The sequence below is a fragment of the Solibacillus sp. FSL K6-1523 genome (assembly GCF_038005225.1).
Lineage (GTDB): Bacteria > Bacillota > Bacilli > Bacillales_A > Planococcaceae > Solibacillus.
The window spans coordinates 1,148,089-1,263,431 of the sequence record NZ_JBBOSU010000001.1 but is presented as its reverse complement, the minus strand read 5'-3'; the positions used below and the strand labels follow the sequence as shown (position 1 = coordinate 1,263,431).

The 115,343-nt window shown below is 37.3% G+C and carries 101 protein-coding genes (1 of these 101 running past the window's edge); 26 read left to right on the top strand and 75 right to left on the bottom strand.

The genetic code is table 11. The features are described 5' to 3' along the window. From MHI10_RS05775 to rpoN, 4 genes are all read right to left on the bottom strand, one after another. On the bottom strand, positions 1 to 1,129 hold the 5' portion of the coding sequence (locus MHI10_RS05775; RefSeq protein WP_340783754.1) for an aminotransferase family protein. The gene continues 200 nt to the left of window position 1, outside the view; the window shows 1,129 of its 1,329 coding nt (coding positions 1-1,129); it begins with the start codon at positions 1,127 to 1,129; the stop codon falls past the left edge of the window. A gap of 362 nt (positions 1,130 to 1,491) precedes the next feature. Further along, positions 1,492 to 3,141, bottom strand: coding sequence for a sigma-54 interaction domain-containing protein (locus tag MHI10_RS05770; protein WP_340783752.1), 1,650 nt, complete (start codon positions 3,139 to 3,141; stop codon positions 1,492 to 1,494). Between the two features lie 79 nt (positions 3,142 to 3,220). Continuing rightward, complete coding sequence (locus MHI10_RS05765; protein ID WP_340783751.1) at positions 3,221 to 4,636, bottom strand: amino acid permease; 1,416 nt, start codon at positions 4,634 to 4,636, stop codon at positions 3,221 to 3,223. A 289-nt stretch (positions 4,637 to 4,925) separates the two neighbouring features. Beyond that, entirely contained in the window at positions 4,926 to 6,257 is a 1,332-nt protein-coding gene (rpoN, locus tag MHI10_RS05760; protein ID WP_340783750.1) for an RNA polymerase factor sigma-54, read from the bottom strand. A gap of 247 nt (positions 6,258 to 6,504) precedes the next feature. Here rpoN and MHI10_RS05755 point away from each other — a divergent pair, with 247 nt between their 5' ends. The 8 genes from MHI10_RS05755 to MHI10_RS05720 all read left to right on the top strand — a co-directional run bounded on the left by MHI10_RS05755 (position 6,505) and on the right by MHI10_RS05720 (position 15,381). Continuing rightward, positions 6,505 to 7,659: an acyl-CoA dehydrogenase family protein gene (locus MHI10_RS05755; protein WP_340783749.1), complete on the top strand. Its 1,155-nt coding sequence runs from the start codon at positions 6,505 to 6,507 to the stop codon at positions 7,657 to 7,659. After that, a complete protein-coding gene (locus tag MHI10_RS05750) occupies positions 7,656 to 8,720 on the top strand; it encodes an acyl-CoA dehydrogenase family protein (protein WP_340783747.1) in 1,065 nt (354 codons plus the stop codon). Before MHI10_RS05755 ends, MHI10_RS05750 begins: the two co-directional genes overlap by 4 nt. Before the next feature lie 11 nt (positions 8,721 to 8,731). Next, a complete protein-coding gene (locus MHI10_RS05745) occupies positions 8,732 to 9,541 on the top strand; it encodes an enoyl-CoA hydratase/isomerase family protein (protein ID WP_340783746.1) in 810 nt (269 codons plus the stop codon). Between the two features lie 18 nt (positions 9,542 to 9,559). After that, positions 9,560 to 10,702: a CaiB/BaiF CoA transferase family protein gene (locus MHI10_RS05740; RefSeq protein ID WP_340783745.1), complete on the top strand. Its 1,143-nt coding sequence runs from the start codon at positions 9,560 to 9,562 to the stop codon at positions 10,700 to 10,702. Between the two features lie 51 nt (positions 10,703 to 10,753). After that, positions 10,754 to 11,521 (top strand): IclR family transcriptional regulator, encoded by a 768-nt coding sequence (locus tag MHI10_RS05735; protein ID WP_340783744.1) that lies wholly within the window; start codon positions 10,754 to 10,756, stop codon positions 11,519 to 11,521. A 377-nt stretch (positions 11,522 to 11,898) separates the two neighbouring features. Beyond that, on the top strand, positions 11,899 to 12,789 hold the full coding sequence (locus tag MHI10_RS05730) for a PhzF family phenazine biosynthesis isomerase (protein ID WP_340783743.1): 891 nt from the start codon (positions 11,899 to 11,901) through the stop codon (positions 12,787 to 12,789). Positions 12,790 to 13,008: 219 nt separating this feature from the next. After that, on the top strand, positions 13,009 to 13,824 hold the full coding sequence (locus MHI10_RS05725) for a lipid II flippase Amj family protein (protein WP_340789153.1): 816 nt from the start codon (positions 13,009 to 13,011) through the stop codon (positions 13,822 to 13,824). A gap of 321 nt (positions 13,825 to 14,145) precedes the next feature. Next, positions 14,146 to 15,381: an MDR family MFS transporter gene (locus MHI10_RS05720; protein ID WP_340783741.1), complete on the top strand. Its 1,236-nt coding sequence runs from the start codon at positions 14,146 to 14,148 to the stop codon at positions 15,379 to 15,381. Positions 15,382 to 15,510: 129 nt separating this feature from the next. On the opposite strand, the gene MHI10_RS05715 is transcribed toward MHI10_RS05720, so the two are convergent. The 3 genes from MHI10_RS05715 to MHI10_RS05705 all read right to left on the bottom strand — a co-directional run bounded on the left by MHI10_RS05715 (position 15,511) and on the right by MHI10_RS05705 (position 19,483). Beyond that, positions 15,511 to 17,427, bottom strand: coding sequence for a LamG domain-containing protein (locus MHI10_RS05715; RefSeq protein WP_340783740.1), 1,917 nt, complete (start codon positions 17,425 to 17,427; stop codon positions 15,511 to 15,513). Between the two features lie 146 nt (positions 17,428 to 17,573). Then, on the bottom strand, positions 17,574 to 18,857 hold the full coding sequence (locus tag MHI10_RS05710) for a glutathionylspermidine synthase family protein (protein ID WP_340783739.1): 1,284 nt from the start codon (positions 18,855 to 18,857) through the stop codon (positions 17,574 to 17,576). Positions 18,858 to 18,877: 20 nt separating this feature from the next. Continuing rightward, a complete protein-coding gene (locus tag MHI10_RS05705) occupies positions 18,878 to 19,483 on the bottom strand; it encodes a hypothetical protein (protein WP_340783738.1) in 606 nt (201 codons plus the stop codon). A 344-nt stretch (positions 19,484 to 19,827) separates the two neighbouring features. Here MHI10_RS05705 and MHI10_RS05700 point away from each other — a divergent pair, with 344 nt between their 5' ends. Beyond that, positions 19,828 to 20,685, top strand: coding sequence for a stalk domain-containing protein (locus MHI10_RS05700; RefSeq protein ID WP_340783737.1), 858 nt, complete (start codon positions 19,828 to 19,830; stop codon positions 20,683 to 20,685). A 196-nt stretch (positions 20,686 to 20,881) separates the two neighbouring features. Here MHI10_RS05700 and MHI10_RS05695 read toward each other — a convergent pair whose 3' ends face one another. From MHI10_RS05695 to MHI10_RS05660, 8 genes are all read right to left on the bottom strand, one after another. Beyond that, complete coding sequence (locus tag MHI10_RS05695) at positions 20,882 to 21,385, bottom strand: 4'-phosphopantetheinyl transferase family protein (protein ID WP_340783736.1); 504 nt, start codon at positions 21,383 to 21,385, stop codon at positions 20,882 to 20,884. A gap of 60 nt (positions 21,386 to 21,445) precedes the next feature. Then, positions 21,446 to 24,403, bottom strand: coding sequence for an amino acid adenylation domain-containing protein (locus MHI10_RS05690; protein ID WP_340783735.1), 2,958 nt, complete (start codon positions 24,401 to 24,403; stop codon positions 21,446 to 21,448). A gap of 107 nt (positions 24,404 to 24,510) precedes the next feature. Next, positions 24,511 to 26,256, bottom strand: coding sequence for a methyl-accepting chemotaxis protein (locus MHI10_RS05685; RefSeq protein WP_340783734.1), 1,746 nt, complete (start codon positions 26,254 to 26,256; stop codon positions 24,511 to 24,513). 354 nt (positions 26,257 to 26,610) lie between these two features. Then, entirely contained in the window at positions 26,611 to 26,955 is a 345-nt protein-coding gene (locus MHI10_RS05680; RefSeq protein WP_340783731.1) for an aconitate hydratase, read from the bottom strand. Next, positions 26,948 to 27,286, bottom strand: a complete 339-nt coding sequence (locus tag MHI10_RS05675; protein ID WP_340783730.1) for a YolD-like family protein — start codon at positions 27,284 to 27,286, stop codon at positions 26,948 to 26,950. The genes MHI10_RS05680 and MHI10_RS05675 overlap by 8 nt, the downstream gene beginning before the upstream one ends. Positions 27,287 to 27,300: 14 nt before the next feature. Beyond that, positions 27,301 to 28,554, bottom strand: a complete 1,254-nt coding sequence (locus tag MHI10_RS05670; protein ID WP_340789152.1) for a Y-family DNA polymerase — start codon at positions 28,552 to 28,554, stop codon at positions 27,301 to 27,303. A gap of 232 nt (positions 28,555 to 28,786) precedes the next feature. After that, positions 28,787 to 29,674: a deoxyribonuclease IV gene (locus MHI10_RS05665; RefSeq protein ID WP_340783727.1), complete on the bottom strand. Its 888-nt coding sequence runs from the start codon at positions 29,672 to 29,674 to the stop codon at positions 28,787 to 28,789. Between the two features lie 12 nt (positions 29,675 to 29,686). Beyond that, a complete protein-coding gene (locus MHI10_RS05660; RefSeq protein WP_340783725.1) occupies positions 29,687 to 30,988 on the bottom strand; it encodes a DEAD/DEAH box helicase in 1,302 nt (433 codons plus the stop codon). A 179-nt stretch (positions 30,989 to 31,167) separates the two neighbouring features. Here MHI10_RS05660 and vrrA point away from each other — a divergent pair, with 179 nt between their 5' ends. After that, positions 31,168 to 31,887, top strand: coding sequence for a VrrA/YqfQ family protein (gene vrrA, locus MHI10_RS05655; protein WP_340783722.1), 720 nt, complete (start codon positions 31,168 to 31,170; stop codon positions 31,885 to 31,887). A gap of 256 nt (positions 31,888 to 32,143) precedes the next feature. Here vrrA and MHI10_RS05650 read toward each other — a convergent pair whose 3' ends face one another. Then, the gene (locus tag MHI10_RS05650; RefSeq protein ID WP_340783720.1) at positions 32,144 to 32,893 is read right to left on the bottom strand and encodes an HAD hydrolase family protein; all 750 of its coding nucleotides are present in this window, start codon (positions 32,891 to 32,893) and stop codon (positions 32,144 to 32,146) included. Positions 32,894 to 33,013: 120 nt separating this feature from the next. On the opposite strand from MHI10_RS05650, the gene MHI10_RS05645 reads away from it, so the two are divergent. Both MHI10_RS05645 and MHI10_RS05640 read left to right on the top strand, forming a co-directional pair. Next, positions 33,014 to 33,532: an RNA polymerase sigma factor gene (locus tag MHI10_RS05645; protein WP_340783719.1), complete on the top strand. Its 519-nt coding sequence runs from the start codon at positions 33,014 to 33,016 to the stop codon at positions 33,530 to 33,532. Beyond that, positions 33,505 to 34,419, top strand: a complete 915-nt coding sequence (locus MHI10_RS05640; protein ID WP_340783718.1) for a sigma factor regulator N-terminal domain-containing protein — start codon at positions 33,505 to 33,507, stop codon at positions 34,417 to 34,419. Before MHI10_RS05645 ends, MHI10_RS05640 begins: the two co-directional genes overlap by 28 nt. Before the next feature lie 295 nt (positions 34,420 to 34,714). Here the strand turns inward: MHI10_RS05640 and MHI10_RS05635 are convergent, their stop codons facing one another. The 4 genes from MHI10_RS05635 to MHI10_RS05620 all read right to left on the bottom strand — a co-directional run bounded on the left by MHI10_RS05635 (position 34,715) and on the right by MHI10_RS05620 (position 37,656). After that, entirely contained in the window at positions 34,715 to 34,990 is a 276-nt protein-coding gene (locus MHI10_RS05635) for a DUF1450 domain-containing protein (protein ID WP_340783716.1), read from the bottom strand. Positions 34,991 to 35,108: 118 nt separating this feature from the next. Next, positions 35,109 to 35,936 carry a DUF1835 domain-containing protein gene (locus tag MHI10_RS05630; RefSeq protein ID WP_340783715.1) on the bottom strand — a complete coding sequence of 276 codons (828 nt, stop codon included), beginning with the start codon at positions 35,934 to 35,936 and terminating at the stop codon, positions 35,109 to 35,111. 403 nt (positions 35,937 to 36,339) lie between these two features. Continuing rightward, positions 36,340 to 36,873: a hypothetical protein gene (locus MHI10_RS05625; protein WP_340783714.1), complete on the bottom strand. Its 534-nt coding sequence runs from the start codon at positions 36,871 to 36,873 to the stop codon at positions 36,340 to 36,342. A 288-nt stretch (positions 36,874 to 37,161) separates the two neighbouring features. Continuing rightward, the gene (locus tag MHI10_RS05620; RefSeq protein ID WP_340783713.1) at positions 37,162 to 37,656 is read right to left on the bottom strand and encodes a YjdJ family protein; all 495 of its coding nucleotides are present in this window, start codon (positions 37,654 to 37,656) and stop codon (positions 37,162 to 37,164) included. A gap of 225 nt (positions 37,657 to 37,881) precedes the next feature. Between MHI10_RS05620 and MHI10_RS05615 the strand changes: the two genes are divergently transcribed. Then, complete coding sequence (locus MHI10_RS05615; RefSeq protein ID WP_340783712.1) at positions 37,882 to 38,850, top strand: 4-hydroxy-3-methylbut-2-enyl diphosphate reductase; 969 nt, start codon at positions 37,882 to 37,884, stop codon at positions 38,848 to 38,850. 43 nt (positions 38,851 to 38,893) lie between these two features. On the opposite strand, the gene MHI10_RS05610 is transcribed toward MHI10_RS05615, so the two are convergent. Then, the gene (locus tag MHI10_RS05610; RefSeq protein WP_340783711.1) at positions 38,894 to 39,598 is read right to left on the bottom strand and encodes a response regulator; all 705 of its coding nucleotides are present in this window, start codon (positions 39,596 to 39,598) and stop codon (positions 38,894 to 38,896) included. A 15-nt stretch (positions 39,599 to 39,613) separates the two neighbouring features. Continuing rightward, positions 39,614 to 41,212 (bottom strand): sensor histidine kinase, encoded by a 1,599-nt coding sequence (locus MHI10_RS05605; RefSeq protein ID WP_340783710.1) that lies wholly within the window; start codon positions 41,210 to 41,212, stop codon positions 39,614 to 39,616. A 102-nt stretch (positions 41,213 to 41,314) separates the two neighbouring features. Here MHI10_RS05605 and MHI10_RS05600 point away from each other — a divergent pair, with 102 nt between their 5' ends. Together MHI10_RS05600 and dctA are read left to right on the top strand one after the other, a co-directional pair. Then, positions 41,315 to 42,361 (top strand): DctP family TRAP transporter solute-binding subunit, encoded by a 1,047-nt coding sequence (locus MHI10_RS05600; RefSeq protein ID WP_340783709.1) that lies wholly within the window; start codon positions 41,315 to 41,317, stop codon positions 42,359 to 42,361. A 283-nt stretch (positions 42,362 to 42,644) separates the two neighbouring features. Continuing rightward, positions 42,645 to 43,898, top strand: a complete 1,254-nt coding sequence (gene dctA / locus MHI10_RS05595) for a C4-dicarboxylate transporter DctA (protein ID WP_340783708.1) — start codon at positions 42,645 to 42,647, stop codon at positions 43,896 to 43,898. Positions 43,899 to 44,086: 188 nt separating this feature from the next. Here dctA and MHI10_RS05590 read toward each other — a convergent pair whose 3' ends face one another. The 4 genes from MHI10_RS05590 to MHI10_RS05575 all read right to left on the bottom strand — a co-directional run bounded on the left by MHI10_RS05590 (position 44,087) and on the right by MHI10_RS05575 (position 48,506). Continuing rightward, positions 44,087 to 44,479 carry a hypothetical protein gene (locus tag MHI10_RS05590; RefSeq protein WP_340783707.1) on the bottom strand — a complete coding sequence of 131 codons (393 nt, stop codon included), beginning with the start codon at positions 44,477 to 44,479 and terminating at the stop codon, positions 44,087 to 44,089. A 229-nt stretch (positions 44,480 to 44,708) separates the two neighbouring features. After that, on the bottom strand, positions 44,709 to 46,229 hold the full coding sequence (locus tag MHI10_RS05585) for a succinate CoA transferase (protein WP_340783705.1): 1,521 nt from the start codon (positions 46,227 to 46,229) through the stop codon (positions 44,709 to 44,711). Positions 46,230 to 46,355: 126 nt separating this feature from the next. Further along, positions 46,356 to 47,279 carry a LysR family transcriptional regulator gene (locus MHI10_RS05580; RefSeq protein WP_340783704.1) on the bottom strand — a complete coding sequence of 308 codons (924 nt, stop codon included), beginning with the start codon at positions 47,277 to 47,279 and terminating at the stop codon, positions 46,356 to 46,358. Between the two features lie 33 nt (positions 47,280 to 47,312). Next, on the bottom strand, positions 47,313 to 48,506 hold the full coding sequence (locus MHI10_RS05575) for an MFS transporter (protein ID WP_340783703.1): 1,194 nt from the start codon (positions 48,504 to 48,506) through the stop codon (positions 47,313 to 47,315). Between the two features lie 344 nt (positions 48,507 to 48,850). On the opposite strand from MHI10_RS05575, the gene MHI10_RS05570 reads away from it, so the two are divergent. Next, on the top strand, positions 48,851 to 51,202 hold the full coding sequence (locus tag MHI10_RS05570) for a M13 family metallopeptidase (RefSeq protein WP_340783702.1): 2,352 nt from the start codon (positions 48,851 to 48,853) through the stop codon (positions 51,200 to 51,202). Positions 51,203 to 51,426: 224 nt separating this feature from the next. Here the strand turns inward: MHI10_RS05570 and MHI10_RS05565 are convergent, their stop codons facing one another. The 3 genes from MHI10_RS05565 to MHI10_RS05555 are packed head-to-tail and all read right to left on the bottom strand — an operon-like array spanning position 51,427 to position 54,296. After that, positions 51,427 to 52,224, bottom strand: a complete 798-nt coding sequence (locus MHI10_RS05565) for an ABC transporter ATP-binding protein (RefSeq protein WP_340783701.1) — start codon at positions 52,222 to 52,224, stop codon at positions 51,427 to 51,429. A 15-nt stretch (positions 52,225 to 52,239) separates the two neighbouring features. Further along, positions 52,240 to 53,295, bottom strand: a complete 1,056-nt coding sequence (locus tag MHI10_RS05560; RefSeq protein WP_340783700.1) for a FecCD family ABC transporter permease — start codon at positions 53,293 to 53,295, stop codon at positions 52,240 to 52,242. Beyond that, a complete protein-coding gene (locus tag MHI10_RS05555) occupies positions 53,292 to 54,296 on the bottom strand; it encodes a FecCD family ABC transporter permease (RefSeq protein ID WP_340783699.1) in 1,005 nt (334 codons plus the stop codon). Before MHI10_RS05555 ends, MHI10_RS05560 begins: the two co-directional genes overlap by 4 nt. A 130-nt stretch (positions 54,297 to 54,426) precedes the next feature. On the opposite strand from MHI10_RS05555, the gene MHI10_RS05550 reads away from it, so the two are divergent. The 5 genes from MHI10_RS05550 (at position 54,427) to MHI10_RS05530 (ending at position 59,819) form a co-directional block, all read left to right on the top strand. Further along, positions 54,427 to 55,401, top strand: a complete 975-nt coding sequence (locus MHI10_RS05550) for an ABC transporter substrate-binding protein (protein WP_340783697.1) — start codon at positions 54,427 to 54,429, stop codon at positions 55,399 to 55,401. A gap of 70 nt (positions 55,402 to 55,471) precedes the next feature. Then, a complete protein-coding gene (locus MHI10_RS05545; RefSeq protein ID WP_340783696.1) occupies positions 55,472 to 56,101 on the top strand; it encodes a hypothetical protein in 630 nt (209 codons plus the stop codon). A 183-nt stretch (positions 56,102 to 56,284) separates the two neighbouring features. Then, complete coding sequence (locus tag MHI10_RS05540) at positions 56,285 to 56,602, top strand: PadR family transcriptional regulator (RefSeq protein WP_340783694.1); 318 nt, start codon at positions 56,285 to 56,287, stop codon at positions 56,600 to 56,602. Beyond that, positions 56,599 to 57,315, top strand: a complete 717-nt coding sequence (locus MHI10_RS05535; RefSeq protein ID WP_340783692.1) for a DUF2812 domain-containing protein — start codon at positions 56,599 to 56,601, stop codon at positions 57,313 to 57,315. The genes MHI10_RS05540 and MHI10_RS05535 overlap by 4 nt, the downstream gene beginning before the upstream one ends. A 149-nt stretch (positions 57,316 to 57,464) precedes the next feature. Beyond that, the gene (locus MHI10_RS05530; RefSeq protein ID WP_340783691.1) at positions 57,465 to 59,819 is read left to right on the top strand and encodes a M13-type metalloendopeptidase; all 2,355 of its coding nucleotides are present in this window, start codon (positions 57,465 to 57,467) and stop codon (positions 59,817 to 59,819) included. A gap of 513 nt (positions 59,820 to 60,332) precedes the next feature. Here the strand turns inward: MHI10_RS05530 and MHI10_RS05525 are convergent. From MHI10_RS05525 to MHI10_RS05515, 3 genes are read right to left on the bottom strand one after another with little or no spacing between them, the layout of a single operon-like run. Continuing rightward, on the bottom strand, positions 60,333 to 61,205 hold the full coding sequence (locus MHI10_RS05525; protein WP_340783690.1) for a DUF4097 family beta strand repeat-containing protein: 873 nt from the start codon (positions 61,203 to 61,205) through the stop codon (positions 60,333 to 60,335). A 21-nt stretch (positions 61,206 to 61,226) separates the two neighbouring features. Continuing rightward, the gene (locus tag MHI10_RS05520; RefSeq protein ID WP_340783688.1) at positions 61,227 to 61,919 is read right to left on the bottom strand and encodes an ABC transporter permease; all 693 of its coding nucleotides are present in this window, start codon (positions 61,917 to 61,919) and stop codon (positions 61,227 to 61,229) included. Further along, positions 61,912 to 62,835 carry an ABC transporter ATP-binding protein gene (locus MHI10_RS05515; RefSeq protein WP_340783685.1) on the bottom strand — a complete coding sequence of 308 codons (924 nt, stop codon included), beginning with the start codon at positions 62,833 to 62,835 and terminating at the stop codon, positions 61,912 to 61,914. The genes MHI10_RS05520 and MHI10_RS05515 overlap by 8 nt, the downstream gene beginning before the upstream one ends. Before the next feature lie 158 nt (positions 62,836 to 62,993). On the opposite strand from MHI10_RS05515, the gene MHI10_RS05510 reads away from it, so the two are divergent. Both MHI10_RS05510 and MHI10_RS05505 read left to right on the top strand, forming a co-directional pair. Further along, positions 62,994 to 63,719 (top strand): response regulator transcription factor, encoded by a 726-nt coding sequence (locus tag MHI10_RS05510; protein ID WP_340783684.1) that lies wholly within the window; start codon positions 62,994 to 62,996, stop codon positions 63,717 to 63,719. Then, positions 63,710 to 64,810: a sensor histidine kinase gene (locus tag MHI10_RS05505; protein WP_340783683.1), complete on the top strand. Its 1,101-nt coding sequence runs from the start codon at positions 63,710 to 63,712 to the stop codon at positions 64,808 to 64,810. The genes MHI10_RS05510 and MHI10_RS05505 overlap by 10 nt, the downstream gene beginning before the upstream one ends. A 277-nt stretch (positions 64,811 to 65,087) precedes the next feature. Here the strand turns inward: MHI10_RS05505 and MHI10_RS05500 are convergent, their stop codons facing one another. The 9 genes from MHI10_RS05500 to MHI10_RS05460 all read right to left on the bottom strand — a co-directional run bounded on the left by MHI10_RS05500 (position 65,088) and on the right by MHI10_RS05460 (position 74,817). After that, the gene (locus MHI10_RS05500; RefSeq protein WP_340783681.1) at positions 65,088 to 66,209 is read right to left on the bottom strand and encodes a Nif3-like dinuclear metal center hexameric protein; all 1,122 of its coding nucleotides are present in this window, start codon (positions 66,207 to 66,209) and stop codon (positions 65,088 to 65,090) included. Further along, positions 66,206 to 66,901 carry a tRNA (adenine(22)-N(1))-methyltransferase gene (locus tag MHI10_RS05495; RefSeq protein WP_340783679.1) on the bottom strand — a complete coding sequence of 232 codons (696 nt, stop codon included), beginning with the start codon at positions 66,899 to 66,901 and terminating at the stop codon, positions 66,206 to 66,208. The genes MHI10_RS05500 and MHI10_RS05495 overlap by 4 nt, the downstream gene beginning before the upstream one ends. A gap of 320 nt (positions 66,902 to 67,221) precedes the next feature. Next, on the bottom strand, positions 67,222 to 67,563 hold the full coding sequence (locus tag MHI10_RS05490) for a c-type cytochrome (RefSeq protein WP_340783676.1): 342 nt from the start codon (positions 67,561 to 67,563) through the stop codon (positions 67,222 to 67,224). Positions 67,564 to 67,895: 332 nt separating this feature from the next. Beyond that, a complete protein-coding gene (locus tag MHI10_RS05485; RefSeq protein WP_340783675.1) occupies positions 67,896 to 69,038 on the bottom strand; it encodes an acyl-CoA dehydrogenase family protein in 1,143 nt (380 codons plus the stop codon). Positions 69,039 to 69,204: 166 nt separating this feature from the next. Continuing rightward, the gene (locus MHI10_RS05480) at positions 69,205 to 69,756 is read right to left on the bottom strand and encodes a hypothetical protein (RefSeq protein ID WP_340783674.1); all 552 of its coding nucleotides are present in this window, start codon (positions 69,754 to 69,756) and stop codon (positions 69,205 to 69,207) included. A gap of 213 nt (positions 69,757 to 69,969) precedes the next feature. Beyond that, positions 69,970 to 71,097, bottom strand: a complete 1,128-nt coding sequence (gene rpoD / locus MHI10_RS05475) for an RNA polymerase sigma factor RpoD (RefSeq protein ID WP_340783673.1) — start codon at positions 71,095 to 71,097, stop codon at positions 69,970 to 69,972. A 30-nt stretch (positions 71,098 to 71,127) separates the two neighbouring features. Further along, complete coding sequence (dnaG, locus tag MHI10_RS05470; protein WP_340783670.1) at positions 71,128 to 72,954, bottom strand: DNA primase; 1,827 nt, start codon at positions 72,952 to 72,954, stop codon at positions 71,128 to 71,130. A 402-nt stretch (positions 72,955 to 73,356) separates the two neighbouring features. Continuing rightward, positions 73,357 to 74,169 carry a pyruvate, water dikinase regulatory protein gene (locus MHI10_RS05465; RefSeq protein ID WP_340783669.1) on the bottom strand — a complete coding sequence of 271 codons (813 nt, stop codon included), beginning with the start codon at positions 74,167 to 74,169 and terminating at the stop codon, positions 73,357 to 73,359. A gap of 9 nt (positions 74,170 to 74,178) precedes the next feature. Continuing rightward, positions 74,179 to 74,817, bottom strand: a complete 639-nt coding sequence (locus MHI10_RS05460) for a helix-turn-helix transcriptional regulator (RefSeq protein WP_340783668.1) — start codon at positions 74,815 to 74,817, stop codon at positions 74,179 to 74,181. A 456-nt stretch (positions 74,818 to 75,273) separates the two neighbouring features. On the opposite strand from MHI10_RS05460, the gene MHI10_RS05455 reads away from it, so the two are divergent. The 3 genes from MHI10_RS05455 (at position 75,274) to MHI10_RS05445 (ending at position 78,160) form a co-directional block, all read left to right on the top strand. Beyond that, positions 75,274 to 76,662, top strand: coding sequence for a glycine--tRNA ligase (locus MHI10_RS05455; protein WP_340783667.1), 1,389 nt, complete (start codon positions 75,274 to 75,276; stop codon positions 76,660 to 76,662). Positions 76,663 to 76,798: 136 nt separating this feature from the next. Next, the gene (locus MHI10_RS05450) at positions 76,799 to 77,263 is read left to right on the top strand and encodes a hypothetical protein (RefSeq protein WP_340783666.1); all 465 of its coding nucleotides are present in this window, start codon (positions 76,799 to 76,801) and stop codon (positions 77,261 to 77,263) included. Positions 77,264 to 77,353: 90 nt separating this feature from the next. Next, a complete protein-coding gene (locus tag MHI10_RS05445) occupies positions 77,354 to 78,160 on the top strand; it encodes an EcsC family protein (protein ID WP_340783665.1) in 807 nt (268 codons plus the stop codon). Positions 78,161 to 78,227: 67 nt separating this feature from the next. On the opposite strand, the gene MHI10_RS05440 is transcribed toward MHI10_RS05445, so the two are convergent. The 34 genes from MHI10_RS05440 to MHI10_RS05275 form a co-directional block, all read right to left on the bottom strand. Continuing rightward, on the bottom strand, positions 78,228 to 78,512 hold the full coding sequence (locus tag MHI10_RS05440) for a hypothetical protein (protein ID WP_340783664.1): 285 nt from the start codon (positions 78,510 to 78,512) through the stop codon (positions 78,228 to 78,230). Further along, positions 78,505 to 79,311, bottom strand: coding sequence for an MBL fold metallo-hydrolase (locus tag MHI10_RS05435; protein ID WP_340783662.1), 807 nt, complete (start codon positions 79,309 to 79,311; stop codon positions 78,505 to 78,507). The genes MHI10_RS05440 and MHI10_RS05435 overlap by 8 nt, the downstream gene beginning before the upstream one ends. A gap of 378 nt (positions 79,312 to 79,689) precedes the next feature. Beyond that, on the bottom strand, positions 79,690 to 80,466 hold the full coding sequence (gene recO, locus MHI10_RS05430; protein WP_340783661.1) for a DNA repair protein RecO: 777 nt from the start codon (positions 80,464 to 80,466) through the stop codon (positions 79,690 to 79,692). A gap of 63 nt (positions 80,467 to 80,529) precedes the next feature. Then, positions 80,530 to 81,711: a CapA family protein gene (locus tag MHI10_RS05425; protein ID WP_340783660.1), complete on the bottom strand. Its 1,182-nt coding sequence runs from the start codon at positions 81,709 to 81,711 to the stop codon at positions 80,530 to 80,532. Between the two features lie 539 nt (positions 81,712 to 82,250). After that, positions 82,251 to 83,168, bottom strand: a complete 918-nt coding sequence (gene era / locus MHI10_RS05420) for a GTPase Era (protein WP_340783659.1) — start codon at positions 83,166 to 83,168, stop codon at positions 82,251 to 82,253. Beyond that, the gene (locus tag MHI10_RS05415) at positions 83,155 to 83,562 is read right to left on the bottom strand and encodes a cytidine deaminase (RefSeq protein WP_340783657.1); all 408 of its coding nucleotides are present in this window, start codon (positions 83,560 to 83,562) and stop codon (positions 83,155 to 83,157) included. Before MHI10_RS05415 ends, era begins: the two co-directional genes overlap by 14 nt. Before the next feature lie 84 nt (positions 83,563 to 83,646). Next, entirely contained in the window at positions 83,647 to 83,997 is a 351-nt protein-coding gene (locus MHI10_RS05410) for a diacylglycerol kinase family protein (protein WP_340783656.1), read from the bottom strand. Further along, positions 83,984 to 84,469: an rRNA maturation RNase YbeY gene (gene ybeY, locus MHI10_RS05405; RefSeq protein ID WP_340783654.1), complete on the bottom strand. Its 486-nt coding sequence runs from the start codon at positions 84,467 to 84,469 to the stop codon at positions 83,984 to 83,986. The genes MHI10_RS05410 and ybeY overlap by 14 nt, the downstream gene beginning before the upstream one ends. Before the next feature lie 16 nt (positions 84,470 to 84,485). After that, the gene (locus MHI10_RS05400; RefSeq protein WP_340783652.1) at positions 84,486 to 86,594 is read right to left on the bottom strand and encodes an HD family phosphohydrolase; all 2,109 of its coding nucleotides are present in this window, start codon (positions 86,592 to 86,594) and stop codon (positions 84,486 to 84,488) included. A gap of 178 nt (positions 86,595 to 86,772) precedes the next feature. Beyond that, complete coding sequence (locus MHI10_RS05395) at positions 86,773 to 87,732, bottom strand: PhoH family protein (RefSeq protein ID WP_340783651.1); 960 nt, start codon at positions 87,730 to 87,732, stop codon at positions 86,773 to 86,775. A gap of 2 nt (positions 87,733 to 87,734) precedes the next feature. Continuing rightward, positions 87,735 to 88,835, bottom strand: a complete 1,101-nt coding sequence (locus tag MHI10_RS05390; RefSeq protein ID WP_340783649.1) for a sporulation protein YqfD — start codon at positions 88,833 to 88,835, stop codon at positions 87,735 to 87,737. Between the two features lie 5 nt (positions 88,836 to 88,840). Continuing rightward, complete coding sequence (locus tag MHI10_RS05385; protein WP_340783648.1) at positions 88,841 to 89,077, bottom strand: RNA methyltransferase; 237 nt, start codon at positions 89,075 to 89,077, stop codon at positions 88,841 to 88,843. 132 nt (positions 89,078 to 89,209) lie between these two features. Next, positions 89,210 to 89,701 carry a hypothetical protein gene (locus tag MHI10_RS05380; protein ID WP_340783647.1) on the bottom strand — a complete coding sequence of 164 codons (492 nt, stop codon included), beginning with the start codon at positions 89,699 to 89,701 and terminating at the stop codon, positions 89,210 to 89,212. Positions 89,702 to 89,724: 23 nt separating this feature from the next. Beyond that, on the bottom strand, positions 89,725 to 90,723 hold the full coding sequence (floA, locus tag MHI10_RS05375; protein WP_340783646.1) for a flotillin-like protein FloA: 999 nt from the start codon (positions 90,721 to 90,723) through the stop codon (positions 89,725 to 89,727). Then, positions 90,720 to 92,063 carry an NfeD family protein gene (locus MHI10_RS05370; RefSeq protein WP_340783645.1) on the bottom strand — a complete coding sequence of 448 codons (1,344 nt, stop codon included), beginning with the start codon at positions 92,061 to 92,063 and terminating at the stop codon, positions 90,720 to 90,722. The genes floA and MHI10_RS05370 overlap by 4 nt, the downstream gene beginning before the upstream one ends. A gap of 706 nt (positions 92,064 to 92,769) precedes the next feature. Further along, positions 92,770 to 92,943, bottom strand: coding sequence for a 30S ribosomal protein S21 (gene rpsU / locus MHI10_RS05365; protein WP_004227078.1), 174 nt, complete (start codon positions 92,941 to 92,943; stop codon positions 92,770 to 92,772). Positions 92,944 to 93,055: 112 nt separating this feature from the next. Then, on the bottom strand, positions 93,056 to 93,724 hold the full coding sequence (deoC, locus tag MHI10_RS05360) for a deoxyribose-phosphate aldolase (protein ID WP_340783643.1): 669 nt from the start codon (positions 93,722 to 93,724) through the stop codon (positions 93,056 to 93,058). 257 nt (positions 93,725 to 93,981) lie between these two features. Next, positions 93,982 to 95,331 (bottom strand): tRNA (N(6)-L-threonylcarbamoyladenosine(37)-C(2))-methylthiotransferase MtaB, encoded by a 1,350-nt coding sequence (gene mtaB / locus MHI10_RS05355; protein WP_340783641.1) that lies wholly within the window; start codon positions 95,329 to 95,331, stop codon positions 93,982 to 93,984. Positions 95,332 to 95,622: 291 nt separating this feature from the next. After that, positions 95,623 to 96,366: a 16S rRNA (uracil(1498)-N(3))-methyltransferase gene (locus tag MHI10_RS05350; RefSeq protein WP_340783639.1), complete on the bottom strand. Its 744-nt coding sequence runs from the start codon at positions 96,364 to 96,366 to the stop codon at positions 95,623 to 95,625. 84 nt (positions 96,367 to 96,450) lie between these two features. Then, positions 96,451 to 97,389 (bottom strand): 50S ribosomal protein L11 methyltransferase, encoded by a 939-nt coding sequence (gene prmA, locus MHI10_RS05345; RefSeq protein WP_340783637.1) that lies wholly within the window; start codon positions 97,387 to 97,389, stop codon positions 96,451 to 96,453. 211 nt (positions 97,390 to 97,600) lie between these two features. Beyond that, entirely contained in the window at positions 97,601 to 98,713 is a 1,113-nt protein-coding gene (gene dnaJ, locus MHI10_RS05340) for a molecular chaperone DnaJ (protein WP_340783634.1), read from the bottom strand. Positions 98,714 to 98,913: 200 nt separating this feature from the next. Next, positions 98,914 to 100,761, bottom strand: coding sequence for a molecular chaperone DnaK (gene dnaK / locus MHI10_RS05335; RefSeq protein WP_340783632.1), 1,848 nt, complete (start codon positions 100,759 to 100,761; stop codon positions 98,914 to 98,916). Between the two features lie 109 nt (positions 100,762 to 100,870). Further along, complete coding sequence (gene grpE, locus MHI10_RS05330) at positions 100,871 to 101,422, bottom strand: nucleotide exchange factor GrpE (RefSeq protein ID WP_340783629.1); 552 nt, start codon at positions 101,420 to 101,422, stop codon at positions 100,871 to 100,873. Positions 101,423 to 101,434: 12 nt separating this feature from the next. Then, positions 101,435 to 102,469: a heat-inducible transcriptional repressor HrcA gene (gene hrcA / locus MHI10_RS05325; RefSeq protein WP_340783627.1), complete on the bottom strand. Its 1,035-nt coding sequence runs from the start codon at positions 102,467 to 102,469 to the stop codon at positions 101,435 to 101,437. Between the two features lie 98 nt (positions 102,470 to 102,567). Beyond that, complete coding sequence (hemW, locus tag MHI10_RS05320) at positions 102,568 to 103,713, bottom strand: radical SAM family heme chaperone HemW (protein ID WP_340783625.1); 1,146 nt, start codon at positions 103,711 to 103,713, stop codon at positions 102,568 to 102,570. A gap of 135 nt (positions 103,714 to 103,848) precedes the next feature. Next, positions 103,849 to 104,175 (bottom strand): geranylgeranyl pyrophosphate synthase, encoded by a 327-nt coding sequence (locus MHI10_RS05315; RefSeq protein ID WP_340783623.1) that lies wholly within the window; start codon positions 104,173 to 104,175, stop codon positions 103,849 to 103,851. 350 nt (positions 104,176 to 104,525) lie between these two features. Then, on the bottom strand, positions 104,526 to 106,052 hold the full coding sequence (locus MHI10_RS05310; RefSeq protein ID WP_340783622.1) for a methyl-accepting chemotaxis protein: 1,527 nt from the start codon (positions 106,050 to 106,052) through the stop codon (positions 104,526 to 104,528). A gap of 273 nt (positions 106,053 to 106,325) precedes the next feature. Next, entirely contained in the window at positions 106,326 to 107,780 is a 1,455-nt protein-coding gene (locus tag MHI10_RS05305; protein WP_340783621.1) for an S-layer homology domain-containing protein, read from the bottom strand. A 1,442-nt stretch (positions 107,781 to 109,222) separates the two neighbouring features. After that, positions 109,223 to 110,089, bottom strand: a complete 867-nt coding sequence (locus MHI10_RS05300) for a 2-oxoacid:ferredoxin oxidoreductase subunit beta (RefSeq protein WP_340783620.1) — start codon at positions 110,087 to 110,089, stop codon at positions 109,223 to 109,225. 2 nt (positions 110,090 to 110,091) lie between these two features. Next, complete coding sequence (locus MHI10_RS05295; protein ID WP_340783619.1) at positions 110,092 to 111,825, bottom strand: 2-oxoacid:acceptor oxidoreductase subunit alpha; 1,734 nt, start codon at positions 111,823 to 111,825, stop codon at positions 110,092 to 110,094. Between the two features lie 427 nt (positions 111,826 to 112,252). Next, complete coding sequence (locus tag MHI10_RS05290; protein WP_340783618.1) at positions 112,253 to 112,525, bottom strand: stage V sporulation protein S; 273 nt, start codon at positions 112,523 to 112,525, stop codon at positions 112,253 to 112,255. A 370-nt stretch (positions 112,526 to 112,895) separates the two neighbouring features. After that, complete coding sequence (locus MHI10_RS05285) at positions 112,896 to 113,162, bottom strand: stage V sporulation protein S (RefSeq protein WP_340783617.1); 267 nt, start codon at positions 113,160 to 113,162, stop codon at positions 112,896 to 112,898. A 183-nt stretch (positions 113,163 to 113,345) separates the two neighbouring features. Next, positions 113,346 to 114,017, bottom strand: a complete 672-nt coding sequence (locus tag MHI10_RS05280) for a CpsD/CapB family tyrosine-protein kinase (protein WP_340789151.1) — start codon at positions 114,015 to 114,017, stop codon at positions 113,346 to 113,348. Positions 114,018 to 114,069: 52 nt separating this feature from the next. Continuing rightward, on the bottom strand, positions 114,070 to 114,795 hold the full coding sequence (locus MHI10_RS05275; protein ID WP_340783615.1) for a YveK family protein: 726 nt from the start codon (positions 114,793 to 114,795) through the stop codon (positions 114,070 to 114,072). Between the last annotated feature and the right edge of the window lie 548 nt (positions 114,796 to 115,343).

Genomic DNA, 115,343 nt, shown 5'->3' with positions numbered 1-115,343 from the left:
ATTCGCCTGTTTCACGGCTTTTTACTAATTCCATCGCGCCGAGTAAACCAATTGTACGAACACAACCTATAAAGTCATATTTCGCTTGAAGCGCTCTAAAACCTTCCAATAACGCCTCACCCATCTTCGCAGCGTTTTCTACAAGGTTTTCACGCTCGATAATTTCAATATTTTTTAGCCCGACCTGGCAAGCAAGTGCATGACCACTGTACGTATAACCGTGCATTAATGTACCTTTTGATAATTGACAGTAGTCTTGATGGATTTTTTCCGAGATAACTACCCCACCAAGCTGTGCATAACCGCTCGATACCCCTTTAGCAAACGTCATCATATCCGGCACAACCCCATAATGCTCCATACCGAAAAATTTACCTGTACGACCAAAGCCTGTAATGACTTCATCTGCAATGAATAAAATTCCATATTCATCACAAATTTCGCGCACTTCTTCAAAATAGCCTTGTTGTGGAATGTTCACACCACCAGCACCTTGAATTGGCTCCGACACAAAGGCTGCTACTGTTTCTGGGCCTAGCGCTTCAATCGTTTCACGTAAATTGCGCGCGGATTGATTGTAGACATAATGGAAATCAGGTGCATGCGAGTTTGTAAAATCACGGAACGCTTGTAAACCTGTCGCACTTGTAGCACCCATTGCAACACCGTGGTAAGATTGCGTACGTGAAATAATTTTTTGGCGCTGCGGTTGCCCTTTTAGTAACCAATAATGACGTGCCAATTTAATCGCTGTATCGTTTGATTCTGAACCACCCGAAGTGAAAAATACTGTATTTAAATCGCCAGGAGCTATTGAAGCAATTTTCGTTGCTAGACGAATTGCTGGTTCATTACTAAATGTTGCAAAACATGAACTGAATGCTAATTTCGCCATTTGCTCTTTCGCAACTTCAGCAATTTCTTCACGACCATGGCCGACATTTACATTCCATAAAGAAGACATACCATCAATATATGTATTGCCTTCTAAGTCTTTTAAATAAATTCCTTTACCCTCTGTGAAAATCGCAGAAGGTCCTTGTGTTTGTTGCTGTTCAATGGATGTAGTTGGATGTAGAAAATGCTTCTGATCTAATACCTTTAGCTCTTCTTTTAGTTTAATTGTCATCAATACCAACCTCTTTCCCTTAATAGTTGTATACACTTTATTAAGTAGCAATTTCCGTGCCAACTGTTAAAGTAAGTAGAAAAAGTTTTTGCGAGGCAGAGAAAACATTGTTTGGCTTGTTACTGCATTAATTCGGCTAGTTTTCGATGTATTTTGGCGAGGTAAGCTTGAAAAGTGGCTAGTTTATGGAAAGGTTTGGCTAGATATTGCGGAAACAGGGAAAATCTATTGAAAAATTCGCCGCCTCCCATGGTAAGCGGCGTAATAAATCCATATGGTCAGGAGTCCAAATTTTTATTACATAACACCCGTTTCATTTCCGCAACCTTCATGCACAAACGCAAAACCGATGCAAAACCGCATCACTGTTCCTCGTATGTAACGTGGCGTGTTAATTGATACTTTTGTATTTTTCGTACTAATGTCGATTGATTGCACCCTAACGTTTTAGCTGCTTGGCGTATACTTGCATGTTCGGATAAGGCTTGTTTAATTAATAACTTTTCAAACCCTTCTACTTGTTCCTTTAACGAACCACTTAAATGAGGTGCCTCCATTTGTTCACGGATAGGATTTTCAAAACGGTTTGGTTCAGTATGTCGCACCATAATAGGGCTTCCATCTAACTCTTCTTGTACTGTATTTATTGTAATTTCAGGTTGAGTCGCTAATAAACACATGCGTTCTACCGTATTTTTTAACTGACGGACATTCCCTGGCCAGTCATATGCTTCTAATATTTTTAGTGCAGACGATTCAATTTTCCGATAGACGCCGTACTTTTCTTCCATTAAAGCTAAAAAATGATTGACCATTGGAATAATATCTTCGCGTCGTTGCCTTAATGAAGGAATTTCGATTGGAATAATATTTAAACGATAATATAAATCCTCTCGAAAGCTACCTTGTCTAACCATTTCGGCTAAATTTCGATTCGTCGCTGCAATAATGCGTACATCGATTGTAATCGGCTTGCCACTCCCAATACGTTGCACTTCGGATTCTTGTAGTACACGCAATAATTTCGCCTGCATAAGTAGGGGCATCTCACCAATCTCATCTAAAAAAACAGTGCCTCCCGATGCGATTTCAAATAACCCTGCTTTCCCACCTTTAACCGCTCCTGTAAACGCCCCTGCCTCATAGCCAAAAAGCTCTGACTCTAATAATGTCTCTGGAATCGCACTACAGTTAATCGTTAATATTTGCTTATGGCTACGTCTGCTATATGCATGAATCAGCTTCGTAATTTCTTCTTTCCCCACACCCGATTCGCCACCAATCAACACAGTAGAATCTACTTCTGCCACTCTCATAACACGCGCAACAACTTGTCTCATAGCAGGAGATACGGCGATTAAATTACTTTTGATCGTCCCCTCATTTTGTAATGTTTGCAATTTAATTTTAAAATTTTCATTTTGAACTTCTAATTTCTTCACTTCTTTTTCTAAGCTTTTTAGTTGTGTCATATCACGTGTAATCGCTACAATATATTGCAACTCACCGTCTTCATCAAAAATGGGATTTCCCGAAACTAACAAGCATTTTTCATTAATATATGTTTGCAAAATTGTTACCTTTTCTTGTGATTCAATTACTTTCATTGAGATGGAATCACTCATCAAACCTTCTTTTATAACATCTTTTGCATATCTCCCCATTAAGTTCATGCCGACAATTTCAATATCGTTGTCATTTTGAAATAAGATTTTGCTCTGCCTGTCACAAATTGTAATGCCATCTGAAATGGAGTTTAATACTTTTGATGATAAGGGGTTCATAAAGTCAAGATCACTAAATTGCTTCATAGATCTTACATAAAATAAGTCTCCCTGCGCCGATTCTAGTACATGGACAAAATGCCCGCTAATCTTAAACGTTTCCTGACCATTGCTATATTCGTTGACAATTTTTTCGATTAGCTCTGTTGATATATCGCTTTTTGCAATGATTTCTTGATTGTTCACAACAAAGAAATGTTCCTCTTTATCTATTACTTCTGTCGACATATAAGGTCACACCCTTTCCACACTTAAATCCCCTTAGATAATTGACTATCTAAGGGGATTCATCGTAATATTTAAATTTCTACTCGGATGCTAGTTTTTCCTCTATTTGCTCTGTTTCTTCTGAAGTTAACTTGCCGAGAATAAAGAATAACAAAATTGAACCGACAACAACAATTGAACTTAAATAAAATTGCGTGCGTAAAGATTCAATGAGCGCTTGGCAGAAATAAACGATTACTAACATACCGATTGTTACATACGATAAGCTCGGGAATAACCACATTTTGATCGCTAATGGCTCATTCGTTTGTAAATCATAAGCGCGGCGGAATCGAATTTGCGAAATGGCGATGAAAATATAAACAACGATCATTAAGCCCCCTACGCAGTTCCCTAAAAAGTAGAAAATGACTTCAGGTGAGACAAAATAGAGTAATGAACAAATATATGCCACTACTGTACTACCAAGGATTGCCTGAACTGGTGCTCCGCGTCGATTTTTAATTTGCGAGAAAATCTTCGGTGCATTGCCTTGGCGAGACATTTCGAGCAACATACGCGAGCTCGTATAAAGTGCCGAGTTTAACACGGAGATAAGTGATACAAAAATGACGATTTGAATAATTTGAGCCGCAATTGGTAGCCCTGCCATCGATAAAATATTCGCATACGGCGCCGCTAGCATTGCTGAATCATTCCACGGTAAAATCATGATCATAATCGCTACCGAACCAACAAAGAATAGCCCTAGTCGAAATACGACATTCCGAATCGCACGAACGATATTTTTCGCTGGATTTTCAGATTCCGCTGCTGCAATCGCCGCAACTTCAGCACCACAAATAGAGAAGATAACGAATACAATTGCTGTAAATATCGGTACAATACCGTTTGGCGCAAAACCACCGAAATCTGTTAAAATACCAAATCCTTTTGGCTCATAGTTTGGCCAAATCCCTAAAATCATAGCTGCACCAACAACTAAAAATACAATAATTGCTGTCACTTTAATAAATGAAATCCAATATTCAAATTCACCGAATGATTTGACAGAGTAAATATTAATAATCGTCATTAAAAGTGTAATGCCTACACCACCAACCCAAACTGGGATGAATGGGAACCAATTATGCAACATGCAACCAATAAGGGCTGCTTCTAAGCCTACGATAAATACCCAACTCGCCCAATATAACCAACCTACTGTAAACCCCGCCCATGGACCGATGTATTTTTCTGCATACGAAGCAAATGAACCTAGGTCAGCTGATTTGCCGGATTTTTGTCCTAAAGCCATTTCCCCCGATGCCATTTCTCCAACCATTTGCATGATTAAAACGATGAGTAGACAAGCAATCGCATAAGATACAACTGCTGCTGGACCCGTACTTAAAATATTTTTCCCCGTACCAACAAAGAGCCCTGTACCAATAACTCCTCCAATAGAAATCATCGTAATATGCCGCGTTTTTAGTGATTTTTGCAAAGTTCCCATTCAACCACTCCTTCAAGTTTTGATTATTGACATTACTTGCCCCTTCCAAATCAATTGTGCATCAGCGGTATTGTATCTAGATTTTCGAGTACGTTCGAAAAGATAACCGAAAAAATCTATACTTTCACTATTTAATCAAGCAAGTTTAATGCCAAAATCAACTTCGGGTGATGGAAGTGTGAAAATTCAGTCTTCTATACTTTCAGCTATACTCTCTCTTGAATGGGTAAGTATGAGTTATTGCATTTTCGATTCAAAATTGCATCACTACTATAATTATTGCATCATATTAGCCGTAAGCTCGATTAAATGAACTAACAATATTCAATTCTTCTCGATACTTTGCTACGGTACGTCTTGAAATTTGAATGCCTTCTGCGCATAAAATGTTTGTAAGTTGCTGATCTGCTAATGGTTTTTGTTTGTCTTCCGCTTCAATCAGTTGTTTTAATCGCTTTTTAATATGCATGATGGAATCGATTTTACCAGAAGTATTCATTAAGCCTTTTGTAAATAATGATTGTAAAGCATAAACCCCATGAGGTACTTGTACAAACTTGCCACGTATCGCACGGCTAACCGTTGATTCATGAACGCCTAGTACATCTGCAATATCTTTTAAACGCATCGGCTTTATTGCCTCCAACCCCGATGTAAAAAAGGCTTGTTGTAGCTGGATTAACCATCTTGCTAATCCGTAAAGTGTTTTATCCCGTTGTTCGATTCCTTGGAGTAACACAAGCGCATCGTTCATTGATTGTTGGTAATACCCTTTATAAGCTGGATCATTTTTCAGCAACGCCACATAGTCCTCATCAATTGAAACAGCAGGTAAATAGTGACGATTTAATTTTACAATCCACTCACCACTCACTTCTTTTATTTCGATATCAGGAATTACATACGGAGTCGCTTCAAATACTTCCCCTTGTATCATAGGCTTTAAATTTTTAATATATTGAACTGTTTGCTTCACTTCTTGTATAGGCATCTTATATTTTTTACTAAGCTGTTTGATTGCCTGTGTGGCAACTAGCTCTAAATCCGACTGAATAAATTGTGCCGCCAGTTTAGGTGCAAACAAATCAAGATCGATTTGAATGAGTAAGTATTCTTTATAACTACGTGCCCCTACCCCCACTGGTTCAAACGTTTGCAGTAAATCCACTATGACCTCTACATGTGAAAAAGTCGTATTAAATTTTTCTACTACGACTTCTAAAGGAACATCTAAAAATAAGCGGTGATCTAATGATTGAATTAAAAACGTTAAAATTTTTAAATCCACTGCAGATAAATTTTCATGCATCGGCACTTGTTCAAATAAATACCGCTCGTAACTTTCTTTTTCAGCGAGCCTCATCTCAATCATGTTGAATTCACCATTTTTTGATGCTGAATATTGTGATGAAAAAGTATTGAAATCATAATTTGCTAGTTTCATTATTTCATCATACTGGCTTTTCGCTTCTGCATCCGTCACGACTAATAAAGGATTTTCATTTGCCTTTTCATAAATATATTGTTCTAACTCATTAATGGAATATTGTAGTATATCTAAATGCTGTACAAGTTGCGCTGTCAGTATTTGTGTTACTTTTTGTGTAGTTTTAAGTGTCATTTGCATAACCCCCACCCCCAAGACTGAATTTTCTACATAATAACACTTTTATTCTATTAGTTACCAATTTTTATTTAAATGTCCTATATTTAAGTTCTTCTACCCTATTTTCTTTCATCTGTCTAATCTTAAATATCTAAATATCTAAATATTCAAAAAACAATTGACTTATTATGGAACATCCATTTAAAATACACATATAGAGTAATCGTTACCACAATACGGTAAAACTTAGGGAGGTTCATTTATGGTTCAATTACCAACTGTGCAATTTACTAAAGAGCAGGAACAATTTCGTTTAGAAGTTCGGGCGTTTCTACAAGAGGAAATCGCAAAAGGTACGTTCATACCGAAATGCGATTCATGGTTAAGCGGGGATGATTCTTCATTTTCTAGACTAATCGGGCAAAAAGGGTGGATCGGTATCACTTGGCCTAAAAAATATGGTGGGCAAGAACGCAGTACAATCGACCGGTACATTTTAACGGAGGAATTTTTAGCGAGTGGTGCACCTGTTGCAGCACATTGGTTTGCGGATCGACAAACGGGCCCCCTTCTTTTACGTTACGGAACAGAAGAACAGCGTGAATTTTTCTTACCGAAAATTATTAAAGGCGAATGCTATTTTGGAATTGGCTTAAGTGAACCAAATAGCGGCTCCGACCTAGCCTCAGTTAGTACACGCGCTGAAAAAGTGGAAGGTGGCTGGCTTGTAAATGGACAAAAAATATGGACGAGTAACGCGCATATTTGTGACTATATGGTTACTTTAGTGCGCACTAGTCCATTCGATGGGAAAAACAAACATGCAGGACTTAGTCAGCTCATTGTCGATTTACATGCAGATGGAATAACGATTGTGCCAATTAAATTTTTAACAGGCGAATCTCATTACAACGAAGTGTTTTTTGACAACGTATTTGTACCTGACAATAGGGTTGTCGGGGAAATTGGGAACGGTTGGGCTCAAGGACTAGCAGAACTTGCTTATGAGCGCAGTGGTCCAGAACGTATTTTAAGTACATTCCCATTAATTGATGAACTCATTCAAGAACTGAAGCGCCAAAACAATACGGAAGGCTTAAAACAAGCTTCTAAAATTGTCGCACGTTTATGGGGATTACGTAATCTTTCAATCGGAGTCGCACAGTTACTCGAATCTGGTGACGGCGAAAATGTGGCCATTCCTGCTGCTCTTGTTAAAGCATTTGGCACGAAATTTGAGCAAAGCATACCTGAAATTACACGCCTATTAGTGCAAACGTATCCAACATTAGATGCCAAGCGCAAAATTGACCGCCTTATGGCCGAATCCATTTTACATGCGCCAGGCTTTACAATTCGTGGTGGAACTTCAGAAGTACTATACGGTGTTGTAGCGAAAGGGGTTGTAACGCAATGAGTGAAATGAAAGATATGATTTTAGATGTTGTAGAACGTATGTTAAAGGAAAACGTGGATAAAGATTTAGTCGATATAATCGAGCAAGGTAAATGGGCATCTGATTTGTGGCGTCTATTAGAAGAGAATGGCATGAATGTCGTTGCTATATCTGAAGATAACGGTGGTGCAGGTGGGGATTTAGAAGATTTACTCAATATCGTTCGGTTAACAGGAAAGTATGCTGCACCCGTTCCTTTTATCGAAACGACATTAGCGAATTATTTATTGGAACAAACAAACTTACAAGTGGTGGACGGTTTAGCGACGTATATGCTCGCTACGAATCAAGCTTTTGTATTAGAAGATGGCAAATTAACAGGTGAAGCGGTTCATATTCCTTGGGCGCGCCATACAAAGCATTTCGTAACACTTGCCAACAGCGCAGATGGCATTCATTTAGTAGAAATCGATTTGAGCCATGCAAAAATTATTCCTGGTACGAACTTAGCAAGCGAACCTCGTGATACCGTAACATTCGATCATGCGCTCGTTTCACAAGTATCTGCTGCATTATCTTTTGATGAAATCAGTGCGATGACAACGCTTGAGACAGCCTTCCAATTAGCATTAATGACAGGGGCAATCGATAAAATAAACGAGTTAACCGTTCAATATACGAAAGAACGTGAACAGTTCGGACGTCCGATTCATCGCTTCCAACTCGTTCAGCAACATATTGTGAATTTAGCAGGAGAAACGGCAATTGCTTTAGCCGCTTTTAATAATATTACAGATGCGCTTCTGAACAATCGTCAAAATAATGAAGTCGCTTATGCGCGCATCCGTTTCGAAGAGTCCATTCAAGCAGTAGCAACGATTTCACATCAAGTGCATGCAGCAATTGGTACAACACATGAACATGCTCTGCATCAATATACACGTAGGCTTTGGGCATGGCGCGATGAAGGTGCGAACGCTTCCTATTGGGCGGATGTTGTGGCAACGCAGCTTTTAGAAAATAGCGGCGATAGTCTATGGAATTACTTAACGGATACTAAACAAACGGCAATCAAATTATAGGGGGAATCTCAATGGCTGATTTACTATTTGAAGTGAAAGATCATATTGCAACAATTACGTTAAACCGACCTGAAGCGTATAATGCGTTCAGTGAAGAAATGATTTCTGAGTGGATCAAAGCATTAGAAACGGTTCGTGATTCAGATGATATTCGAGTCGTGATTGTTAAAGGTAATGGCAAATCATTTTGTGCAGGTGGCGATATTAAGGCAATGCAAGCAGGTGAAGGTTTCTTCAAAAGTGAAGATGACATCACTTCTACTGGCCTAGCACGAAAAAATTCCCTTTGGAAAAAGATTCAGCGTATTCCCCTTCTTCTCGAGGAAATTGATAAGCCTGTTATTGCGCAAGTTCACGGCTTTGCAATGGGTGCGGGTCTTGATATGGCGTTAATGTGTGATATTCGGATTACTGCTAAGTCAACGAAAATTTCAGAAAGCTATATTAACGTGGCAATCGTTCCTGGTGACGGTGGCGCATACTATTTACCAAAATTAATTGGGATTGACCAAGCATTAGATATGTTCTGGACTGCTCGTGTCTTAACGGCTGATGAAGCGAAAGAAAAAGGTGTCGTAACGTTTGTTGTAGAAGATGATGAGCTAGAGGCATACACATACAATTATGCAAAAGATTTAGCAAGCCGCCCTGCAACGACATTACAATTTATTAAACGCGCGGTTTACCAAAGTCAAAAGATGGATTTACGTTCTGCCCTTGACTATATTTCCTCTCAAATGGCCATTGTAACCGAGTTAGATGATTTCAAAGAAGGCGTTAGTGCAGTCGTAGAAAAACGCAAACCTACTTATAATAGATGAGCTAAAGGAGGAACCAAAATGCAACCTCTTGAAAATATTCGTGTATTAGATTTATCGCGTGTTTATGCTGCCCCTGCTGGCTCCATGATGCTGGCAGATTTAGGCGCTGAAGTCATTCGCGTAGAACATCCAGACGGCTCAGATAGCATGCGTGACTGGGGACCATTTTTAAATGAGCAAAGCACGTATTACTTATGTGCAAATCGCAATAAAAAATCGATCACATTAAATTTAAAAACGACAGCAGGCCAAGAGCAATTTAAAGAGCTTGTTAAAGATGCCGATATCGTACTTGAAAACTTTAAAACCGGTGATATGGCGCGCATGGGGCTCAGTTATGAGGAGTTAAAAAAAGTAAATCCTCGCATTATTCATTGCGCGGTAACGGGTTTTGGTCAAACAGGTCCACTTGCTTATGAACCAGGCTTTGACCCTGTTATTCAAGCAATGAGTGGTTTGATGAGTGTTACTGGAGCATCTGATGGAGAAGCAACAAAAGTCGGTGTCCCGATTGCAGATATTTTAACTTCGAACTATGTTGTCATTAGTATTTTAGCAGCACTTCGCATGCGCGACCAAACACATGAGGGTCAATTTATTGATTTATCTTTACTTGATGTTCAAATGAGCAGTTTAGCTAATGTGGCAAGTGCTTATTTAAATACAGGCTTTTCTTCCGAGCGTTTAGGAAATCGCCATAATAACGTAGCGCCTTATCAAGTATTTGACTGTGCAGATGGTCCATTAATGATTTGTGCGGGAACAGATGGACAATTCCAAAAGCTTTGCATGATATTGGACCGTAAAGAATGGGCCAATGATGCGCGATTTGTAACAAATACATTGCGTAAACAACATGAAGCTGAGCTTGTTAAAATGATTACGGAATTAACAATAAAGAAAACACGAGATGAATGGATTGCCTTATTACAGCAATACAAAATTCCGGGTGGGCGTGTCAATACAATTGCTGAAGCGCTTGAACAGCCTCAAATACTGGCACGTGAGATGATTGGTGAGTTAGAGCACGAACTGTATGGAAAAGTGAAGTTTGTCAAAAATCCGTTGCAGTTTTCTAGCTTAAATATTCAATACAATTTAGCCCCTCCTACTTTAGGAGAACATACAGAAACTTTCCAAAAATCCACTCTTTCAAAATAAAAGTGCGATATACTATAGTATAGGTAATTTATCATTTGAGTAGGTGACGTAATGAATCTAGAGACTTTCGAAAAAAACTACACCATGTCGTCGCTGCACAAAGCGATCAAAGTTTTAAAAGCATTTACAAAAGATGAGCCCAACCTTTCTTTAACGGAGCTAAGTAAAAAGACTGGGATTGGTATTTCTAGTTTACAACGCTTCGTTTCCACCTTTGTGTATGAAGGTTTTCTGCATAAGGATGAGCTTACGAAACGCTATCAATTAGGACATTCATTGCTGTACTTAGGTAACTTAGTTAAGCAAGAATCGAGTTTAATTATTGTCGCTGAACCTTTATTAAAAAAGCTAAACGAAGAAATGGGCGAAAGTGTTTCCATGAGTATTATCGATGGATGGGAAAGACGCTGCATTTTAAACTATGATTCAACCCATCCACTATCTACGAAAATGTTTGTTGGAGATACTTCCCCTCTTTATGCAGGTGCATCTTCTAAAACATTGCTCGCATTTATGCCACATCTTGAAGAGTATTTAGAAAATATCGTGCTTGAACCCATTACAGATCAGACAATCCTTTCAAAAGACTTGCTAGTTACGGAATTACATCAAATTCGTTCCCTACGCTACGCCAAAAGTAGCGGCGAACGTGTGCGCGGAGCATGCTCTGTCACAGCGCCTATTTTAAATGCTTCTCATCAAATTATCGCTTCGGTGACAATCCTCATTCCAGAGGTACGATATGCCGATTATGATGAACAGCTATTAATAAATAGAATTAAAACCACAGCATCAGAAATTGAAAAACAATTGTACTGAATAAAAACGATTTACTGTTATTTAGAATAGGGCTTCTAATCTAAGTGTGTTAGATTAGAAGCTTTTTTAGTGTAAATGATTTTTTTCTTCCCTTCTGCTCCTACAACTCCATCTACTTCAATAGTATTTCCCACCGTAACTAGCCAACTTTTTCCGTAAACTCGCCATTAACCCGTTAAAACTAGCCACTTTTCAAGCGTTACTCGCCAAAATACATCGTAAACTAGCCGAAATAATGCAGTAACTAGCCAAACCACGTTTTACTAGCCGATTTCACTCCCCCTCAAAATGAATAGTGTCACACTTTATAATTTACGCTACAATAATAATGATAATTTTCTTTATATTGGAGATTACGATTTAAGGAGGTACATATTTTGGTAAAAGTAAATATAAAACATATTGATGCGTTTAGTTCCACTCCTGAGAAAGGGAATCCAGCTGGTGTCGTATTGAATGGCGAGGATTATACAGAAAAACAAATGCTCGCTATTGCTGCAGCAGTTGGATTTAATGAAACCGCTTTTGTTGTGCCTTCGAATGTTGCAGATTTTCACATTCGTTATTTTACACCTGGACATGAGAATAATTTATGCGGTCATGCGACAATGGGAACGGTTTATGCGCTAAAAATGAATGGATTATTAGAAAAATCAACTTTTACAATTGAAACAAAGGCAGGTATATTGCCGATACAAATTCGCGAAGAAAATAATCAAATCCTTATAACGATGCAACATGCAAAACCACAATTTCAATCATTTGGCGGTTCAAAGTCTGATTTAGCAGCTTCCATTGGATTACGAGAAGAAGATTTACATTCAGAATATCCAATTGTTTATGGGAGTACAGGCATTTGGACTTTAATTATTCCAGTGAAAGAATTATCAAGCTTTTCAAAAATGACTCCTAATACTAAAGAATTTCCGAAGGTTTTATTAGAGATGCCAGAAGCTTCTGTACACCCTATTTGTTTTGAAGTGCGTGATCATGGAAACGACATGCATGCGCGTCACTTTTCATCTCCTCATTCAGGAACTATTGAAGATGCCATTACTGGAACAGCTTCAGGCGTGATGGGAGCATATTATAAAAAGTATGTAAATCAATATATTAATTTACCTACGACACTTATTGTTGAGCAAGGACATGAAATCAATAAAGATGGACAGGTATATGTACATGTAAATGAAGAAAATGAACAACTAGACATTTCTATTTCAGGTACAGCTGTTTTTGTGAAAAATATTGAGATTGAAATAGAATAATCCTGTTTAACTTGAAGGAGCCTCTCTACAATATTATGTAGAGAGGCTCTAACTTCTAACTTTTTAAATCGAATAGTAATCTCGGCCCCTCAATTCCCTCTCTTTCCAAGTTTCGCTTATAATTTATCTTTTCATTCTAAACATTCAAACAAACGAGAACTAACTTACTTCCAAATCGTCTACACTAACAACTATAAAATTATTTAGGAGTTGTTCATCATCGATTTACTTACCGATAAATTAATCATCATCGCACTTTTCATATTAATTATTCATTCCATCGAAACGTTAGCCTATGCCGTGCGTTTATCAGGTGCTCGTGTAAAGTTACTCGCATCCGCTTTATCTCTATTTAATGTAATGGTCATGGTTTCAAGGTTAGCGAATATGATGCAACAACCATTTACAGGAAGTTTAGTGGATCATGCACCGCAAGAAAATGCTTTAAGCTATGTAGAAAATCAGTTTCGCATAATTATCGGTGCAGCATCTATTGGTACCTTAATCGGGATTCTCCTTCTGCCTACTTTTATTGCCATCTTTTCTAGAGCAATCATTCATTTGGCTGAAGAGAGAGGAAACATCCCTGCTTTAATGAAAAAGGGATTGACGCTTGAATATATCAAACGTGGTATGAAGCACATTCGTAAGCCTAGTTTTGCTTTTGTAAAAGGGATTCGCGTAAAAGATATTCCCATGAAACTTTTCGTCATTAATATTTTAATTACGGCGATTTATACAACTGGGGTTCTCTCTTCTCTTTATGCGGCTTTACTCGTCCCAGAGCTTGGGACAACGGCTGCGATGGCTTCAGGATTAATCAATGGTGTCGCTACGATTCTTTTGATACTATTTATTGACCCCAAAATTTCAATTCTCGCCGATGATGTACTTAATAAAAAAGGTAGCTATTTAGATTTAAAAAGAATGTCTGTCATGATGATGGCGTCCCGATTTTTAGGTACTTTATTCGCCCAGCTGTTATTTATTCCAGGGGCGCATTATGTCGCTTGGTTTGTGAAATTGATTGCTTAACTAAAGATTATATTGCTTATTTTAATTCCCTTACTAAAAATTGTATTTAAAATCAACTTTTGGAAATAAAAAAACATGTACTTCGAGTAATTGGATCACTTGAAGTACATGTTTTTTATTTTATTTAAGGCAAGAATATTATCATTTACAGCAAAAAAGAAACAAACGTTCGTTTTATATCGCACATAAATTGAAGTTCGTCATTAGTTAACTTCCATATTATTAGTATAAAATAAATTTGAATATAAGTCTATATTTTACCAGTATGCTTTCGTAAAATTGAATTACTCGGCCGAGGAGTCTATGTATAGGGAGAAAACAATGGAAAAATACCACTGGGATGTCAATTTGAAAATTCGACTGCTAGGTGAAACGTTATTTAATTTGTTATATTGGATGTATTTCCCCTTTATCGCTGTGTATTTTAGCCAAACAATTAGTTTAACATGGGCAGGATTTTTGCTAATGATCCCCCCAATTATTAGTCTACTCTTCAATTTAATTGGTGGTTATTTAGCAGATACTTTCGGGCGTCGTCCCACAATGATTCTAGGTAGTAGCATACAAACGGGGATGTTTGCCCTATTCGCTCTATCCCCCTCACCTTGGTTGGATTATGCCGCCTTTCTTGGAATTGGTATAGGCACAGCGTTTTATAAACCTGCAAGTGATGCGATGGTGGCAGATTTAGTCGATGAATCTAATCGAAAAGAAGTGTTTGCCACTTTTATGACGATGAATAATATCGGGGCTGTCCTAGGTCCAATCATTGGGGCTATTTTATTTTTTGAATATCGTTCTCTACTATTGTGGAGCTGTACGACTGTAACACTTATTTATACAGTACTTTTATTTATTCAATTAAAAGAAACCGTACCTCAAAAAAATACGTCTGCGAAATTTTCAGCTTCTCAAGTACTCTCAACGCAATTCAAAGACTATATTGCTATGCGAAAAGACAAGGCTTTTATGTATTATATTGTCGCTGGCATTTTTTCTGTCATCGCCATTATGCAATTAGATTTATATTTAGCCATATACATTACAGAATATGTACCTTTACAAACATTATTTCATTGGAATGACTGGTTGATACAAATTGAAGGAGCAGAGGTTTTAGGCTTAATATTAGGACTAAATGGCGTATTATTTGTTCTATTTGTTTTACCAATAACGAAATGGTTAAAATCTTGGACAGATGAAAGTGTGTTTATACTATCTTGTCTTCTAGCCGGATTTGGTATGTTTGCTGTTGGATTTACAACGAATATTTGGATCCTTTTCTGCTTAACTTTTATTTTTACATTTGGAGAAATTGTAAGAGCACCAGTTATTTATAATTTTGTTAGTAAACATGCACCTACAAAAGCGAGAGCACAATATATGGGCGCTGCAAATATGCAATTTACTTTAGGGCGTTTCGTAGCACCCATTACGGTATTGTTAGCAACATGGCTATCACCTATTACTATTTTTAGTGTTATCTTACTAAGTGCCTTCATTAGTCTGGCTCTCTATAAAAGATTATTTAGTTTACCTACACCAACGATTAAATGAAGTGATTGAGTAGCCTATAAAATTATATAATCCCCACTATGTTCTTTTAAAAATCTAGTGGGGACATTGCTATTTATTAATGTTATTTCACTTCGAAAGGCGCTTATAAGGCTCCCCCTCTTCCATTCTCTACAATCCTATATCAATACCTACTGCTCTATTTTGTTCTATTTCCAAGTCCGTCAGCGCGCGATTGTATAATTTGAATGAATGTAAATAGCCATCAAACTTATATTCCGAACCAGAATAGGTTCCAAGGAAAATTTTTTGACGCCACTCAAATAGTCCAGTTGGCACAGCTACAGGAATTTTCACACCATTTACAAACACATCTGTTGTTGTACCCGCAATCCGAATCGCTATATGATTCAACGTTCCTGCTGCAAGTACGATATTTGGACTAGTACTAACTGATTTCCCTGCAACTACTTGCTTGAAATTTGGCTTGTTGTTTCCATAAATAACAAGTCGATTTCCCGAACTTGTTCCAAATAGCCAATGTCCTTCATGACTAATCGTATTATGAGTGAAAAAGAATTCAAGCGTTGTATTTGTTAAACTATTTGCATGCGGTATATCAACTCTAGATAATAACGTACTGTTAAATTTAGCTCCTTTTTCATCCACTACAATATCTTTATTAATCGCATTATGTGAGCCGATTGTTGCAGGGGCTATATTTTTCCAAGTTCCAGTGGTCAATCCTTGTTTCGCATTCCAATATCCCGCTAAACCATCCAACACAATTTTCTTTTCGATGGTTGGTGAATTGTCTATTGGATCTACTAAACGAATCCCCTTAATCCCATCAACTGTCATGATTCTTAATGGATGATCGGACGTACTGTCACTCCTTAACCATATTTGACCAACTTCCGGTTTAAGAGGATCACTTTCAACTGAATCAATGATACATGGCTTCGAAATGTCTGGGTTTTCTGGAATTTCTGGCGGAGATTCCATTACAAAATTAAAAGAATCAACTAGCTGCCCATTCCATGTTACTTTATGAATTCCCAATTCTGGATTTTCTGGACGAGCAGCATCTTGCACCCACGTTAGCTCTAACGTATTCGTTCCAATGACAGCCGTAAATACATCATCAAAACTACTGTATTTTTTTGCCGCTTTAATGACATGTTTATTCGGTTTATATAGCTCATAATAGTCTGGTTGATTAAATTTATGGTATTTTCCACGGGCCCCCCAACTATCTGTAGACATACAGTAAGTGTCTATATTCATAAGAAGAGATGCCATCATACCTGTCATAAAGTACTTTTCTTTTGTTTCATCCAGCAATTCTTTACTTACACCATCTAATGCAAATGTTTTCGTTTTGAATTTTTCATAATAACTTAATCCACCATAATCGGTTTGTGCTTTTTGGTAATAATCAATCGCCTCATACATTCTATTTTTAGGGAGGCTACCTTCAGCATATTTCACTTCTGTTTGTGTTGTATCCGAATTCCATTCATACCAAGCATTTTCGAACATGTAGTAATCATTTTCGTTTAACACAGGAAGTAATTTATTTGGGTTTCCATCAAAATTACTCAACCATGAAAGTGGCATACTTTTTGAACTAAATGCGTAATCTATTCTCCATGAATTAGCAATTACATTCATACTTAAGGTATGTATATAATTCACAATTTCATTTTGGCGTTCTCTCGTTACTCTATAATCAAATCCAAATTCATCAAGAAAAATCCCCGTACAGCCGAGAGTTTTCCATGCATATACTCTAGATTTCAGTTCATTCATCTTTAAATTAGATCCGGCACTATTATCCATGCCAATTGGGATATAGCCAAGGAACTCCATTGTAGAGTTCTTATTCAACATAGACTTTGCGATGGCAACTGCATTACTATAATCCTGATGGCTAGGATCTTGGTACCGATCTCCCCAAACAACTAAATCATATTTAGCGAATAATGTTGCACAATCCTCTACTTTATAAGTACCACTGAATGAACTTGGGTAACCATAGTATAGGCATGAATTTGTAATGGGCTTTTTTAGATTAGACGTACTCATTAATTAATGATCATCCCTTTCTCATTTACAGTTTATGCCGAATAGATATATTGCGTACACCAAAAATCCCCACTATGCTCTTTAGAAACTTAGCGAGGATTTCCATTTATGCTTTTGAGATTTTGGAATAACTAATTTTAACTTCTTTATTTCTCTGCACCTACAGCCAACCAATGTGAATCCCATTCTGTTATGTCATTGCCTACACGACAAGCAAGCCCGCAAGCTCGCCCATCTGCAACAAATGAACCAATCAGCCATTTTTTCGAATGCTTGCCATCCTTTAATGTAATATCAATGGAGGGCATTTCTATATATTGCTGATAAATATAAAGATTATCTGTATAATGCGCAAATTGAGATGCTGCTTGCTTTTCTCCATTTGCTTTATGAATTTCAATCGTATTACCTTCCCGTGAAAATACTGGCTTTTTTACATAGCCAATCCCCTCACTAACAAATGGTTCTGCGCTCATGTATGTAGGTAACATATATTTTTCAATGGCTGCACGTTCTTCAGCGGTAAATAATAACGGTTCGCCCCGGCGTTCCCAAATTAACCACAGCAGAATTTTGGATTGAAGGACATATGCTGCAGGTGAATTAATAATTGCTAATTGTTTATCTCGAACCAATTCTAGCAAGGAAATACCGATTCGAGTTAGCTCGCCGTCATCGGATACATCATCAATTAAAAATTCGAGGGGATGCGCTGGGCGATATAAAATATCAATCCGTTCCATACTCGGCGTATATAAGCCGCGCTCAATTGTAGCGGTATCTGCTTCATATATAATTAGCTGTTTAATCGGCACGTACTCAATGTCGAAAGGCAAATGCTTTAGAATATACTCGACATGCACATTTTCCTCGAAGTCTTCATGCGCCTCTTTCCCTGTTATTACAACTTTAATTGGTGCAGATGTTGGCTTTTTTAAATAGTGAATCGATGCAAATAACGCTTGCGAAAGACTTTTAATTAACATGTCAGCCCGATTCGGGTTTTCATAACCAAATTCATCGCATAAATACTGGTTCATTTCAAAAGTTTCGGTAATTAAAAATGGCGTATCTCCATTTAATTCAATCGCTTTTATCCCACCATCTTCTGTACAAATAAAGTCAAAGCGTGCCAAAACTGATTGCTGCGGTAAATAATCGAGTGAAATAAACGGAATCATTTCTTCTCGAATGCCGAGCAAAAGTAGCTGTTCCACTGATAAGTGCTTAAACTGCTTCGCTACCTTCTGAAAAATGCGCCACAAAATATTCGTTGCATAATCAATTTCGTCGATTTTTTCCTGAGTCATCGGCAAAATATCATACAAGGCATATTCCAACTCATCCACATTTGCAAAAAAATGAGGGTATTGACTGTAAAATGCGGTACGTTGCTCTGTAATTGCATTTAAGTGATTCTTTTCCTTCATATTAGTCACCTCCGTATTGCTCATGAAGAGGCTGATCCGCCACGAGAAGTACCGCCAGAACTAAAGCCTTGCTTACCACTTGAGTAAGAATTTGTTTTATTTGTATTCGAACTGCTATATCCGCCGCCACCGCCTGATGAAACGGCGGATCGATTTTCTCCGTCACGCTTATTCATTGATTTGTACATTCCACTTGCCGCTAATGCTCCCAATGAAGCGAACATTAACCCGTTAAAGAAATGTTGCGAATACAGTGGCGAATTTTCGTCTATACATTCACTTGAACCATCGTCAGACTCTTGCCATGCTCCACAGTCTCCATAATATTCGCTCTCTTCAATATGTACTAGTTCTTCATCAAAATTCGTTTCAGTGTATTCTTCTGTTAGCACTTCATTGGAATTTGTATAAGTATCTTCATGTACCACTTCAACTTCATTATCAAAGTTATTTTCGAAATCCTCTTGTACGACTTCCTCTATTTCCACTTGGTTACTAGATGATGAATCGACTTCTCTCATTTCGCTAGGATAGAAAACCGTCTCCTCAGTGCCTCCACATCCAGCTAACGTTAAGGCAGAAACAGAAGTAATAACCGTATATTTAACAAGTACTTTTTTCGTCATATGAATTCCTCCTGGTGTTTTAATGTACTCTATTTACGGTTGAGCATACGAATAAGTTTCAATTTAAGGATAATTTAGGTGGTTTTTTCAAATTGTTTAGATCAACAGGGAAATTGGCGAGGAAAACGGGATTCGACGAGTTACGGCATCAATTTGGCTAGTTTTCGATGTATTTTGGCGAGTAACGCTTGAAAATTGGCTAGTTTTAACAGGAAATTGGCTAGTTTGAGAGAAAATTTGGCTAGTTACAGCAGGGAATATGATAAACTTCATAGTAAAATCAGGTAAAATATCTAGCTTTTATGGTAATATAATATTGTTATCTTTCAGAAAGGGTGAGAAATATGAAGAAATTTTCAACGATAATATTAGTCATCATAATGTTAAGCAGCATTAGTTGGATAACGGCAAGTGCGAATACGACTGTCACTTTAGACGGTGGTAAAGTCGTCAACAATCGTACCCTCGTACCATTACGTGCGATTTTTGAAGAATTAGGCGCGACTGTTCAATGGAATCAAAAAGATAAAACAATTACAGCTAAAAAAGGGCAAACGACAATTTCGTTAAAGGTCGGCTCAAAAACAGCACAAATTAACAAAAAAGCAGTTACAATTGATGTGCCTGCGCAAGTGTATAGCGGCTCAACATTAGTACCATTACGCTTTATTAGTGAATCCTTTGGTGTAAAAACTACATGGAACGCAAAAGAAGAAACAGCAATTTTAACGGCAGGCGATAAAACAATCGTCGTAAATGCAGGCGAATTCGAGAGCGCAGTCGCACTAGAAGCAACCGACATCAAATCTTCCCCTGGTGAAATTTATAGCACGATTGGTGTCATTTCAGACGGGGCAAACGTAAATGTCACAGGTGGTGTACCAACTGGTTACGATCAAGAGGATTGGTTTAGCTATGAAAAATACGGTTGGTCGAAAGTACAATATGGGGGATTAACAGGTTGGGTTGCAACGCATCATTTATCATTCCAAAACCCGTACAGTTGGGCACCAGGCATAAAAGACACTACGTTAAACCAACTTAAAATGGAGTTTGTCGGAAAAAATGATAAATACAAACTAGTTGAAGCAGGCGCATTTAATGGGGTTGGTTCACTAGAGTTTTATGTACAATTTGATGGTGTTGGTCAGTGGTATAGAGTCGTATCGATTAACCCAAAGACGGGTTGGTATCACGGATAAGTAATTGAGCTTTTGGATCTATAGTCAACCTCTACAAAATTAGCCACAGCAATTATAAGGAATTGTTTGTTATTAGGCACGCTTTTCATCATGCATCTAGAAACGCTTATGGTAATAAGTACTCCTGTCGTTTCTAGGTGCTTTTCTTGAATTTCCTTCTCCATCCCTGCTGTTACATGCAAAATCATGTTGCTGCTCACGAGATTTGATAGAGTTCAATCGCTTCTTGATACTCGCTACATATGCTAATGCATAACCCACTTAAAAATAGAGTCGTAACATGCAAATTCATCATTTGGTAACTGTTTAATTCACACATTTTGTCACTAATTCCTTCACCACTACATTTTAAAATGGCTTCTTTTCGAGTCCAAATTTCAGAAAACAAACGGCCTTGCTGTAGTTTACTTTTTTCTTCCTTATGTAAAATCCAGCCGTATAACTTTTCATCATATGGTAAATGACTCATTTCTACGTCTACACCAATCTGACCTAATTCGCTCAATGCAATGACTAAATATTCATCGTTATGGGACCAATTGATAAATTGCTTGTCATTCAAAATAAACGGTTTACCATTTGCATTTTTTTGTATATCCATATCCCCTACTATTTTTTTCACTAAAAGGACGGACCCATTTGTCTTACGTTCACTCTTACCCACTTTCTCCAACCAATTTTTTACAATATATAGTTTCATAAACGCTCATTTCTCCCATAAAAAAAGCAAGGATATAAAAATATATCCTTACCCCATTTTTTATATGCGAACAGCTACTTTAATAAAGCCTTCTGCAATTGCATAATCAATTAATTTTCCAATATACTCTTTTTCTAATAGAGGCAATTGATTCATTCCTAGACGGTTCATCGTATTTTTACTATCGAAAACAGCATTTGAATCACTAGCACCATCTCCATCTAGCTGAGCAACACCTAAATTTTTCACTTCTTCATTCACATTTCCACTTAAAACATATTCCTCATACACTGCTTTTTCTACCATTTCTATATTTAAATCCAACTCATTTAAAATTGAAATAAAGTGTTCAAATGGAATCGGGTTCGGGTGGCATACATGATACACACGTCCTAAATGCTTGGCTGTTAGTAAAGATTTCACTACCACTTCCGCTGCAAAATCAATAGGTGTAAAGTCTACCATCCATTGTACTTTAGGTGCTTTATTTACCATGATGATTAACTTCATCATACGATAAAATGCATTTCCATCAATATTACTCTGGAAACGCCCATCGCTATAGCGCCCCGTCAAATTACCCATTCGGTAAACGAAAACTTGTTTTCCTTCTTTCGCTTTATCTAATATCCATTTTTCAGCTATCATTTTTGTATCTGTATAAACACTTTCCAAATGTAACTGTTCAGGGAATTCAGTCGCTTCCTTTAATAAATCCCACTTTCCTTCTGCTAATAAATCTTGTATAACGCCTACAGTAGAAATATGATGGAAAGTAATTTTCGTATTAAAATCGACTAATTCAAAAATATTTTTCGTCCCTTGAACATTCACTTTCTCAAAATGTTCTCGATCCCCAAAATGCCTTACATCAGCTGCTGAATGAATAATCGCATCGATTTTTAATGCTAATTGTCTAAATTCTTCTTTTGGAAGACCTAAATACTTCTTCGTCAAATCTCCATTTACAATCGTAATTTTTGTACTTAACCCTGTATTAAAATAATTGTACATCGTATCTTTTACACGGCTTTCTGCTGTTTCACCGCGCACAAGTAAAATGACATCTTTTCCTTCTTCAAGCAATTTATTCGTTATATGACTCCCTAAAAACCCTGTTGATCCCGTAACAAATACCGTCTGCGCCTCAGGTAACGCTCCATTAACAGGTATTTCCGGAAGTTCAGCTAAATATGTGAATTCACCATTAAACTGTTCTTCCACTACATTCGATGTGTTTAACACTTTATTCGCTAAATTTTCTACCGTTTTCAAGTCGAAGAAATCTTTAATTGTTAAAACTGGGTACGCTGGTTTTAAGTATGATAAAATTTCAATTACTTTTAAAGAGTGTCCACCAATTTCAAATAAATTATCAAGGACACTAATTTCATCAATTTTTAATACCTTTTTCCAAACAGCTACAATGTCTTCTTCCACTGCATTACGCGGTGCAATGAATTGTTCTGATCTCGAAAGTGATACACGTTCTGCTTCGAGTTTCTCTAAAGCTTTACGATCTACTTTACCTGTGGGCGCAAATGGAATGTCTTCTAGCTGTTGCAATTTTGTAGGGAGCATGTAACTCGGTAAGTCTATTTTCAAAGCCTCGATTATCGATGTAAGTTCAACTTGCTTATTTGAAGTGAAGAAAGCTTTTAAAATTTGGTCATCCTCTTCTTTTTCTACTACAACAACCGCATTTTCAATATCCTCTATTTCATTCATTTTTGTTTCAATTTCGGCAATTTCAATACGATGCCCACGAATTTTCACTTGAGTGTCCATTCTCGAAACAAATTCAACATTGCCGTCTTTTAATTTTTTTACAAGATCCCCAGACCGATAGACAATTCCCCCATAAAGGTGCGGGTCAAATGGGTTTTTAATAAATACTTCTTCCGTTTTTTCAGTATTATTTAAATAACCTAAAGAAATACCGACAGAAGCGATCCATAGTTCCCCTACTTCATTTTCTTCACATGCTTTTCCTTCTTCGTTCACGATATAAATTTTATTCCCTGGCAATTGCTTCCCGATTGGAACGCTGTATACATCACTTCCCAAATCTTTCGGTACTTCATATGCAGTTGCCATTACTGTAATTTCAGTTGGTCCATATAAATTAAAAAATCTCGCTTCGCCACAAAAACTCGCTTTAAACTTTCTCGCTAAATCACCCGTTAATAATTCTCCACCTACACCGACAAGTTTAACAGTGGCGAATAATTTCGAGTTTTCTTCTGTTAAATAATTGACAATTCGATTAAAGAAAACGGTTGGTAGTACTGGAATGACTGTTATTTCTTCGGTTTTCACAACATCTAAAAAATTACTTTCAGCCATTCTTTCTTCATCATCAATTAAATACAATAAAGAGCCTGTTAAGAGTGATAGAAACGTATCTAATACCGACGCATCAAAACTATAAGTAGCAAATTGTAAAATTCGATCTTGCTCATTCACTTGCCAATCTTCTTGCATGTAATGAACTAAATTCAGAATACCTTGTTGACGAATGAGCGTACCTTTTGGCTTGCCGGTAGTACCAGATGTAAAAATTGTGTAGCAAACATCATTACTATTATCCTCGACATATTTAAATGATTTTGGCTCAAAATTCGTCTTTAAATCATCAACAAGTAAAATATTCATTGAAGGATTTAACTGTAACCCTTTTATTTTCTCGAAAGAGTCCGTATTACTAATAATAAATGAAGTATTAATATCCTCAATAATGTAGTTATTTCGATCATCCGGATGCGTAGGGTCTAAAGAAACATAAACACCCCCTGCCTTTATAATGCTTAGTAATGAAATGACCGTATCAATACTTCTTTTCAAATAAATTGCAACAAAATCTCCCTTTTTAAGACCATTTGAAATTAAATAGTTCGCAATTTTATTCGATTCATTATCCAACTCCAAATAAGTTAATTGTCGATTTCGTTCTTTTAGTGCAATTGAATTTCCGTGCTGTGTAACAACTTGACTAAACTTATTTAAAATAGTTTCCATTTCATTTACGACCTCTTTCAAATACTAGTAATCAACTAATGACATCCAAATGCTACCGTCATTGATTTTCGCTTACTGATGATAGCATCTGGCTAAAAATAATCGTGCTAGTTTTTAAACTTACTTACTACCTCTTCTAATTCTTCAGAAGTACTTTTTAAATTCTCTGACATACTATTGATGTTGCTTAACGTACTTTGTTGATTTTCAACGTTATCTACAATTCCTCCATAACCATCTACAATTTCTTTAGCATTCGAAGATAATGTAATAACCATTGCAGCTGATTGTTCTACACCTGCCGAAATTTCTTCCGTTGCCAACGACACAGATTGTAATTTTGAAGTAATCTCTTTATTGAATTCATGAATTTTTGTGAACATTTCATTTGTTTTTTGAGTGGATGCTTTACCGCCATCAACACCCTTTTTAATATTTTCCATAAACGATTCCGCTTCATTTACCGCCGCGCGAACACGGCTAACAAGCTCTCGAATACTTTCCGTAGATTTAGCAGATTGCTCAGAAAGTTTTTGGACTTCTTGCGCCACTACTGCAAAGCCTTTACCATGTTCCCCTGCGCGTGCTGCTTCAATACTTGCATTTAAAGCTAATAAATTGGTCGCACTCGAAATGTCTGTAATAACGCCTAAAATTTGACCGATTTCATCGGATAATTTCACTAAATTACCGATGTTTTTATTTGAATTTTCCACATCATTCACAATCGATTCCATTCGATTGGCCACTTCATAAGTAATTTCGTTACCATTTTCTGAATAGGACGTAACTTCTTCGGCATATTTATAAACGTCTGCTACATCAGTAGCAATATTTTGAACTTGAATCGACATATCTTCCATTGAGCGAGCTGATTCTTCAATTGACGTTTCTTGCCCTTTTAAATTGGACTCCATACCATTAATAGAGTTTGTAATTTCCTCTGAAGAATCATATGTTGACTTGAATGCGTTTTCTAATCGTTTTGAATCGTCTTTCACTTTTAAAGCTGTATTCGTTACGCCATTCACCATATGACTTAAAGATGTAATCATTTCATTAAATCTTGCATTGACCGTACCTAATTCATCTCTGCCCTCTGGTAAATCCGCTACTAACTCACCTTTGCTTGCTTTATTAATTCCTGCCAATAAATAGTTTAAAGGTTTTAATTGAGACTTAACGATAAAGTACTGCATAATTATCGAAAGAATCATTAATACTGCTAATGACATAGAAGTCCATTTTAAGAGGCCTGCTTGTCCTTCCCCAACACTAGAGGCATCTACATCAATTGCATAATAGGCGATTAAATCCTTTTGTGCATTAAATATTGGGTACAAAAATGTAAGCCATGTACCGTAATCATCTTTATATATTTCTGTAAATTCTGGTTCGCCAGTCGCTTTTAAAACTTCTAAAGCTTTTACAACGATTTCAGGTTGTTCATATAAACCACCAGGCTCTAAACCTTCTCCTATAAACATTTCCCAAATGGCATCATCAAAGGCAATTAAAGACGTTTCATTTTTCTTTTCACCACTTAATTCAACTCCATAAATATAACCTTGTGCGACGGTAGGATTATACTCACTCATTTTGTTGAACATATCTGTATATTTCTTATGTACTTCACTTTGAACATTCGTATCTTGCATTAATCTTTCAACTTCGCTACCATCAATCTTTTCGTACCATGATTCAGAAATTCCTTTTGTTTGATTTCTAAGCTGATCCTTTAATAAACTTCCTTGTATAAAGTAACTGACACTTATGAGAATTACACCTACGATTAAAATACTAAAAATGGTAACTAGAATATTTTTTGTAAAGAACTTCAGGTTACTAAACATTTTATCCTCCTGTTATTTATAATTTTCTATGCACTATAACTATTTTCATATAATTACAACAATTATAAATATATCATGAATTCATCCTTTTTTTGAGTGTATATAGTTGTTTATTACTTAAATAATCTATTACTTCCATATTTTATATAGATATAATGAATCAAATAAATGATCTCTCTCATTTAAAATTGTTATAAAACACTATTTATTTACCCGTGAATTATATATCGAAATATTCAATCTAATATAAATACCCATAGCCCTATGAGCATTTCCAATTAAGTTTACTCAAGGGCTTTGTTTGGTGATTAACGGAATTAGCGTAAATAACAGTTAAATAATAGAGAGGGGAAATTATACCGAAGTCGCCTTTTGTATAAGCAATTGTTCGACTTCTGCTTTTAATACTTGATTGGCGTAACGAAGGGCTATATCTTCACCTGCCGTCGCTATAATTACGTCACTAAAATACGCATCGATTTTTATCCACCGAACAATTCGAATTCGCTTGTTCGCTAGCTGTCTTTTTTGTAAAATGTACGCCTCATTAAGTCGCTTCAACAACATATCTGTCCAGCGACTATAAAACCCATGCATCTTCAAGCCCTCTAGTTTTAAATAGTCCTGTTGAAGTGAACGTATGGCTAACTCAAGCACAATAAACTCATGCACAATCGGTCGATCATCTAAACTAATCATAGTTATCAACTACTTGTACAGCTTGAATCGTTGCAAAATCAAGCTTCTTTACAGCCGTTTCTGTTTCAACTAACAGCTGTTTTTTAGCTATTTCTAATGCTGTAATGATTCCGAATTCCATGGACCATGTTCCCTGCTTAAAAATCGAAAAAGTAATCGCTAGCCCTTGTTTGTACGCTTGTTCAATCGTTTGCTGTAGGTCTTCTAGTTCCCATTCTGTTTTTTCTTTCGGTGCTGTGTACGCTAATTCCTTTTCCCATTCATACAAACGCTGAATATGCTCTGGTAACATCATTGCCGTCCATTTTAAATTTCCTCGGTCTTTATTCATTTCCATTCACTCCTTTACGCTAAATGCCCACCGATTAATCGTTTACGTGCGATTGCCGTTCCTGATTTTGTAAACGAAACGGCACGTAAAATTGATGTTGCACCGAATCGCTCTCGTATACTGTCTACTGTATGTCCTAAAAGTAAACGCTGCTCTTTACCTGTATCAAATAAATCAAGTTGAATACTACGCTCTTGTTCTACATTGGAAATCCGTACTGACAACTGGCGCGCCGGCTCTCCAGCAAAATGTGTATCGAGCAATTCTTTACACACCTTATAAATCGTCAACGTTTCATTTGTCGGTTCCGCGATTGTTTTGGAACGGTAAAAACCTTTCGTCATCGCTGCTTTACTATAAGACAATCCAAGCGAAATCGTACGTCCTACATAACCGGCTGTACGTGTCCGCCTCGCCACATCCTCACACATTTCAAGCAGGACGACACAAATTTCGGCGCGTGTCGCGTAATTACGCATTAGCATCTGTCCTTTACCAAAACTAATTTGCTCACTAGTAATTGGCTCTTCAAAGTTCGAATAATCAATCCCGTGTGCATGATAATAGAGTTGATTGCCCATTACACCAAACCGTTGCTCAAGCGCTTCCAAGTTCATATTCGCTAAATCTCCAACCGTAAAAATCCCCATATTGTTCAAATTCACTTCCATACGACGACCGATTCCCCACATTTTAGATAGCGGGTGAACAGGCCATAATTTTTTGGGCACATCTTCATACGTCCATTGTACAAAGCCTGTCTTTTTTGCTTCTATATCGAGCGCCAACTTGGCCATTAATCGATTCGGACCTAATCCAATGGCAGAGCGAATATGAAATTGCTGAAAAATTGCTTGTTGAATCGCTTTTGCCGTTTTTTCAGGTGATCCCCAAAGTGTCTCGCACCCCGTTAAATCAATAAAGCTTTCATCAACGCTATATACATGAATCGCCTCACGTGGAACGAACTGTGCAATCAACTTTGTAATCGCCATTGACATATTTAAAAAAAACGACATTTTCGCCTCAAATAAACGGATGTCTGGATGTTTCGGAATTTCATAAAGACGATTGCCTGTTTTAATACGAAATTGTTCTTTCATAGGCGGGGATGCAGCTAATACGATACTTCCAGGCTGCTTGAAATTACCAATGACTGCAATCGGTACTTTCATGACATCCAGACCTTCCAACACCGCTATACAACTTGCATAAAAGCACCGCATGTCAATACAAATAATTGAACGATTCGGCAGTGGATGATTCATCATAAAAGCACCTCCTTACAAAACGTATGTTCTTGTTTTTATTTTAAGAACAATTGTTCGTTTTTACAAGTGTTAATTTTATCCTCTATGGGGTAAATCAACACCTAATTTCCGTAACTTTACAAGCCGATTTAGTCATTTTACTTATTCGCTTTCAAAGCAACGTAAAAAGGGTCTATCAAGATAACTTGATAGACCCTTTTTGCTAATTATTTAAAATCCCCAATCAAAGTTACCCACGCATTGCGTCGATTAGTTCTGGTTGGAACTTGCCCTCTCGCAGCATCGCGATTTCTACTTTATAAGGCGCTTGCTTATTTTTCGCGTCTGTCCCTACAAATGGCGTTTCTAAAATTTTCGGTACATGCATTAACTGCGGGTGATGCACAATATATTTCAATGCTTCAAAACCAAGCTCACCAAAACCAATATTTTCGTGACGGTCTTTCCCAGCACCACGCACGTTTTTGGAATCATTAATGTGTAGTACTTTTAATCGATCTAAGCCAATAATTTTGTCGAATTCATTTAAAACACCATCAAAATCATTCACGACATCATAGCCTGCATCATGTGTATGACATGTATCGAAACAAACAGATAAACGTTCATTATTCGTTACACCATCAAAAATACGCGCAAGCTCTTCAAAATTGCGACCAATTTCCGTACCTTTGCCAGCCATTGTTTCCAGTGCAATTTGAACCGGATAATCTTGTGAAAGCACTTCATTTAACCCTTCCACAATTCGCGCAATCCCAGCATCTACTCCTGCACCGACATGCGCACCTGGATGCAACACAATTTGTTTTGCTTCTAGTGCGGCTGTACGTTTAATTTCTTCTTGCAGGAAATTGACACCGAGCTCAAACGTTTCGGGTTTTGTCGTATTTCCTAGATTAATAATATACGGCGCGTGGACGATAATATTGCTCATGCCATGTTCTTGCATATGCATAAGACCTTTTGCAATATTCAATTCTTCAATTGGCTTACGACGCGTATTTTGCGGCGCACCTGTATAAATCATGAATGTATTCGCTCCGTAAGAAAGTGCCTCTTCACTTGCTCCAAGTAACATTTTCTTACCGCTCATAGATACGTGAGAACCTAGCAACATCAATATTTCCCCCTATTTATTTGTACGACGTTTAATACGACGTTCACGTTTTTTAACTTTTTCCATTTCCCATCGCATATTACGTTTATAGCCTGGTTTTACCTTTTTCGGTTTACGAACAAGAGCAATCGCTTTTTGGTCAATTTCGTCGATTTGCTTCACACGGTTTTTACGTGAGTGACGCTCTTTCAACTCAGTCCATTCACCATTTTTCACGTCTTTTTGTACGAATGGAATGCCCATTTTCTCGATACGAACAATTGCATCCTCATCTTCTGGTTGGAACAATGTAATCGCTGTTCCTTTTGTGCCAGCACGAGCAGTACGACCTACACGGTGAACGAAAAACTCTAAGTCTTCTGGAAGCTCATAGTTAATCACGTGTGAAATCCCTTGAATATCAATACCGCGCGCAGCAAGATCTGTCGCTACGATGTATTGGAATTCTAAATCACGAACTTGTTTCATCATTTTTTTACGGTCACGTGGCGATAAATCACCATGAATTTGTCCTACACGAATGCCTTGCTCTGCTAAAAATGTCGCAACAGACTCAGCATTTTTACGTGTATTACAAAATACGACTGCTAAAAATGGATTAATTCCCTTCATGACATCTAATAAACGTGCATTACGTGATTTCGAACGTACAGGTACTAATACAAAATCAATACCTTCTGCAACTGGGCGTTTATCATTCATATGAACATGCGTAGGTGCATCCATATATTTTTTTAAGAAAGGCTTTAATTTTTCTGGAATTGTTGCTGAAAACACGAACATTTCTAGCTTATCTGGCATGCTTGAAGCAAAACCATCAATTTCCTCAATGAAGCCCATGTCAAAGGCTAAATCTGCCTCATCAACAACTAAAATTGGTGCAGTGTGTACAAGTAAGGCATTTTCTTTTACTAAATCGCGAATACGACCTGGTGTACCTACAACAATTTGGGGTTGTGTTTTTAATCGGTCAATTGAACGTTGTTTGTCCGTTCCGCCGATAAATAATTTAGAAGTAATTTCCGTACCTTCTGTTAACTGGTTTAACGCATCAAAAATTTGTTGCGCAAGCTCACGTGTTGGCGATGTGATAACGGCTTGCACCTCTTGTTTTTCCTCTTGAATACGTTGCACAATTGGTAATAAAAAACTATGTGTTTTCCCTGTACCTGTATGTGCTTGTCCAATCGCACTTTTTCCCTTTAGTACGAGTGGAATAATTTCTTTTTGAATCGGTGTCGGCTCTGTAAATCCAAGCTTTGCAATGGCGTCCTGCAAAAATGGCTTGAAATTATAATCAGTATATTTTGACATGTTTATTCACTCCTAACATCTGTCCTATTGTACCATGTTTCGTACATTTAAGTGACCATCTGCATATCATAACGATAAATAGTTTTGTCGTCAAACAGGAATGAGGGAATAGGGGAAAAAAATGAAAATTAATTGTCGATTTTAGCAAAATTATGCTGAATTAAAGAAGGGAGTTTATTATGCGTCCTCCATATTATTATCCATCTGGTTTTATGATGAACCCAATGCAAATGCCGATGCGTTATCCTATGTATTCACCTTATCAAATGCGAGGTTCGATGTTTTCACAAATGCCGATGCCGAGACAAATACCGTTCCAAGCCCCAAGAGCCGGGTTGGCAGATGCTGGATTAGCCGGGGCTGGATTAGCGGGTGCAGCAGGTTTGGCTGGGGCAGCGGGCGCAGCTGGAGAAGCAGGTATAGCAGGCGCAGCTGCAGCTGGCGGTACCCCACGCTTAGAAGGTTTTTTAGCGGGCGCAAATTCATTATTTTCAAATGCCCAAAAATTTACACCGTACGTTCAACAAGCTGCTCCAATGTTCAAAAATCTTCCTGCATTGTGGAGAATGTATAAAGGTTTTAAAGGTGAGCCGGATACATCTGCCGACTTGGCAAGAGAAATATTTGAGTCGACAGCCATTACCCCAACAGAACAACGTGGGAATCAAAGACCCCCATCCGCGCCAACAGGACAACGAGATAACCAAGGACCACCATCTGCACAAACAGGACAACGAGGTAACCAAAGACCACCATCTGCACAAACAGGACAGCGAGGTAACCAAAGACCACCATCTTCTCCACCAACAGGACAGCAAGAAAATCAAAGACCCCCATCCGCACCAGCAACTCCACGCCCTTCTGTACCGAGGATCTTTCAACCACCCTTTGATTTTTAACCTTTAAATCGGGCATTTCTCGATACAAGTAGTTACTATATCGAAAATTCGATGCCCCTTACCCGCATGATTGTTTGCGGCTATCCGTTTGAATGGCTCTATCCGTCACTTTTGTGATTCTATCCAACACTTTTGAAGTTTTATCCGTCACTTTTAACTTTTTATCCACCACTTCATCAATTCACCAATAATTTCACATATAAAAGGGACTGTCACAAAAGAGGAAATTCTTTCGTGACAGTCCCTATGTTTTGAACTAGTTGGCGAAAATTGGCTTTCTCTCCCACTGTTTTGCAAGTTGCTCAATTTTATGTGCGACTTCCTTTTGCGCTACCCGTTCAGTTGCATGATCCCCTACTTCATGCTCCCCAACACAAACGCTATGCTGTGCTTGTTGGAACATTAATACATCATTCACATCATTGCCAAAAGCGATGTATTTTTGGACGCCTAAACGACTTAAACCTTTTACTTTATTTAAATCATTCGAGCAAATGTCGATAATTTTTTCCTCGGTATATTCAAAAATCGTAACAGGTAATGTATGTACATATTCCTTAACATGAGACGGCGGATCAAATAATAATACTTTTGAAAAGCCATTTAATTGCTCAATCGCTAAACGCTTTGCTTTTTTCTCGCTATTTATGCCACGGTACATCGGATGGTCCTCGCTGCCCGAATACGCATAATCCCAATCACTGTCTGCTAAATACGATAATTGATGTTGCGCAATTAGCTCCATAAGTTGCGTTTGAATCGCTGCGTCTAAAAACTCCACCTCGATTTTACCCTCAACAAATGTAAAGGCCCCATTGCTACCAATCATACGACATGAATGAAAATCCTTTGGTATGACCGGTAACATATCCCGAATTGGACGAGCCGACGCAAAAATAATTTCGTGTCCTAGCTCCTCACAAAATTTCAATGCCGCTGTTATTTCCTGATCAAGCGGTTGCCCTTGAAAGCAAAGCGTTCCATCTAAATCAAATACAAAAATCATTTCCTCACCTCTACCGACTATTGTAACGAACTTTCAGTACAATAGGGGAAAGAAAAGTTGGACATCTGTGTATACATTTTTCAAACCTCATTCGTTGTATAAGTATAAGGAGGACAAAACATGAAAAAAGAAGATCAATTTACCTCCTACCTTATTGAAATAGGAGAGGAAGTGTTTCGGTTGTTACGCGCAAAAGGAGCGTCAAAAGAGGATGCGGAGGACATTATTCAAAATACCTTTTATAAAATTTATACATTGCTCGATACATTAAACGATGCAACGATTCGCCCATGGTTTTTCCGCGTTGCATTAAATGAATATATCGATTTCAAACGCAAGAAGGAACACCAAAATATCCATTTTTCAAAAGAAATTCATACAAAATTGCAGCATTGTGAAGATGATTTTGACGCGATTTTTAATAAAGATGAGATTTTCTTTTTGTTGAAAGATGTGAAAAAGGAATATACGGAAATTTTCCTTTTAAAATATTATTACGAATTTTCATATGACGAAATCGCACAACTTTTAGGTATTCAAAGTGATAGTGTGAAGCAAAAATTATATCGCGCACGAAAATCAATTCAAACACAGGCAGGAGAGAAAAAATCATGGATAAAACGATTCAAAAAGCATTAAGAAAGGCAAAATGGAAGCAATTGCTCAAAATCAGCCTTATTTCAATGATTGCTGGATTTATTTTACTTATTAGCTTTTATAAAGTCGGCAATCATTTTGCAGCGAAAAGTACAGCTCGGCTACATGAAACGTTATTTTTACACAATGCCGTAGCGGAGCCAAACGTTCAAATTAACTCCCAGGTGACGAGCAATCGATCAATGTTTGGGGGCAATATTATTACGAACCGCTCCAAAAATGTGAATGGTTACTTAGTTCCGTGGAGCACGCTGACAAGTTCATATGGATGGATTCGAATTGGAATTGATCATAATGAACTTACCCCTGGCTTCCGTTTAGCTGGAAAAAACTCTTATGAATACGATAAACAAACGAAGCAAAAAGTAGCAACGTTTTACCATCCTTCTATTATAGAGTATTATGACGGCGTTCAAAATGAATTGGCCGAAGTCGCACAGCTTGAAAATCATGTAGCAGAGGTGGCGGTTTCGTTTAATGGACCACTGACAACCGATGAAATTTCCGAGCTCATTCCAGAAGATAGCTTCAATATCGACTGGCTATATATGACTTCAACTGTTGGGGATGAAAGCATGGGACCTTTAGGAATGCCTGTTTACGGCTTTAGCCCAGGTGAATTTAATGAAAATATGTACGACGATTTTATTGAAAGTTTAAGACAATATGATAACAATAATAGCATCGAAGAAATTCAAGAGTTTATTATTGAAAACGACGGGAAAAACTTCCGCGACGTAAAAGTACTGGGCGTCATGTTAACAGGGCGTTCAGAAAGCTTCAAGAAATTAGTAGACGCGCCATTTATTCGTGGTGCATCTGTTGGGGTTACAGCTCCAATCGTTCCTTATATTCAACCGACGAAATAATGAAAAGGCCTGTTACTCCAAAACTTTATGGAGTGACAGGCTTTTCATTATTTATATTTCTTCACCAAAACATGCGCTTGTTTAGGATTCTTCAATGGATTTCCCCATTTCCCGCTGTAACTAGCCAAATTTTTATGTAAACTAGCCACTAACTCGTTTAAACTAGCCATTCTTCAAGCGTTACTCGCCAAAATACATCGAAAACTAGCCGAATTTATGCAGTTACTAGCCAAACCATATTTAACTAGCCAATTTAACGCATTAACTAGCCAAGTTTAATGTTGCACCTAATTTTTTAAACTGAATTTTCCTCAAGCTCCTGCTGCACGTTTCGAAGCAATGCATCTGCATCATCTGCGAGCACTATTTCACCATTAACAATCGCAAATAAATGGCATTCACAAATTTCGCAATTTGATGTACAGCCGGTTTCCGTAATTTCTACATCATCCCGTTCGATGAGCACATCATACGCATCGACAGCGCCTAATGATAAGTTCGTCATACAAAATTCGAGTTGATTTTTAAGTACTTTTCCCTCTTTTTTCTTTTTAAAAAATGAAAAAACCATGCGATTTCCCCCATTATGTATAGTTTTCCTAATTCTGATTATACACAATGATTCATTCGAATGATTCTAGTACGCCTAAATCTACTCATATATCATGCTAAAGTATGAACACTTTCACTTATACCTCATTCAATTTCACTTCATACTGACGAATTTTACGTAAGTCCCCTTTAGACTGGAAGAAACCTTGCTCGATTAATTTGTGTACGCGGTAGTTAATCCAGGAATCAGAAATATTATGCTCCGTTTCACCTAACACTAGCCCGATTAAACGGACTGCACGAAGCCATGTTCTTTCATCCTGCTCTTCATGAAGCATTTTTGCTGTCTTAATAATAAAAGCATCATCGCGGTTTTCATCCTCATAATGCATTTCCCCGTGCCGCCAAGTACGTACAGCACATTCATTTGATAATAACTGTTCCGCTTCTTTTTGATAAGTAGCGAACAGCTCATCCGCCATACGTTCGATCCATTCGTTTTCTATAAACTTCTTCATTTCCTCCGAGCTTATTTCACCTGAATAACGAATTTCACACCATGTATCCCTACCTTTACAAGATTCAAGAACATTGAAATACGTATTACATACATAGCACGTGACCTTTTTCCTTGCGAGCAGTTTCGTAACAAAACGTAAACCAAACTGTTCTGCAGCATTTTCACATGTCCAAATAATGATTTTCGAACCTTCTGCTATTTGTTCTACTTGCTGAAGTCCCGTTTCAAATAATTGTTGATACCGCTCAATATCCTCCGCGTCAAATAAATAATGATCTTTAAGCCATTGCAACCGATTTTTTAAACCCATTTCGGTATGAATATCTTTAATAGGCCCTTCACCTAAAAGTCCTGGGAAAGCAATAATTGATTCTTTCCTCCCTTTCATTGCGAAGCGCAAAGATCCATAGGCAGATTCACCAAAAATAATATGTATCGTTTGCATGCGTTCCCCTCCAACTTATTAGTTCTTCTAGTTTAGCATGAAGCTTTTCCAATTTCAGTAAGTTACAAGCGTGGTTAATGTAGCTTTTGAATAAAATTCGATGAAAAGTAAGTTAAAAACGCTGATTTATAACGTTAAGGAATCCGCTGTATATGCAAGAATTTATTCAAAATATGATCCAAAGCAATCTCTTTTAAACAGCATCGATAGCGCTGTTGTATCTAAGTTCAAACGCTAGTACATAAAAAAATGTATATGAATGAAATATAGAAAAACACTTAAAACGTTGGTATGACAGCATTTTAAGTGTTTTACGGTGTCCCCAAACTTTGATTTGGGGACGTTATTTGAATAACCCATGTATGAAGCATAACGTTCCAATAGGCTCTATTAAAGAACGATTTTAAATAGTTAGCCTTAAATAATATAGTTTCACATCTTTTAATAAAGTACTCAAATCAATAGAAGCATCAATGGAAATATATAATGAAATAATAATTGCTAACACAATCACAATCGCACCATCTTTTAGTGTTTTTCTATCCTTCTTATAAAGATAAAATGAAATTACTGCAACAATTAAAAAGTATGTTAGCCATGTGACTAGTTTTGAAAGTTTTAATTTACTGTCATTTACAGCCATCATAAAGTTGCCTAATTCATCTTCATTGTCGATACTTTCTTCGATAGTAGTTATATCTCCTTTGTAACCAATCTTCCAAGAGTATGAATTTTCCTCTTTGATTACGGTGTACTCATAGCCTATAACTTTTCTTTCACTAATAATTCCTGAATATTCTTGTGTATCTTCTTGACCTTGAGTACAAGCAGATAATATTAAAGCCATAAAGAATAATGCTATCAGAACAAACTTTTTTATAAGACTTCTCTCCCTTACACAAGGCAATTTTTTAATTAATTCTATAGTGTGGTTCATGTATTCTTCTTTATTACTATGATAGTTCCCAAAGCGTCGTTGGTAACTATTCTTTTCTTAGCGTTGTAAACAGCTTAAATCTGACGTGACCACATAATAGATAAAATCATTTTTATATACATCTGAATCAACAAAGTAATTACTACTGCTTCATAAATCACTTGTAATTTTATTAACATATTTAACAATTATTAGACGGAACCCTTTTTGAATTATTTAGTGTAACAAAAAACTCGCCCCACAGCTAATGGATCAAGTTTTTAGTTCCCAACTTTTTGTCTTTCAACATCAATCTGAAAAGGTTTTTGCATCAACCGATTTTCTCATTTTAGAATATTTCAAGTATCCGAAAACTGTAACAGCTATACTAATAAGACCAATAAATAAGGTAATCCAGAAAATCATTCTTCCTCCTACTGTCGAAGAATTAAAAACAAAGCTACCAAATAGTAGTATGACACAACTTATTAACCCCCAAAAAATAAGTCCCCATTTTGGTTGATATGTTATTAAGTAATGACCGGCTACAATGTAAATATAAAATATACTTATTAACATGATCACAGGAAATAGCGGCTGAAATTTAGCAGCATAAATAAAATAATCCAGCTGATTAATATCATGACCATTCACAATTTCAATGTTAAACAAATTTGAAAATGGTGTAGAATATTTCCATTCCCAATTGATATCTGTTATTGCGCTCCCTTCGTACCATGCGAAAAATGTTGATATTGTTAAAATAAAAAGTCCTATTATTATGTGCAACATATACCTAAACATTTTTACCCCCTAATTTCATCCATTTATTACAAAGACGTATTAAGATACTTTTTGTTTCCAAGTTTCATAATACAATTAACCAAAATTACGAATTGAAACTCCCCCATGTGACAACGCTCCCAATCCCCCTACAACTCTATCAACCTCCCCCCAGCAACGATATTTTGAATTAAACTTCTGAGTCGGCTATAATGGACGTACTGAGCTTTGAGAGGGGTTTGCATAATGAAAGTTATTAAAATTAATCCACGCGGCTATTGTTATGGGGTAGTTGATGCAATGGTTATTGCACGCAATGCTGCGCTTGATACATCCTTACCAAGACCAATCTACATTTTAGGTATGATTGTGCATAATAAACATGTAACCGATGCATTTGAACAAGATGGCATCATTACGCTTGATGGCGAAAATCGTAAAGAGATTATTGAACAGGTAACAGAAGGAACAGTCATTTTCACTGCACATGGAGTTTCACCTGAAATTCGTGAAATCGCGCGACGTAAAGGGCTTGTATCTATTGATGCGACTTGCCCAGATGTTACTGTGACGCATGATTTAATTCGTGAAAAAACGGCAGAGGGCTATGACATTATTTACATCGGTAAAAAAGGACATCCAGAGCCTGAGGGAGCAATTGGTGTTGCACCCGACCATGTTCACCTTGTGCAATCAATGAAAGATATTGAAAATCTACAATTTGAGAACGAAAAAATATTAGTTACGAACCAAACGACAATGAGCCAATGGGATGTTTCCTTCTTAATGGACAGCTTAAAGGAAAAATTCCCTCATGTGGAAGTGCATAAAGAAATTTGTTTAGCAACACAAGTTCGTCAAGAGGCCGTTGCTGAACAGGCTGGCGTTTCTGATTTATTAATCGTTGTAGGCGATCCAAAATCAAATAACTCCAATCGCCTTACACAAGTTTCGGTTGAAATTGCAGGCACACCATCGTACCGCATTTCGGATATTTCTGAAATTAAGTTAGAGTGGCTAGAAAATGTTGAAACGATTGCCGTTACAGCAGGCGCATCTACACCAACACCTATTGTGAAAGAAGTTATTGCATTTTTAGAGAAATTTGATAAAAATGATCCCGCAACACATGAAATCGTTCGCTCGGTAACACTCGACAAAATTCTACCAAAAATTAAAACACCAAAACCAGTCGAAAAAATACTACCTTACTAAACATAAAAGCAGTAGCACATTCAAATACGTGCTACTGCCTTTTTCATTCTTCAAAAAAATATTGATTTACAGGTCGCCCTACACTTCCGTACTGAATATCGACATGGATCATCTGATTTTTCTCCATATAATCCAAATAGCGTCTTGCGGTTACTCTTGCGACACCGATGCCCGCTGCCACATCATCCGCTGACGCACCATTGTTTGATTGCTTTAAGTACTGTAAAACTTTCGCTAACGTAGCTCGGTTAAATCCTTTTGGAAGTTCTTGTGAAAAGGGCTGTACAGATTCTGGCTCCGAATTTGCCTGCTTTGTTTGCCCCATCATTTCATCCAATTCTTGCTGATTTACTTCTTCTACGGCTCCCATCTTCTCTTTGAACAAGCGATAATTTAGCAATGTTTGCTCCATCCGTTCAAATGTAAAGGGCTTCATAATATAATCATACACACCTAAATGGAGAATTTGCTGTATTGTTTGCACATCATTCGCTGCTGTTACCGTAATACAATCAACTTCTAAATTTTGATGACGAATTTGGCGCAATGACTCTACGCCATCCTGTTCTGGCATAAAAATATCCATCAAAACTAAATCTGGTGATAGCTCTTTAATTTTTTCAATTCCTTTAATCCCATTTGGCGCCATATCAATCACTTCAAAACCGTCCACACGTTCAATAAATTGACGATTTACCTCACGTACCATCGGATCATCTTCTACTAGCAATACCTGGATTGTTTTCACAATAAAAATCTCCTTTTAAAGATCAAAAGTCAAAATAAAGGTTGTCCCCTTATTTTCCTCACTCACTATTTCAATTGTGCCATTTCCTTTAGTAATAATTTCGTGAATTAAATACAGGCCAATCCCTCGATTTTCACTATGTTTCGTCGAAAAGCCATTTTCAAAAATCTTTTCTACATCATTTGACGGAATACCTACTCCGTTATCCGCTATTAAAATCGCTAAAATGCCATCATTATCATCAATTGAAATCGTTACTTCCTTTTGCTCGCGTTCGACTGCAATGAGTGCATCAAATGCATTTTCAATTAAATTCCCAAATAACACAACAAAATCATGGTGGTCCAACTGTTCGGGAAAACGCGTCAATTTACTTTCTTCATCAATCAACACTTGAATGCCAAGCTCTTTCCCACGACTAATTTTGCTTAATAATAGCCCCGAAATATTTTCATTATATATGCGTTCATTTAAAAACTTGGTCACTTGCTCTTGCTGCACTTTCACTTGCGATAAATAATCAAGCGCTTGTTTATTATGACCGAGCTGTAATAATCCCGCAATTGTATGCAATTTATTTTTATATTCATGCGTTTGGATGCGGAGTGCCTGTACAAAAGCCTTTACCCCTGTCAGCTCTTCTGCTAACTGTTTAAATTCCGTTAAATCTTTAAAAATTGCCACTGCACCAGCCACTTGACCACCTACAAAAATCGGAATTCGATTGCTTAAAATACTATGGTTATTGACGTAAATTTCCTGATTATAAACCGCGCGACCACTCTCTACAATTTCAGGAAGTCGCGTATCTGGAAGCACATCATAAATATTTTTCCTGATATATTTTTTGGGATTTCCTGCTACGCCTAAAATTCGACTCGCCTTTTTATTAAAAATCGTAATTTTCATCTCTTTATCAACCGCGATAATTCCTTCATGCATCGCATTAAACGTTTCCGTCCGTTCCACGTACATTTTCGCAATTTCATGTGGCTCAAGTCCAAACATTTGTTTTTTGATGTGGCGCCCAAGTGTACGCGCCCCCCAAATACTAAATAAAATGGACAGCAAGATCGTCACAATCATTTCATTTAAATTTTCTAAAATAAGCTGTAAAAAAGTCGGCAATAAAAAACCAACGACGACGACACCAATTTGCATACGCTCAGCGTTTAATACCGGCACAAAAGCACGTACGACAATCCCTTGCTCCCCTACTGCTTTTGATATATAGTAGTTTTCATTAAAAGCCGCTTGAATATCGCTCGACTTACTCACCTGACCGATTTGCTCTGGTGAAGGATGCGATAATTTGACGGAATCCATATTCATGATGACGATATACTGCGCATTGTTAATTACTTTAATACGGTTAATCATTTGATTGAACGCGCTATTATTTTCTATGGAATCTGCGTTCTCCAGCTGTTTTTGAACTTCTGGTAAATCGGAAACCGTTTGCGCAACTAACATCGCACGTTGCCCTAAATCGGTTTCATCGTTATCAGCTAAATTGTTTAACAGTAAAATACCCGCAACTAAAAAGGAGAAGGCGATAATGAAAAATGTCAAAAGTACAATTTTCCCATTTGTCGATAATTTATTAATTTTCATTTCATGCCTCCTTTTTTGCTCTATAATATAACAGACAACCGTTGGAAAAGGTCAACATATGTAAAATTACTTGAGAAACTTTCGATAAATGAGGTGATTTTTTTGCGATTTTATTTAATTTCAGCCATTGTTACACTCATTATTTTAATCACGGTTATTTCATTTCGCCAAGATGTTTGGCAAACGTATGCATTACCTTATGATGAAGAACAGGTCGGCTTGAATGACCAAATTACGATTAATTTTAGCCATGTTGTAGCTGAAAACACACCAAAAGGACTGGCAGCTGATAAATTTGCGCAGCTTGTAAAAGAGAAATCAAACGGAAAAATAAATGTCCAAATTTACCCGAATGGTATTTTATACAATGATGAAAACGAACTTGCCGCATTAAAAAATGGCGATATTCAAATGATTGCGCCAACAATTTCGAAAATGACCGAAGCGCTCCCTTCCTGGCAAGTGCTCGATTTGCCCTTTATTTTTGAGCGGGAGGATCAAATTTATGCCGCGCTGCATGGTGAATTAAGTAAAACATTGCTAGCAGAACTATCCTCCATCAATGTGCACGGGCTTTCTTTTTGGAATAATGGCTTCAAACAAATCGCTTCAAAAAATGAACTGATTCAAACAGTAGAGCAATTTCAATATTTAACAGTCCGAATTATGACAAGTGATTTATTGTCACAGCAATTTAACTTATTAAACGCAGAGCCCATTAGCACGACATTCAATGATTTATATAAAAAAATACAAAACAATGAAATTTTAGCGCAAGAAAATACGCTGTCTAACTTGTATTCAAAAGGTTTTTATAAGATGCAGCCGCAAATTACATTATCTAATCATGGCTTATTAGCTTATAGCGTTTTAATGAATGAAGATTTTTGGCAGTCTTTAGATAAATCCTCACAAAAGATTATCACACAATCTTTAAAGGAAATGGATCGTTGGCAGCATGAACAAGCTATCGCATTAAACGAACAAAATCTCCAACAATTACAAGCCGATCCAAATGTAACGCTTTATACTCTTTCAAAACAGCAACGCGAGGAATGGAGAGTTGCTTTACAACCCATTTATCAATCGTATAACAATATTGGAAATCCTCAATTTTTAGCGCAGCTGTATCAAGATATTAAAAATTGAACGGGAATTTCTGACATCCGACAAATAAACTTAATGAACAAAACCTAACTACTTATAAATAATAAGTAGTTTTTTCTTTTGTACTATAACAAATTACCCCTACACCAAAACAGTATTATAACAACAAAAACCCTTATATGACTAGCTCTTACGCGATTTCAAACAGTTTTTGAACAAAATGAACGATAAGTTTTTTATTATCAAAATAAATATTTCGAAAAATCTTACGTTATGATTGCAAATGTAAACGGTAACAAAAAACTACATACAGGGGGTTACCATATTGAAATTACTAAAAAACTTAACAGTGCAAGTTATTATTGCCATCATTTTAGGGATTATCGTCGGTGCGATTTGGCCTGAATTTGGGGCAAGCTTAAAAATACTAGCTGATTTATTCATCAAGCTAATTAAAATGTTAATCGCTCCTATTATCTTCTTAACAGTTGTTATTGGAATTGGCGGTATGGGTGATATGAAAAAGGTTGGGAAGATTGGTGGTAAAGCATTACTTTACTTCGAAATCGTGTCAACAATTGCCCTTGCTATCGGGATTATGGTAGCTGTGTTGATCAATGCTGGTGATGGTTTTGATACTTCTAAAGCGCAAGATGCGGACATTTCAAACTTTACATCCGCAGCGGCATCTTCTAGTGAGGCTGGTTTAGGTGGCTTCATCTATGATATTATTCCAGAGAACTTTGTCGGTGCAATCGCATCAGGTGCTTTACTACCAACATTATTCTCAGCGATTTTATTTGGTATCGCAACTGCTTCTTTAGGTGAGCGAACACGACCTGTTATCACATTCTTTGAACAAGTTTCTGAAATTTTCTTCAAAATTGTTGGAATGGTTATGAAAATTTCGCCAATCGGGGCTTTCGGTGCGATGGCATATACAATCGGATTCTTTGGTTTAGGTTCACTCAAATCATTAGGACTATTAATGGTCGCCGTTTACTTGACAATGTTTTTATTCGTTGTATTTGTATTAGGCTCAATCGCAAAATATTTCGGTTTCAATATTTTCCGTTTTATCGCATACATTAAAGATGAAATTTTCATCGTAATTGGTACATCTTCTTCTGAATCCGCATTGCCATCCATGATGCGCAAATTAGAAAATTTGGGTTGTGGGAAACAAGTTGTTGGTCTAGTCGTACCAACAGGCTATTCATTCAACTTAGATGGTACGTCGATTTATTTATCAATGGCCGCGTTATTTATCGCACAAGCATATGGTGTCGATTTATCATGGTTGGAAATTGCGACACTTCTTGGGGTACTCATGATTACATCTAAAGGGGCTGCTGGTGTAACAGGCTCTGGCTTCATCACGTTAGCTGCCACATTAGCTGCATTCCCAATGGTACCAGTTGAAGGTATCGCTCTTTTAATCGGGGTTGACCGCTTCATGTCAGAAGCACGTGCTGTAACAAACTTAATCGGTAACGGGGTTGCATGTGTCGTTATTTCTAAATCGGAGAATGATTTCGATGCGGAGATGGCTGCAAAAGCAATGCCTGTGAAAGGTTAATAAATATAAAAAGGCTATGAGTTTTGTTTAACGGGTTCGGTTGATGGGGAGAAAAACCCTAAAAGCAATGTAATTAACAACCCAATTAACATACATTTTAACAGTAACTTGGCTATGTAAATGGCAAGCAAAAACGCTCAGTTTAAACTACTGAGCGTTTTTCGGTATTACTTAAGTTAGTTGAGTTATTACAAACTAATTTCTTCACCTATACTTATAGCATTAAAAGGATTTCTTTCCTTTGATTTTAACGATTCAATAAAGTCTGAAGTTAAGTCCTCTTTGTTAATAATTATTCTTGTAGAACCAGATACTCCACCGTTTAAAAAAATGGGTTCAATAGATTCTGGATTCTTAAGTCGTTGATAAAAAAAACTGTCTAATACAATAGTTGCATAACTAAAATTGCCTGTATTGTTAGTGAATTGATAATTAACTTCAATAATAAGTTCGTCATTGTTTTCCTCAATCTCATAGGTGAAACTTTTCACTTCTGCACTTTTATTAGGAAATAAAATCCACACTAAGCACAATAAAAGAATCACAGATATAATGAAAATTATTACTTTGTTTCTTTTCAAAAATTCACCCCCATTTTATTTTATTAAACTGCCCGTTCGTTTAAGAAAAATATTCGAATACCATATTTAGATTTTAACATAAATTTTCCATTTCCCTTTTTAAAAAATAAGTTCAATTAAAACAATCTACACAAAAAAGCCATACAGATATGCACTCACATCATCTGTACGACTCATTTGCTTGAACTCGCCTAAAAGAGAAAACTTACTTTAGCAGGCTAAAATTCATTTATTTTGCTTTTACTTCCTCTTCACTTAACATCGTGCCTTTTTCTTTTAAGTTTGTATGGAATGCAAATGCCTTTTCAAGAATGTGAGGTGTCTGGCCGCCCACTTTCTCTTTTGCCTCTTCAAAATAAGCGCGTAATTGCGATCTATACGTCGGATGTGCGATTTCAATTAGCTTTTCTGCTCGCTTCACTGGTGGAAGTCCGCGAAGATCCGCATATCCTTGTTCTGTTACAATGACATCTACATCATGCTCGGTATGGTCTATATGCGATACGAAAGGTACAATCGCTGACACTGCGCCATTTTTCGCTAAAGATGATGTTACAAAAATTGTAATTCTAGCGTTACGCGCAAAATCCCCAGATCCACCAATGCCATTCATAATTTTTGTGCCGCTTACATGTGTTGAGTTTACATTTCCGTAAATATCCACTTCTAACGCTGTATTAAATGAAATAATACCTAATCGACGAATCACTTCTGGATGATTCGAAACTTCCTGAGGTCTGAACAAAATTTTCCCACTATACTTTTCTAAATCTTCCGCTAGTGTTTCTACACGCTTTTTAGAAAGCGAGAACGCTGTACCAACTGCAAATTTAACGACACCCGCATCAATTAAGTCAAAAATGCCGTCTTGTAATACTTCCGAAAACACTTCGATATCCTTGAATTGAGAATCCTTCATCCCATTTAAAACGGCATTCGCAACAGATCCTACACCAGATTGTAATGGCGCTAATGATTGCGGCAATTTCCCTGCTTCCACTTCACCCGCTAAAAAGGCTAATAAGTTATCGGCGATTTGCTGTGTTTCTTCATTTGGCTCAAATAATGGAGATGGAATATCAGGTTGTTCCGATAAAATAATGCCTTTTACTTTGCTTGGATCCACTTTAATGCCAATTTCTCCAATTCGATCAGACACTTTGTATAGTGGAATTTCTCTACGCTCGCCTTGCTCTTTCAGCACAAAAATATCGTGAAGCCCTTCATATGCTTTCGGTGCAGTCATGTTTAATTCAATAATTACGTTATCTGCTTTTTCTACAAAGATTGGTGAATTCCCAACCGAACCAGTTGGAATAATATAGCCTTCTTCCGTAATAGCAGCCGCTTCGATAATGGCATAATCAATGTTTCCTAATGACCCTTTTCTTACCTCTTCTGCTGTGTGCGATAAATGTTGATCAATATAACCGATTTCACCCGCATTGATTTTCCCGCGCATAACAGCATTGCCTTGATATGGAACACGCAAGTTAATAATGCCCGCTTCAGCCATTGATTGGTCAGCAGTTGGTCCTAATGAAGCGCCCGTATATAAATTAATTTTGAAATCTTCATTTTCTCCACGCTTAGAAAGTGCAAGTGGAAATTCTTTTGGCTCCCCAAAAAGTGTAAACCCACTCATCCCAAGATTCATTCCATCTTCAATCCAAGAAGCCGCTTCCTCAGCCGAAACAATTTTGTCTAAAAACGCTTTATTTCTAATTAATTGATTTAAATCTTTTCCCATTATCAATCACCCCGAATTAGATTTTTATCGCAACATTTTTTAACCTCATAGTTGACTTGTCTACATTGTAAAGAGCAAGTTATCATTCGTCTATTCCGTTATTTCTATGATAATGATAGATAAAAACTATAATACAAAACGTGCTAAACAATTCATCGCATCTTTTTCGATTTCAAAATGAAGCTTTTCGATTTCACGTACTAATAATTTTATATATTCACGTGCTGCATAATTAATAAAGCAATCCTTTTTCATGACGAGATTAACTGCCCTCGTTAAAGTTGGGTTTTCAATCGGTTGGAAAAATAAATCTTCCGTATCATAAAACTCGTACAATGTGCGCGAGACAACGCTACGTCCTACACCATTTCGAACTAAATTCAAGATAGACTTAATACTAGACGTTTCCACAATAGGCTCTAATTGCATCCCGATATCAGCGCTCGTTTTATTAAGTAATTTTCTACACTGGTGCATAGTAGGAAATAAAATAAGCGGTTCATCTAAAATCGAAGAAAATGCGATTTTTCGTTCCCCATTGTTTTGATTACTAATCAAATAAAATTCCTCATCATACAGCTTCGTTACTTGCAATAGATCATTTGCATTAAGGTGAAAGCCAATACCAAAATCAGCTCGATTTTCCAGAACAGCCTTTTCAACTTGATCTGTCGTTTCGATGAATAATTTAATATTCGGATAAAGCTTGTTAAATTGTATACATAAAGTAGACACTAAATCCGTTATTTCCCCAGGTAACACGGCTATTTTCAATTCTCCTATTTCTACTTTCGAAAATGCTTCAATTTGAGAAGACATACTTTGAATGGTACTTTGAATATTCAATGCTTCTTGCTGAACAATTTCCCCTACCATTGTCAGCTCAATTTTCTTGCCAATACGATTAAACAATGAATAACCTACCTCTTTTTCAAGCATTTTAATTTGATGACTTAAAGTCGGTTGGGAGATGCCTAATTTTTCAGCTGCTTTTGTGAAATGTAGTTCCTTACTAACCATTAAAAAATATTCTAAATGACGCAATTCCATATTCCTTCAATCCTTTTAATGAAAATTTCTTTATTATTTTTTATTAAATTCGTAACGTCTAAATTTGACCATCGTGATCATTCCAACAATAGGTCCAATCGCTAATATTGAAAAGACCCACTCCCAACCAACTATTCTCTGAATAATAGGGATTAAATTGATAGAGAATATCGTAATGAGGAAACCGATACACATTTGAAAAGTAAGGGCTGTACCTACATATTCAACATCAGCAATTTCTGAAACTGCTGCAGAAAATTGGGCGGAATCAGCTATGACAGACACTCCCCAAATAATGGAGATGATTAAAGTTACCCAAATAAATTGTCCAAATGTAAAACCTATTATAATCGAACAGATTGCACTAATAAACATGGAAAGAATCGTTAAATTCGCTCTACCGATTTTATCTGAGATTACCCCACCGACAACAGACCCAATCCCTCCTGCAATTCCTATTGACACAAAAGATGATAATGCAATGAACCAATGAGGAATTTCTGGTGAATAAGTTAAAAAACTAGCAGTCAAAAATGCGGGAAGCCATGTCCACACCGCATACAATTCCCACATATGGCCGAAGTAGCCGTAATTCGCAAGCATTACCGGTTTATTCATCACTACTTTTTTAATTACTTTTAAAGAGAACGGTAATTTTTTTGATTTTACTGGGGCATCTTCTAAAATAAACGAGACAATGAAAGATGATACTAAAGCTAATACTGAGCTACAAATGATAACGATTTTCCAATTTACTGAAGAAAAGAACATGACAATAAAATGGGGTAATGATGAGCCTAATGTTAGCGCCGCAATTAAGATTCCCATTGCTAAACCACGTTTTCTAGGAAACCATTCTGATATAATTTTTACAGCTATTGGGTATACACCAGCGAGAGTGATTCCCGTTAATATCCTTAGTAAAATACCGAAAAAGCCGGAATCGACTGTAATTAATAATACATTCAATAGTGCACCTAACAATGCGGAAAGCGCCAAAATTTTTCGGGGATTAAAGCGGTCAGCAATCCCAAAATAGGAACTAAATAATGCGCCTATTACAAATCCAATAGGAACAGCTGCAGAAAGCCAAGCTTCTGAATTCGAGCTAAGATTCCAATTTTCAATTAGTTCAGGTGCAATTACTGAAGCGCTATACCATAAGCTTAAAGCGCATAGTTGTGATAAGCCAATCCATAGCAATGCTCTCCAAGAACCTTGAATCATACGATCCCCCCAAGCGAATTATAAAAATAGATGACAATATGGAATTTTCCACTATAAGATAGAAAAAAGCGAAAACTCACATATCGTCATTGTTGTTGAGACAAACCACGAGTAAAGTTTTCGCCTTATGCACTAATTTTATCAAATGGATTCTACCATTGCCATCTTTATTTTACTATATTTACCACAAGGTGATAAGCCAAGATTTTTCTATCAAAGTTGGTAATTAAAGTTGATGCCCTTAAAATCACTGTAAAAATACGCCTAATTCCCTTCATTTTTCACCTTATAAAAACTTTAATTCATCTCATAATAAATATATTAATCTGTAAAGGAGCAAGAAAATGAAGAAGTTTTTATCTTTACTTACGGTCATACTAATAGCTCTCTCCTCTAGCATGACGATGGATGCCGCTGAAAAATCTCCAACCGCGACAAGAGGAGAGATTGTTGAAACTTTGTTGAAAGCTACAGAAGCTTATCGGTTAGGTATTAATAAAGAAAGCGTTATGAAAGGCTCTGAAAATGGAGATTTAAGAGAACATGAGCCTGTAAAAAAGGTTGAAGCTTTAGTCATGTTAAGTCGAGCATTCGGTAATTTACCAAAACCTGTCGGAAATGATTTGCGCAGGGGCACATTCGGCATCAAGTTTACCGATGTACCTGCTTGGGCTAAGAGAGATATTGATAAATTGGCAAAAGCAGGCGTATTGACGGCTAACTCGGATGGTGCATTAGGCGCAAATGACACAATGACAATCGATGAACTCCAAAACATTATTGCTAGAATATGGACACTAGAAGGCTCCCATTTAAATGATGATTTTTATGAAGCAATGAATAAAGATTGGCTAAATCATTCGACAATTGCAGCTGGTGAACGTAAGAGTGGCGTATTTTCCGAGCTGCAAAAACAAAATAGCGATAAATTAGAAAAAATAATCGATGAGCTTGCGGGCAAAAAATTTGCAACCGGAACGAAAGAACAAAAAATTACCGACTTCTATGCCACAGCATTAGATACAAAAAATCGAAATAAACAAGGAATTAAGCCCATTCAAAAATATATAAAGACAATTGACGAGGCCAAAACACTTGATGAGCTCATTCAGGCAGATCTTACATTAGAAAGTGAATTAGGGATAAACTCATTATTCGATTTTGCCATTATGAACGATGCAAAAAACAGCAGCGAACATGCTTTGTATTATACTGGATTGGCTACTGGCCTAGATAAGAACAGTTACGTAACGGAAAATTCCGATACGAAAAAAGCCTATATTTTATATATGACCACACTTCTCAAGCTATCAGGTGAGGCAGATTCTACTGCACAAGCACTTGCCGAAGAAATCTATGGAATGGAAAAAAGTTTAGCTTCTGTATCGCTTGAACCGCATGAACAAAGTGACGTCAATCAATACTATAACCCTTTTGCAATCGAACAATTCGATGACCTATTCAAAACAGTAGATATGAAGAAAGTTTTGAAATCGTTGAAACTTGACAGTGTTGATCAAGTGATTGTATTTGATGTGAAGCTAGCTCAAAAAGGCGCGGAATTCCTTAATGAAACGAATATTGATGTGCTTAAAGCTTACGCCAAAGTGCAACTGCTTAAGGCAACAGGCAGCTTGTTGTCTACTGATTTCAAAGATGCAGCGAATGAATTTTCCGCAACATTATACGGCATTACAGGAGAAAAAACAGAGCAAGAAATTGCAGTATCCTTAACAACGAGCACAATGAGCGGATATTTGGAGCAAATGTTTACTAAAGAATATTTTTCATCAAACGCGAAAAAAGATGTAGAACAAATGGTAGACGCGTTAATCGCTACGTATGAGGAAAGAATTAAATCCCTCGATTGGATGTCCGAAACAACGAAAGCGAAAGCCATTAAAAAGCTGGATACAATGAATGTTAAAATTGGTTACCCAGATAAGTGGGATACAACATTAGATCAAGTAGCGATCAAGACATATGAGGATGGTGGTTCGCTGTTTTCGAATACGATTGCCGTAACAAAAGCATACTCTGATGACATTAAAGCCAAGCTAGGAAAACCAGTAGATCGAACAGAATGGGGCATGAGCGTATATACCGTAAATGCTTACTACAATCCATTAAATAATGAAATTACATTCCCTGCTGGTATTCTCCAAGCACCTTTCTATGATATTCACGCGAAACCTGAAGAAAACTATGGTGCAATTGGCATGGTCATTGGTCATGAAATTAGCCATGCATTTGATAACAATGGCTCTGCATACGATGAAAATGGCAATGCGAATAACTGGTGGACTGACGAGGACTTTAAGAAATTTAAGGAGAAAAATGAGGAACTGATTGCGTTCTATAATGATATTGAGATTATTCCAGGTGTATCGAGCGACGGTCAGCTTACATTAAGTGAAAATGTCGCAGATTTAGGGGGAATGGCGGCTTCCCTGCAAGTTGTATCCAAAATGAGCAATCCGGATTATAAAGCCTATTTCAAACGCAATGCAGAAATATGGAAATCCACATCGACAAAAGAAGTAACCGCGATTTTGAGCAAAAATGATGTCCATTCCGCCAATAAAATTCGGGTAAACCGTACGATTGTGAACTTCCCGCAATTTTATGAAACGTATGGAATTGAACCTGGAGATGGGATGTATGTAGCTCCAGAAGATCGCGTTTCTCTTTGGTGAAAATTAGAACAGGAAATGTCCTTACAGTTTAAAAGGCAAAAAGGCAGATTTAATCTACAAAATGTGTAGATTAAATTCTGCCTTTTTGTTTCGCTTTTTTTGTGATAAGTTGTACAATTCATTCATTTTTGTTGTTTAAAATATGTTTAATAATACTGCACTCGGCTCATCATCCAATGAAGTTTTGAAAAAATAGTATTACTTTTTCATAGAACTTTTTACTATTATTTTATAATGCGACCTTTTCCATATGGTAAACACATAGGTGTACCAAAGATTGGATCTGCAATGATTTTACATTTCATATCAAAAACATTCTCTACAAGATCTTCTACCATTATATCCTCTGGTTTCCCTTGTTTAAATACTGTGCGATTCTTTACTGTAATAATATGATCTGCATATCGACATGCTAAATTAATATCATGCAATACCATTATGATTGTACGGTTTTGTGTTTCATTTAACTCGAACAATAAATCCAAAATTTCAATTTGATGCGTTAAATCCAAATAAGTTGTAGGTTCATCTAATAAAATGATATCTGTATCTTGTGCCAAAGTCATCGCAATCCAAGCTCTTTGTCGTTGGCCTCCTGATAATTCATCTATATTTTTATGTTGTAAATCAATCATCCCTGTCGCTTTAATGGCATCGAGTACAATTTTCTCATCTTTTTCAGTCCATTGTTTACGCCAAGTTTGATGAGGGTATCGACCTTGTTTCACCAACTGTAGCACCGTTAAACCTTCTGGTGCGATTGGCGATTGTGGTAGGATAGATAGCTTTTTCGCAACATCCTTTGTCGATAATTCAAATATATTTTTTCCATCCAATAACACGGCACCTTGCTTTGGTTTTAATAGGCGGGCGAGCGAACGTAGGAGCGTCGATTTCCCACAACCGTTTGCACCAATTAATACACTAATCTCATTCATAGGTATCGTTAAATTTAAATTTTCTATAATAGGCTCTGTGCCATAACTTAATGTGAGTGAATCAATTTTTAGCGACTCTGCCATAACTTACAAACTCCCTTAATTCTTTGGTTTTTTTAGTAATAAATAAATGAAATAAGGTGCACCGATTGCTGCAGTAAATACACCCGCTGGCACCTCTAAAGGATTAAAGGCTGTTCTGCCAATAATATCAGCAACAATGACCAAAAATGCACCGATTGCTGCACTAGTTGGAATTAACAGCCCAAAAGCCGAGCCAACTAAACGTCTTGCAATATGAGGAGCTATTAATCCTACGAAACCAATTGCACCTGTAAATGCAATAGCACTCGCCACTAAGCTCGAACATAAAATTATTAAAGTAAATCGAAATTTTTGAACTGGTTGTCCTAAGCCCGTTGCCGTCTCATCCCCAAAATCTTGTACGTTCAAATGCCGCACAAGGAATGTTAATATAATTAACAGAATAATTATGACTGGTACCATAATTTGAACTTCATGCCATTCAGCTGTTCGGACACTTCCTATAATCCATTTTTGTGCTTCAGCTGCTAGATGTATCGGACCAACAATCATCAACAGCGTCGTTAATGCTTGTAAAAAAATAGAAACACCTAGCCCAATTAATACTAATCTTGATGGTGTAACACCATCTTTCCATGCTAGTAAATATACGACTAGTCCGACTAATGTTGCACCAATAAATCCTGCTAAAGGCATCCATTGAATGCTAACGGTTAATGAATGATTTAAATCACTAAATATAGCTAAGAAACCAACTACAGCAGCACCTCCACCAGCAGAAATCCCTATAATATCAGGAGATGCTAATGGATTTTTAATCATACCTTGTAATACTGCACCGGCTACGGCAAGAGCAATTCCAGCAAACGCTGCTACGAAGATTCTTGGTAATCTAAATTCATTAATGACCAACTGTGTATAATCATCACCGTATCCGAAAATTGCTTTCAATACATCGATTGAGCTTATGAACGATTCCCCAAAAGAACCGCTCAAAAGAAACGCAAGCACTGCAAGAATACAAATAATAGTAGCTCTTTTCGTAACATGTAAGTCTAATAAATACGAAAATTTCCCATTTAATAAACGAATTGATTTTAATTTTTTCATGAATTTCTCCCACCCTTTCTAGCCAAATAAATAAAGAATGGGGTTCCTATAAATGCCGTCATTACACCAACAGGTACTTCACTCGGCATAATAATATAACGCGCACCGACATCCGCTACGAGCAAGAGTATTGCCCCAAGTAAAGCTGACATAGGAATTAACCAGCGATGATCTGTCCCTATTATTTTTCGTGCAAAATGAGGAATTATAATACCAACGAAGCCTATTGGTCCAGAAATGGCAACAGCTCCACCAGCAAGTAATATAGTAATTATACCGATAATGAATTTGAATAGCCCAATACGTAAACCCAGGCCTCTAGCAACATCATCTCCAAGAGCAAGTACATTCATTTTTGATGAAATTGCCATTGCCATAACCCACCCTACTACTAAATAAGGTAAAACAGATAATAAAATTTCCATCTTTCTACCTTGTACTGACCCCGCTAACCAAAATAACACCTGGTCCATAGTTGCTTCATTCATCGCTAATAATCCTTGTGTATATGAAGCAAATAATGCACTAATTGCCGCACCTGCAAGCGTGATTTTTAGAGGTGTTGAAGCGGTACCTCCTGAAGCACTTATTCCGAGAACTACGATCGTCGCTACTGCCGCACCTAAAAATGCGATCCATGCAAATGCTTGTAAGCTTGTTACATTAAAAAATACTAATGCGAAAACAACTGCAAAACCTGCACCTGCATTGATGCCTAGAATGCCAGATGATGCTAAAGGATTCTTTGTTAATGTTTGTAGTAAAACACCCGTAATAGCCAATGAAGCACCCACACTAGCAGCAATTAGCGCACGTGGAATCCGTACGTTTTGAATAATGATTTGCTCGTTCGAATGATCGAAATTCACAAAGGATTGAATCGTTGAATGTAATGAAGTATCTGCATATCCATATAAAATACTAATACATATAAAGAACACCATGAGTATCAGTGCAAGTATCAAACCTAACACTTTAAATTTATTTTTTACCAAAATCATCTATGTATTGAACCTCCAAATAATTATTGACATTGCTATTGTGCCATTATATGATTTAACTTGTAATTGAAAACGATTATCACTCTCAAAGCGACAATCACATTTTATCATAGAAATTGGAGGAAAAAAAGTGTCTACATTCAAGAAAGTATTTGCACTTCTACTGACATCTATTACACTTATTGTATTAGCAGCATGTGGAAATGACGCCAAAGAAGTAAGTGATACAAAAGCTGAAGCGGTTATAACGATTGAGCATGCTATGGGTACTACTGAAATTAAAGGTACACCAAAACGTGTAGTTGTCCTTTCAAATGAAGGAACGGAAGCTGCCCTTGCACTAGGGGTAACACCAGTTGGCGCTGCAAAATCACATGAAGGTGACCCATGGTATGATCATATTAAAGACCAAATGGGCGATGCGGTAGTAGTTGGTACAGAATCTGAAATAAGCATTGAAAAAGTTGCATCATTAAAACCAGATTTGATTATCGGTACTAAAATTCGTCAAGAAAAAGACTATGCAAAATTAAGTAAAATTGCTCCAACAGTTTTCTCTGAAACATTACGCGGTGACTTCAAAAGTAATTTTGAGCTTTATTCACGCGCTTTAAACAAAGAAGCAGAAGGTAAAAAAATATTAAAAGCTTATGATGATAAAATTGTAGCTACAAAAGAAGCACTTGGCGAAAAAACAACACAAGAAGTTTCTGTTGTTCGTTTCATGACAGATAAGAGCCGTATTTATTATACCGACTCATTCTCTGGTGTTATTTTTGAACAACTTGGATTCCCACGAGTACCAGAGCAAGAAAAATTCTTTAAAAATAACGACAAGCTAGGTAAATTAGCGGTCGATGTAGGTAAAGAAGCCATTCCTGATATGAACGGTGATGTACTTTTCTACTTTACTTTCACCCCAACAGGTGATGATAGTGCTTTAACTACTGAAAAAGAATGGACAGCTGATCCACTTTGGAATAACTTAGATGTAGTTAAAAAAGGCAATGTTCATAGAGTAGATGATGCGATCTGGAACACTTCTGGAGGGATCCTTTCTGCAAACATCGTACTAGATGAGATCAAAGAGATCTTTTCTAAATAATAGGATTAGCACTTCACTTCCGCTATGAGTGAAGTGCTTTTCTAAAATGATCATTTAAAGTAGGTGACTTATGGATTTACAACAATACAAAGTAATACAACAATCAACAATTTCTTCAACGGCTATCCCTTTAAATCGGTTACAGCAACGGGACATACTCATGCCACTTATTCATCAATATGCCAAAACACTTAACACAGATTCCATCGCTACGGCGGGATCCTTATTTTTAAAGAAATTAGCTTTATTAACCGCATCTTCGTCTATCGATTACTTTGGTTTCCAAAACCAAAAAGACGATTGGTGGTCAGAAGCCTATTTTGATTTGACAAACTTTCAATTGCTCGTGCCCTATAAAACATTTACAACATTACAAATAAATTGGCAACATAGACTTTTAATTGATTTCTTTACCCCTATCGTCAAAATTATTTGTAACGCGTGTAAAATACCACAGAATATACTTTGGGAAAACATCGTTATACGAATTAACCGTCCTTTTAGATTTTATACAACACAATTACCAACTGAAAAAATAGCACAAGTTTTCAATTCTATTACTGAGTGCTGTGAAGAAGTGCGTCCGTATATGTCTTTAGATGATTTCAGTGGTAAGCGACAAACGTGCTGCCGATCTTACCTACTACTTAAAGATACAAATGAAAAAAACCACTGTTCAATCTGCCCCTTATTTACATAAAAAAACTCCTTTTTCAGGTTCAATCCGAAAAAGGAGTTTTTATTATGCGCCAATCCAGTTATAAAATAAAAGGAAAATAATGTGATATACCTCTAGACACATATATCACATTATGATATATTGTTTTTGGATATATATATCACTTTACGATATATCAAAAAAAAGGATACAGGAGGTGATTGATTGAAGAAATCAGAGCAATTAACAGATTCAATGTTTTATATTATGACTGCTTTAACAAAACCAAGGCATGGTTATGCGATTATGAATTTAATCGAAGAAACATCAAAAGGGGCAATTACGATAGGCCCTGCTTCCATGTACACAATTATTAAAAAGTTATTACAACAAGAGTGGATTTATTTGTATGATGGATCGGATTCCAGACGGAAAACGTATCTGCTTACTAAAGAAGGAACAGCAGTATTGGAAGAAGATTTGAAGGTAAGAAAACGGATGATGCAATTAGCTGAAACTGGATTGAAGGAGGTTGAAGAATGAGACAGACAAAGTATATTTCATCAGGTGGTTTAGCTTTTTCTGAGGATAAGGACATGGAAAAGTTACGCCGATTTTCTTTGAAAGGGTCGCATGTCAGTCATTTTAGTTTAATGGGGTATACGCTTGAAAAAGGAGAAAGCTGCGATTACATCTACAGTATAGACTATCGTTCATTAAAAGAAGATGACGCAGAGGAATACTATGAGCTTTTTTCATCTTTTGGATGGTCGCATATCGTCTCAGATGCTGGTATTCATCTATTTCGAGCGCATCCTGGTACAAAACCGATTTATACGGACCGTGACACAACAGCTGAAAAGTATGGAAATTCAATAAACTCTATGAACAAATTCGCAATCCCACTTGTTTTACTAAATGGACTTGTATGGTTTGGGGCCTTGTTTAGCTCGGGTACCTTAAAGTCCGTACTTTATGTAGTAGCGCTTATACTCAATGTAATCGTTCTTCCAACAATTTGGACTGTACTCACTACCTACACGAATAAATGGAAGGTAGAAGGAAGAGTGAGGCTAGTCAATTTAGTAAAGAGTTTACTATTTCTTCTTTTAGCCATCGCGGTGATTGTTTTGTTATTTGTTAAAGATAGTTCAGTTTACATGTTTGCATCTATGGTAATTGGAGCAATCACACTGCCGACTGCTATTTGGGTTATCATGTCCCTTTATCAAAAAGTCGAGAAAAAACGAGCGTAGAATAGACATTTTAATAAGCTCTGATAGCCGGAAGTATTCAACAAAATAGAAATGCGCTTGATAAAATATAGTTGTTGTATAAAATTCCATAAAAGTTAACTTTTTGTTATTATATATTTATCTTTAAAAGTATAGAGGAGGAAACAATGATGAAAAAGAAGTTTTTATCCTTACTCATGGCCATAATAATGGTCCTATCCGTTAGCATATCGGTGTATGCCGATGAAACGTCTTCACCAGCGACAAGGGGTGAAATCGTTAAAACCTTATTAACGGCAGCAGACGCTTATCATCCAGGAATTAAAAAAGAAGACGTTATACAAGGTTCTAGTAACGGAAATTTAAGAGATAATGAACCTGCTAAGAAGATTGAAGCTTTAGTCATGTTGAGCAGAGCATTCGGTGAATTACCAAAGCCTGTCGGAAATAATCTTCGCATTGGAACTTTTGGCGTCGAGTTTACCGATGTGCCAGTTTGGGCTAAGAAAGATATCGATAAACTGGTAAAAGCAGGCGTACTAACAGGCAAACCTGATGGCACATTAGGTGCAAAAGACACGATTACGATCGCTGAGTTCCAAACTATTATCGCAAGAATATGGATGCTTGAAGGCTCCCATTTAAATGACGATTTTTTTGAAGCAATTAATAAAGATTGGTTAAATCATTCGACAATTCCTGCCGGGGAACTTATGGGTGGCATTTTTTCTGAGCTGCAAAAGCAAAATAACGATAATATAGAAAAAATAATCAATGAGCTTGCTGGCAAAAAGTTTGAAAAAGGAACAAAAGAACAAAAAATTACCGACTTCTATGCAACAGCATTAGATACAAAAAATAGAAATAAACAAGGAATTGAACCTATTCAAAAATATGTACAGGCAATTGACGAAGCGAAAACACTGGATGAACTCGTTCAAGCAGATCTTACCTTGGAGAAAGAATTGGGTTTGAGTTCATTATTCAACTTTACAATTATGAATGATGCAAAAAACAGCAGTAAAAATGCTTTGTATTACACTGGATTAGCTATTAGCCTGGATAAGAACAGCTTTGTAACGGAAGACCCGACGGCAAAAAAAGCCTATCTCCAATATATGACCAAAATTCTCGTATTATCAGGCGAGGAAGAGTCTACTGCGAAAGCACTTGCCGAGAATGTTTACGACATGGAGAAAACTTTAGCTGCCGTATCTCTTGAACCGCATGAACAAGGCGACGTCAATAAATACTATAACCCGTATGCAATCGGACAATTTGATGACCTATTCAAAACAGTGAATATGAAACAAGTTTTAAAATCGATGGCAATTGACAGTGTTGATCAAGTCATTGTATTCGATGTAAAGCTAGCTCAAAAAAGTGCAGAACTTTTCACTGAAGCGAATCTAAACGTGCTTAAAGCATACGCAAAAATGCAACTGCTAATGGCAACAGGTAGTTTGTTATCAGATGAATTCCGTGATGCTTCGAATGAGTTTGCTGCAACATTCTACGGCGTTACAGGAGAAAAAACAGATCAGGAAAACGCAGTAGCCATGACAACTAACGCAATGGGTGGTTATTTGGAGCAAATGTTTGCCGAGAAACATTTTTCTCAAAACGCGAAAAAAGATGTTGAGCAAATGGTAGACGAGTTAATTGCTACGTATGAGGAAAGAATTAAATCCCTTGATTGGATGTCAGAAACAACAAAAACAAAAGCTATTAAAAAGCTGGATACAATGATTGTTAAGATTGGTTACCCAGATAAGTGGGATACGACATTAGATCAAGTAGCGATTAAGACATATGACGAAGGTGGTTCGTTATTCTCTAATACATTTACCATAACGAAAGCATATATCGATAGTTCGAAAGCTAAACTAGGAAAACCGGTGGATAGAACAGAATGGGGAATAAGCGTATATACTGTAAACGCTTTCTACAATCCTTTTAATAACGAAATTACGTTCCCTGCTGGTATTCTCCAAGCCCCTTTCTATGATATTAACGCAAAACCTGAAGAAAACTACGGTGCGATTGGCATGGTCATTGGCCACGAAATCAGCCATGCATTCGATAACAACGGATCTGCCTACGATGAAAATGGTAATGCAAATAACTGGTGGACTGAACAGGACTTTAAGAAATTCAAAGAGAAAAACGAGGAACTGATTGCGTTCTATAATGGTATCGAAATTATTCCGGGTGTATTAAATGATGGGCAACTTACACTAAGTGAAAATGTCGCTGATTTAGGTGGAATGGCGGCTTCCCTGCAAATCGTATCAAAAATGAGTAATCCGGATTATAAAGCCTATTTCGACCGCAATGCAGAAATATGGAAATCCACAACGACAAAAGAAGTTGCAGCGTTTCTGAGCAAAAATGATGTCCATTCCGCCAATAAAATTCGGGTAAACCGTACGATTGTGAACTTCCCGCAATTTTATGAAACGTATGGAATTAAGCCAGGAGATGGGATGTATGTAGCTCCAGAAGGCCGTGTTTCCCTTTGGTAAGGAGATTAGAGCTGGAAGTTCCCTTACAGTGAAAAAAGGCAGGTTTAATCTACAATATGTGTAGATTAAATTCTGCCTTTTTTCCGATATTTTGTGAATTGAAAATTTAATTAAGCCCCGTTAGCCATAAAAGGGGCTGTATATTCTATTTGTGTCTATAACAAAATCAACTTCAATTTCTCTATCATAAGGAATACGTTCAAAATTAGGAAGCCCATAAAACAAAATTAGAAAAATCCCTTATTTCAAACAACTTATGCTGTGAAGAGGAAGCTTCTTTTTCCGCACTCTTTATTATTCTTAACATACGATTTGTTAACTTTATATTAGCTGAATTCAAATGCCTGACCGTCCTTTCATTGATTTTTTTCAACTTCTTAATTCAACAATTGTTTTTTATATAACGACAAATATAATGGCTCTCACAAATATCAATCCCAGTAGATAAATGTGGTCCCTGTTGTTCAAGTTCTCGTCTTAACATTATTCATTAACCACACAGATTATAAGTTTTTATTTTACAGTTATTACACCTCCTTCGCTAATTAATTCTAATTTGTTTGAGGCTTCACCAATCTTGCCTTTCTTTAATTTTTCTGTATGTTTTTCTTTCTGATAACCTTCTAAATTAACGCTTATATCGGATGATTCACTGTTCGCTGTAAACTCTAATGATTTGGGTGTTTCTTTATATGCTATTGTAATATCTCCTGAAGTAGTTTCTACAAATAGTGCTTTTCCTTCGATGATTTCTTTCATAAATACTTCACCGTTAGTCGAAGTAATTTTCGTTTTTGGACTGTTGACTCTAGTCATATAGCTATCACCATTTGTAGATTTTATCAGTAGTTCATTTAAAGTACTGTCTACAATAATCAATTCACCATCTTTTGATGTGACTATACCTTTATTTGCCGTTAGTCCTTTAATAGTTTTATGTCCCGAATCTGTAGAAATCGAAAGTTCTTTTGTTTCAATGTTGTTAATTTTGACATCGCCATAGCTGTTTTTTAATGCAATCTTCTTCACTGCATTTTTTGGAATAGAAATATGAATAGTATCTGTTTTTCCAAAACTAAAATTTTTCATAACTCCTACTTCATCATCTTGTTGAAGTACCTTGACTTTATTTCCGTCTTTTATAATTTCAACAGGATTGTTTTTCTCCTTTTTTTGTTGCTTACCTTCAAATTCAATTGTAATTTTTTCAGATTCAGTATTTTCTAATGCTATATTCCAAGACTCTATGTTTATTTCTAATTCTTCAATTTGCTTAACATCAAAGGACTGTTCTCCATCGATGCTCTTTTCATCATTTAATTTAAGGGTGATGATAATCCCCCCTATCGAAATAACAAATATCAAAGCCATGATCGCTTTTTTCACTTTACATCCTCATTTCTCGTTTTAGGTTAAATCTACTTTGTCAACTTTATAATAGGACAGATAGCCGATCATAAGCCCTAATGTACACATTATTATTGGGACAATGATAAATTGAAATAAACTGGACGATGTATCTCCAACGGTTGCATTAATAAGAAATCCAATTAACACAGCTGATGTAATTGTCGAAGCTGTTGATTTTTTTCGCATGCCAAAGTACAAAGGAATTAAACTTACACCAGCCATCATAAAAGTATTGATAAAAGTGGACGGTATTGTGGCTATCATCTCCTGTATCTTAACAGGTGTTTCAAACAAACTCATCATTGGATTTAAGAAATAAACACCGATATTAATCGTTAAAGTCGCAATTATAATGCTAAAGAAACAGAACCAGAAGACTAGAGACAGCTTAGCAAGAATAATTTTTTTCCTTTTTAACGGATACGTAAATAATAATTGAACCGTCTTATTTTTGTATTCATCTATGACTATGCGAGATAAAATTACACTCGAAAAAATGATGAAAACAATTCGAATTAAAATATTTGTTAAAGACATAAAATCTGTATAATCCTGAAAAACCTGTTCATCTCCAGAACCAACAGCCATAAGTACAACTGCTGCTAAAATTCCAACAATACAAATGATTAAGCCTTTAAAATAGCTAGTCATACGATTCTTTTTCCATTCAAGTCTTAATAGTTTAAGCAAATTGATTCCCTCCATTAATAAGGTTTAAGAAATACTCTTCTAAATATTGTTGCTGTTTTTCAATGCCATTGACAGCAATGTTATTTAAAATAAGTTCTTTATTAATTTGAGATTGAGAAATATCATGTTCAAAAATTCTAATACAATGCTGATTAACAATTTCATAATTTCGGATACCAAGCTTGTTCTCCAACACATGAATCGTTTTTTTCACATCGTCTATTTTAATCTCTAGATACTCCATATTCTCTTTTCGAATATCCTCCATTCTTACCTCTTTCAATAATTCCCCATGATGAAGGATGCCAATAGTATCTGCTATTGATTCCACTTCTGACACGATATGACTTGATATTAAAATAGTGATCCCGTGCTCTTCTTTTAAAAGTATTAAAAGCTCACGTATATCTTTAATGCCTATAGGATCAAGACCATTAATCGGCTCATCAAGAATCAGAATCTCTGGTTTTGTAACAATTGCCCGTGCAATGCCTAATCTTTGCTTCATCCCTAGCGAAAATTCATGTATTTTTTTATGATCAACACCCTTGAGACCTACTATATTAAGTGCCTCCTCAACTGCTCCTTTTTCATAAACCCCAATATACTCGCAGTGAAGCTCTAAATTTTCTTTTGCTGTCAGCCTTTCGTAAAATTCTGGGTACTCGATAATACTGCCTATTTTGCTCAAGTATTGATATGAAGTAGTAGAAATGGGTTGATTCAATATTTTAATTTCACCTGACGTTGGTTTTACTAAATTTAAAATCATCTTCATTATCGTCGTTTTCCCAGCCCCATTCGGACCCAAAAACCCATAAATCTCCCCCTTCTTAACGTTCATATTGACCTTTGAGACGGTTTCGACTCCTTTAAAGCTCTTACTTAATTGATGTATTTGAATAACGGTTTCCATGTTTGTTTACTCCTTACCATTTTGAATTTGTTACATTAAGCTTATTACGCGAAAGTAAAAATAAAGTAAACTCAATGGAAAATGACAGTAATTTTTTCCAGAGATTAAGGATATGAAGTTCAGAAGCTGTTATGATAAAGATTGAAATGAGGGATAAAATGGAGAATACAGAAAAAATCCTAATCGTAGATGATGAGCTTGGTATTTTAAAATTATTAGAAATTACGTTGCGTAAAGAAAACTTTATAAATATAGATGCTGCCTCAACAGGCAAGGGTACACTACAGCTTGTAAAAGAAAATCATTACGATATTATTTTGCTCGATATAATGCTACCAGATATAAGTGGCTTTGAACTTTGCACAGAAATACGTAAGCATACAAATACACCCATTATTTTTATCAGTGCTCGCTCTACAGATTTTGACAAATTAACGGGATTAGGTATTGGTGGAGATGATTATATTACAAAGCCTTTTAATCCTTTAGAAGTCGTTGCTCGAATAAAGGTCATCCTTCGACGTCAAAAAATGTATGAGAGTTCTCACCAACAACAGAGTTCAAAATTTGATTTCGGTTACTTTGCCCTTAATCCTGAATCTGCTACATTAATCGTTAACAATCAGCTCGTCGAATGTACAGCTAAGGAGCTAGAGCTACTACATTTCTTTTGTAAAAATCCAAATCGCATTTTTACAACTTCACAGCTCTATGAATTCGTGTGGGGAAATGATGTATATGGAGAGGAGAAAACTGTAACGATTCATATTTCAAAGCTACGGAAAAAGCTTGGGGATGATACGCGTAAACCAAAAATTATTGTAAATTTAAGGGGAGTTGGATATAAATTAATTCCACCAAAAGAGGATTCACTATGCGAATAAACACTCGATTTACGTTACATCTTGCACTGGGGATTATTCTATGGATGCTTTTGAGTGGTATTTGTATTGTTATCGGACTCGAGGGTATTCTTCCTCTCATTAAAAAATCTGTTAGTGAAGAGTATGAGAATTTAATCGTAGTATGGATTTTTGGGTTTAGTACCATTGTTTGTATAGCTGTATTTGGATGGTATTTTGGAGGTCCTCTTGGATTTATTATGTCTTGGATTTATCAGCTATCACAGGAAAACTATACTCAGCCTGCTGGACTTTCAAAAATCTATGCCCGTAAAGGTAAGCTCCGTATGCGTTATATGTTATATCAAGAAGTACTTCAACACCTACAATCTTTATCAAAAAAATTGAAAGTTGCTGAAACAGAACGCGAAAAAGTTGAACAAGCAAAACAAGAATGGATTGCTGGTATTTCACATGATTTAAAAACACCATTAACTTATATTACAGGCTACTCTACTCTATTATTAAACGATCAATACGAATGGTCCAAGGAAGAAGCCCGTTCCTTTATTCAAGAAATTGCAGATAAAGGTAAGCATATGGAGGAGCTTATACAAGATCTAAGTCTCGTTATTCAGCTTAATAGTCCAGATGGTCAGTTACCATTGCATAAATCAAATCAGGATATTGTGGAATTCACCAAAAGAGTTGTAGCTACTATTAGTAATAATCCACAAGGCAGAGACTATAAATTGCATTTTAAAACAGATACACCTGTCATAAACACTGAATTTGATACTAAATTCATGCAACGAATATTGCAAAACATTCTTATGAATTCTATTATTCACAATCCAGCTAACACAAATATTTATACACAGATTTTCGATAACAACGAACATGTAGATATCCACATTGTTGATAATGGAACAGGTATGTCTCCACACATGTTAGAAAATATATTCCAGCAATATTATCGTGGAACGACAACAGATTCTTCTTCTGAAGGTACTGGACTAGGTATGGCAATTGTTCATAACCTCATTCAAGCTCATAAAGGCATTATCTCTGTAAAGAGCGAACCTTCTAAAGGAACAACGTTTATGATTACACTGCCTAAAAAGATATATTGACACCTTTACACTTGAGGATACTATGCTACTGAAATGTCTCCTTAGAATGGAATGCTTTCTCCGCCTAATGTCATGGCAAAAGAATTAGGGAATTTGCTAGAGAGGATTCTATAGTATCCCCTGAAAGTATAAAAAGCTCACAAATCCTATCATATCAAGGTTTATGAGCTTTCTTAACTTGTTAATCGTAACGTAAATTAACCTAATGATACCGATACTCGGGATCGAACCGACTATCCTAAAGATTCACGATTTCAATCTATATTTCCTTCACCACTTAAACAAACGTAAACGGCTCTGTATGAACTTTCGATTGAATGAACTGCACTGGTAATTTCTTCGCATCGCATAATTGCGTCATTTTCTGCGCAACACCTTGAATCATTACCTTTTCTACATGGTGTCCTGGATCAACAATGCTTAGTCCTTGTTGCTCTGCATCTTGTGCCATATGGAAACCAATATCTCCTGTAACAAATACATCAGCCCCGGCAAATTTCGCTGTTCGAATGTATTTATTGCCGTCACCACCAACGACTGCGACTTTTTGAACAAGTCCGTCAACTGGACCAACAACACGCACAAATGGCACGTCCAATTGTACTTTGACGAACTCCGCAAACTCTTTTAATGTCATCGGTTTATTTAATAAACCAATTCGGCCAAGACCTTGCTCATTTGATTCCACTTCTGTCGTCCAAACATCATACGCTGGTTCCTCATATGGATGTGCATTGAGCATCGCTTTTAATACACGATTTTTTAATGATTGCGGGAACACAACTTCGATTTTTTGTTCGCTTACTACTTCTAATTGACCGATTTCACCGATTGTCGGGTTTGCGCCGTCCAATGCTTGAAAACGCCCTTGTCCATCCGTAGAAAAACTGCATGAATTATAGTCGCCTAGTTGCCCCGCCCCTGCTTTCGCTAAAGCCGCGCGCATTTCATCCGTATAATTTTGTGGGACATAAACGGCTAATTTCATTAAATTTTCCTCATACGTCTGCTCTAAAATTTCACGTTTCGTTAATTGTAGTGCATCCGCTAGTAAATCATTAACCCCACCTGGTGCTACATCTAAATTCGTATGTGCTGCATACACCGCAATATCATTTTTAATGCATTTTTCATATAAAGCACCTTGTGGATTGTCTGTACGCAAATTGGATAGCTTCATAAAAATAGGCGGGTGATGGGCAATTATAAGTGCGCATCCTTGTTCAATCGCTTCATCAACTACTTCATGCGTCACATCTAATGTCACAAGCACTTTTGAAACTTCTTTATTCAACGTCCCAATCGCTAAACCAATTGGATCATTTGGCATACAAGCGAATTTTTTCGGTGACCAAGATTCAAATAACTGAATGATTTCGTGACCATTTACTTTTTTCACTGAACTACCTCCTGTACCATATCTACAAGCTGTTCTAGCTCTGCATATTTCGCTTCATTATCCACCGTTTTTTCAGCTTTTTCAATCGCTTGCTGAACACGCTGCCAATTTGCCACTTCACGTGACCATTTTTCGACAAAAACAGGTGATTTCGTTGCAATTAATTTTGGACCTAATAAAATTTCAGCTTGAGTTAATTCCATTTGTCCTCGTTGCAATACAAGTACTTCATATACTTTTCCATCTTCTTCTAAAATGACTTCATCCTGTAATGCCCACCCATTACGGATTGCCCATTCCCGAATTGCTTTGGCATGAATATTCGGCTGTAAAATAAGGCGCGTCACCGATTTTAAAGCTTGTGGATGCTTTTCTAAAATCGAAACAATAAGTGGACCGCCCATCCCAGCAATTGTTACTGTATCAATATGGTCCGCTTCTTCAACGGCTGCCAATCCATTTGCCATGCGAACGGTAATTTGATTTGTTAAGCCTTCTGTACGTACTTGGCGTACAGCAGATTCAAATGGACCTTTTACAACTTCTCCTGCTATGGCGCGCGAAGCAATCCCTTTGTGTACTAAATAGCATGGTAAATACGCATGGTCACTCCCGATATCTGCAACAACCGCACCTGTTGGAACAAATGATGCGACCATTTCTAAACGTTTTGAGAGCTTTTGTGCATTCATATTTCAATTTCCTCTTTTCTATTTTACAATGTACCCCTATTATATAAAAAAACCGCTCATCCGTCTTGTAGTTGAGAGGTTTTTGCTATGAGTTGGGCATAAATTACGACAAAAGAGTGGATAGTTACTAACCCACCATATCATTGCCCTTAGAATGTAGAACTTTTCCCGCTAAATTCCCTGTTAATCGACAATCTGGAATCACACACATTTGATAGAATCTAGCGGATATATGATAAGTTCAGATTTTACATTCATCACACAATAAAAAAAACATAGACACTAGATTGCTCCAGTACCTATGTTTTGCATTTCCAATATTATAGACCCGAAATGTAATCTGCTACAGCTTGAGCCTCTGCTTCTGATTTAAGAATTGATGGCATAGCTCCACTTGGAGAACCGTTTAAAGCAAAATCTTTAATATGGTCAGCATCTAAGCCAGCAATTGCAGGCATCGAACCTTGACCATTTAAATCACCGCCGTGACATGAAATACAGCTAGCTTTAGCGATATCTTCACCACTTAATTCAACTGTTTCTCCTGAAGTATCCCCATCTGCACTATTCTTATCTGCTGCACCCTCAAATGACATGAAGAAAATTAGTCCAATACCGAAAGCCATGATAAGTACATAAGGAATAAGTGGATTGTTTCTCATTGCGTTCCCTCCCTCATTAGTTATTTTAATTCTATTATCAATTACGCTTTGGCGTAATTGCGTCCAGATTTTGAATTGTGCTTGCACAATTCATTCCCTTCAAAATCTGTGACATCCGCCAGGGGCATTGTTTTCATTCAGTAGGAATTTAAACACCTTTTTAAAAAAAGTGAAGCCACATTCACCTCAAACATCATATAGACGAGAGAGATATACTGAATGAAAATAAATAGAACCTAGTAAACACTAACAATTGTACTGCATATTTTGGAAAACGAAAAGCCCTATTCCATACAATTTACTATGTTTGTAACAATTATGACAATTTGACATTAACCTTTTAATATATGTCTTGCAATAACCATTTTTTGGACTTCTGAAGTTCCCTCGCCAATTTCTAGTAGTTTCGCATCCCGCATGTAGCGCTCCACCTCATATTCTTTCATATATCCGTATCCGCCATGAATTTGAATTGCTTCATCACACACTTCCATCGCCATTTCGGATGCATAGTATTTCGCAATTGCCGCTTCCTTGCCAAATAGGCGACCTTGATCCTTTAGCCAAGCCGCTTTATAAACAAAAGTTCTTGCCAGTTCGATTTTCACTTCCATATCCGCTAATTTAAACTGTGTCGCTTGAAACTGCGCTAATGTTTTCCCGAATTGTTTACGTTGTTTGGCATATTGAACTGCTTTATTTAAAGCACCTTGTGCAATTCCAACCGCCATCGCAGCAATTCCGATGCGTCCACCATCCAATGTCGTTAAAAATTGCTTAAAGCCGTTTCCACGTATCCCTAAAAGATTTTCTTCAGGCACTGGAACATTTTCTAATAGTAACTCGGTTGTATTCGAAGCATTTAAGCCCATTTTTTCATAGTCGGATTTAATTTGGAAACCTGCTGCATCAGTTGGCACGATAATCGAACTAATTTCTTTTTCATTATTTTGTCGATCCGTAATAGCTGTTAGCGCTAAATGTTTGGCATAGCTCGCATTTGTAATAAAAACTTTGGAACCATTTATCGTATACTGTCCATTTTCTAAAACGGCCGTTGTTTCCGTGCCCCCTGCATCAGATCCGGCATTTGGCTCTGTTAAACCAAATGCCCCAAAGGATTCGCCCGTACAAATTGGCACAAGATATTTTTGCTTTTGCGCCTCTGTACCAAATAAATGAAGTGGTGCCCCACCTAATGAAATATGCGCAGAATACGTAATTCCTGTCGAAGCACAAACACGGCTTAACTGTTCAGTAACGATTGCAAAACTAATCGTATCTGCCCCCGCTCCCCCGTAAGCTTCTGGAAATGGTAAGCCCATTATCCCCATTTTTGATAATTCCTCAAAAATAGGCAATGGAAATTCTTTTGTCTTATCACGTTCAATTGCGCCTGGTGCTACAACTTCATCCGAAAATTCTCGCATCATTTTTTGCAACATTTGTTGTTCCGCTGTTAAGTCAAAATTCATCTTATCCCACCCTTTCTTCCACTCATGTATCACCTTCCATTTTATATGATATATATTGTTTTTTACAGGAAAATCGAGCTTAACGTAGCTTTTTTTTACAACTTGGTTAAAAACAAATAAAAAAAGAACAAATACGCACATAAAAGCGTTTGTCCTTTTAAATAGTTCATACGTAAAACCAAGCACCAATAATAATACAAAAACCAATGACACCAGAAATAGTAAAGTAGATTATTTTCAGCTTAACCCCACTAATGATCCATAAAATACAGTTTGAAATAATTAAAGCAAAAAGCATATTATTATTTCCAGCAAAATAAGTCATACTGATTTTAACCGAAATTCCTAGCATTAATAACGCGACTGCCAGTTGAAGCATCGTAGCGAGTAATTTATTTCTTTTTGCAAAGTAAAATGCTCCTGCAAAGCAACCGGCAGCAAAAATACCGGCAATAGCTACGACTACCCATTCATATTGAATTGTAAATAATAATATCGTAAACAATAAAGCAATTACTGGAAATATCGATGCAATGCTCCATTTTTTTCTTTTAATTACTGGATTGATTGCTTTTTTTGCATTTCCAGATATTTGGTCACTATCATTTCCTTCTGAATAAAGCGTCATTAAAAAATCACAGTAATGCTCTGGAAGTAATTTATTTTGCTTCCAAAAAGTAATTTCATTCATAATAATTTGTTTTTTTTGATTGGACATGTAAAACTCCCCAAATCTACTAATTATGTATTGATATTCATTATACTACCATTGTAAGTACTAATGAGAGTTCATACATCAGTAAAAAGTAACAACCTTCCCACTTCTATGCCGTACTTTTTAGCTAAGTACAATAAATTCATTATTCAAAAAAGGTGAAGAAAATTTAATTATTTTCTTCACCCTTTTTATGTTATTTACTTTATATACTATTTATTCTAAGAAATCTTTCAATCGTTTTGAGCGAGAAGGGTGACGTAATTTACGTAGTGCTTTCGCTTCGATTTGACGAATACGCTCACGTGTTACACCGAATACTTTACCTACTTCTTCTAGTGTACGTGTGCGGCCATCATCTAAACCAAAACGTAGACGTAATACATTTTCTTCACGATCTGTTAATGTATCTAGAACATCTTCTAATTGCTCTTTTAACAGCTCATATGCCGCATGATCAGAAGGAGATTGTGCTTCTGAGTCTTCGATAAAGTCACCTAAGTGCGAATCATCCTCTTCACCAATTGGTGTTTCAAGTGATACAGGCTCTTGAGCAATTTTTAAAATTTCACGAACTTTTTCAGGCGTTAAGTCCATTTCTTCTCCAATTTCTTCTGGAGATGGTTCGCGACCTAAATCTTGTAACAATTGACGTTGTACACGAATTAATTTGTTAATCGTTTCAACCATGTGTACCGGAATACGGATTGTACGTGCTTGGTCAGCAATTGCTCGTGTGATTGCTTGACGAATCCACCATGTTGCATAAGTCGAGAATTTAAATCCTTTGCGGTGGTCGAACTTCTCAACCGCCTTAATAAGACCCATATTCCCTTCTTGAATTAAGTCTAGGAATAACATACCGCGCCCAACGTAACGTTTGGCAATCGATACAACAAGACGTAAGTTCGCTTCTGCTAAACGCTTACGTGCTTCCTCGTCCCCTTCTTCAATACGCTCTGCAAGGCGAACTTCTTCAGCTGCAGAAAGTAAGTCTACACGACCAATTTCTTTTAAATACATACGAACTGGGTCATTTATTTTAACGCCAGGAGGAACACTTAGATCGTTTAAATCAAAAGTTTCTTCGCTTGCTTCTTGTTTCGAAAGCGCTTCTTCTTCAAACTCTTCTTTACCTTCAACTGTTACATCACTTTTTTCTACTTCATCGGCAAAGTTAAAAATTTCTTCATTCTCTACTTCGTATAAAGCCAGAGTTTCAGAAATTTCCTTCATAGACATTTCTCCAACTTGCTTTGCTTTTTGTAAAAGTTTCTTCTTTACCTCTTCTAATGTAAGCCCATTTACTACTGTCTCTTTTGAATGTTTTGACTTTTCCGCCATAAACCTTCCTCCTTCTAAAAACAAATCGCCTTATATTCCTTTTACCGCTCTTCTTAACTGGATAATCTGTTGGGCTATTTCAAGAGCGCGCCTATGTTCGTGCATCTTTTCAGCTTCTTTTTGATTATGCGTTAATTTTTCTATTTCTAGTTCGATACGGTGCTTTTCAATATGCTTTAAACAATCACTAATTTCCGCTTCACCATTTTCTGGGTCACGGTCGATATATGCTGCTTCCATAACTATTTTGCGCAATTCATTGTCATTTAAAACTTCTACAAAACGATGAAAATCTGCCATTTCATATTCTTCATAAAAACCCACTAAACGGACAAATACGGATAAATATTCTTCATGAATAAATGGCGTGGTGTTTCCTAATTTCAAAACTTTATTCACGACATTCACATCATGTAGCATATGAGCAAGTAATAAACGTTCTGCCCGATCCGTCCCCGTTTTCGGAAGCTTTTGCTGAACCAACTCAATTGGTTGCTGTAATGCATTTTGACTTCGTTTTTGTTCTTTTGCGCCATCTGCTACAACTTTTCGTAATTGCGCACTAATCGCTTCTTGAGAAATATTTGTCTCATTTGCAAGCTGACGAATGTATAAATCTCGTTCAGTCGGTGAAGAATTATCTTTCAACGTTTCAAGAACTTCTTGAATGTATTGTAATGTGTCATTTTCGAATTGGAAGTTTTTCCCGCGCTTCGCATGCATCATCATAAATGCGATATAGGCGTGCGGTTTTTCAATTATTTGATTTGTAAACGCTTCTTGACCATAATTGCGAATATATTCATCCGGGTCAAGCTTATTTGGTAAAACAGCCACTTCAACTTTTATGCGTTCTTCATGTAACATTTGTGAAGCACGTTTCGCCGCTTCAAAACCAGCATTATCACCATCGTAGCAAATCGTAATTTGCTGAACTAAGCGTTTGAGCTTTGTAATATGCTGGGGAGTAAGCGACGTACCCATTGTTGCGACTGCATTATAAACACCTGCTCGATTGGCGGCAAGTACATCAATAAACCCTTCCATTAAGACTGCGTGCCGTGTTTTTCTTATCGACGCACGAGCCTTGTCCAAATTGTAAAGTACCTGACTTTTATGGAAAATGGGTGTTTCTGGACTATTTAAATATTTTGCTTCATCGGCATCTTTGTTAAGAATCCTACCCGAAAAAGCAATCGTTTTCCCGTTCTCATCTCGAATCGGGAACATGATTCTTCCTCGGAAACGATCGAAATATGTTTGGTCACTTTCTTTTTGAATGATAAGCCCACATTCTGCCATCACTTCTAAAAGAAATTCTTTTCGTTCTAACAATATCGAAAGTGTGTCCCAATTCGGTAATGCCCATCCTATTTGATGAGTTTCGATTTGTTCACGCGTAAATCCTCTTTCTAGTAAATAATTTAATGCCTGCTCTCCATCTTCGGTATTCATCAACAAATGATGATAAAATTCAGCGGCATACGCATGTGCTTCCCGCATCATTTCTTCTTTTTTTGAATATGGATTATTTGACGTCGTATGCTCTGATTGCACCCCGACGTCTAATGGAATACCTGCCCGATCTCCCAATTTGATTAATGCTTCTGGGAATGCGATATGCTCGATATCCATCACAAACGTTATTGCATTTCCCCCAGCTCCACAACCAAAGCAATGGAAGATTTGTTTTTCTTGAGACACGGAAAAAGAGGGTGTTTGCTCTCCATGAAATGGACATAATCCAAACCAGTTGCGCCCTCTTTTCGTTAACTGCATATAATCGCTAATCACATCGACTATATCAGACTGCGAACGAATCTGCTCAATCACATGTTCAGGTATTTTCCCAGCCATCTTATCACCTATTGCTATCTACATAATTCGAGAAAAATTACAAAAACCCTCTAAAATACGACAAAATTTAATATTATTTTAATCTGTGTTATCAGCTAGGGTGAACCCACACTGAATCGTGGCCATATTTGGCGTTCATCCTCTTTTTAAAAAATTGGAAGGATTTTGCTAAAGCAGGTTGTACTGCCCATTCTTAATATTTTTACCACAATTTTATTATTATAAAACAAAAAACTGAACGTTGCTATCTATTTTTTACTATTTCTGTGTTATACACCAAAATTCCTACTAAAAACAGAAAAAATAGTAGATTTATTTTTTAAGTAAATGCGTTATTTTCTTATTACAACGTTTTACGAACAAAAAACCTCCTCTTTTCACTGAGGTGGTTTAAGTGGGCTATTATTTTTCGCCTTCTAGCATATCTAAAATCGTATTCGCTGTTTCTTCGACTGCCCGATTTGTTACATCAATAACCCGACAACCTATTCTATCAGCTATTTGATGGAAATAGCTAATTTCCTGCTCAATTCGTTGCTGTTGTGCATAAGCAGCATTTTCAGTTAATCCAAGTGCAATGAGACGTTCTTTACGAATATTATTTAATTTCTCCGTCGAAATAACTAAACCAAAGCATTTTTTTGGATCGATTTGCATCAATTCAATGGGTGGTTCCACTTCAGGGACAAGTGGCACATTCGCTACTTTATAGCTTTTATGTGCTAAATATTGCGAAAGTGGCGTTTTTGAAGTTCGTGACACCCCAATTAATACAATATCCGCTAATAATAGTCCTCTTGGATCTTGACCATCATCATACTTTACCGCAAATTCAATCGCCTCAATTTTTTTAAAATAATCGTCATCAAGTCGATGAACGAGGCCTGGTTCTTGTAACGGTGACTCATTAAATGAGAGTTCAATTAAATCCATCATCGAGCCTAGTAAATCAATAGTCGGTACATTATTTTCTACTGCCAAACTATAAAGCGCTTTTCGCATTTCCTTTTCAACTAAAGTGAAAACAATCGCCGCTTGTTGTTTTACCGCAATTTGAACGATTTTTTCAATGAGTTCAATATCATTTATTCGGGGAAATTTGCGGATTCTTACTTTGTCGAAATTCGGCCTGAATTGGCTGACAACTGCCTTTACTGCATTTTCACCCGTTTCACCCACTGAATCTGAAACAACAAAAATTGTTAGACTTTTCATTAAATCCACCTACAAATCATGAGTTTCTGCTAAAGAGATAAAGGCACGTGTAATACTCGTTTTTGTTAGACGTCCAATTACTTCAATCCCTTTTTCAGTTTCCTTGACAACAGGCATCGAATCAATTTCGCGTTCGATCAATTTCGTCGCTGTTAACACTAAGGAATCTGAATCTAAGCAGTATGCAATATTGGGCATTCTTGTCATAATAATATGTACCGGTATTTTATTTAAGTCTTGTGTACCTATACTCGATCTTAATAAGTCCTTACGTGATAAAACCCCTTGTAAATAGCTATCTTTATCCACTACGAATAACGTTCCAACATCCTCTAAAAACATATGACAAATCGCATCATAAACCGTCATACTTTCAGAAACAACTACAGGTACATTTTGAAAATCCTTTACTTTTAAATTCAGCATAGACTCCGTAATTGCTACAGTAGATTTCTTTCCAGCATAAAAGTAGCCAACACGTGGTCTGGCATCCAAAAATCCAGCCATCGTTAAAATGGCCAAATCAGGGCGCAACGTTGCACGCGTTAATCCTAGGCGCTCTGCGATATGTTCACCTGTGATTGGTCCGTTCTCTTTAACAATTTGCAAGATCGCATCTTGACGTTTATTGAGTTCTATTAGACTCACCCGCTTCAAATAATGTTATACTTATTTCTTAATTATTATATACTATTTCGCTCCATATTGCGAAGAAAACAATCCCATGCTACAATATGAGCGTAGAACTGTATTGTTCTTTATAAACAACTTAATAGTACAGCGATGATGGGATTAATAAGTATCAATTTAACACACAGCGAGTAGGAATAGTGTAAGCCTACATTCAAATTGAGAAACGGCACCCTGAGCTTTTTTTAAAAGAGGTTTTTTAAATTGTGTTTTTCATACAACATCGACACATTATGCATACTTTTTCATAATGTGTCGATGTTGGTTACATAATTTAGAAAACAAGCGGGGTGGAACCGCGGGTATATCACATATGATGCACTCGTCCCCGGGCATAGTTACTGTGCCCGGAGACGGGTGCTTTTTATTATGCCAAGGCGAAATTGATTAATTTTTATATAGGAGGAATTTTTTATGACACAAAAATCAATGGAAACAATCGTTGCTTTAGCAAAACATCGTGGATTTGTATTCCCTGGATCTGAAATTTACGGCGGTTTAGCAAACACTTGGGATTACGGTCCATTAGGTGTAGAACTTAAAAACAACGTAAAAAAAGCTTGGTGGCAAAAATTCGTTCAAGAATCTGAACATAACGTAGGTCTTGACGCAGCCATTTTAATGAACCCAAAAGCATGGGTAGCTTCTGGTCACGTAGGTAACTTCAATGACCCAATGATCGACTGTAAATCATGTAAAGCTCGCCACCGTGCAGATAAATTAATTGAAGATGCTTCATTAGAAAAGACTGGCAAAGAAATTATCGTCGATGGTATGAGCTTCGACCAAATGAAGGCGAAAATGGAAGAGCTTGAAGTAACTTGTCCAAATTGCGATAAAGTGGACTTCACAGATATTCGCCAATTCAACTTAATGTTCAAAACACATCAAGGTGTAACAGAATCTTCTTCTAACGAAATTTACCTACGTCCTGAAACAGCACAAGGGATTTTCGTCAACTTTAAAAACGTTCAACGTTCAATGCGTAAACGTACGCCATTCGGTATCGCACAAGTTGGTAAATCATTCCGTAACGAAATTACACCAGGTAACTTCACATTCCGTACACGTGAATTCGAACAATTGGAATTAGAATTCTTCTGTAAGCCAGGCGAAGACCTTGAATGGCATGCATACTGGAAAAACTTCAGTAAAAATTGGTTATTAAACCTTGGAATGAAAGAAGATTCTATGCGTTTACGTGACCATGAGGATGATGAGCTTTCTCACTATTCAAATGCAACAACGGATATCGAATTCCGCTTCCCATTCGGTTGGGGTGAGCTATGGGGTATTGCAGACCGTACAGACTACGACTTAAAACAACATATGGAGCATTCAGGTGAAGATTTCACTTATATTGATCCGATTACAAACGAACGCTACGTACCATACTGTATCGAACCGTCATTAGGTGCAGACCGTGTGACATTAGCATTCTTATGTGATGCATATGATGAAGAGCAATTAGAAGGCGATGACAAACGTACTGTATTACGCTTCCACCCTGCTTTAGCACCATTTAAAGCAGCTGTATTACCGTTATCGAAAAAATTATCTGAAGAAGCTGGCGATGTTTGGGCTGATTTACGCAAAGCTTTCCCAGTAGACTTCGATGAATCACAATCAATCGGTAAACGCTACCGTCGTCAAGATGAAATCGGTACACCGTTCTGTATTACGTATGACTTCGACTCAAAAGAAGATGGTCAAGTAACAGTACGTCACCGCGATTCGATGGAACAAACACGTATGCCTATCGCTGATGTAAAAGCATATATTGAAAAACACTTACAATTCTAAACAAATAGAGCAAGACCAACATGTTGTGCATATAACATGCTGGTCTTTTTTTACGAATCCCCTACAAAAATTAAGAAGCAAATTCGCCGAAAATAAGTTATAATTTTCTGACAAGTTATTAAGAGGGGGGATTTGTGTGTTTTTCCAATTAAAAGAGTCACCAAAAACAATACCTGATACATACGATAAAGCTTTTCAACTTATAAGTGCTATTATCCATCAAGAATGCCCAGAACATCGTGCCAATCACCATATTTTATATTCAGCCAATCAAAAATTAGAAGCTTATTTAGAAGCACAAAAACATTTCCGTCAGTTTGAAGATCCAGCAACCGAAATCGGTAAATTTAGCACTGAAGCCTATCAAGTCGCAACGAAAAAATATCATCAACTTTATTATATCATCCAAGGCTATATGCATTTGAGCGACGAAAACAAGCGCGATCATTTCAACCATCGTTTTCGTTTCCATGCAGAAAAACTAGATACAATGTATTTACTATGGGAGCAAAAAAATTACTGGCAACTACTAAACTTAGATGGTTCATTTTATGAGCAATTAAAAGAAGATTTAGTCCCAATGCTTACGCAGTTTGAATAGGAGATATTATGCCTATTGGATAGAACCTTTTGAAACTTTTTCGGATTCTAGGCGTAAATAGACTATCCATATTAACTAGGAGGCCTCTCGGTGGAATCAACAGAACAATTAATGCAACATTTAACAACAATTGAAGCATGGGAAAAAGATCAAAAAGGGTTATGGTTTTGGGAGAAAATCGGTCGAATTCCATTTAAAATACTTGATAAATTAACACCCAAAATCATTCAAGAGAAGATTTCCTTATTAATCGACGAATTAGTGAGCTATGTTCAAACGGGTGGAAAATACTTATTGAGCGAAAAGTCGATGCTTCAACATATCCAAAAGCATACATTACACTCAATCGAGTCCATTGAGGATATTCAAAACATGCCGATTGCCGATATGATTGGGCTAAGTGAAAAACTTCAAAAGAATCGAGCTAAACTGGCAACTGTCCAAGGTGCATCAACAGGCTTTGGGGGCATTTTTACATTGGCCATCGATATTCCCATCATCTTAGGGATGGCCCTTAAAACATTGCAAGAAATTTCCTTTATTCACGGCTATGATCCGAATGATAAAATGGAACGAATTTTTATCGTCAAATGCTTACAGTTTGCCTCTTCTGATATTGTTGGTAAGGAAGCGATTTTGAAAGAATTATCAAAAGATTATTCCGAACCGAAGTCAGCAGAAAATATGGTGTCGCAAATGCAAGGTTGGCAAGAGGTGTTTTATACGTACCGCGATAATTTCGGTGTGAAGAAGTTTTTACAAATGATCCCGATTGCTGGGATGGTCTTTGGCGCCTTTATTAATAAGTCCATGATCGAGGATATTGCCGAGGCGGGTATGATGCTGTATCGCAAACGTCGGGTTATTGAGCGATTAGCTACTGAAAAAACTATATAAATTAACGTCAACTAAGCGAATTCCAAGTTTAGTTGACGTTTTTTCATGAATGGTGACTTGAAAAAAATTAATCGCTTGCTATTTCCACTATTTCACCAGCAACATATTGATACTGTTTTTCCATCGATTTATGATAAATAATCCATTCATCATAACTAGAAACCAATGAAGGCTTTTCAATTTGAAACTCCTGAGTGGGAACAACTATCTCTTCACTTGAAAGGTATTGGAACAGTTCCCCAAGTACAAGTTGCTCAAATTCTGATGTCTTTTTATGATAAACACTAGCACCGGCTACAAGAAACGGAAAACAAATGACGATACACACAATCGCACTCATCAACCTATTCAATGTAATCCCCCATTTTTGCTATTTTAAGATTTTGGCGGTGAGCATCCTTCATTCCATCAAAAAATTGATATTTATTTTGCAACTGTACTTCAAGTCCTGCCTCTGGATTTGCTAAACTTTGCAAATATACTTTCGATTCCTTTATACGCTCCGCAATTTCAGCAGGCTTTGTTGTTACTGTCCCATGCCCCGGTACAAGTGTATGAATAGCATGTTTGTGAAAAATCGCCTCAGCCTTTTCCATAGTCGCTACATAATCCGCATAGCTACTATCAATAAACGGAAACTCAACATCCGACAAATAATCGCCAGCTAATAGAGTACGTTGCTGCTCAACAATTGTAAATAAACCATCTTCTGTATGCCCTGGAGCTAAATAAAAAGTCAGCGTTAATAATGCTAATTCAAGCTTTTGCCCATCCTCTTCAATGACCAAATCAACAGCTGGATAATAAATTGGATAGTCCCGCGTAATATAATATTGCGCATCAAAATTAATAATTTGTTGCACGGCTTCATCTTTATTTGGATTATTGGCAAATGCTTTTGAAGCAATAACAAATGCTTTTGGAAAAGCTCCTGCTGCGATAATATGATCAAAATCGCTATGTGTAAAAATTAAATACAGCTTTCGATTATTTAAAACACGCTCAACAAAACTTTTTATTTCTTCCACTTCATTTGGCAACCAATTTGGGTCTATTAAAATAATGGCATCTGTCGTTTCAATCAAAGTGGTCGTTGTCTTATACAAAGCGCTTTGAAAGACCGTCATATTTTCGTTTTGATAGTGAATCATTTTAAGCTCCCCCTATATAATCAATTACGCCTCGGCGTAATTGCGTCCAGATTTTTTCGAGGGCCCACAGGACGTGGGTCAGTCAGCCGTTGTCACACGATGTGACGTTCTTAGGCTGACTTCCTTCTTCCCTTAAAAATCTGTGACATCCGCCGGAGCTTGGGTCAACACGATGTTGATCACAAAGGCGTTGTCACAGGACGTGACGGGTTTTAGCCTTTGTTCCCCAATTCAGCCGGGGTTTGAACCCCCACTGAATAAAATTACCTTTTTGGTATTCATCCCCCACTTATAGAAGTAGAGGACTACTGCTGAATTAAGTTAAAAAACCAGCTATTAGGAATTCCCGCAAGCTGGCATGTCGACTTCATCGTTATTTTAATCTGATGACTCTTTTTTTTCGCGTAATAATAAGGGTGTTCGCTCTAATTGTTCAATAAAGCTTCTTGATTTTAAACGAATCCCCGTTTGTTCTTCATAAATCGTCGTGACAATTTTTTTAATAAACTGCTTCGTCTGTGGTTTTAAATCTAGCTTGCCAACTTGGTCAATTGGCACGGTGTAAAACATACGAATCAACTTAAGTTGCGTCGGCGATAATCGGATAATGTAAGGGTCCCTATGAAAACAACGATGACATAAAAATCCACCTTGCGTAAATGAAAACGCAAACTCCCCATCTACTGCCCCACAACTCGCACATGCATGTAAAATAGGCTGAATTCCGGCATAAGCAAGCATCTTCCAATCCACAAATAATGTAATTGCTTCCGGATCATAACCTTCTTCAATCGCATTTAAAGCCTGTAGCAACACATCAAATGCAAATGGCTCTGCATTGCCTTCTTCCACTAAACGGTCGACAAGCTCCATAATATAGCTAGCATATGCCGTCGCTATAATATCAGTCTGTATATGACGCATCGCATTTATATGTTCGCCTTGTTGCAACGTCCCCATCCCTGACGTACGTTGCGCGAGGAAAACACCATGCATAAAGGGCTGTGTTATTCCCGCTAAACGGCTTGTTGGTTTTTTAGCACCGCGCGCCATACAAGCAACTTTCCCAGCTTCCCGTGTCATTAAGGTCACAATTTTATTGGATTCACCATAGGCACGCGCTTTTAAAACGATGCCTTCCCATTTATGTAGCATCTTCGCACATCCTTTATTTCGTTCGTCCTCTTATTATACATGACTTGCCCCGTTGAAATCACTTTAATGAACTGTTACACCTTCACCGAGCACTTTTCTTACCCACCCTAAATTTTGAACCGCGCGTGCTTCTACATCTGCTAGTGGATAAACGCGATAAACACCATCTTTATCAAGCAATGTTGCCGTCGCATCAAATTGAGGTTCGCCAATCGTAACGGTGTCGCCTTCTTTCGTAATTTCAAAACTTCCAATTCCGCCGACCATTGTGTTAGGCACTGTTAAGATCGTAGAAAAGTAGTTTCCGAGCGAATAAAATACATGCGTTTCATGCCCAGCTTCATTTTTGATTTTCGTATATGGTTGCAATACATGCGGATGCGAGCCAAAAATAATATCTGCTCCTGCTGCATTCAGCACTTTTGCATGATGACGTTGAACATCACTTTCTGCAACGGTATACTCAGGACCCCAATGCATCGATACGACAACGACATCGACTAACTCCCGAAGCGCCCTGATATCCGCCGTCATCTTTTCATGTTGAATATAGTTCACGATAAACGGCGAGCCTTTAGGTAAATATAAGCCATTCGTGCCATATGTATAGCCTAAAACGCCAATTTTTAATGAACCAAATTCTAATATCCTCGGCTTTGATACGTCTTCCTTCGACTTATACGCACCTACATAAGGCATATTATATGTTGCCAAATTTTCAAAAATTGTCCGCACTCCGCCTTCCCCTTTATCAACCGTATGATTATTCGCAAGGTTAACCATATCTACACCGGCATTTTGTATATCTCGAATAATATGTGGAGGACTTGAAAATTGGGGATACCCACTAAGTGCATATTTATTGCCAACAGGTGGAGATTCTTGGTTCGCAATTAAATAATCATAACTTTGCATCAGTGGTGTAACCGCAGCAAATGACGAAGAATAATCCTTATATTTGGCCAAGCGCAAATGCAATAAAACATCACCAAGCATCGCAAAACGGATGGAGTCTTTTACAAGTACAGGTTCAGGTTCTGGCTCAACCACTTTCTCCACTACTGTTTCTTCTTTTTTTGACGTTTCACTTACAGGATTTTCATATGTTTCCGTAATCGCTACGGTATTTTTTACATCTTTTATTTCCATATCAATCGGATCAATTCCAAACGCAACGACAACAAACACTAACGCCGCAAGCGATAATATCCAAAATCCGAAAAGAACTTTATTTAATTTACTCAAAACGATTAGTACCACCTTTTAATCAATTACGCCTCGACGTAATTGCGTCAATATTTTTTTCGAGCTTGCTCGAAAAACTCCCCCTAAAAAATATGTGACATCCGCCGGGGCTAACTTGATTCAGCAGAAATCCCCTTACGGGGGATTTCTGCTGAATCAAGTGTAAAATTTTGCCTAATCATAATAATACCAAATCTATTTTTTTAATCAATAACAAAAAATTACATAGTTAATTTAGATTTCAAAATAAACAAAAAAACAGACGCGACAAAAGTCACATCTGCAATAGTATCAATTACGCCTCGGCGTAATTGCGTCCAGATTTTTTCGAGCTTGCTCGAAAAGCTCCCCTTAAAATCTGTGACATCCGCCAGGGGCATTGGGCCAATAGGACGTTGGTCACAAAGGCGTTGTCACAGGACGTGACGGATTTAGCCTTTGTTCCCCAAATTCAGCTGAAGTTTGAACATCCATTGAATTTAGGTTGTTTTGGGAATTCATCCTCACTTATAAAGGTAGAGAATTTTTGCTGAAGCAAGTTAATATTCGTCTTCGCGGAAACCGAAGTCTCGTAAATGCGTTTGTTTGTTGCGCCAATCTTTTTGCACTTTTACCCATAGCTCTAAATAAACTTTTGAGCCTAAAAGCATTTCGATATCTTTACGCGCTAATGAACCTACCTCTTTTAGAAGAGCTCCACGCTTGCCGATAACAATCCCTTTTTGCGAATCGCGTTCTACCATAATCGTCGCCTGCACATGAATCATATTTTCCTTTTCTTCATGCGGTTTAATACGATCAATCACAACAGCGATTGAATGCGGAATTTCTTCACGTGTTAAATGCAATACCTTTTCACGAATCAGTTCCGAAATAATAAAGCGCTCCGGATGATCTGTTACTTGGTCTGCCGGATAATATTGTGGACCTTCTGGTAAATATTTTTCAATCGTTGTCAGTAAGTTTTCCACATTATTACCTTGCAATGCAGAAATCGGAATAATTTCTGCAAAATCAAACTTATCTTTATAAGAATCAATAATTTTTAATAATTCATCCGGATGAACAAGATCGATTTTATTAATAATTAAAAAGACTGGCGTTTTATTACCTTCCAACAATTCAATTATAAATTCATCGCCTTTACCAATCTTTTGTTCAGCATTCACCATGAACATGATTGCATCTACTTCTCGCAGTGCATTACGAGATGTTTTTAACATGAATTCGCCTAGCTTATGCTTTGGCTTATGAATACCTGGTGTATCGATAAAAATTGTTTGTGAACTGTCTTGTGTTAATACACCTTGTACTTTATTACGTGTCGTCTGTGGCTTATCTGACATAATCGCAATTTTTTGTCCGATTACACGGTTTAAAAATGTTGATTTCCCTACATTTGGGCGTCCTACAATCGAAACAAAGCCCGATTTGAAGCCGCTATTATTTTGCTGCATTTTCCATATCCTCCGATGTGAAAGCACCTGGTAAAAGGTCTCCCACCGTTGTTTGTTGAACGTCGCCATTCAAATTAGTTAAATAAACTGGCATCGTTTGTGAACAAAACTCTGCCATTACCTGTCTACATGCACCACAAGGCGAAACAGGTCCTGGTGTGTCTGCTACAATTGCGATTGCTGTAAATTTCGTCACGCCTTCAGAAACCGCTTTAAAAAACGCTGTACGCTCAGCGCAATTTGTCATACTATAGCTTGCATTTTCAATATTGCAGCCATGATAAACGTTTCCATCTTCCGTAAGTAGAGCTGCCCCTACTTTAAATTTAGAATACGGAACATAGGCATTTTCACGCGCAACTTTTGATTGTGCGATTAGTTGTTCCATGTTCATGGGAATGCCCCCCTTTTCTTCAGTCAATTACGCTAGAGGCTCTCTCTTCATTCAGTAGATTTTTTAACATGTACCAAATGAAAATCAGAACCATTTTGGTAAAAATATGAGTAGTCCGATTATAACACTTGCGCTCGCAAATACAAGTACAGCACCTGCTGCAACATCTTTTGCGTCCTTCGCTAAAGGATGGATTTCTGATGAAGTTAAGTCCACAACTCGTTCAATTGCCGTATTGAACATTTCAGCACCGATGACAAGCGCTATGATGAGCGTTAAAATAAGCCACTCGGTCAAGCTAAGTCCTGTAACAAATCCCGCAATTACTACAATGAGTGCACTTACTAGATGAAAACGTAAATTTTGTTCCTTCGCTGCAGTTAAAATCCCTTGCAGCGCGTAGGTAAATGAACGGAAAAATTTACGGACGTTCATTTGTGTCACGACCTAAGCCGTAAGTTTCTAATACTTCATCTTGCTTGCCAAACATCAATTTTTCATCTTCAGCTGTCATATGATCATAACCGAGTAAATGTAAGAAACCATGAACAGCAAGGAAACCTAACTCGCGCTCAAAGGAATGCCCATATTCTTCCGCTTGTTCACGTGTACGGTCCGTCGAAATAATAATGTCGCCAAGCACTCGTGGCATCCCCTCACCGATAATTTGAATTTCATCTTCCCCTAATTCTTCCATAGCAAAAGAAATCACATCGGTCGGCTGATCCTTATCACGATATTCACGGTTAATTTCATGGATTGCTTCATTTGTTACGAACGTTACCGAAACTTCCGAACCATCTTCAATCCCTTCGATTTCGGCCGCATGCTGAAGCAATTTTTCAACTAGTTCAATATCCGCTTCCTTCACTCCATTTGTTTCATCTAAAAAATCAATCGTTAACATGTAGTTCCTCCTAGCGTTATTTTGGATATTCAATACGTGAGTGAAACGTTCCATTTAATGTTTCACATAACACATCTTCAATAATTTTCAGCTCTTTTAACGAAATATCACATTCATCAAATTGGTCGTCTTGAACACGGTCTTGAATAATCGATTGTACTAATTTTTGTATTTTTTCTGCACTCGGATTTTGCATCGAGCGTACAGCTGCCTCTACACTGTCCGCCACACTAATAATTGCTGCTTCCTTCGTTTGTGGCTTTGGGCCCGGGTAACGGAAAACATTTTCATCCAGTTCTTTCCCTTCTTCTTTCGCTTTAAACAAGAAGAATTTTAACAAGCTCGTTCCGTGATGTTGCAAACAAATATCAATAATTTCTTGCGGCATTTTATGTTTTCGTAGCAACTCTGCTCCGTCCGTCGTATGCGCAATAATAATTTTCGCACTACTTTCAGGCGGCAAAGAATCATGTGGATTTGTTCCCATCTGATTTTCAATGAAAAATAAAGGTCTTCGCGTTTTTCCTACATCATGATAGTAGCAACCTACACGAGCAAGCAAACCATCAGCACCGATCGCCTCACTTGCCGCTTCTGCCAAGTTTGCAACCATCACACTATGGTGATAGGTCCCTGGTGTTTCTGTTAACACTTTGCGCAATAACGGATGGTTCGGGTTAGATAGTTCGATTAATCGCATCGTTGATAAAATACCGAACGCTGACTCAAAATACGGTAGTAACCCCATAGTTAATGCACCCGAAAGCAATCCTGAAATAACTCCTGCTGCGATATAAAACGAAACTTCTTTCAATCCATATCCTGACTGGGCCATTAATAAATAAAACGCAATAAACAATACATTCATAACCGTTACAACCGCAACGGATTGTAAAATATGAGAACGCTTTTCTACGCTTCTCATGAAGAATAAAGATGCAAATCCTCCAAATAAAATATACAGCGCAGCATCCATTTGAAGTACGGTTGCATACCCTTCCTGGAAAATGATGCCGGCAGAAGCTGCAGTCATAATCGTTACGACACTTGCCGCGCGTTCATTTGCCAGCAAACGTACCAGCATTGTCGCCATGGCAGAAGGATAAACAAAGGCCATTACTAATTCAAAATTTATCGCAATTAAACTAATGAGTTTCATCATTACAATCGCAATCGAATAAACAATGACGGTAACGAGTAAGGCATTTCGTTTTTTGGATAGGTCTTGCTGCGAACGTTCGAATAAAATATAGAGAAACGACATTTGTAGCAAAATCAAAATAACTAATCCGATAATCGGCTTTACGGACGTTTTATTATCAAGCATTGATAACAGTTCAAGCTGACGATATACCTCCCGTGTAATGACTTCCCCTTCTTGTACGATGATTTGTCCTTGCAGTATACGCGTAGGCTCAACCGCTTCCCGTGCTTGTTGTTTAGCAACTTCTGTTCTTTCATCATCTAATATTTCGGTTTCCACAATAGCAGCTCGGCCGATAACGACTGCTAAGCTCATTAGCGGTTCAGGGATTGCATATTGCTGACGTATTTTACTTTCAAACTCATTGCGGAATGAAATGAGTTGATCTTTTCGTATCGGTCTTGCAAGACTTTCCTCTACTAATTTAGAAAGTGTATCTCGCGTGCTCGTAATATCAGCAATTGATGCGTTTAATAAATTGGCAAGTTGTGCTTCCGAAATGGAAAAACTTGATTGATTTTCTATTATATCTTTTAAACTCTTTCTCAATAAAGTAATTTGCTCGGCTGCCGGCGGTAATTTATCTTCTTTTTCAATTTCCTCTTTTACTTCTAAGACGATATCGAAAATTGTTGTTACGAATGTCGAACGATGATTGGCAACTTCCTCATTGAGGACATAGATTGGATCGATTAATCGCTCAGCCGTTTCTTTATCAAATTCTGTTTTTGCGACGTCTTCTACCGTTTTGGCGGAGCGAATTGTTTCTGGTGCTAGTTCCGTTAATTGAATATCATATGTAATGCCTCTCACATTATCCAGCATCAATGTAAACTGTAATAATGCAGTGAGGAGAAGGACTATAATTAAAAAGGTTCGAAAACTAATAAGCTCGATCATCTTCTTTATTTGCTTTACCATCATGCACCTCCATTTATGTATATAAGTATTCTACCAAATTTACGTTCGTCTGTTTATGAAAAGCCCCATAAGTTTTCATAATATTTGTCGTTTTTAGGGAAAAAGTGTTTCACATCCGTAAAAAAAGCTTCCAATTCCCTATGAAAAGGAATGAAAGCTTTATGAATATAAAATATTCTTACAATTCTTTTTCTGAATAAGCTTGAATGACTTTCGCAACGAGTGGGTGACGAACAACATCGCCTTGCTCAAGAATTTGGAAATGAATATCTTTCACATGCTTTAATGAGCGCTCAGCGACAATCAAACCTGATTCTGTATTTTTCGGTAAGTCAATTTGAGTTTTATCACCCGTAATAACCATTTTAGAGCCGAAACCGAGACGCGTTAAAAACATTTTCATTTGCGGATGTGTCGTATTTTGTGCTTCATCTAATATAACAAAAGCATCATCTAATGTTCGTCCACGCATGTAGGCAAGCGGAGCAATTTCAATCGTTCCACGCTCAATTAAACGCTGTGTTTGTTCTTGCCCATAAATGTCATGCAAGGCGTCGTACAATGGGCGTAAGTAAGGATCAACCTTTTCTTTTAAATCTCCCGGTAAAAACCCTAAAGATTCTCCCGCTTCAACCGCTGGACGTGTTAAGATAATACGTTTCACATGACCATTTTTCAATGACTGTGTGGCCATTACAACTGCTAAATACGTTTTCCCTGTACCCGCAGGACCAATTCCAAAAATTAAATCCTTATGGCGAATCGCGCGAACATATTCACGTTGTCCAATCGTTTTGGCACGGATGGATTTGCCCTTTGTATTTCTTGCAATTTCTTCATCATAAAGCTCAGCATAATATTCAATTGTACCTTTATTCGCCATTTCAATAGCTGTTGAGACATCGCGTTGATCGATATTGATATTTTTACGGATCACGTTTAAAAGCGCCTCTAAAACAGCATGTGCTTTATGTTTTTGTGCATCATTATCACCGGCAATTTGGATTACTTCACCACGCGTAATAATTTGAACACCGTATGTTTCCTCTATAAGCGTAATATTCGCATCGGACATCCCTAAAAGCATTACCGCTTCATTCGGGTTGTCGATTTGGAGCTCTACAAATTTTTCTGACATACTCATTCTCCTTGATCAATTGGACGTGGTTGTGCAATATTTTCATTTACCAAAAATAGGACTTTCCCTTTTACTGTATCATCATCAGTCGTTACGTGCAAAAGTTTTTCATTTTTAATTGTTGATTTGAGCGGCAAAGACTGAATCATTTTTTCATGCAATAATGGCAATACAAACGTATCGATTTCATCTTCCTCTATCTGTTCTGTCTTTTGTTCAAATTTTCGATAAGGCTTATGCGTGACAATTGTTTTTAACGGCTTAATCGATTGCTCCTGCCACGCTTTTTGAAGCTGCAACCAGTTCCATTTATATTCCCATCCATAGTCCACCAATACATTTAATGTCACCTGTTTTGGAATCGAAAAAGTAGACTCTAACCAATAATCCGCAAAAACTTCTCCTTGCGCATCCACTACAAAATTCGTACCATCTCGTTCCAGTACACCTGATACAAGCGTGTCCCCCTTATATACTGTTTCATTAGGAGACACTTTACGGACACCGCTTGAAATTTTAAAATGCGTAATCACCCCACTATTCGAGGCAATTAAATGTTGTTTTTGCGTTGTTTTCTTAGGATTAGACAGCTTAGGTGCTAATTGTGGCGCAACAGTAATATGACTTCCCTGCTTCGTTATATGTATCCATGAAAATTCACGAAACCGTTCCATCAATTGTTGGCGCAATAAATAATCATCGATAAATTGCCCACTTCTCACTGGCACTTGAATCGCTAATTCCTCTGTCAAATATTGATAAACCTCATCTTCAAGCTCGACCGTACTTGCCTCAACATCGATTTTCCAAACGAATTGAGAAAAAACAACGGGTATAACGAGCAATAACAGCAAACCAAATATACTGACGAAATCTTTTTGTAAAATTCGATTCGGCGTTGCGTAACGTATTTTCAATTTTACATAATAATTCCTACGCGCCTTTCTTATTGTAGGTAGATGTGAATGCGCTACTGAAAAGGTAATCTCCTGCTGTTTAAAGCGGATGTTGTATAAAGGGACTTGATGACTTTTTAAATATTGTATGAAAGAAGATGACGCATTCCCTTGCTTTAACGTAATATATAATAGACGCCTGTTCATCTTACTCATCTTTGAATGCGCTCTATGGTGATTTTTTGTAATGATTTACACGTTAATAAAAATCCATCTTCCTGTAAAAACTGCACTTCAATTTCTTTTCCTGTTACATGCATATGAATTTTTTCCATCACGCATTCATACTGCTCGGTCGTAATATTTCGAACTTGGTACGTACCGTTATAGCGTATTTTTTCAGTGTTCGAAATTTTTAATGTAGGCTCTGCTGGAAATAACTTTTTCAAATCAAAATGCCCCCTTTAGCGATACTATATGCGTACAACTTGGAGGACATGTGTTTACAAATGGATTTGCTATAATCCACTTACTAAAAAACCATCTTCCCTCACAGAGTTTGTGAAGAAAGATGGTTTCATTTATTGTCGCTTTGCTTTTGGTGGACCTAAAATCTCAGTCATCACAATCGCTTGCATCAATTCTTTTTGATTTGATGGCACCACTTTTAATCGATCCGATTCTTGTTGCTTAATCATTTGAATGATTGGACGATCTTGAAGGCCTCGAGCTTTTTTCGGCTCTTCAATAGACTCTGATTTACGTTCAATAAACTCCCGAACAGGTTCCACTTTTGGCAATGCCACTTCTATTTTAGCAGGTGTTTCAATTGGCTTTGGCGCTGGTTTTCGTTTGTCATTTAATTGACCGAAAATTTCATTTGCAAAGTCTTCTAGCGATTTCGGTTGTCTCGTTTCTACCCTACTCGGACGAACCTCTTCACGCTGCCTGGGAGCCGATTGATTGCTAAATGGTGGCATTTCTTTCGTTTGTTTCTTTTTATCTTCCGTTTTTCCCTTTGCAAACAAAGAACTTAACGCAAACATAATAACCATAATGATAATACCTTCCATTTAGTGATCACTCCCTTCCTCGATTATTTATTTGTTGTATCTGGTTTATCATCAGATGCTTTTGAAATCGATTCACGCATTGATGTATCCGCTTGAATATTTTTGTAATTCATATAATCCATAATGCCAAAGTTACCTGAACGTAATGCTTCCGCCATCGCCATTGGAACTTCTGCTTCTGCTTCCACTACTTTTGCTTTCATTTCTTGTACTTTCGCAACCATTTCTTGCTCACTTGCTACGGCCATTGCACGACGTTCCTCAGCTTTTGCTTGTGCAATGTTTTTATCTGCTTGTGCTTGCTCAATTTGAAGCTCAGCACCGATGTTTTTGCCGATATCAACATCCGCGATATCAATCGATAAGATCTCAAATGCTGTACCCGAGTCTAAACCTTTTGAAAGAACTGTTTGAGAAATTAAATCTGGATTTTCTAACACTTTTGAATGCGATACGCTTGAACCTAGTGTCGAGACAATCCCTTCACCAACACGAGCTACAATTGTTTCTTCACCGGCACCACCAACTAAGCGATCTAAGTTGGCACGTACTGTAATACGCGCTTTTGCTTTTACTTCAATACCATTCATCGCAACCCCTGCAATAAATGGTGTTTCGATTACTTTTGGATTTACTGACATTTGTACAGCTTCTAATACGTCACGTCCAGCTAAATCAATTGCCGCTGCACGTTCAAAACTTAATTCGATATTTGCGCGGTGTGCTGCAATTAATGCGTTTACTACACGGTCTACGTTACCACCAGCTAAATAATGTGACTCTAATTGGTTAATCGATACTTCAATACCCGCTTTATGTGCTTTAATTAACGGGTTTACAATTCGTGACGGAATTACGCGACGTAAGCGCATTCCAATTAGTGTGAAAATACTTACTCTTACACCTGCTGCCAGTGCGCTAATCCATAGTGCAACTGGAACAAATGTGAAAAATACGGCCAAAATTAAGAAAATAACAACGATCGCAATAATTAACGTAATTGCTGCTGCATCAATAATCATTCAACTTCTCCACCTTTTTCAAATTTTTCTCTCACAACAATACGTGAGCCTTCTACTTTAATAATTTCAACATTTTTCCCCGCATCAATGTAACTACCTTCTGTTACAACATCGATGCGTTCTTGGTCCTGCAAAATTGTACCTGCTGGACGTAGAGGTGTTACCGATTTTCCAATCTTTCCGATTAATTCGATTCGATTGGTGTTCGACACATAACCATCCTCTGTCGTCGTTGCATCTCTTAAAACAAGCTTGTTAAATACATGCATTTTTTTGCCGAAAAATTTCATAAGTATCACCATTCCTATTATTGCAATAATCATTGCGATTAAAATTGAGTAAGCCATATGAACAAAGCTTGCACCCGCGAAAAGTAAACTACCTATGATGAGGATCCCCCCAATAATACCAACTATTCCACCCGGAACGACAAATTCAGCTATGAGTAAAATGAGCCCGACAACAAAGACAATAATCGTTTCATAACCTGCAAATCCAGCAACTGTGTGTCCAAAGAAAAACAATCCTAACGAAGACAAGCCCATAATACCAGGAACTCCAAAGCCAGGTGAGTACAATTCAACAACTAATCCGATGCTTGCAATGGATAATAAAATTGGTACAACGACTGGATTTGTAATGAGTCTGGCAAGCTTTTCTGAGAAAGTTGGGTCAACTTTGATTACATCAAAATCATCATATTTTAATGTTGTTAGCAGTTCCTCCATTGATTTAACCGTTCCTTCAGAATAACCAACTTCTTTCGCTTCATCGGCAGTTAATGTTAGCAACTTCCCTTTTGGTAAACTTAACTCAGGCAATTCAACATCTTGATCAACCATCGCTTCTGCATAAATTGGATCCCTACCAGATGGACCAGAATTGATAGCAGCCGTCTTCATTTGTGCCATCCATGCACTTTGAGCCTTAACTTCTGCAGCATTTCCAGCTGAATCAATTACCGCCGCTGCACCCATTGTAGCGTTGGGAGTCATGTAAATTGCATCTGCATGAAGCGCAATATAAGCACCCGCTGAATGCGCTTTCGAATTAATAAAGGCGATAATCGGAAGTTCTGTTTCATCCATTAGCATCCCAATATCCTCTGCGGCATTGACAAATCCACCCGGCGTATGAATTTCTAATATAATTGCCTTCGCATTGTTTTGCTTTGCCTCCTCAAAACCGCGCTTTAAATATTGATACAGGCCTTTTTCCACTTCATTCTCAATGGTAATTTCATACACTTTACCGTTCGCAAACGCCGTCATAGTAGGTAATATTAAAAGAAATGAAAGTACCATTAGAGCTATCCAACTAAACCCATTTGTACGTTTCATCCTGCCACCCCCTTTTTTAAATACACCTCGGCATATTTGCGTCCATTTTTTTCGGAGCCACAGGACATGGGTCAGTCAGCCGTTGTCACACGATGTGACGTTTTTAGGCTGACCTCCTCTTTAAAAACTCCTCAAAAAAACTGTGAAATCCGCCGGGGCTTAACGTGCTTCAGCATTTGCTGAAGCACGTTAAAAGTATGTATAGTTGTTATACGGACGACTTTGTGAAAAGTTTCAACTTTTATGAATTCCTTTTTTAAAAGTAATTCATTGGTAATTTCTTCACTTTTTTATTATACGCTATTTCCCATCAAATATTAAATATATTCTCTTTTATGTAGTTAATAACTGTCCTTTTAAAAAAAAGTTATGCATTAGTTTCGGATGAAGTATATTGAAATCTTTTTAAGGGGCGGACAAATCGGCTAGTTAATGAATAAATTTGGCTAGTAAAACGTGGTTCGGCTATTTACTGCACCAATTCGGCTAATTTTCGATGTATTTTGGCGAGTAACGCTTTAAAAGCGGCTAGTTTTAACGAGTTAGTGGCTAGTTTGGGGAATTGTTTGGCTAGAAACAGCGGGGAAATGGGAAATCTATTGAAAAACGCAAATAACCCACAAATCGAAATTTGTGGGTTATATCATTTGTCTGCTCAGTTCAATCTGAAAATTGCGTGTTATGAACGTAGGGATTTACAGGGAAATTACCACTTACGTTTACGTGCAGCTTCTGATTTCTTTTTACGTTTAACGCTAGGTTTTTCGTAGAATTCGCGCTTTCTAACTTCTTGAATTGTACCTGATTTTGATACAGTACGTTTGAAGCGACGAAGAGCATCTTCAAGCGATTCGTTTTTGCGAACGACAGTTTTTGACATCTCTCTTTCCCTCCCTCCGAACACACGTCAATACAAACATTAACTATTAGTTAATGTGTACTAAAGTAGTATATCGTAACATTATAGAAGAGTCAACAAAAAACAATAGATTTTAATAATCCGATTTTGATGTTAAACCATTCATAATCGCAACACCTGATGATGCACCAATACGCGTTGCACCATTGTCAATCATTGCCTTCATATCTTCCAAGCTGCGAACGCCACCTGAAGCTTTGACACCGATTGTTGGACCTACTGTTTTACGCATTAATGCAATATCTTCTGCTGTAGCACCACCCGTTGAAAAACCTGTAGAAGTTTTTACAAAGTCCGCACCAGCCTCAACTGCTAATTCACATGCTTTTACTTTTTCTTCATCTGTTAATAGACACGTTTCAATAATTACTTTTACTAAAGTGCCATTTGCAGCATTCACTACCGCTTTAATATCTTCTAAAACAACATTAAATCGGCCATCTTTTAGCGCCCCGATATTAATAACCATATCAATTTCGCCTGCTCCGTTTGCAATGGCATCTTTCGTTTCATACCCTTTTACAGCTGAAGTTGATGCACCTAATGGGAAACCAATTACTGTACATACTTTTACTTCAGTGCCGGCTAATTGCTCTGCACAAAATTTTACCCAAGTAGGATTTACACATACTGATGCGAAAACATATTGTTTTGCCTCATCACAAATTTTCTGAACTTGCGACGCGGATGCTTCTGCCTTAAGTAGTGTATGATCAATCATTTTTGCATAATTTTGAGTCATAATAAATAGCTCCCTCTACGTTTAATAAGTTGTCCGTACCTCTTCCATAATAGCATGTAATTACTTCCACGGGAAATGTCAGATAACTTTTAATGATTTCACCTTTAGCAAAGCTCCGTTCAATTATTTTGTCCGTGTTGCATCGTTCATATTCATCAAGATAATCGTGACATTTCAACTACATACAATTCATATTTAAATGAAAATAAAAGCAATGTAACGCTAGAATACTTTCCAGTTTACATTGCTTTCATTTATTATTGTGCTTGCTCTTCCAAAATACGTACAAATTGCCCTTCGTTATATGGATAGCCTGCTTTTGTAATTTTTACTTTCGTTAGCTGACCAATCATCTGCTCTGAGCCTTCAAAAACAATTTTCAGATAGTTCGTTGTATAACCTACATATAAATTTTCATTGGCACCATCTTTAAAGCGTTCTTCTGGAATTACTTCCAATACTTCACCTTCAAAGCGGGCAGCATATTCTTTTGCCAATTGATCATTTAATGAAATTAAACGGTGCACACGTTCATTTTTCACTTCCTCATCAACTTGGTCTTCCATGCGGGCAGCTGGTGTTCCTGTACGTTGTGAATAAGGGAATACATGTAATTCCGCAAATTTATGATCACGGATAAAGTTATACGTTTCCATAAACTCTTCTTCTGTTTCTCCTGGGAATCCAACAATTACGTCTGAAGTAATTGCTAAATCAGGTAAGGCTACTTTTAATTTCTCCAAACGCTCTGCAAAAAACTCCATCGTATATTTACGACGCATACGCTTTAGCACCGTATCCGAGCCTGATTGAATCGGAATGTGTAAATGGTTCACGACAATTTCAGAGTTTTGTAATACTTCAATGACCTCATCTGTTAATTGTGATGCTTCAATAGAAGAAATACGTAAACGTTTTAAGCCTTTTACTTGCGCTTCTAAATCACGTAATAATTGCGCTAAATTGTAATCTTTGAAATCTTGTCCATATCCACCTGTATGGATACCAGTTAAGACGATTTCTAAGTACCCTGCATCCACTAATTGCTGTGCTTGACGAATTACTTCTTCTGGATCACGAGAACGCATTAAACCGCGTGCCCAAGGGATAATACAAAACGTACAGAAGTTATTGCAACCTTCTTGAATTTTAAGAGAGGCACGTGTACGGTCTGTAAATGCTGGAACATCTAATTCTTCATACACACGGTTTTTCATAATATTACGTACAGCATTAATCGGCTGACGTTCTTCACGGTATTGCTCTATATAACCAAGTAGCTTTTCACGATCTTGTGTACCAACAACAATATCAACACCTGGAATCGCCATAATCTCCGCCGGTGAAGTTTGCGCATAACAACCTGTAACACAAATAACCGCATCCGGATTTTGACGAATGGCGCGACGAATAACTTGGCGAGATTTTTTATCCCCCGTATTTGTTACTGTACAAGTATTTATAATATACACATCTGATTGCTGATCGAATTCAACACGACCATATCCTTTTTCTTTAAATAGCTGCCAAATCGCTTCAGTTTCGTAGTGGTTTACTTTACAACCCAGCGTATATAGACTCACATTTCCAACGCTTTTTTCTTGCATAATAATCAACCTTTCGATATTGCACTTTGATTCTTATTATTTGATATAAATTAGTGAATTTATTTTTTCCATACGACATTTATCATAACATAAACCTTTTGAAATCAATAATTTTTAAGTCCTTTTCTATGCATAACAAAAGCGCTTTCCTGTTTTAGGTAGCGCTTTTGTTCACAGTTATCAATTACAATATGACTAACTATTGCCCTAATTTCGAAGTGTCTTTGAACATCCATATAATACCATACATTATAATCTCTGCGGATTTATAAATTATTTGATATCCTGCAATCATTCAAATTCATAAGAAATAGCAGAAAGTGCATATAACGGTGCCGTTTCCGCTCGTAAAATACGGGGGCCGAGTGACATCGTTTGTGCGCCAGCCTCGATTAATGCCGCGCTTTCCTGACGTGAAATACCACCTTCTGGACCAAAGATGCATAGTATTTTCGTTGAATTATTAGCTGAAAGTTTTTTAAGCTTATCCGAAAATTTTATACGTTCCGCTAATTTTGCATCCTCTTCATCGGCAATATATACCGCATCATAGTCTTTAATCTTTTGTAAAAGTTGCTTAAAACTTATAGGAAACTCGATTACCGGGATATGTGTACGATGCGATTGCTCTGCTGCTTCTTGGGCAATTTTTTGTAAACGTTCTTGGTTTTTCATCCCCTTTTTTTCATCCCATTTTACAATCGAGCGTTCTGCTGCGAACGGGAGAAGTGCATGCATCCCAAGCTCGGTCCCTTTTTGCGTAATGAGCTCTAATTTATCTCCTTTTGGCAATCCACACGCAATATCGACTTGAATCGTCATTTCTGGGGATGGAATCATTTGTCCTGTTTGGCGCGCAATCACATCCCCCTCAAGCGAAATAATTTCACAAATAAACGCGACACCATTTTGAACAATGATAATTTGATTGCCGATTGACATGCGCATTACTTTACTGATGTGACGTGCATTATCGCCACTAATTGTAAACTCTTGATGCTCATTTGCTTGTTGTTCTACAAAATAACGTTGCATTTAATTGTCCTCAACTTTCATTAACTCCTTATATTTAGACAAAAACAACAGCCGCGTAAAAAATGCAGCTGTTGTTTTATTAATCTATGGGCGACGTGAAATAATCGCTACCCAATCTTCCATCATCAATACTTCTTCAATGATAAAACCTGATTTTTCAAGCGCTTCTTTTACATCATCTTTTTTCGCACCGATAATACCAGATGTCACATAAAGTCCACCTGATTTTACGATCGAATAAGCATCATCCGTAAACGAAATAATAATATCTGCTAAAATATTTGCAACTACGATATCTGCTGGTTCTTTTACCGTATCGAGTAAATTACCGTGGAATACTTCAACAACTGAATCCACTTTATTTAAGGCAATATTTTCACGCGCTGCAGTAACGGCCACTTCATCTAAATCTAAAGCATGCACGCTTTTCGCACCAAGCATCGCCGCTCCGATTGATAGGACGCCTGAACCCGTTCCAACATCAACAACAGTATCACCCTTTTTCACAACTTCTTCAAGTGCTTGTAAACACATTACTGTTGTAGGATGTGTACCCGTTCCGAATGCCATGCCTGGATCCAACTCGATAATTAATTCATCTGTACTTACTGGTGTATACTCTTCCCATGTTGGCACAATTGTAAAACGCTCCGAAATTTTCACCGGATGATAATATTGCTTCCATGCTGTCGCCCAATCTTCCTCGTCAATTTCACATAGCGTTAAAACATTTTCACCTATATTAATATCAAAATTCACAAGGTTGGCAATTGCAAGTTTGATTTCTTCTACTGTTTCAGATAGAAAACTTGATGCAGATAAGTATGCTTTCACAATGACACCAGTTTTTGGAAAGTCCTGTGGGTTTAAGGCATAAATTTCACCAAATTTATCGATTCTTTCTTTATCTAATTCTTTTGAATCCTCTATCACTACGCCATTAGCGCCTGCTTCGTGTAGAATGTTCGTTACTGCATCAACCGCTTCATGTGTCGTTAATATCGAAAGCTCTGTCCACTTCACTTACAATCCACTCCCTTAATCAATTACGCCGAGGCGTAATTGCGTTCAGATTTTTTTCGAGCTCACTCGAAAAACTCCTCTTAAAAATCTGTAACATCCGCCGGGGCATTAGGCCAACACGATGTTGGTCACTCAGGCGTTGCCGCACGATGCGGCGTCCTTAACCTGAGTTCCTCTACTTCAGCACGGGTTTTAACCCTGCTGAAACAAGTTAGTCACCCTTAATTTTCTTTTTAATTTTATCGAATAGTGAGCTTCCTTGTTCTTCTGGAATGTCGCCGCTAATTTCTGCAAACTCACGTAATAATTGTTTCTGCTTTTCTGTCAATTTCGTTGGTGTCACAACGTTGACGATGACATATTGATGCCCTGTGCCATAGCCATGTACATTTTTAACACCCTTATCTTTCAATCGGAATTGCGCGCCTGATTGTGTACCTACTGGGATTTTTAGTTTCACTTTCCCGTGAATCGTTGGTACTTCAATTTCGTCACCTAATGCTGCTTGTGGGAATGTTAATTTTAGCTCGAACATAATATCATCGCCATCACGCTCGTAAAACTCGTGCTTACGAACTGAGAATACGATATATAAGTCACCTGATGGACCGCCGTTAAAGCCTGCTTCCCCTTGGCCCGATACGCGTAGTTGTTGCCCGTCATCCACACCTGCTGGAATTGTAATTTTAATTTTTTTCTTTTTCGTAACTTGACCTGCACCGCGACAAGTTGAACATTTATCAACGATAATTTTCCCTTGACCACGACAGCTTGGGCATGAACGTTTATTCATCATGCGACCAAATGGTGTATCCACCGCTTGGTTAATTTGTCCTGCACCATTACATTGCGAACATGTTTGTGGCGTTGTTCCTGGCTTTGCACCTGAACCATGACAAGTTCCACATGACTCTTCTGTTGGAATTTCTATTTCTGTTTCTTTTCCGAATACCGCTTCTTCAAACGTAATATTCATGCGGTATTGTAAGTCGTCCCCTTTGCGAGGCGCATTTGGATCTTGACGACGTCCACCACCAAAGAATGAACTGAAAATATCTTCGAAGCCACCGAAACCACCAGCACCTCCACCGCCAAATCCAGCATTTGGATCCTCATGACCAAATTGATCATAACGTGCACGTTTTTGCTCATCAAAAAGGACTTCGTATGCTTCTGCTACTTCTTTAAATTTTTCATCCGCATCGGGTTCTTTATTAATGTCTGGGTGATATTGTTTTGATAATTTACGATAAGCTTTCTTTATTTCATCTTTGCTTGCACTTTTTGCTATGCCAAGCACTTCATAGTAATCACGCTTACTCATTATTCACTCTCCGCTCTTTTACATAACGTCTATTTTAACATGTTGAAAAAATGATGTATACAATTTGCTACACCATTCATTTTTTAAATTCTCATTTATCGGATTCTCTCGAAATGATAACTTTACATAACACTTAGAAAAAGCCAAAGCCGCAAGCGGTCTTTGGCTTTTTCTACTTCTTTGGGCTAAAGATTAATTAATTATTTATCGTCTTTTACTTCTTCAAAGTCTGCGTCTACGATACCGTCGTCTTTTTTACCTGCATCAGCGCCGCCAAAGTCAGCACCTTCTGCACCGCCCCCGGCCGCTTGTGCTGCTGCCGCTTGCTCATAGACTTTCATTACTAATGGTTGTAATACACCTTCTAATTTTTCTTTAGAAGCTTTGATGCCTTCAAGCTCACCCGCTTCAAGTGCTGCTTTTAATTCATCACGCGCATCTTCTACAGATTTCTTTTCGTCTTCTGTAATTTGCTCGCCTAAGTCTGTAATTGTTTTGTCTACTTGGAACACTAATTGGTCTGCTTCGTTGCGAAGATCTGCTTCTTCTTTACGTTTTGCATCTGCCTCTGCATTTGCTTCAGCATCTTTAACCATGCGCTCGATATCTTCATCCGTTAAACCAGAATCAGATTGGATTACGATTGTTTGCTCTTTTTGTGTACCAAGGTCTTTTGCTTTAACAGATACGATACCGTTTGCATCAATATCGAATGTTACTTCGATTTGCGGAATACCACGTGGTGCTGCTGGAATATCTGATAATTGGAAGCGACCTAACGTTTTGTTGTCCGCTGCCATTGAACGCTCACCTTGTAATACGTGAATGTCTACTGCTGGTTGGTTATCCGCTGCAGTTGAGAACACTTGTGATTTTGATGTTGGGATCGTTGTGTTACGGTCGATTAATTTCGTCATAACGCCGCCCATTGTTTCAATACCAAGTGATAATGGTGTTACGTCTAGTAATAATACGCCTTGCACATCACCTGCAAGTACGCCACCTTGTACAGCCGCACCCATTGCTACAACTTCATCCGGGTTTACACCTTTATGTGGCTCATGACCTGTTGCATTTTTGATTGCTTCTACTACTGCTGGAATACGAGTAGAACCACCAACTAAAATCACTCTATCTAATTCAGAAGCTGATAGACCTGCGTCTGATAATGCTTGACGCGTTGGAATGATCGTACGTTCTACTAAGTCATTTGTTAACTCATCAAATTTTGCACGAGTTAATGTTACTTCTAAGTGAAGTGGACCATCTGCTCCTGCAGTGATGAATGGTAATGATACTTGAGATGATGTTACACCTGATAAGTCTTTTTTCGCTTTTTCAGCTGCATCTTTTAAACGTTGCATTGCCATTTTATCTTTTGATAAGTCAACGCCATTTTCTTTTTTGAATTCTTGTACTAAGAAATCCATAATTTTTTGGTCGAAGTCGTCACCACCAAGTTTGTTGTCACCTGCTGTTGCTAATACTTCGAACACACCGTCCGCTAACTCAAGGATTGATACGTCAAATGTACCGCCACCTAAGTCAAATACTAAGATCTTTTGGTCGATATCTTGTTGATCTAAACCGTAAGCAAGTGCTGCTGCAGTTGGCTCGTTAATAATACGTTCTACTTCAAGACCAGCAATTGTACCAGCGTCTTTTGTTGCTTGACGTTGTGCATCATTGAAGTAAGCCGGAACTGTAATAACCGCTTTCGTTACTTTTTCACCAAGATAATCTTCTGCATAACCTTTTAAGTATTGTAAAATCATCGCTGATACTTCTTGAGGCGTATAGTCTTTATCTTCAACTGTTACGTTTTCATTTGTACCCATTTTTGATTTAATTGACATGATTGTGTTTGGGTTTGTAACTGCTTGACGCTTAGCTACCTCACCTACTTGTTTTTCACCATTTTTGAATGCAACAACTGATGGAGATGTACGGTTACCTTCTGGATTTGGAATTACTTTTGGCTCTCCGCCTTCTAAAACTGATACACATGAGTTTGTTGTTCCTAAGTCAATACCGATAATTTTGCTCATATTTCATTCTTCCTCCTAATATTGAAACACATTAAATTGTGTTTAATCATGATAATAATTTTGCTAGGGTGCCATGCTTTAGACGAAGCATGGCAAGTCTATTCGTACTTTACTCGTTTACAGATACCATTGATGGGCGTAATACGCGATCTTTTAAGCTATATCCTTTTTGCAATTCACGTAAAATAATGCCTGCTTCTTTTTCGCTATCTTGCTCTTGCATAACTGCTTGGTGCACGTTCGGATCGAATTGCTCCCCTTCTGCTGCAATAACTTGTAAGCCTTCATTTTGTGTCGCTGCTAAAAGTTGCTGATATACCATTTCTACACCTTTATAAAGAGCCGTTGCTTCTTCAGTCGTTACTTCTACTTGAAGCGCACGATCTAAATTATCTAATACAGGTAAAAGCTCTGTTAAAATCGACTGTGCACGATATTTTTCAGCTGCTTCTCGATCTAATCGACCGCGACGTAGTAAGTTATCATAATCTGCACGTAAGCGAATGTAACGCGCTTCCTCATCCGCTAATTTTGCTGCTAACTCCCCGATTTTTGCTTCTTTTTCATCCACAACAACCTCTTCAGTTTCTACTGATTCTGGTGCTGCTTCCTCATTTGTTGTTTGTTCAAGTTCTTCGTTCGTCTTAGTTGTTTCCGTCACTTATAATCCTCCTCAAAGCTTATCATGTGTGCCTTTCATAAAGGCTTGCGATAAACCGTTGCGCATTACTTCCAGCAAAGTAACGACACGCTTATAATCCATGCGCGTCGGACCTATAATCGCAATAGCCCCTTGCTGCTCTTCATCCAATAAAAACGATGCGGTAATGACACTACAATTTTCCATCGCCAAATGATTGTTTTCCGAGCCAATTCGAATTTGAATACCCGATTGTTGTTGATTAAATAAGGTATGCACTTGGCTTTTCTTATCAATTAAATCCATCAACATCCGGACCTTATTTAAATCGTGGAACTCCGGTTGATTTAACATATTGGACTTACCACCATAATACACTTTCCCTTCAGACTGATCAGCAGAAATGGATACTAAAGACTGAATGATTGATTCTGCTGCATTGACATGCTGTTTTAAAATCGACAATGCTTCCGTTTCTAATTTAAGATGAAAATCTTGAAGCGGCACACCAACAAGGCGATCATTTAAAATGTTCACCATTTTCTCTATTTCTGAAGGACTGAATCCTGATGGTAACGGTAATACTCTATTTTCAACATGTCCATTGTCCGTTACGATAATGGCCACTGCTGTTTGTTCCGTCAATGGAACGATTTGGACTTTTTTTACGCGATGCTTTTTTACATCTGGTCCGAGCAAAATCGTTGTATACGTAGTTAATTCCGACAAAATATTGGCAGACTCTCGTATCACCTTTTCAGCTTCGAACATTTGCTTTTCAAAGAGCGAATGAATTTGTTCGACATCATTTCCTGAAATAACTTGAGGTTTTAGTAAATGATCCACATAAAATCGGTAACCTTGTTCAGATGGGACTCTGCCAGACGATGTATGTGTTTTTTCTAAAAAACCTAACTCCTCCAGATCCGCCATTTCATTTCGAATCGTAGCTGCACTATAAGTAATACCTTCTTTTTTAGCTATTTGACGCGAACCAACAGGCTGAGCAGACATCACAAAATCATCCACGATTACGCGTAATATTTGTAACTGCCGATTTGTTAACATCTTTATCACCTCTGTTAGCACTCGCATAAGAAGAGTGCTAATATATTATATAAATTAGCAAATCTCTGGAATGATGTCAACGAAATCGTTCCATAAATTTATTCACCTAGTAAAAATCGTTGGAAAACTTCATTGCCCAGGAATCGACCTTTTCTCGTCAATCGAATTCCTGATTCATCCGCTAACACTAGTTGTTGTTCTACAAGCTCCGTAATAATTTCCTCGTAATAAACATTCATCGGTTTCGGAAATTTACTTTCGAATTCTTCATGTGTTACACCATTTGTTTTTCGAAGCCCTAAAAACATTTGCTCTTCCATCTTTTCTTCAAATGTCACAACATGTTCATGAAGCAACGGTCGCTTTCCGGATTGTACGATTTCGATATATTTTTTAATCGGTGCAACATTCGAATACCGTACCCCTTGCAAATAACCATGTGCTCCTGCACCAAAACCAGCATACTCATCATTATCCCAATAAATTTTATTATGCGTAGAAAGGAAGCCTTCATGTGCAAAATTACTTATTTCATATTGATGAAGTCCATGTGCTTGCATCGTATCCATTAATACACCGTACATTTCTGCCTCTAAATCTTCAGCCGGAAGATTTAACTTTCCTTTTGCATATTGAATATAAAAAATTGTTTTTGGCTCTACAATTAATGAATACGCGGAATAGTGCGGAAGCTTTAATGCGAGTGCCTTTTCTAGCGTATGCTGCCATTGTTCCATCGTTTGCCCTGGTAAACCATACATTAAATCAATGCTAATATTGTTAAATCCAACTTGTTTCGCCTTTTCAACCGTTTCATAAACATGATCATTTGTATGAGTGCGGCCGATTTTTTCAAGCAATGATTGGTCAAATGACTGAACACCCATACTTAACCGGTTGACCCCACCATCATAAAGTGCCTGTAATTTTTCCACAGTGAGCTCATCTGGATTTGCTTCACTACTAAACTCTTTTACGTTTGACATCGGAATATGTTTCACAATTAATTGTGTTAAACGACGAATTTGAGCGGCAGAAAGCGCTGTTGGTGTGCCACCACCTAAAAAGATTGTTTCCACATTTGAAAAAGCGTCTGGATAGGCTGCCACGGTCAATTCCATCTCTTGCCCAAGTGCTTCTATATAGTCATCCACTGGCTGATTTTTAAAAAATACTTTGTTAAAGTCACAATAATTACAAATTTGATGACAAAAAGGAATGTGAATATATACACCTCTAGCCATTCAATCACTTCCTTTAGTAAATTCAATTTCATACTTTATTGTAGCGTTTCTTTAGTAAAACACAATTGTTAAGGGTGTCTTCTACTAATGAAAATAAAAAAATCCGTACCCAGTTTAAGAGTACGAATTTATATTTTATATGGAAAAGGCGGGTTCTTCTTTATTAATCATCATAATAAAGTCCATCGCATTTAAGTTAGGTAATTTCGCCGCAAATTGCTTTGCTTCTGCCACCGATTGAAATTGAAATGCATCCAGTTCTTTCGTTAATTCAAATTGATCATCTACTAAGTGAATCATATAAAGACGAACAGTTGGATGGCATCGCTTCGTTGCATCGAAATTTTCAGATGCTACAATAATCCCCATATCATTTGATACTGGACTAATTATTGTTTCAAGAATATGCAGTTCATCAAGGACAAACCACTCTGGTACATTAAGTTGAAATTGACTGTTCATAAAATCCATCCCCTCACTGAAGTTTTGTTGTAGTACACGGTAAAACGCTGCAACTGCTTACATTCAGCTGTAAATCATAATTTTACTAGTCATCTCTCTCTATCTAGTAACGAAAAAAATACATACATAATTAATGGCATGACAAACAGGGTTATTTGCAATTCAATGTGACGCATGATTTTTTTCAATATCACTAGTTTACTACAATCAATATTTTATTAAAAGTGCAAAAATTAAAAAAATTATTATTATTCTAATTAAATTAATAGGTATATTACATTAATGGGAGTTTTACGTCCAATTGTAAAGTATAGGATTCTCCTTATTACAACACCTTCTTCTAAAACTAGTCAAATTCTAAACCGACCGATTGCGTGTGTTAACGTGCGCATATTTTTGGCAATATGAAGAATTTCTTCATGAATATCATTTGTTGCCAGCTTTTGCGTGGCAATTTGTTGTTTTACTTGTTGCATAGAAACTAAATTTTCTTCAGAACGATTGCTTAACTCCATCGAATTTTGTGCGACTGCTTGCGTATGATTGGCAATGTCATTCATAATTTGCGAAACATGCTCCATTTGCGGACCAATTTGTTGCACTTGATCGGTAATTTCTTGGAATTTAGTCGCGCTCTTCTCTGTTGTTACAACACCATAATCGACAGTCATCATCGCCTCATCCATACTACGCGTTGCCTCATATGCTTCTTGCTGAATTTCAGTAACAATTAGTGAAATGGATTTTGAAAACTCTTTTGATTGATTTGCTAATTTTTTGACTTCATGTGCGACAACAGCAAAGCCTCGACCATGCTCCCCTGCACGCGCCGCTTCAATCGATGCATTTAACGCTAATAAATTCGTTTGATCCGCGACTGCATGAATCATTTCCACCGCTTTCGTAATATGTAACGATTGCTCATTTAACGTATAAATCGTAGCGCTCGCCTTTTTCATCGCCTGCTCTACGTCTTGCATTTGCATTAAATTATTGTGTACCATTTCCTCTCCTTCAATAGCAGTAGCAATCGTCTCGCGAACATTATGTTCAATGCGCTGCATTCGATTCGACATTTCGTCAATCCCCGAAGCAACTTGTTGAACAGATGCTGCATTTTCTATAAGTTGTGCCGTGGAATACTGCATGGAGCTAGCCATGGATTCAGCATTCATTGCAACATGAACGGCGACTTTCGTAATTTGCTCCGAGTTATTTTCAAGTTCCTCATTCGCTTTTGTGGCAGAACTCGCATTTTTTCGGACCGTTTTTAATAATTCCTTAATATCGTCCACCATTAAATTAAAATATTTTGTCGTTTCTCCCAGTTCGTCATTCGCACGGTATGCAGCATATTTCGTAAAGTCCCCTTGCTGCGCCAAGCGAAACAACTCCCTTAACTCACGGGTCGGTCTATTAATTGCACGTGTTGCCTGAATGCCAACAATAAGAATAAGCACAGTCAGCACAAAGCCGATAATCATGATTAATTTATAACCAAATGCAATATCCTTTTCATGTGCAATGAGCTGCGCAGAAGCACGTGATAGGATGTATTCATTAATTTCCACTAATAACGAATTGGATGCATTCGAATTTAATTGATTCACATAATACTCCATTTTAGAATCAAAAGCGTTTGTCTTGAATTGCTGCAGTTGCTCATTCGGTATGCTATTTGTTTTTTCAAGTTGCTCCTTCATGTGATAGGTCAAATCAATGAGCAATAACTTTTGTTCATACATGGACTTTGTTTCTTGTTCCATTTTTCTTAAATAATCCATGCTAAATACCGTCAAAATTACATTCGATACGATACAAACAATCATTAACAAGGCCAAACGATCTTTAATTTTTATAAACTTTCGAAAGCGCATTTTATAATACCCCATTTATATGTAATCTTTATTATTAGTATAGGTAAATACTGTTAACGTGATTGGTTGTATTTGTTAAATTACTGTAAATGGTTTGGAATATCTTACAGGACTATCCAAGATGCGTTGGGGTGTTGGCATACGTTGTAGCGGAGTACAGCAGAGGTAAAGGAGACAAAAATAAAGCAGTTCAAATTTTATTAACGTAAAATTTGAACTGCTTTTCATTTTAGAGAGTGTATTTTCTCAAGCTCATTATGAAAGCTTAAGGGGTTATTGATTTGCTTCTAAAGCAGATAATTCTTCAATTGATTTTGCATTTTCTAGTGCTTCAGTAGGGATTGTAATTGTTGGCACGGCATTAAAGTCGGAATACTTCGTTGTTGATTTATTTTTAATACCCATTACAACGCCTTCCATATTCATGCCTATCCCGAAGTCCATAACGATTTCCTCAATATCAAAAGTTTCCTTATTAACTTTAAATTCATAAGTGAAATTGTCGAACTTTATATTTTTCATTTCAGCAAGAACTTCCTCGTCTAGACCTAAGTTCATAGAAGCCATTTGCTCTTGAATGAGCTCAGTAAATTTATCACCAGTACCTGTTAATGTTAGCGTGTAGTAACCATCAGCTTCTTTAATTGTGAAATCAGATGCAAATTGTTTTAGCATTTCTAATTGCTGGCCAGCATTAGGTTGCGCACCCGACTGAGCTAATAACTCTGTATATATTTCTGAAGGGAATTTAATCCATGTTTTTGTCGCTCCCTCATACATAAACATGCCATCTTTTTCAGTCATATACATTTTTAATGGCAAATCAATTGATTCACCTGTTGTAGGGTCAGTCGTAGACATCGTACCTTCAATAAAGAACTGCATTGGACTGTTAACAATTGACATATCTAATTTTCCAGTAGCATCGATTTTAATTCGTTCTTCACCTTCTTGGATATCCATCGATTGTGTCATTGTCATTGTTGCTTTTAAGCTAGATGTCGCCTTCTGTTTTTCTACAACCTTTGTAAAAACAGTTTCTAATAGCGCAGTGTCTTCCGAAGTTTTAGAAGGCTGCTCTTCTTTTGGGTCAGTTGGTTCAACAACTTCTACATCTTCTTCTTTAAATTCGTTCATGACATTAAAGATATAGGTTGCTAGCTGACCACGTGTTACAGAGTCCTCTACACCAAATTCCGTATCACTCACGCCATTTGCGATATCGTTTTCATATAAAGCAGTTACGTAATACGCGTTCTCATTGTCCTCAAGTACATCGTTGAATGGACTTTTACCTTTAGCCTCTAAGTCTAATGCTTGTGCAAGCATGTAAGCAAATTCGCCGCGCGTAATCGTTTCGTTTGGCTCAATTGTGTTATCCTCATAGATTTCAATTGCTTCAAGCGATGCCAATGCTGCGATAGGACCGTAGTATTGGTGAGATGCTGGAATATCTGTAAACTTTGGATCCACTACATTTTTCGTATCAAGACCAAGTGCACCAGCAAGCATTTTCGCTGCCTGACCACGTGTCACGTCTTGCGCTGGTTTAAAAGTACCGTCTGGAAAACCATTGATAATCCCAGCTGCGTGCAATTCTGTAATCGCTTTGTAATGCGTATTGTCTTTAGTGACATCCGTGAAAGATCCCGCAGCTGAAGCTGGAGCAACTGCTACTGCAGTCGCTGCTAATGAAGCAACTGCTACTGTGTAAAATTTCTTTTTCATATTAATATATCCTCCTAAAATCAATTGTGCCTTAGAACTTCACATAAATTATGTATTAGTAACAAAGGCTTTATCTTAATTCGGTAGCGTTCTGATGTAGCTACTAAATTAGAAACAAAGTAAGTGATTGTCTATAAAATGGGAAATATCCCCTATGAAACGAAAAGACTAAGTACTGAATGTATCTGATAAGCGATAAGTTAAGTTGCTTTTCAGATAACCTTATTCAAAAAGCATTTAATTAGTCTGTCTATATTGTACAATTACTTTTATAAATAAACCATATATGTTTTATTTTGGTTTATTACCATTACGTGGGGATGACAAAATTTAATTTATTTTATCGGGACCGTTTTGCTACGCTACGGGAGACCAACACGATGTTGGTCACGAATGCGTTGCCACACGATGTGGCGCTTTTAGCATTTTTTCCACTATTTCCGGGGGCGTGGCTACAACTAACTGTTCTGTGCCTCTGACGGTGGCACAGAACAGTGGATTTTCCGCGCACGCTTGATCCCCAAGGAGTCGCCCCCCTTCGCTCCGCAGCACTCTATTTTGGTAGAGAGTTTTTAGTGTGGACATGCGGTCAGCCCACTAAAGTAATACAGAAGTCGATTAGGAAAATCAACCCCATAATTTGGTGATGAACCAAATGGCTTTCACTAAAGTAAAAAAACACCTACCTTGTAAGATTAAGTACAAGTAAGGGTAATCGTCCATAATATCTTATTCAATAGTGTTTCTAATTAAATGTTACACATTAAATGAAAATGCACATTGCTAAATGCAAATTTTAGTGATGTGCATTTTATTTTCTTTACATTCAGCTCCTACACCTACCCAAATCGCATGATTACTGCCACAACTTTTTACCACGTGTGACATCTTTTTTACCACTGAATGCCAAGGTATTTACCACACAGTGCCAATGTATGTACCAACACGCTAAAATGGCTATTTATCCTTGCTAATTCAAGTGGAACTCATGTGGCTTGACACTTGCGCCAGAGAACCAGCTATGTACGTGCTGGCTCTGCCAAACGAGGCTATCATGCCCGCCGCTCGGTATAAAGCCTGGCTCCGAACGAGTAATGGTAAACTTATTGGCACACACTGGTACATTTAGTTGGGGTTGGCAGTAATCACATATTATCAAAGACTTCTAATTCTTTATCATAGCTCCTTTTCTACTAAAGTTATTAATAGCTTAAAGAATAGTTCAAAAACTATCTCTTTATGTAATTTACCGAATTAAAGTAAAAACCCTCTTATCTAGCCATGATTTATTTACATTTAAAAAGGAGTCGACTATAAATTATAGTCGACTCCTTTTGGTTAGATATTAAAATGTTAAACATCTTATATAACCATAAATATCATATTTTTTTATTATCTAGTTGACTTTTAATAAAAATAAATGGTGGTTTTTTAATAATTCATTACATAAATTCTTTTGTAAGTTGAGCAAATTGCTCTTCTGTTAAACGAATGTCGATATCAGTTAAAGGCAATTCTGAGTAGCCTTTAATTTTATCTTGATAAGAAGTCGTTTCTTGATCATGATAAATAATTCCCGTTACTAAGCCGTCATTTTTCATAACTGTTTGCATCGCCATTTCACGATTTGTATGGTCATAGCCTTCAATATCTGAAAGCTTCGTTAAGTTTTCTTTGAACCACTCATATGTGTTTACTTTATTGTATGTCACACATGGTGAAAATACGTTAATGAATGAGAAGCCTTTGTGATTTAAGCCCGCCTCGATAATCGCTGTTAATTCTTTAATATCCGTTGAGAAGCTTTGCGCAACAAATGTCGCACCACTCGTTAAAGCAACTTCTAACGGTTTTAAAGATGGCTCAATTGCCCCACCCGGCGTCGATTTCGTAATGAAACCTGCCGCTGAACGTGGAGATGTTTGCCCTTTTGTTAAACCGTAAATTTGGTTATCCATAACAACATACGTAATATCAATATTACGACGAATGGCATGGATTGTATGCCCCATACCGATCGCAAATCCATCACCGTCACCACCAGATGCAATGACTTTTAAATCTTTATTAGCCATCTTTAAGCCTTGTGCGATTGGTAATGCTCGGCCATGAATTCCATGGAAACCGTATGAGTTAATATAGCCTGAAATACGTCCTGAACAGCCAATACCAGAAATAACAGCTAGTTCATTCGGTTCATAGCCAACATTTGCTGCTGCACGCTGAATTGCTGCTTGTACTGAAAAGTCACCACAGCCTGGGCACCAGTTTGGTTTTACTGAATTTCGGAAATCTTTAAATGTTGCCATAATTAAATTTCCTCCTTCACTAAGTTAGTTAATTCACGTGGTAAGAATGGCGTACCATCATACTTCAAGACGTTTTTCATCTTCGCATGACCGCCAATATTCATCTTCATAATATTCGCTAATTGACCTGTTGCGTTATTTTCAACAACAATGACCTTTTTAGCTTTGTCAAAGAGTGCAGCCATTTCTTCTGATGGGAATGGGTGAATCAGCTTCACATGCGCGTGATTTGCTTTAATTCCTTCTGCATTCAATACTTCCTGCACTTCTTCTAGTGCACCGCGCGTTGAGTTAAATCCAACTAATAATACGTCTGCATCTTCATGAGGCGCATTCACATAAACTGGATTATCAAATTTTACTGAAGCAAGCTTACGCATACGTTTATCCATTTGTGTGCGACGATTACCTGTTGCTTCAGAAGGCTTTCCTGTTTCATCATGCTCGACACCTGTTACATGGTGAATCCCACCTTTTGTACCAGGTAATATACGTGGTGAAACGCCGTCTTCTGCATTTTCATAACGTTTGAAGTAGTCCTTCGTTTCAGGATCTTCCACTTCCGTCACAATTTTACCACGACGAATTTCAATTTTGCTGTAATTGAACGGATCAACGGTTTGCTTTCCTAATGACAGTTGTAAATCCGTCATGACGATAACTGGCAGTTGTAATTCTTCTGCAATATTAAATGCTTGGATCGTATCATAAAACGCTTCCTCAATCGTTGAAGGTGCAATAACGACTTTCGGAATTTCACCATGTGTACCGTAAAGCATCGCCATTAAATCCGATTGCTCTTGCTTCGTAGGTAGACCTGTTGACGGACCTCCACGTTGCGTATCAAAAATAACGAGTGGTTGCTCCGTCATGCCTGAAAGACCAATTGCTTCCATCATAAGTGACAGGCCAGGACCGGCTGATGCTGTGAAAGCACGCACCCCACCATAGTTGGCACCAATCGCCATTGTTGCTGCAGCGATTTCGTCTTCTGTTTGAATAACCGCGCCACCTACAAGCGGTAACTTTTTAATCATATATTCCATAATTTCAGAAGCTGGTGTAATCGGGTAAGCTGCCATAAAGCGAGAACCTGCTGCTAATGCACCAAGAGCTGCTGCATCATTTCCAATCATAAACATACGGCGTTTGCCATCAGCTGGAGCTAATTGCCATTCACCTACGCGCTCACCAATTTGACTCGCAATTGCTTCTCTACCGCGCTGAATTGCTTCAATATTTTTCGCTACGACTTCTTCACCTTTACGGCCAAAAATCTCATTAACAACACTTTGGAACACTGACTCTTCTAAATTTAATAATGCTGCAGTTGAACCAATTGCTACCATGTTTTTCATTAATGACGTGCCAAGCTCTGCTGCAATTTCAGTAAACGGTACAGCAAATAATGGTGCTACACAGTCTTCTGGATTTTTTGGATCAAATTTTGCATCCGCTAAAATAATACTTGCTGGTGTTAATTCTTTATAGTTTACGTCAATTGTTTCTTGATCAAATGCAACTAAAATATTTAAATCGTCCGCAATCGAGCGTACTTCTGTTGGACGAACCGTAATTTTATTATTCGTATGGCCACCTTTAATGCGGGAAGAGAAATGACGATATCCGTATAGATAATAACCTAAACGATTCATTGCCATCGAGAAAATTTCACCCGTACTCTCGATTCCCTCACCTTGTTGCCCACCGACTTTCCATGAAAGCTGATGTAACATATCAACATCTCCTTAAGATTGCTTTTTAGTAGAATGAAAATAGCCTAAAATCATTTTCCTTTATTTTTTATGTCCAAAATAAAGAGGCTAATTAGAGTTATTTTTCCTACATTAGTTTAACATGAAGTGACTACGTGTACTATTGCAAATGTCATATAGAGTCAAAAAATCAGACCTTTGACGGAAAATAATGTTCATAATTTTTAGTGAATTAGAAAAATGCCTATTTCAAGAAATAAAGTTTAAAAGGACTACTTTTGAATGGAAACGATTTTGTGCGATTATAGTTCCTTTTTACGTCTAATTATTTTAAGTGAAACAAATTCTTCTCTTTACTAAAATTCATAAAAATTTAGCTTTCCACATAAAAAAACGCCTATGCAAAGGAATAAACATCCCTTTTGCATAAGCGTTATTTTTTTATTAATTAATGTTGTCGAACTCTTTTTTCAACAAGCAGTTTGAGTGCGGTACGATCTTCTCCACCAATTGTAATATCCGCAAATGCTGGTGCACAAATTAAATCTGTTCCACTCGGTGCAACAAAGCCTCGTGCAATCGCAACTGCTTTAATTGCTTGATTTAAAGCCCCCGCTCCCACAGCCTGCATTTCTGCGTAGCCTTGTTCTCGAATGACCGCTACCAGTGCACCTGCCACCGAATTGGGATTAGAACGTGATGATACTTTTAATGAATCCACAGCTATTTCCCCCTATATAAAATTAGTTTATTATTAAGATGTAAACAATAATTATTCAGTTTTTATAATTTGAATATTCTATAAATTACAATTACTAAAGCACCCTTTTTCTTTACTCGAAGACATGAATCAATTACGCCTCGGCGTAATTGCGTCCAGATTTTTTCGAGCTAGCTCGAAAAACTTCCCTTAAAAATCTGTGACATCCGCCGGGGCTTAACTTGATTCAGCCGGGGTTTGAACCCCCACGCAAGTAGAATTGCCTTTTTGGCATTCATCCCTCACTTATAAGTAGGGGACTTCTGCTGAATTAAGTTAAACTTTATTATCCAATAAAACAGGTGCCCAACAAGTGGACGACATGTTCAGATTATCGACTTCGTTTTTCAACGAGAAGCTTAAGTGCAGTTCGATCTTCACCTGCTATTGTAATGTCTGCAAATGCCGGTGCACAAATTAAATCCGTGCCGCTCGGTGCAACAAAACCTCTTGCTATGGCTACTGCTTTCACTGCTTGATTGAGTGCACCCGCACCGACTGCTTGCATTTCCGCATACCCTTGTTCTCGAATGACCGCTACCAGCGCACCTGCAACTGAATTTGGATTAGAACGTGATGATACTTTTAATGAATCCACAGCTATTCCTCCTCATATGGTTCCTCTTTTGTGTTAGGACACGCGTATTTATTGTCCGTAGCCTATTGTATGTGCGTAGAAAAAGAAATAGACTTCTAAAGTTACCGTTCTACAATTTTTGTTAAAATTATAGGATAAACTTAGTGTAATATATGCTAACTAATTTTAGAAAACCGAGCAAATTTAGTCATCGTAACTATAATAGCCATAGTATTGCTGATGACGAGGAAATACATAGTTGTTTAATACAACCCCCAAAACCTTTGCTTGAGAAGTAGCCAAAATTGCTGTCGCTTTTACGATAACTTCTTTTTCGACAACACCTGTATTGGCAATTAAAAGCGTACCATCACATTTATTCGACAATATTTGTGCATCTGATACAATTAACAATGGCGGTGCATCGAATAAAATGATGTCATAATCCTTCTTTACATCTTGAATTAATATATCCAACGCTTTTGAAGAAAGTAATTCCGCTGGGTTTGGAGGAATCGCACCACTTGTCATAATATTTAGTCCTTCAATAGCTGTCTCTTGTATCGCTTCGTAAAATGGCGTTTTTTTAGATAAAACACCACATAGCCCTGCTTTGTTAAACCTTTTAAACGTCTGATGCAATGTCGGTTTCCGCAAATCTCCGTCGATAATTAATACTCTTTTACCTTCCTGCGCATAAACAACCCCTAGATTCGCTGCAATTGTTGACTTCCCTTCACCAGGTGTTGAGGAGGTAACTAAAATCGTTTTTAGCTCTTGGTCCGGCATAGAAAACGAGATATTTGTGCGGATTGTACGAAATTGCTCTGAAATAATTGATTTTGAATCTGAAACGGTAACCAGTTTTCGAGCCATCTTTGCAAGTTTTCGTTTTTTTTCCAACTTCCTTTTCTTCAGCCCAAACACTTTAATTCCCCCTTCCTTTACGTGACTTAAAGGTCGATTTTTTAATCTTTTCTTTCGCTATTAACCCGATTACGCCCATCGTCGGTAAGCCTACTATATCTTCTATGTCTTTTTCGCTTTTAATCGTTGTATCCAAAAATTCGAGTAAAAATGATAATCCGATACCCAACATTAGTCCAATTACCGCCGCAATGGTGATATTAAGTGTCTTATTCGGTTTTATCGGGTTAGGATTTTCACTTAATTTAGCGACAGATAAAATATTTATATTGTCTACATTCATCAATTTTGGAATTTCCTCTTTAAATACATCTGCTACCGTATTTGATATATCTACAGCTTGCTGTGGACTAGAGTCTTCTACTATTATATTAATAACTTTTGAGTCACTTTCATTCGTTAAAGTAATTTGCTCTTTTAATTTTTCTGGTAACATGTTTATTTTCATTCTTTCAATTACCTTATTTAAAATAGCAGGGCTTGTAATAATGACATTATACGTATTGATTAACTGTATATCCGTTTCTATTTGTGACCTCGAATAAGGTTCGTTCGTATTATTATTTTGATTCACTAAAATTTGTGTTTGTGCCTGGTAGATGGGGGTTAATACATAAAAACTAATCCCGGCAGTAATCCCCGCGGTAATAATAAGTAAAATAATGATAAGCAATAATCGTTTCCTTATTGTTTCTACGACTTCTTGTATCTTGATTGTTTCTTCCAACTCTATCCCCCCTGAACCTCCCTAAAAATTTCGAGTAGTTTATACGTTAATAACGTTCGTATGAATAGCATTTTGGTATTATTGAGCTTCTTTATCTTATATGCGCAATCCTTTCTCTTAATTACTTCTACCTATATAATTTCAAGAAAAGATTCTATCCGTTTGATGCGCGTTTTCTAACAAAGCTTCTAATTATAGTATTGGCTAGCTTGGGCTTTGTGCAAGGCCAGCCTCCATTTAAAAGTTGGCAATCTGAAACTTACTGCTCATGATGTGTCGCTGCCGTGGGAGGCGACGTTTGCTTAATTAGATTTTCATTCTAAATGGATGATTGTTTCATAAGTGCAACTTGTATGGTAAAAAAATAGTTCCTTTAAACATAAAGAAAATCTGAATCCTATTTCATTTAGGACCCAGACAAATAAGGAATTTCATAACGAATACTACTTGATCAATTACGCCTCGGCGTAATTGCGTCCAGATTTTTTCGAGCTCGCTCACTAAGGAAGTTAGCCTAAGTTCGTCGCGTCCATGCGACAACGGCTAAC

Bases quoted from the DNA above. Each gene is read 5' to 3' on its own strand.
- hrcA (WP_340783627.1), bottom strand. From the start codon at position 102,469: ATGTTAACAAATCGGCAGTTACAAATATTACGCGTAATCGTGGATGAT.
- recO (WP_340783661.1), bottom strand. From the start codon at position 80,466: ATGCTACATAAATGGGAAGGCATCGTTTTAAAAGCGCGTGCCTATGGT.
- MHI10_RS05680 (WP_340783731.1), bottom strand. From the start codon at position 26,955: ATGATTAGTTTAGATGATCGACCGATTGTGCATGAGTTTATTGTGCTT.
- MHI10_RS05480 (WP_340783674.1), bottom strand. From the start codon at position 69,756: ATGTCCAATCAAAAAAAACAAATTATTATGAATGAAATTACTTTTTGG.
- MHI10_RS05715 (WP_340783740.1), bottom strand. From the start codon at position 17,427: ATGAGTACGTCTAATCTAAAAAAGCCCATTACAAATTCATGCCTATAC.
- deoC (WP_340783643.1), bottom strand. From the start codon at position 93,724: ATGACTCAAAATTATGCAAAAATGATTGATCATACACTACTTAAGGCA.
- MHI10_RS05720 (WP_340783741.1), top strand. From the start codon at position 14,146: ATGGAAAAATACCACTGGGATGTCAATTTGAAAATTCGACTGCTAGGT.
- MHI10_RS05625 (WP_340783714.1), bottom strand. From the start codon at position 36,873: ATGAACCACACTATAGAATTAATTAAAAAATTGCCTTGTGTAAGGGAG.
- MHI10_RS05315 (WP_340783623.1), bottom strand. From the start codon at position 104,175: ATGAACAGTCAATTTCAACTTAATGTACCAGAGTGGTTTGTCCTTGAT.
- MHI10_RS05665 (WP_340783727.1), bottom strand. From the start codon at position 29,674: ATGTTGCTAGGTTCTCACGTATCTATGAGCGGTAAGAAAATGTTACTT.
- MHI10_RS05645 (WP_340783719.1), top strand. From the start codon at position 33,014: ATGAAAAAAGAAGATCAATTTACCTCCTACCTTATTGAAATAGGAGAG.
- MHI10_RS05635 (WP_340783716.1), bottom strand. From the start codon at position 34,990: ATGGTTTTTTCATTTTTTAAAAAGAAAAAAGAGGGAAAAGTACTTAAA.
- MHI10_RS05380 (WP_340783647.1), bottom strand. From the start codon at position 89,701: ATGGAAGGTATTATCATTATGGTTATTATGTTTGCGTTAAGTTCTTTG.
- MHI10_RS05350 (WP_340783639.1), bottom strand. From the start codon at position 96,366: ATGCAACGTTATTTTGTAGAACAACAAGCAAATGAGCATCAAGAGTTT.
- MHI10_RS05735 (WP_340783744.1), top strand. From the start codon at position 10,754: ATGAATCTAGAGACTTTCGAAAAAAACTACACCATGTCGTCGCTGCAC.
- MHI10_RS05660 (WP_340783725.1), bottom strand. From the start codon at position 30,988: ATGTCAAAATATACTGATTATAATTTCAAGCCATTTTTGCAGGACGCC.
- MHI10_RS05305 (WP_340783621.1), bottom strand. From the start codon at position 107,780: ATGAAAAAGAAATTTTACACAGTAGCAGTTGCTTCATTAGCAGCGACT.
- mtaB (WP_340783641.1), bottom strand. From the start codon at position 95,331: ATGCAAGAAAAAAGCGTTGGAAATGTGAGTCTATATACGCTGGGTTGT.
- MHI10_RS05575 (WP_340783703.1), bottom strand. From the start codon at position 48,506: ATGATTCAAGGTTCTTGGAGAGCATTGCTATGGATTGGCTTATCACAA.
- MHI10_RS05505 (WP_340783683.1), top strand. From the start codon at position 63,710: ATGCGAATAAACACTCGATTTACGTTACATCTTGCACTGGGGATTATT.
- MHI10_RS05565 (WP_340783701.1), bottom strand. From the start codon at position 52,224: ATGGCAGAGTCGCTAAAAATTGATTCACTCACATTAAGTTATGGCACA.
- hemW (WP_340783625.1), bottom strand. From the start codon at position 103,713: ATGGCTAGAGGTGTATATATTCACATTCCTTTTTGTCATCAAATTTGT.
- MHI10_RS05690 (WP_340783735.1), bottom strand. From the start codon at position 24,403: ATGGAAACTATTTTAAATAAGTTTAGTCAAGTTGTTACACAGCACGGA.
- MHI10_RS05415 (WP_340783657.1), bottom strand. From the start codon at position 83,562: ATGAACATGGAACAACTAATCGCACAATCAAAAGTTGCGCGTGAAAAT.
- dnaK (WP_340783632.1), bottom strand. From the start codon at position 100,761: ATGAGCAAAATTATCGGTATTGACTTAGGAACAACAAACTCATGTGTA.
- MHI10_RS05630 (WP_340783715.1), bottom strand. From the start codon at position 35,936: ATGCAAACGATACATATTATTTTTGGTGAATCTGCCTATGGATCTTTG.
- MHI10_RS05765 (WP_340783751.1), bottom strand. From the start codon at position 4,636: ATGGGAACTTTGCAAAAATCACTAAAAACGCGGCATATTACGATGATT.
- MHI10_RS05560 (WP_340783700.1), bottom strand. From the start codon at position 53,295: ATGAAAAAATTAAAATCAATTCGTTTATTAAATGGGAAATTTTCGTAT.
- MHI10_RS05685 (WP_340783734.1), bottom strand. From the start codon at position 26,256: ATGTTTAGTAACCTGAAGTTCTTTACAAAAAATATTCTAGTTACCATT.
- vrrA (WP_340783722.1), top strand. From the start codon at position 31,168: ATGCGTCCTCCATATTATTATCCATCTGGTTTTATGATGAACCCAATG.
- MHI10_RS05515 (WP_340783685.1), bottom strand. From the start codon at position 62,835: ATGGAAACCGTTATTCAAATACATCAATTAAGTAAGAGCTTTAAAGGA.
- MHI10_RS05390 (WP_340783649.1), bottom strand. From the start codon at position 88,835: ATGAACAGGCGTCTATTATATATTACGTTAAAGCAAGGGAATGCGTCA.
- MHI10_RS05435 (WP_340783662.1), bottom strand. From the start codon at position 79,311: ATGATTCACTATCAAAACGAAAATATGACGGTCTTTCAAAGCGCTTTG.
- MHI10_RS05700 (WP_340783737.1), top strand. From the start codon at position 19,828: ATGAAGAAATTTTCAACGATAATATTAGTCATCATAATGTTAAGCAGC.
- MHI10_RS05310 (WP_340783622.1), bottom strand. From the start codon at position 106,052: ATGCGCTTTCGAAAGTTTATAAAAATTAAAGATCGTTTGGCCTTGTTA.
- MHI10_RS05585 (WP_340783705.1), bottom strand. From the start codon at position 46,229: ATGGGAAAAGATTTAAATCAATTAATTAGAAATAAAGCGTTTTTAGAC.
- MHI10_RS05535 (WP_340783692.1), top strand. From the start codon at position 56,599: ATGAGACAGACAAAGTATATTTCATCAGGTGGTTTAGCTTTTTCTGAG.
- MHI10_RS05710 (WP_340783739.1), bottom strand. From the start codon at position 18,857: ATGAAGGAAAAGAATCACTTAAATGCAATTACAGAGCAACGTACCGCA.
- era (WP_340783659.1), bottom strand. From the start codon at position 83,168: ATGCAGCAAAATAATAGCGGCTTCAAATCGGGCTTTGTTTCGATTGTA.
- MHI10_RS05670 (WP_340789152.1), bottom strand. From the start codon at position 28,554: ATGAATCATCCACTGCCGAATCGTTCAATTATTTGTATTGACATGCGG.
- MHI10_RS05620 (WP_340783713.1), bottom strand. From the start codon at position 37,656: ATGTTTAGGTATATGTTGCACATAATAATAGGACTTTTTATTTTAACA.
- MHI10_RS05555 (WP_340783699.1), bottom strand. From the start codon at position 54,296: ATGATTTTGGTAAAAAATAAATTTAAAGTGTTAGGTTTGATACTTGCA.
- MHI10_RS05295 (WP_340783619.1), bottom strand. From the start codon at position 111,825: ATGTTACATCAGCTTTCATGGAAAGTCGGTGGGCAACAAGGTGAGGGA.
- MHI10_RS05650 (WP_340783720.1), bottom strand. From the start codon at position 32,893: ATGATTTTTGTATTTGATTTAGATGGAACGCTTTGCTTTCAAGGGCAA.
- MHI10_RS05370 (WP_340783645.1), bottom strand. From the start codon at position 92,063: ATGAAACGTACAAATGGGTTTAGTTGGATAGCTCTAATGGTACTTTCA.
- MHI10_RS05695 (WP_340783736.1), bottom strand. From the start codon at position 21,385: ATGAAACTATATATTGTAAAAAATTGGTTGGAGAAAGTGGGTAAGAGT.
- floA (WP_340783646.1), bottom strand. From the start codon at position 90,723: ATGATTATTGATGCAGCAGCAATTACGTTAATTATTGCGATCGTTGTT.
- MHI10_RS05280 (WP_340789151.1), bottom strand. From the start codon at position 114,017: ATGGCTCGAAAACTGGTTACCGTTTCAGATTCAAAATCAATTATTTCA.
- MHI10_RS05495 (WP_340783679.1), bottom strand. From the start codon at position 66,901: ATGAATGCACAAAAGCTCTCAAAACGTTTAGAAATGGTCGCATCATTT.
- MHI10_RS05395 (WP_340783651.1), bottom strand. From the start codon at position 87,732: ATGTCAGAAAAATTTGTAGAGCTCCAAATCGACAACCCGAATGAAGCG.
- MHI10_RS05750 (WP_340783747.1), top strand. From the start codon at position 7,656: ATGAGTGAAATGAAAGATATGATTTTAGATGTTGTAGAACGTATGTTA.
- MHI10_RS05740 (WP_340783745.1), top strand. From the start codon at position 9,560: ATGCAACCTCTTGAAAATATTCGTGTATTAGATTTATCGCGTGTTTAT.
- dnaG (WP_340783670.1), bottom strand. From the start codon at position 72,954: ATGGCTGGGAAAATACCTGAACATGTGATTGAGCAGATTCGTTCGCAG.
- MHI10_RS05570 (WP_340783702.1), top strand. From the start codon at position 48,851: ATGAAGAAGTTTTTATCTTTACTTACGGTCATACTAATAGCTCTCTCC.
- dnaJ (WP_340783634.1), bottom strand. From the start codon at position 98,713: ATGAGTAAGCGTGATTACTATGAAGTGCTTGGCATAGCAAAAAGTGCA.
- MHI10_RS05615 (WP_340783712.1), top strand. From the start codon at position 37,882: ATGAAAGTTATTAAAATTAATCCACGCGGCTATTGTTATGGGGTAGTT.
- MHI10_RS05485 (WP_340783675.1), bottom strand. From the start codon at position 69,038: ATGAATTTTGACTTAACAGCGGAACAACAAATGTTGCAAAAAATGATG.
- MHI10_RS05705 (WP_340783738.1), bottom strand. From the start codon at position 19,483: ATGACGAAAAAAGTACTTGTTAAATATACGGTTATTACTTCTGTTTCT.
- MHI10_RS05580 (WP_340783704.1), bottom strand. From the start codon at position 47,279: ATGGAATTGCGTCATTTAGAATATTTTTTAATGGTTAGTAAGGAACTA.
- MHI10_RS05300 (WP_340783620.1), bottom strand. From the start codon at position 110,089: ATGGCAACATTTAAAGATTTCCGAAATTCAGTAAAACCAAACTGGTGC.
- MHI10_RS05745 (WP_340783746.1), top strand. From the start codon at position 8,732: ATGGCTGATTTACTATTTGAAGTGAAAGATCATATTGCAACAATTACG.
- MHI10_RS05770 (WP_340783752.1), bottom strand. From the start codon at position 3,141: ATGTCGACAGAAGTAATAGATAAAGAGGAACATTTCTTTGTTGTGAAC.
- MHI10_RS05675 (WP_340783730.1), bottom strand. From the start codon at position 27,286: ATGAATAAAGACCGAGGAAATTTAAAATGGACGGCAATGATGTTACCA.
- rpoN (WP_340783750.1), bottom strand. From the start codon at position 6,257: ATGACACTTAAAACTACACAAAAAGTAACACAAATACTGACAGCGCAA.
- rpsU (WP_004227078.1), bottom strand. From the start codon at position 92,943: ATGTCAAAAACTGTCGTTCGCAAAAACGAATCGCTTGAAGATGCTCTT.
- MHI10_RS05530 (WP_340783691.1), top strand. From the start codon at position 57,465: ATGAAAAAGAAGTTTTTATCCTTACTCATGGCCATAATAATGGTCCTA.
- MHI10_RS05545 (WP_340783696.1), top strand. From the start codon at position 55,472: ATGGATTTACAACAATACAAAGTAATACAACAATCAACAATTTCTTCA.
- MHI10_RS05490 (WP_340783676.1), bottom strand. From the start codon at position 67,563: ATGAGAAACAATCCACTTATTCCTTATGTACTTATCATGGCTTTCGGT.
- MHI10_RS05605 (WP_340783710.1), bottom strand. From the start codon at position 41,212: ATGAAAATTAATAAATTATCGACAAATGGGAAAATTGTACTTTTGACA.
- MHI10_RS05455 (WP_340783667.1), top strand. From the start codon at position 75,274: ATGACACAAAAATCAATGGAAACAATCGTTGCTTTAGCAAAACATCGT.
- MHI10_RS05640 (WP_340783718.1), top strand. From the start codon at position 33,505: ATGGATAAAACGATTCAAAAAGCATTAAGAAAGGCAAAATGGAAGCAA.
- MHI10_RS05410 (WP_340783656.1), bottom strand. From the start codon at position 83,997: ATGAACGTCCGTAAATTTTTCCGTTCATTTACCTACGCGCTGCAAGGG.
- MHI10_RS05510 (WP_340783684.1), top strand. From the start codon at position 62,994: ATGGAGAATACAGAAAAAATCCTAATCGTAGATGATGAGCTTGGTATT.
- rpoD (WP_340783673.1), bottom strand. From the start codon at position 71,097: ATGGCGGAAAAGTCAAAACATTCAAAAGAGACAGTAGTAAATGGGCTT.
- MHI10_RS05755 (WP_340783749.1), top strand. From the start codon at position 6,505: ATGGTTCAATTACCAACTGTGCAATTTACTAAAGAGCAGGAACAATTT.
- MHI10_RS05465 (WP_340783669.1), bottom strand. From the start codon at position 74,169: ATGAAAAGTCTAACAATTTTTGTTGTTTCAGATTCAGTGGGTGAAACG.
- MHI10_RS05400 (WP_340783652.1), bottom strand. From the start codon at position 86,594: ATGGTAAAGCAAATAAAGAAGATGATCGAGCTTATTAGTTTTCGAACC.
- ybeY (WP_340783654.1), bottom strand. From the start codon at position 84,469: ATGTTAACGATTGATTTTTTAGATGAAACAAATGGAGTGAAGGAAGCG.